Below are 114,778 nucleotides of genomic sequence, written 5' to 3' on the forward strand. Positions count from 1 at the left end.
TGGCTTTTGCCGAAGACGGCCACTGCCAACCCTTCTGGAGTGACGGCATCATTGCGGAGGTCGACCGCCGGCTTCCCGCGGATCTGTCCCGCGCGACACGGGACTACCTGTTCGCCGAGCTCGAGCGCGCGTTCCCCGAGGCACGGGTGACGTGGCCGGCGACCGTGCTGCGGGAGGTGCCGTATGTCGTCGACCCCGCGGAGACACACATGATGTCGGTGGCGTTGCTCTCCCACGCCGACGCCGTGGTCACCCAGACTCCCGCCCTGGCCGATGCCCTCGAGCGGGTCGACGTCGAACCGTGGACCGCGGACGCATTCGTCACCTTCGTTCTGGACGCGGCTCCCGAGGCTGCGCAGCGCACCCTCCTTTCACTGGTGCGGCGCCGTTGGCTGCCATCGCAGCCCGACGCGTCGTCGTCTGCTGAGGCCGCCCCGGCCGATGCTCCCACCGACGCCGAACTGCTCGGTCGGCTCTCGGCATGGGCGGGGCGGGAACTCGGTCCCAGCTGCGCCGGGCTCCTCGCCGCCTATGCGGACGAGGCGCGCTTCCGGTAGCGCCGGGCCCTGGCCGTCCACACATGTCACCCCTACGGCATAGACTTGTCACGGTTTTCGTCTCACACTCAGGAGCGCTTTCCTTGTCCGCTGTGTCCCCGGCCGCCACCCCTCTGTCCGGATTGGCGCGGATCGCGCTGGCCGACGACCAGTTCCGGAAGGTTTCCGAACTCGCCGGATCCGCCGAGCAAGCACTGGTCGCGCCGCCAGCGGTGCGTCCGTTCGTCGCCGCAGCCCTTGCGGAGAAGGCCCCGCTGCTCGTGGTCACCGCCACAGGCCGCGAAGCCGATGATCTCACCGCCGAGCTCACGGAGATGCTCGGTGAGTCCGTCGCGCAGTTCCCGTCGTGGGAGACCTTGCCGCACGAGCGCCTGTCGCCGAGCGCCGACACCGTGGGTAAGCGACTGCAGGTGTTGCGCCGGCTGGCACGCCCCGACGACCGCGACCTCGGCTCCGAACTGCGCGTCATCGTCGCGACCGTGCGTTCTCTCGTGCAGCCCATGGCGCCCGGCCTCGGTGAAATCGAACCCGTGACCCTGCGGGTCGGCTCCGAGCACGACTTCGACACCCTCGTCGAACGGCTTGTCGAACTCGCCTATGCGCGCGTCGACATGGTCGGAAAACGCGGTGAGTTCGCTGTCCGCGGCGGCATCCTCGATGTTTTCCCGCCCACGGCCGACCACCCCGTCCGCGTCGAATTCTGGGGCGACGAGGTCACCGAGCTGCGGCCGTTCTCCGTCGCCGATCAGCGATCGATCACCGACGTCGAGGTGCCCACGGTCATCGCCACCCCCTGCCGCGAACTACTGCTCACCGAGACCGTCAAGGAACGCGCGGCGCAGCTCGCGAAGGACAATCCGGCCGACGCATCGCTGGTCGAGATGCTCGACAAGATGGCAGGCGGTATTCCTGTCGAGGGCATGGAGGCGCTCCTTCCCGTCCTGCAGCCCGGCGAACTGCAGCTGCTCACCGACGTATTGCCCGCCGGTACGCACGTGTTGCTGTGCGATCCGGAGAAGGTCCGGACCCGCGCGACCGATCTGATGCGCACCGGGCAGGAGTTCCTGGAGGCATCGTGGACGGCCGCATCGATCGGCGGTGCTGCACCCCTGGATGCGGGCAACCTCAAGGGCGTCGACGGCAAGCCGATGGATCTCGCGGCGTCGTCGTACCGGTCTCTGCGGCAGGTCCGCGAAGCCGCGCAGGCGAACGGCACCCCGTGGTGGACGCTGTCGCCGCTCGCGTCGGGAGCCGACACCGAAACGGTGCTCGATGTGCAATCGGCACCCGAGGTGCGCGGGTCCGAGGACCTGCTGTCGATGCTGTTCGTGAACCTGCGGGCGCACGTCACCACCGGTGGTCGTGCCGCGATCGTCGTTGCAGGCACCGGCACCGGGCTGCGTATTCTCGAGCGGCTCAAGGAGAACGAGGTCCCCGCGGCCAAGCTCGAACCCGGAGCCGAACCCGTCCGCGGGCAGGTCGGGGTCATCAAGGGTGCGCTGCACGAGGGGATCGTCCTCGCAGGCAACGGCGACAACCAGGTCCCCGGCCTCGTGCTGGTGACCGAAGCGGACCTCACCGGCAACCGTGTCACTGCGGTGGAAGGCCGCAAGTCCCCGGTCAAGCGTCGCAACCAGGTCGATCCGCTCGCGCTCACCGCCGGTGACCACGTGGTCCACGACCAGCACGGTATCGGTCGTTTCGTCGAGATGGTCGAACGCACTGTCGGCGGCGCCCGCCGCGAATACCTTGTGATCGAGTACGCCGCGAGCAAGCGTGGCCAGCCGGGCGACCGATTGTTCGTCCCGATGGAATCACTCGATCAACTCTCCCGCTACGTCGGCGGTGAACTGCCCGCGATCAGCAAGCTGGGCGGTTCCGACTGGGCCAACACGAAACGCAAGGCCCGCAAGGCGGTTCGAGAGATCGCAGGCGAGCTGGTTCGACTGTATGCGGCGCGTCAGGCGTCGCCCGGTCACCAGTTCGGCCCCGACACTCCGTGGCAGAAGGAGATGGAGGACGCCTTCCCCTTCACCGAGACACAAGACCAGCTCACGGTCATCTCCGAGGTCAAGACCGACATGGAGAAGCCGGTGCCGATGGACCGCGTGGTGATCGGTGACGTCGGATACGGCAAGACCGAGATCGCGGTACGCGCGGCATTCAAGGCAGTGCAGGACGGCAAACAGGTTGCGGTGCTGGTGCCCACGACACTGCTCGCGCAGCAGCATCTCCAGACGTTCACCGAACGGATGGCGGCATTCCCGGTGACGGTCAAGGGCTTGAGCAGATTCACCGACCCCGGCGATTCCAAGGAAATTCTCGCGGGCATGGCCGACGGTGAGGTCGACATCGTCGTCGGTACCCACCGTCTCCTCCAGACCGGGGTGCGCTGGAAGGATCTGGGCCTCGTCATCGTCGACGAGGAGCAACGGTTCGGCGTCGAACACAAGGAACACATCAAGGCGCTCCGCACCCACGTCGACGTGCTCACGATGTCTGCGACACCGATTCCCCGCACACTCGAGATGAGCATGGCGGGGATCCGCGAGATGTCGACGATTCTCACCCCGCCCGAGGAACGGCACCCGATCCTCACGTATGTGGGCGGGTACGCCGACAAGCAGGTGGCTGCCGCTATCCGCCGCGAGTTGCTGCGCGACGGTCAGGTCTTCTACGTCCACAACCGGGTCAGTTCGATCGATAAGGCCGCCAAGAAGATTCGCGAACTCGTCCCCGAGGCGCGGGTCGTGGTGGCGCACGGGCAGATGAACGAGGACACCCTCGAGAAGACCGTGCAGGGGTTCTGGGAACGCGAATTCGACGTGCTGGTGTGTACCACGATCGTCGAGACCGGACTCGACATCTCCAATGCCAATACTCTCATCGTCGAGCGTGCCGACGCGCTCGGCCTGTCGCAGTTGCATCAGCTGCGCGGCCGTGTAGGGCGCTCCCGCGAGCGCGGCTATGCCTACTTCCTCTATCCGCCCGAGAAGCCGCTCACCGAGACGGCGTACGACCGGCTCGCGACGATCTCGCAGAATTCCGATCTCGGTGCCGGTATGGCGGTCGCGATGAAGGACCTCGAGATCCGCGGCGCCGGAAATGTGCTCGGTGCCGAGCAGTCCGGCCACGTCGCGGGCGTCGGTTTCGATCTGTATGTGCGGCTCGTCGGCGAAGCAGTCGAGGCGTTCCGCGCCGCTGCCGATGGCACTCCGATCACGACGGACGAGGCACCGAAGGAGGTGCGGGTCGATCTTCCGGTGGACGCCCACATCCCCGCCGACTATGTCACCTCCGACCGGTTGCGGCTGGAGGCATACCGGAAACTTGCCGCTGCCTCCGACGACGCGGCAATCAGTGCGGTGATCGATGAACTCGTCGACCGCTACGGTCCGCTGCCCGAGGAGGTGTGCAGACTCGTTTCCGTCGCGAAGCTGCGGTTGCTCGCGCGTGAGTACGGGCTCGAGGAAGTGGCGGTCACCGGCACGCAATTGAAGATCTCGCCGATGGAGCTTCCGGACTCGAAGCAGATGCGGCTCAAGCGCCTCTACCCGACGGCGCAGTACCGTGCCACGAGCGGCATCGTTCAGTTGCCGCTCCCGCGGACCGGCGGGATCGCATCCGATCGTGTGCGCGACGTCGAACTGCTCCAGTTCATCGCCGATTTCCTGCTTGCGATGGACGGTAAGCCGCAGGGGTCGGTGGATGTGCGAGTCGAGTCCGGGGCGCAGGTGTGAGCCGGCGATGACGGACACCGGGGACGCTCTGGGTAGAGCCGCCGAGGTGATGGACCGGCTCTGGTCCTTCGGCGGGTGGGAGGTCGCTCAGACGCACGAGAGCCTGCGGCGGTATCTGGTCGAGGAGACCTACGAGGTTCTCGACGCCATCGAGTCCGGTGATCCCGACTCTCTGCGTGAAGAACTCGGAGACCTGTTGCTGCAGGTGCTGTTCCATTCGCGGATCGCGGAGGCTGCGGGGGAGTTCACCGTCGACGACGTAGCCGCGACACTCGTCGCGAAGCTGGCTGCACGCAGTCCGCACCTGACCAACGGGCACACCGGTCCACTCGACGTCGCCGAACAGGAGGCGGCGTGGGAGGCGGCGAAGGTGGCCGAGAAGGCGCGACCGTCGTGTCTCGACGGCATCGCCATGGCGCAACCCGCGCTGGCACTGGCCGACAAGGTGCTCGAGCGGGTGCGACGGGCGGGGTTGCCCGACGACCTTGTGCCGGATGGTCTCAGGTGCGTACGTGTCGGCGACTGCGGCGACACGGAGTCGGTGTTTCGCGCGGTCGTCCTGGAATTCGTCGCGGACATTCGTGCGGCCGAGGTCTCCGCAACGGGCGGCGGCGGTCAGGCCGGCCCACCACTCGATGCCGAGGCGTGGCGTCGCCACTGGCGTCGCTGAGTTCGATCCTAACGAGCCCGCGTTCGTCGAGGTAGCGAAGACGTAGAGATTTTTTCTCTCTTAAAAACAAACTCAAATACTGTTTTATGGCCTACTATCGTATCCACGACATGTTAATCACCGGGAAAGGCAAACTCCGGTCACCGAGTGTCGGGTTCGGACCAGCGGAATTTGCCACACGCGCCGGAGAGCGCCGTGCCCAGAGCAGATCGGAGTCCAGCATGACCCAGGTACGCCCGCCCAACGGGCTCGTGACCGGTGCGCCATCGGAGCGGATGGTCGACCCAACCGAACATTTCCGACCGGGAAGCCCCGCTCGATCGTCCAACGGCGTCGCCGGTACTGCGCGTCACGATCTCGTCGATGCTGCTCCGCCCGCGCAGAGACCCACCGTCAGCCTGATCATCCCGGTCAGAAACGAAGGACGGAACATCGCCTGGGTGCTCGAGCAGATCACCGACGACATCGGCGAGATCATCCTGGTCGACGGGAACTCGACCGACTCGACCCTCATCACCGCCAGTAGCTGCCGATCGGACATCAAGGTTGTGCCGCAGGAAGGCACCGGCAAGGGCAGCGCGCTCAGGACGGGATTCCTTGCGGCATCCGGCGACATCATCGTGATGATGGATGCAGACGGAAGCATGGCGCCCCAGGAGATCCGCCACTACCTGTACTTCCTCAACAACGGATTCGACTTCGTCAAGGGCTCGCGGTTCATCGTTGGTGGCGGTTCGCTCGACATCACCCCCTTCCGCCGACTCGGCAACCGGTTCCTGCTCACCGTCTTCAACACTCTCTACGACGCCGAACTCACCGACCTGTGCTACGGCTTCTGCGCATTCCACCGCCGCTACCTCGAGCTCTTGTCGCTTTCCGCGTCGGGATTCGAGATCGAGGCCGAAATGGTGGTGCACGCGATGCAGGGCGGTCTGCGCGTGGTCGAGGTTCCGAGCCTGGAAATGCCGCGCCGATCCGGCAAATCGAATCTCCACGCTGTCCGTGACGGGATCAGGGTGTTGCGCACCGTCCTCCGCGGACACAATTCCGGGATGTCCGGCTACGTCGCCCAAGCCCTGTCCCGCGGCGGCGCCCCCGAGCTCGCGAAGGAATGAGCCGTGCGGACACTGGTCACCGGTGCCGCAGGATTCATCGGGTCGGCTCTGGTCGAACGACTCCTCACCGAAGGACACCACGTGGTCGGCGTCGACGATCTCAGCTCGGGCACCACCGCGGATCTCGAACGTGTCCTGCTCCGAACGAAACCCGGAGCGGATCGATTCGTTCTGCTGCAGCGCGATATCCAATGTCCCGAACTGCTCGGCATCGTGGCCGGAGCGAATCCGGAAGTGATATTCCACCTCGCCGCACAGGTGGATCCCGCAGTGTCGGTGGCCGATCCGCAGTTCGATGCCCGCATCAACGTGCTCGGCACGATCAATGTCTGCGAAGCCGGTCGCCGGGCCGGTGTACGCAGAGTTGTATACGCGACATCGGGTAGTCCTCGGTGCGACGACGCGAGCCCGATTCCCGCGGTACGGAGTTCGTCTCCTGCTGCGGCCACACCCGGCGAGGCCGCCAAGCTGGCCGGTGAGCTCTATCTGAATGCGTATGCCCAGATGTACGGGCTGGCGCCGATCTGCCTGGCGTTCGCCGACGTCTACGATCCGCGCGAGGGGAACGGCGGGCGCGCCTACGCTACTGACGCCCGTGTCTGCGTCGGCGACACTGCAGCCCGCGTCTGCCTCGACGACGCTGTCGAAGCATTCGTCCGCGCGGGCCGGGCCCCCATGTCGGTCACCGGCACCTTCTGCATCCGAACCGGTGAGACCTGGGAGATACCAGCGGATTCAGGTGCCGACCTCGAGCGCACTGCTGCGGTTGGCCTGCACCCGGAGGGTGAGGAGGTCCGTTGTGCGTCGTGACACCACCGGCCGGCTTCTCACAGCCCTCAGGGCACCGCGAGGAGGCACACGACTGGGGCACCGCCTTGTCGCGGCCGCAGTGACGGCGCTCGGAGGAGTGGCGATTGCCGCGAACAGTCCTCATCTTCCGGGGCTCTCGGATCGGCTGGTGGTGGTGATGTTCGTCGTCGCGGCCCCGCTGATCGCACTCGTCCGGCTGCTACCGGGCATCAACGTCCTACTCGCTCTGATCGTCGGGGCCGCAGGTTCTCTCGTCGTCAACGTTCTGATCGCACAGGCGATGTTGACGGCCGATGCCTGGTCGCCCCCAGCGGGCGTGGTCGCAGTGGGCCTCACCGCGTCCGTGCTGTGGCTGGTGCCGAGCGACCACAACTCGCTTCCACATACGAAGGAAGATTTTCCATGACCGCCGCAATACCTCCGAGCAGTATGACCATGGATGTGGTGATCTGCGCCTACACGCTCGAGCGCTGGGACGACACTCTCGCTGCGATCGAATCGGTGCGGAATCAAACGACGCCGCCGCAGAAGATCGTCCTCGTCGTCGACCACAATCCCGATCTCTACGAACGTTTCAGCGCGGCCCTACCCGACGTGACCGTGGTGGAGAACCGGAAGCAACGTGGATTGTCCGGTGGCAAGGACACCGGTGTCGAGGTGACCACCAGTGATGTGGTGGCTTTCCTGGACGACGATGCGGTGGCTCATCCCGACTGGCTCGGGCATTTCCGCGATGCCTACGTGGACGAGACCATCGTCGGCGTAGGAGGCACCACCCTTCCCTCCTGGGAATCCGGGCGGCCCCGATGGTTTCCGGAAGAGTTCGATTGGGTCCTGGGATGTACGTTCACCGGGCGGGAGCCGGGACCGGTGCGGAACCTGTTGGGCGGCAATGCTTCATTCCGCCGCGAGGTCTTCTCGGTCGCGGGGGGTTTCCCGAGTCACATCGGTCGGACTTCGGAGCAGAGCCGACCCCTCGGGTGTGAGGAGACGGAGTTCTGCATCCGGGTGCGCCAGCATCGACCGGACTGGACCTTCGTCTTCGAACCACAGTCGGTGATCTGGCACCGCGTACCTGCTGCGCGAGAGACTTTTTCCTACTTCCGCTCCCGCTGCTTCGCCGAGGGTCTGTCCAAAGCGGCCGTCACGCGCAGTGTGGGTGTCGCAGATGGACTCTCGGCGGAACGTAGCTACACCGCACGCACCCTTACCCGAGGCGTGGCGCGGGGCCTGGGGGAGGCGCTCCGTGGAGAACGAGCAGGTATCGAGCGTTCGTACGCGATCTCGGTCGGTCTCCTCGCTGCGGCAGCCGGCTACGCGCGCGGGGGTGTGCCGCTCCGCAGGCGATCTGCAATGTCGGCGACGTCATGAACGAGTCGATTCCGGTCCTCATGTATCACTCGGTTTCGGAAGCTCCCACCGCCGCGACCCGTCGTCTCTCCGTCGATCCCGATGCCTTCGACCGGCAGATCACCTTTCTCGCAGAGAACGGCTATACCGGGATGACCTTCTCCCACCTCGCCGATGCACTGGCGAAGGATGGGCCCGTGTCGGAGAGAACGGTGGTGCTCACATTCGACGACGGCTACGCGGACTTCGCGCGGGTCGCGTGGCCGATCCTTCGACGGCACGAGTTCCCGGCGACGGTGTTCGTCACGAGCGGCTGGATCGACGACGCAGGCTCCAATGCGGCCGGACATCCGCTGGGGTCGATGCTGAACTGGGCGCAGGTCAGGGAGCTTGCGAGCGAGGGTGTCGAAATCGGGGCGCACAGCCACAGCCACGCTCAACTCGACCAGTGTGGTGATGCGGCACTGTGCGAGGAGCTTCGCATCGGACGGATCCTCCTCGAGGAGTGCGTCGGCGCTCCCGTCCATGCGCTCGCCTACCCCTTCGGTTACTCGACCCCGCGGGTGCGGGTCGCGGCCAGAGCAGCCGGCTATCGGTGCGCGGCGGCCGTGCGAAATATTCGCGCCACTGCATCCGGTGACCCGTTCATGATCCCGAGGTTGACCATCCGCCGAAGTACCGACGACAACGACTTCGCGTCGATCATGCGCGGTGACAAGCAGTTCTACCTGCGGGACCGGGTTCTGACCGCAGGGTATGCGACCGTGCGCGGAGCCCGTCGTGTAGGTAAGCGGGTCGCGCGACATGGCTGAGAGCGTGCTTGCGATCGATCCGGGCGGCGGACCCACCGGCGATCGTGTTGTGGCCGAGCGGGCGGTCGGTGATCGGGGCAGCGGTTCGCTCTTCCTGCGGAACACCTATGCGCTCGTCCTCAACACCGGAATCACCGGCGCACTCGGCCTGGGGTACTGGATCCTCGCCGCGCACTTCTACGACGATTCGGATGTCGGTCGCGGATCAGCTGCGATCTCTGCGCTGATGCTGTTGACCGGGCTGGTGTCGGCCAACTTCGCGGGTACGCTGAACCGCTTCATACCCAAGACCGGCACGCGCACCGTCCGGGTCGTCGTGTTCGTGTACCTGCTCACCTCCGGAGTGGTCGCCGTACTGGCCGTCGCCCTGACCTTCGCGCTCGACATACTGGGCGGCCCGGCGTACGACATCCTGCGCGAGCCGAACATGCGACTGTGGTTCATCGGCGCGGCGGTGGTCGCGAGTGTGATCACGGTGCAGGACAGTGTCCTGACCGGATTGCGTGTCGCCGTCTGGGTGCCCGTGTGGAACGCGGCATTCGCCGTCGCGAAGCTCGGCTTACTCGTACTGCTCGCCGAGACGATGCCCCGTACGGGGGTCTTCTTCTCCTGGATCATCTCCATGTTCATCGTCGTGTTCCCGGTGAACCTGTTGATCTTCGGCAAGCTACTACCGCGGCACGTGCGCACGTCGACTCACGATGTCGCAGTGCGAGCTTCACAGGTCGGCCGGTTCTTCGCCGCCGACTACTTCGGAGCGCTACTGCAGTACGGCACGATCTTTCTCGTCCCCGTCCTGGTGGCGTTGCGGGTTGCTCCGCATACCTACGCGTACTTCTTCCTGGCCTGGTCCGTCGCCAACATGATGAACCTCGTGGCGATCAACACCGGTGTATCGCTTGCTGTGGAAGGAGAGAAGCAAACTCATGTGCGAGTGGTTGCTTCGTGACATCGCTGCCGCAGAAGGGTTGAGCTGGGCCGCACTCCGCTACTTCAATGTGGCCGGCGCCGGAGGGAAAGAACTTGCGGACCGAGGCGTCCACAACCTCGTTCCCCGTGTGTTCCAGGCGATCGACCGCGGCGAGGCGCCCGCAGTGTTCGGCGACACCTACGACACCCCCGACGGCACCTGCATCCGCGACTACATTCACGTCACCGATCTCGCCGACGCACATGCCACCGTCGTCGACGCCATGGACGCCGAGACCATGGGAACCGTCTACAACGTGGGCTGTGGGTGCGGTGCCAGCGTGCTCGACGTGATGCGTGCGGCACGCGAGGCGAGCGGTGTGCCGTTCGACTGGCGGATCACCGATCCTCGTCCCGGCGACCCGGCCCGAGTGGTTGCCGATGCCGGCCGGATCTGCACGGATCTGGGCTGGACGGCGCAGCACGACCTCGACGACATCGTCGGCAGTGCGTGGGAGGCCTGGTCGGCGTCGAGGTCGACCATCGAGACTGCGTCGGAACACGACGCGGCACTCGCGGTGGGAGCTCGATAACCCCTCGGGGCTTCCACCGTCCGAGTCTGCGCGGGTGATCTTCGCGATCATCCGCGTAGGCGCATTCACCTGCGGTTTTTCGGACATGTGGAAGATGGAGATGTGTATCCCGCTCCACGACGTCGTCGCTCGGCCTGGCCGCTGCTCGTATTCAGCGCGCTGATAGTGGTGGTGATCATCGCGGTGGGTTCCAACCTCCGTTCGCCCCAGCTGCCACGAATAGAGGTTCCCGACGGTGTTCCGCCCGGCCCCGGTGTGCCCGTGCCGCCCATCGATTTCGAAGGTCCGGGCCGGACCTCTGCCCTCCTACGTGATTGGGCAGAACCTCAGGCCGACACACTGGGGATCCCGGTCGTCGCGCTGGAGGCATACGGGCACGCCGCGGCAGTTCTCGCCTCGTCGAACAGCGAATGCGGACTGGCGTGGACCACCCTCGCGGGGATCGGCAGCGTCGAGAGCAACCACGGCAGGCACGGGAGAGCGAGCCTCGACGAGAACGGGACCGCGACACCTCAGATCCGCGGGGTTCCGCTCGACGGCGGACCCGGCCTCGCCGAGATCCGCGACACCGACGGAGGCGAGCTCGACGGCGATCCCATCCTCGACCGGGCGATGGGTCCGCTGCAGTTCATCCCCGAAACATGGAAGAGCTGGGGTGTCGACGCGAACGGTGACGGTGTCGCCGAACCGGACAACATCGACGACGCAGCTCTCTCAGCGGGACGCTACCTGTGTGATCGAGGCGGAGATCTCACCACTCCGGAAGGCTGGACGAGGGCCTTGATGGCCTACAACTACTCGGGCGACTATCTCGCCCTGGTCCGCGACCGCGCCGCCGCATACAGCGTGGGTGTGCGGCCGTGACGGCCGAGTCGACGCGCCCGTACTTCTCCGGGCGGCGCGCCCGTGCTTCACTGCCTGGTCGTGGCGGTTAGGCTGTCCCCAGCGTGCAGACCCCGCAGCGTGAAGTCCATCGAAGGAGAATCAGCCAGTGGCCATCATTGAGCAGGTAGGAGCCCGCGAGATCCTCGACTCCCGTGGCAACCCCACAGTCGAGGTCGAGGTGCTGCTCGAGGACGGAAGTTTCGCCCGCGCTGCCGTGCCGTCCGGTGCCTCCACCGGCGAGCACGAGGCCGTCGAGCTGCGTGACGGCGGCGACCGCTACAACGGCAAGGGCGTCGAAAAGGCCGTCGAGGCCGTTCTCGACGAGATCGCCCCGGCCATCATCGGTCTGGATGCCACCGAACAGCGCACCGTCGACCAGGCGCTGCTCGACGCCGACGGCACTCCCGACAAGGGCCGCCTCGGCGCAAACGCGCTGCTCGGCGCGTCGCTGGCCGTCGCCAAGGCCGGCGCAGAGACCTCGGGCCTCGAGCTGTACCGCTACCTGGGTGGCCCGAACGCTCACATCCTTCCGGTGCCGATGATGAACATCCTCAACGGTGGTGCTCACGCCGATACCGGCGTCGACGTCCAGGAGTTCATGGTCGCCCCCATCGGCGCTGCCACCTTCAAGGAGTCCCTGCGCTGGGGCACCGAGGTGTACCACTCGCTCAAGTCGGTACTCAAGGCGAAGGGGCTGGCCACCGGACTCGGCGACGAAGGCGGGTTCGCGCCGGACGTTGCGGGCACCAAGGAAGCACTCGATCTGATCAGCGAGGCCATCGCGAAGACCGGCCTGAAGCTCGGCAGCGATGTCGCGCTCGCGCTGGACGTCGCCGCCACCGAGTTCTACACCGAGGGCACCGGCTACGCATTCGAGGGCAAGAACCGCACCGCCGATGAACTCGCGGACTTCTACGACGAGCTGCTCTCGGCGTACCCGCTGGTCTCGATCGAGGACCCCCTGTCGGAAGACGACTGGGAGGGCTGGGTCGCGTTGACCGACAAGATCGGCAACAAGATCCAGCTCGTCGGCGACGACCTGTTCGTCACCAACCCGGAGCGCCTCGAAGACGGCATCCTCAAGGGTGCGGCCAACGCGCTGCTCGTGAAGGTCAACCAGATCGGCACGCTCACCGAGACCCTCGACGCCGTCGACCTCGCACACCGCAACGGCTACAAGACGATGATGAGCCATCGCTCCGGTGAGACCGAGGACACCACCATCGCCGATCTCGCGGTCGCCGTGGGCAGTGGCCAGATCAAGACCGGTGCCCCCGCCCGCAGCGAGCGTGTCGCCAAGTACAACCAGCTCCTGCGCATCGAGGAATCGCTCGGCGACGCTGCCCGCTACGCCGGCGAGCTCGCGTTCCCGCGCTTCAACCTCGAGGGCTGAAGCCAGGTATGAGCCAGCGCGGTAGATCCCGGCCCGGCGCCCGCCGCAGCCGCACCGACGGTGCGGCCGCGACCCGCCGTCCCAGTCGGACCCGCCCGTCGGGATCTACCGCACCGGCCGACCTCGGTCCCGAAACCGCGGGCGCACGACCCGCAGGTCGAGAGGATCCTGTTCATTCGTCCCGTCGCGGACGGGGCAGTACGGGCCGTGCCCGGCCCACCCGCGTCGGAGCTCCGCGCGACGGTCGTCGTCCCCGCACCGAACGCACCATCCTCGGATTGTCCACCGGGCGGGCGGTGATCCTCGCCCTCGTCGTGTGCGGACTCGCACTGACACTTGCGGTGCCGCTGCGCACCTACGTCAGCCAACGGTCGGAGGCGGAGCAGATCGCGCAGGAACGCGAGCAGCTCGAAGGCGAGATCGCGGCCCTCGAAGCCCAGAAGGCCCACATCGAAGACCCCGCCTGGATCAGGGCGGAAGCACGCAACCGTCTCGGCTTCGTGATGCCGGGCGACATCCCATACCAGGTGCAGCTGCCCGGCGACGTGGCCCTCGTCGACGAGGAGAAGGAACCGGAAACACCGTCCACCGGCGCGTGGTACAGCGACCTGTGGCTTTCGGTGGTCGAACCGCCACCCGAACCCGAGACCGACCCGGTGCCGCAGCACATGCCCGTGGCACCCCCAGAACCAGGAGATATCCCCGGGTGACCGCTCCCGTTCCGCAGGAAGACCTCGACGCCGTCGCCGCCCAGCTCGGGCGCGAACCCCGCGGCGTCCTCGCCATCGCCTACCGCAGTCCCGACGGAACTCCCGGCGTGGTCAAGACCGCACCGAAGCTGCCCGACGGCACACCGTTCCCCACGCTCTACTACCTGACCGACCCCCGGCTCACCGCCGAGGCGAGTCGACAGGAATCGGCAGGCGTGATGCGGGAGATGACGGAGCGGCTCAGCACCGACACCGATCTTGCCGCCGCGTACCGACGCGCACACCAGTCCTACCTCGACGAGCGCAACGCCATCGAATCCCTCGGCACCGACTTCACCGGCGGCGGTATGCCCGACCGCGTCAAATGCCTGCACGTGCTCATTGCCCATTCGCTCGCCAAGGGACCGGGCCTCAACCCGCTCGGTGACGAATCGGTCGCGCTCGCTGCCGACGCAGGCCTGCGTGGCACCGCGATCCCCGCCGACTGGCCCACCTACGCCGAACTGCGCGGAGAACCTCAGTGAGCACAGTTCGAGTCGCAGGCATCGACTGCGGCACCAACTCGATCCGCCTGCTGATCGCCGACATCGCGGAAGACGGAACCCTCACCGACGTCACCCGCCTCATGAAGGTCGTGCGACTCGGGCAGGGCGTCGATGCCACCGGTCGTCTCGCCCCCGAAGCAATCGAACGTACGCGCGTCGCGCTCGTCGAGTACGCGGATCTCGTCCGCGAGACCGGCGCCACGGCCGTGCGGATGGTCGCGACGTCGGCGACCCGCGATGCACAGAACCGCGAGGACTTCTTCTCGATGACCCGCGACGTGCTCGGGGCCGTGATCCCCGGTGCCGAAGCCGAGGTGATCACCGGCGACGAAGAGGCCCGACTGTCGTTCACCGGTGCTGTGGGCGAACTAGACCCTGCGCGTGGGCCGTTCGTCGTCGTCGACCTCGGCGGCGGCTCGACCGAAGTGGTGCTGGGCGACGAAAACGGTGTGCATGCCGCCTATTCCACCGACATCGGGTGTGTGCGTCTGACCGAGCGGTGCCTGCACGACGACCCGCCCACCGCCGACCAGGTCGCGGCTGCGCGCGTGGTCGCGAGGGAGAAGATCGCCGAAGCGCTCGAACGCGTTCCCGTCGAGGAAGCACGCACCTGGGTGGGTGTCGCGGGAACGATGACCACATTGGCCGCGCTGGCCCACGACCTCGACGTGTACGACCCGGCGAAGATTCACCTGTCGTCGGTCCCGTTCGACCGGTTGAAGGAAGTGTGCGACGGACTCGTCGCCGCGACCCGCGCCGAACGTGCGGCACTCGGACCCATGCATGAAGGTCGTGTCGACGTCATCGGTGGTGGTTCGATCGTGACCACTGTGCTCGCCGAGGAACTCGGTCGACGTGCCGGAATCACCGAACTTGTTGTGAGCGAGCACGACATCCTCGACGGAATTGCCCTCTCCCTCGTGCGGTAGACCGAAATCCCATTGCCTTCCCAAAATTCCGTAATCCACCGGTAACGAACGACCGGGTCGTGAGTATAGAGCGGTTGGCCGCTGGTGATGCGGAAAACCGGGAAGGGTACTCATGCGACAAAGGCTCGGCACGGTGGTGGCAACGGTCCTCGGGGCCGTTCTTGTGGGAATGGGTATGCCGCTCGTCGCGGCTGCCGATCCGATGTACCCGGATCCCGATCCGGATCCGTTCTATTCCGCACCCGCCGACCTCGCCGAGAAGCAACCCGGTGATGTCGTCCGCACACGCCGTATCGATACCTGGATGTATCCGAACTCGGACGGCTGGCAGGTCGCGTTCCGGTCGACCAACTCGTTGGACAACCCGATCCTCGCGGTGACCACGGTGCTGTTGCCCCGCGGTGTCGAGAACCCGCCGTTGGTGTCGTACCAGGCGATCATCAACTCGCTGGGAACCAAGTGTGCTCCCTCGCGCTCGCTGTTCAACATGGAGCTGCAGGAATCGCCCGGAATGATGTTGGGTCTCGAACGTGGCTGGGCGGTATCCGTCCCCGATCATCTCGGCCCCACCGGAGCGTACGGCGCGGCGAAACTGGGCGGGATGATCACGCTGGACAGCGTGCGCGCGGTGCAACGTGTCGCCGAGCTGGGTCTCGACGAAAGTCCGGTCGCGCTGGCCGGATATTCGGGAGGTGGAATGGCGAGCGCGTGGGCCGCGGCACTGGCCCCCACCTACGCGCCGGAACTGGACCTGACCGCGGTGGTGGCGGGCGGGATACCCGCCGATCTCGAACAGATGGCCGACGGCCTCGGCCTCAACCCGCACCCGGGATTCGGTCTGGCCTTCGCCGCTGCGATCGGCCTCGAACGCGAATATCCGGAACGCCTGCCCATTTCGGAGCAGCTCAACGACACCGGCATGTGGTTGCGCGACTGGACGGGCAACGAATGCCGACGTTTCCTTCTCTTCCACGGTGCCTTCCGCAGCGCGGGTGAGGTGGCGACGAGCACGAGCCTGCTGGCCAGCCCCGAGGTGCGGGAGATCTTGCGGGAGAACAGCCTGCGTTATTTCGAGGGTGTGCCCACCGCGCCCCTGTACGTGTGGCAGGGAACGATGGATGGCCTCACACCCTTCGACTCGGTCGAGGAGGTGGCCCGGCGCTACTGCGCGGAGGGCGCACCGCTGACCTTCGTGCCGTACGAGATCGCCGAACACATGACGACCGCAGTCGCCGGATTCCCGGACGCCTACGAATACATCGACGCACGGTTCCGCGGGGAGCCGACGCCGACCAGCTGCTGACCGCATTCGCTACCGACACATGTCTGCTCGGCGCGAGGCCGTGAATCCACGGCCTCGCGCCGAGCGGACGTCTGCCACCCGCTAGGGTGATCCAGTCGGCCCCCATAGCCCAATTGGCAGAGGCAGCGGACTTAAAATCCGCACAGTGTCGGTTCGAGTCCGACTGGGGGCACCGTCACACTGCTGACCTCCGGTCGGAGTGCGCCCACTGAGTCCGAGTAACGGTCCGGCGGTCGCACCGAGCACACATGGTGCCACCGCTCGTGATCGATCGGTCCTCGGCTCAGCCGGCCCGGTGTATCTCGTCGTCGCCGTCGTCCTCGATCGCCGGTGGAGTCTCTCGTTGATCGCGGGCACGGATGACTCGCCCCGCGATCAACGCGACCGCCACGGAGACGACGAGCCAGGCGAGTAGCGCCCACAAAATCCAGTTCACAATTTGAACAACGGACCAACTCGGTCGTATGTTACCGAGAAGTAGGTAATTCACCCTCGGGTTCACCCCGCAAAATCCTGCTGTAGACTCGTCGGGTTCATTCTGGGTCAGGCACGGCGGGAGGCAGGGACGCCGTGCGTGTCTTTCTGCACGCAGAAAGTTCCTGAAAAGGTACTGATGGCCCACAACTCCAAACCCTCTCATTTTCGCACCATGCACGATCTCGTCGGATCGGCATACTTTCCGGTATCGGCGTTGGCTCGTCTGCCGCTGTCCATGCTCGTCATGGGTGTGTTGACCTACGTCGTCGCATCGTCATCCGACTTCGCTTCCGCAGGCATCGCGGCCGCGGTCACGGGAGTAGGGGTCGCTGTCGGCGCCCCGCTGTCCGGAATCGCATCCGACCGCTGGGGTCAGCGGTGGGCGCTCCTCGTCTCCACCGCGGTCTACGTGCTTGCGGTGCTGGCCGTCCTTGTTGCGGGCGACGCGGGCGGCGACGCCCCGGCGTTGTCGCCGGGCCTGCTCGCGGCGGCATTCGTCGCAGGAATCGTGGTGCCGCAGTGTGGCCCGATGACCCGAGTGCGGTGGATTCGTGGGCTGTCGAGCCGCGGCTCGGAGCACGCCGTCGGGGAAGCCCAAGGATACGAGGGCACGATGGACGAACTCGGATTCGTTCTCGGCCCGGCGGCCGTGGGCATCGTTGCTGCGCTTTTCGGTGCTGCGGCGCCGCTGTACGTCCTCATCGCGCTCACGGTGATCGTGGTGCCATGGTTCGCGCTGCATCCCAGCGCACAGTTCGCAGCACCTGCCGACGGCGTCGACCCTTTGGGCGAGGGGGAGTTCTTCTTCGCGAAAGTGTCATGGGCTCCGGTAGCGGTCCTCTTCCTCGGGATGCTCGGCATCGGAACCATTTTCGGCTCGCTGGCCACCACCACCGCGGTCTTCGCCGATGAGACCGGCCACCCGGGAAGTGGGGGCCTGATCTATGCCGCACTCGGCTTGACCTCGGGCGCAGCCGCATTGAGTGTGTCACGGTGGAGTGGACGTCTGAGCGCGTCGGTGAGGTGGACTGCATGTGCGGTCGTGCTGATTCCTGCTGTGGCATTGATGTGGTTGCCGAGCGTTCCGTGGCAGATGGCAGTCGTCCTGCTGTTCGTCGGCGCACCGATCGGCCCGATCCTCGTGACGATCTTCAAGGTCGCAGGCGATCACACCCCTGCGCGACGTCTCGGATTCATCATGACCCTGCTCAGTGCCGGAATCACCCTGGGCACCTCGATCGGGAACTGGGTCGCTGGTGAGGTTGCGAACGCGGGCGGTTACTCGGCCTCCGCCTGGGTGGCCTTCGGCGCGGGAATGGCACTGCTCGCGTGCGGCGTGTTGTTCACCGTTGTTCGATTCGCACCCGCGAATGCGGCAACTCCACAGCCGCCTGCACGGGACGTACTCGAACCACTCCGCTGATCACACCGGTATCGATGAGAAACACGATCACGCGAACGGCGTCGACCTGATCATGGTGCACTGGGTGGACAATCCGTCCACGAGAAAGGTGCATGTATGTCTTTACGAGCCCTCCGCCGCGTCGGCGCCGCCACATTTGTCGCCGCAGGCATGCTCACAGGACTCGCAGTAGGAACCGGGACGGCCGCGGCCGACACGGTCGAGGTGCCGATGGATCGGTGCTGGGGCGTGAGCCCGTACATCCTCGACCAGCCCTACGCCCCGGCCCGCCTGTTCGGTTACCAAACCGAATCGGGCAGCATCCAGCTCCAGATGCCCGACGTGTCGAGCCTGTGGTTCTTCGCCGGTGGATATCAGACCGACGTGAAGTTCGACTGGCACAACACCGCCACCGACGAACGCGGCACCCTCACCGACACCGCGACCGTCGCGTACCCGGGCGGTGACGTGGTGACGTTCGATCTGAACTCGGGTCCCGGACCCGTCGAGTTCACGGTGAGCGCTGTCAACAGCATTCCGCTGTGGAGCATCCCGACCACATCGTGCGGTGGCGTCGTCGACGTGTGGTGACAGAGCTAGGCGGCAACCGGCGCGCGGCAACCACACCGGACGGCACGTCCGTGTTCGTCGTCGTCGAGCCAGCCGTACTCGTCGCACTGCCCGCACTTGGGTGCCAACGGCATCCGGGGCGCGGGCAGTGCGCGCCAGAGGCGCAGCCACCCGTGCACGTGCATCGTCGGATTCGCCGGTCGATGCGCAGTTTTCGCGGCCGATGCGAGAGCGTCGACGCCGTGTAGTGCCGCCAGCGCGAGGATTTCGCATCGCTGCGGCGGCTTGATCCTGGCGAACGAGGCCATCAGGCCTGCGGAGGTCGTGGCGGCTTCGAGGGCGTTGAGGACGCGGTCGTCTGTTTCAGTGCGAGTCGACGACGCCACTACCTCGTTGTTCGTTTCAGTCCTTGTTTTTCGAGTACTTGTAAGAGGGACGGGCTTTCCGATGTCGGAGAGTCCGGCGGGCGGTTTCCCAGGCCCCGGCGGAACAGGGGTTTCCTCGCGCGGTTCCTCGTAGATCGTCTGGATCGTGATCCACCGGCCACGCTCGTCCTGGAACTTCTCCACCACCAGATATCCGACCTCGGCGAGTTCGCGCATCGCGGTGCGGATGGCGTCTCGGCCTTCCTTGGGGGAGTGGCGCGCGATCGACTCGGAGCGGATATGCCAATCGGCAGGTTTGCTGAGCAACATGATGAGCAGGCCCCTGGCGCGAAAACTCAGCTGACCGTCGTTGATGACGGTGTTGGAGAGGACGGTGAAATTGTCGGCCAAGCGCGGGCCGCGTCTGATTCCGCCCTGTAATGGGGCATGGGTATGCTGTGCCACGTTCGACTCCTTTGGTAAGTCGGACGACGCCCGTCGCGAGGGTCCAAGCTCGCGGCGGGCACCTTTTCTTTTGTGGCGATGATCTTGGCACAGCGTCGTACGCGATGTCTACGTTACGTTGCAGAGCGCCAGCAAGATCCAGCCTGTGCTCGATGCTGTGAACAACGAGTACGGCGGCTGGGACGAGTTCGCGACGACCGTTCGGGACCACCAAAATCCCTACAACCACAACGCCTGCGGACAGAATCGGCCTGCCTGAACCGTTGTTTCTGTCTGCGGACCATGTTTGTGTAGCCGCCCCCGGCGTTCTCCCTGCCGAAGTCCGATCGTGCCTTATTGTGTGCGCATCACTGGTGATGGGGGCGGCGATGGGCAGCAGCGCAATCCGGATGGTTCTCGCGACAGCAACGGCCTTCGCTGTCGGCGTCGGCGGCGCTCCACACGCCTCCGCTCAGGACGGCAGAACCGAGACGACCTACGCTTCCACCGCACCGCTCGCCGGCGAGGTGATCGGCTCGGTGGTCACGATCCCCGCGCCCCTACCGGAGTACGTCGGCCCGCGACCGGAACGGTGCGACCGCCTGTCCTACCTTCGCTGGAGATCGGTCGACGGCCCGGCAGACTCGGCACACGCCGACCGCATCTTCGTGGCCCAGCCGGGAATCTTCGAGGGCGCAGGGGCATTCGGAAGTGTTGCGCGCAACACCGTCGTTGCGGCCGCTCGACGAGGTGCGCACGTCGAATTCTGGGCGCTGGACAGGCGATCGAACTGCCTCGAAGACCACACCGGAGTTCAGGCCGCGCTCGCGACCGGCAGCTTCGACACCGCCACCGACTACTACTTCCACGGCGCGGAGAGCGACGGGTCGCGCTTTGCGGGCTACGCCTCGGGCGCCGATGTCGCATGGCTCGCCCATGTCGGCCTCGAACAGACTCTCCGCGACCAGTACGACCTCCTTCGACACGAACTTCCCGACCCGCAGGTCCGTAACGACAAGGTGCTGTGCGGCGGGCACTCGTTGGGAGGGTTCATAACGGGCTTCTTCGCCGAATGGGATTTCGACGGGAACCCGCAGACCCTCGACGACGCCGGATTCAGCCAGTGCTCGGGATATTTCGCGCTCGACACTGTGATCGCGGCGAAATCTCCCGCACCGGTGGGCGGATCGTTCCCGCAGATCCCCGACATCGTGAAAGCTCCGCTCGACGCTGCGACGGGAGCGGTCACCGGGGCCATGCCGGTACTGGCGCTTCAGGCGGTGATCAACCCGGAGACGACGAACCTGCTTGCTCTGGCGGGTCTCGCAGTACGTCTCGATCCGGAGGGTGTCAACGATCTCGTCGAGCGGTTGCCGGACAACCCGAACGTAGACTGGACATTGCGGGCTCTGCTCGCGAAGGACGCCGCGATGTTCGCGACCGGGGAACCGGAGGTGCGCTCACTGAATGCCACCAACGAGGCGGTTCTCGGAGCGATCCTCGACGACAATTCGCAGCCGTTCGGGTTCTTGCAGGCCAGTGTCGGTTTCATCACGGGAGCCCCCGTGCAGGACAAGCTGTTTCCGGTGCCGAGCACAACCGAGGTGTTGTCGACGGGAATGTTCGGCGACGCACCGAAAGCGTCGCCCGCAGTGTACGGCGCGGATGTGCTCTACAGGTGGCTCGACTACGACGAGGTCGCGACCGCAGATTCGCTTCCGAACGAGGCGCGCTACACGAACCCGGCGAGCGAGGTCACCTCGATTGCCGAACTGGCGCGTAATCTGTCGGAACCCCCGTTGGACTTCACGGAGTGGTACTTCCCGACTCGGCTGCCGTCGGACCTGGCGCTGTCGTCGGCTCCGTCGTTCGCGACACATCACATCCACAGGGACGGGGTCGCGCGGCACCCGATTCTCACGCTTCAGGGCAGCGGAGGTATCGCGCTTCCGGAATCAGGGCATCCGGACGACGTGCCGGTCGTGTTGCCGGGCTACAACCACATCGACGTGCTCACCGCAGCCGGGGTACGGAACGACGGGCGCCCCGAACCGGTTTCGGAGGCACTTGCCGACTTCGCGACGCGATAGGTGGTTCAGGCTCCGCGCGAGGAGAAGATCGACGTGTAGTCGAACGGCTCGGTCGATGTCTGGTGCTCGGCCTCCACAACCGCCGGTTCGGTGTTGTTCGGGTCCACCGGCTGCAGGAACAGCGGGTTGTTGTCTTCGGTGTGCTGGCTCATGTGAGTCCTTTCGGGTACTGCTTTCGAACACTTCAGGTGTTGCGAGGAACACGCGGGCGCGGGGTACGCGAAACCAGGAACGTGCAGCTCGGGGATGATCATCGAGGTTCGTATCGGGGAAGATGTCCGGAGGTGTCGAACCGGTCGATGGTCCAACACTACACCCGGCGCCGCTGCGAGGCGCGCCGCCACGACGGGCGTGCCTAGACTTCAGCGGTGAATACCGTTCTTTCGACCCTCCGATCGCCTCGGAAGTTGACAACCGAGATCCTCGCGGGTCTGGTCACCTCCCTGGCCCTGATTCCCGAGGTCGTCTCGTTCGCGGTCATCGCGGGAGTCGATCCGAAAGTCGCGTTGTACACGTCCTGTGTCATGGCCATCACCATCGCGTTCGTGGGTGGGCGGCCTGCGATGGTGTCGGCCGCAGCCGGCGCGACAGCTCTGGTCATCGCGCCGCTGGTGGCGTCGCACGGGCTCGACTACTTGATCGCCGCGGTCTGGCTGGCAGGAGCTTTGCAGGTCGTACTGGCGCTGGCCGGCGTCGCACGCCTGATGCGCTTCATTCCCCGTTCTGTGATGATCGGATTCGTCAACGCGTTGGCCATCCTCATCTTCAGCGCCCAATTGGGACACCTGTTCGACGTGCCGTGGCTCGTCTACCCGCTGGTCGCGTTCGGCATTGCGATGGTGGTGTTCATTCCGAAGCTCACCACCGCGGTGCCCGCCGCGTTGATCGCGATCATCGTGCTGACCGGTGTCGTCGTGTTGTTCGGCGTGGATGTCCCGGATGTCGCCGACCAGGGTGAGCTGCCCGGAGGCTTCCCGACCTGGATGATCCCGGACGTACCGCTCACACTCGAAACCCTCCGGATCATCGCCCCGTATGCGGTGGGCCTGGCGCTGGTGGGATTGATGGAGTCGTTGATGACAGCGAAGCTCGTCGACGACATCACCGACAGTCACTCGGACAAGACCCGCGAGGCTTGGGGCCAGGGCGTCGCGAACGGAGTTGCCGCGCTGTTCGGCGGCATGGGTGGGTGCGCGATGATCGGTCAGACCATGATCAACGTCAAGGAAGGTCGCGCCAGGACCCGGATCTCGACGTTCTGCGCGGGGATGTTCCTTCTTCTCCTGTGCGTCACCGTGGGAGATGTGGTCGGAGCGATCCCGATGGCCGCATTGGTCGCGGTGATGATCGTGATCGCGGTGACCACGTTCGACTGGCACAGCATCGCCCCCCGGACCCTGAAACTCATGCCGGTCAGCGAAACACTCGTCATGCTCGTGACGGTGATCGGAACGCTGGCCACCGACAATCTTGCGGTCGGTGTGGTCGCGGGTGTACTCACAGCCATGGTCGCGTTCGCGCGGCGGGTCGCGCACATGACGCGCGTCCGCGCCCTCGACGTGGACGGCGTGCGCACCTACAAGGTGTCGGGCGAGTTGTTCTGGGCATCGAGCAATGATCTGGTGTACCAATTCGATTACGTCGATGACCCCGAGCGTGTCGTCATCGACCTCACCGACGCCGAGGTGTGGGATGCGTCGACCGTAGCGACATTCGACTCGGTGCTTCACAAGTACTCCGAGAAGGGGAAGTCCGCGACAATCGTGGGTCTGGACGGCGCCAGCCTGCGCCGGGTCGAGATGCTGTCCGGAAACCTCGGCGACAGCTGATCGGGGTCGGCGACGTTTGGCTGCCGTTCCTCCCGGGAAGCCCATCCCCATGGCAACGTACAGAGTGATCGACCCCAACGGGGATGTAGTGGACACCAAGGACATCGAGAGCGCCGACGACGCTCACGCGTGGTTCGTCGATACTCGCGCCGACAACACCGAGCTCGGCTGGCGCATGGAAGCGCAACACGAGAACGACGGCACATGGCACTTCTTCGACAGCACCGAAGGGACCTCGGAGTAGCACTCCGTAGAGAGGGCCGGTGTACGGAAACTTCCGTACACCGGCCCTCTTTCGGATCTGTGTGCTGTGCCGGCACCTACTTGTTCTTGAACGCGTCCTTCACGTCCTCTACAGCGTCGGAGACCTTGTCGCCGGCCTGCTTCATGCCGCTCGAGGCGCGGTCGCCCTTGCCTTCGGCTTCGAGATCGCGGTCGTCTGTGGCCTTGCCGGTCTGTTCCTTGACCTTGCCGGTGGCTTCTTCCACCTTGTGCTTGGCCTTGTCGATGAAGTCTGCCATCGATCCTCCTCATGCTTGCCGATGGATCTTCGTGCCATGAAGAGATACCCGCGGGATCGGGAGGCAAACGTCCACACCTCCGGGAACTTCGCGTGCAAGACTTCCTGGATACGCGGTCGTTGATCACACGAGGACCCGGGAGGTGTCATGTCTCGATCGAACGACGAAGACCCCATCGGTGATGCGCCGGACGCCGACCCCGAACTGGTGCGCAGCGGCGCGGGCAAGCGTCGTGCGTCCGTGGCGTCGGTGATCGCAGCAGTCATCGTCGTAGTACTGATCATCGTCTTGATCCTCGTACTCATCTGAGTGCGTCGCTCGGATCCGAAGGTGCAGTGATCAGAGCCAGTCGCGCCGCTTGAACAGCAGATACAGCAGTCCCGCCGACCCTGCGATGACGCAGGCGCTGACGAGCACACCCCACGGCTGATCGAAGCCCGGGTAGGGCACGTTCATGCCGTACCAGCCCGTGACTGCCGTGGGTACCGCGATGATGGCGGCCCACCCGGTGAGCTTCTTCATGACCGTGTTCAAGCGCGCATCCTGCAGCGACAGGTTCGTTTCGAACAACGTGGTCACCATGTCGCGCAGCGATTCGGTCCATTCCGTCGCCCGGATCACGTGGTCGTAGAGGTCGGTGTACCAACCGTCGAGTTCTGCAGGGTTGCCGGTCTCGGCGCGGTGACGCATCACCGCGGTCACGACCTCGCGCATCGGAAGTACGACACGCCTGAGCTGGACCAGTTCCTTGCGCAGGCGGTAGATGCGGTGCTGGGTCTCGCGAGTCATCGGTGTGTCGCCGAAGAGTCCGTCCTCGATGTCCTCGATTGCGTCGTCGAGGGCTTGGATGGTCTCGAATTGACCGTCCACGATGACGTCGAGCAGTCCGTGCAGGAGCGCGCCGGTTCCGAACTGCATGAGGTCGGCGTGATCGTCCCATCGTGTCGTGACCTCGTCGATGTCGAACGGCCCGCCGCGCCGCACCGTGACGATCCCGCGCGGCAGTATGAACGCCGACACCCGGGTGGTGTGCAGGCGGGATTCGACCGTGCCGGGACCGGGTTGTCGATCGAGGTGGGTCGCGTACACCGTGACGAAGGTGTGGGTGGGATAGCGGGTTGCCTTCGTGCGCTCGCTTCGCGCCACCGCGTCCTCGACGGCATGGGGGTCGAACTCCAGCTCGGCGGCGAGTGCACTCATCTGGGCGTGTCCAGGGTCGTGCAGGTCCACCCATACCAACGCGCGCTCGTCCGAGAGATGCTCGGCGATGTCGTCGAGCGGGAATCCGTCCGCGACGAGCACACCGTCGCGCCACAACCGTGTGCGCACGTCTCCGGGGAGATTGGTCATGCTCGAAGTGTGCCGCACTCAGAGCTCGGCGCTGGTCTCTCCGGTTTCGGTGAGTCGCAGCATCTCGTCGAGGAACGCTGCGTCGACGACAGGCCATTCCTTCGGCCAGCGGTCCTCGCGCAATCTGTCGCGGAGCGAGGTGAGTACGGCGACGACGTGAGTGCCACCGTCGACGAGATACCGGAGCATGCCGCGGTCGCCGCAGACCTCGACGGCCGGTGCGAGGATCTCCTCGGCCTCCTCGATCCGTCCGGCTGCATGCAGACACGCCGCGAGCAGGCGGCCCGCCTGCAGGTGTGCACGCCGTCGTCCGTTGATGTCGGTGCGCCGGTACCACAGCTGCGCCCAGTCGACCGCGTGGGCAACCGAGTCCGGATCTGCACTGTTGTACAACAGGCGGATGGCGGTGGCGTCCTCGATCTGCGCGGTCACTTCGGCTACGCCGTCCGTGTCGGGACGGTCCGTCGCCGGCATCTCCTGAGCTTCGCGCGGCGCCGTGGACAGGCCCAGCCTGACGCGTTCGTTGTCGACGCGCGCGCGTAGCCGCCGGAGATGGAGGGTGGCGGCTGCCCGCAGGCCTTCGTCCAGCAGTGCGACGGCGGCGTCGCGATCACCGCGCAGCATCTTCAATCGTGCGGCGGTGGCGAACCGCGCAATCATGAAATCCGCAATGCCGCCTTCGATCCCGAGCTGGGCGCTTTCGTCGAGAAGTGCTTCGGCCTCTGCGAGCCGACCCTGCTCGTAGAGCAGCTCTCCGAGCATCGCAGCCGCGAGCCGGCCGCCATGGGAATGCACGCCGCCGCTGTGGCGTGCGGTGCGCAGCGCCGAACGAAAGCGCTTCTCGGCGACCGCCACATCGAGCAGTTCGCTGGCAGCGATCCCGGACAGGCATTCCCCATAGATTCCGGCGAACGGCCCCTTGGTGCTCTGGTGATACGGTTCGGCCCATTCCTGCCACCGTTGGGCGGCCTCGAAGTCGAAGCGGAAGAGGGCGGTGTAGCTGGCGAATACGGCGGCGGCGGCCACCACCCACGGACGCAGCGTGTCGGCGGATTCCAGGCACGGTGCGATGAGCCGGTCGATGTCGGCAGCTTGATCGGCGTTCATGAGGATTGCTGCTTCGGCCACGTCCATCTCGATACGAAGCGATTCGGTCTCCGCTGCGGGAAGTGCGCTCCGTTCGAGTGCGTCGCGAGCGGCATCGAGTGCGGTCCTGGCCTTGTCGCTTCGTTGCAGAGCGCCGTTCGCCCACGAACACGAGAGTTGAAGGCGTGGATCGTCCGACACCGCGCGGTGCGGGAGCTTTTCGATGAGCGTGAGCAACGTCGTCATGCGACCGTGTTCCATCAGATTCATGCCGTCGGTGGCCACGAGGTCCAGCGCGAACCGGGTGTCGTCGGAGGCCAGTGCATGATCGACCGACTCGCGCAGCATGTGGTGACGCGCGAACCACTGCGCGGCAAGGTGATGCAATTCGGGAATCCGCTCGGGCCTGTCGTGTTCGAGGCGACGGCGGAGAAAGTCGAGGAACATGTGGTGGTAGCGGAACCAGACGCGTTCGTCGTCGACGTGTCGCAGGAACAGGTCTCGCTGCTCGATCTCCTCGAGCATCGCCTGCGCCCGTGGATTCCCGGTGAGGGTCGAAGCAAGGCTACCGCTGATGGATTCGGTGATCGACGTCGACAACAAGAACTCGTAGACCTTTGGCTCGAGTGTGGAAAGAACGTTGTCGGCGAGGAATTCGCCGATTGCATGGTGGCGTCCGGTGATGTTCTCGATCATCCCTGTCGGATCGTCGCTGTCGCGCAACGACAACGACGCGAGCTGTAGCGCCGCGGCCCACCCCTCGGTGGAGCGGTTGAGATCCTGGACATCTTCGCGGTCGAGATGCAGCCCGCTCACTTCGCGCAGGAAGGAATCGGATTCGTCTGTGTCGAATCGCAGGACACTCGAATCGAGTTCGACGAGTTCGTCGCGCATCCGCATGCGGCTCAACGGCAGTCCGGCCTGAGTGCGACTGGTGACCACGATCTGCAGATGGTGGCACCCGCGCTCGAGGAGGAAGTCCAGCGCGGCGATCGTCTCCGGCGAGGTGATCCGATGCCAGTCGTCGATCATCAAGGTGGTCTGCACCTTGTTGCTGTGCAGATCGTCGATCAAAGTGCTCAGCACGTATCGCTCGGCATCGTCGCCGTGGGATTCGAGGATCTGCGCGAGCTGACGGCTCAGATGTGGACGCACTTGTCTGATCGCCTCGATCAGGTGGGTCAGGAACCACAGGACGTTGTTGTCGTCGCTGTCGACGGTGAGCCACGCGACCGGGATTCCCTCTCCGACGAGAACGTCGCGCCATTGGGCGGCGAGGGTCGACTTACCGAAGCCGGTGGGCGCGTGGATCGCGGTGAGCCTGCGCCGCCGGCCCGCTCGCAGCAGATCGATCAACCGGGTGCGGTCGATCAGTGGCCTGTTGGCGGCCGGAGGACGGAAGCGAGTCGCAGGTGAGGTCGACGGTGATGTGAACGACGTCGACGGGAGGCGTCCCGAGTCGCTTGTCGAGGAGGTCGACGGCAGCGCTGCGGGCAGGGAGGGTCCGGGAGCGTCCTCGGGTAATGCCATGTCGTCGACGGGCAGCCCGAAGCTGAGTTCGAGTTGCTGAAGCTCCTCCCCGAAATCCATGGCGGTCTGTGGACGCCCCGCGGGGTCGGTCGACATTCCGCGTTCGAGTACCTCGCAGAGCGCGTCGGGGAGCCCGCCACCCCGGAGATCCGGGATGGGCTCCGACGTGATCCGAAGGAATTGCGCAACGACCTTCTCGCCTTCCCGGCGCTCGTAAGCGGCGTGGCCGGTGATCGCGCAGAACAGGGTCGCCGCAAGCCCGTATACATCCGCCGCGGCTGCGGGATTGTCACCGCGCAGAATCTCGGGAGCTGTGAACGCGGGCGATCCGGTGATTGCTCCGGAGGAGGTGCGAAAACCCCCGCCGACCCGTGCGATGCCGAAATCGGTGAGTTGAGGCTCGCCGTATTCGGTGATCAGGATGTTGCCCGGCTTCACGTCGCGGTGCAGTACGTCGTTCCGGTGCGCGGTTTCGAGCGCTCCCGCGACCTTGATTCCCAAGCGCACCGCTTCTGGCCACTCCAGCGGACCGTGTCTGCGAATCCGTGCCTCGAGGGAGTCGTGCGGATGGTAGTGCATCACGAGATACGGCAGCCCGGTGCCGCCGGTGCCTGCTTGGAGCACGGTGACGATGTGCGGATGGCCCGACAACCGGCCCATTACGCGTTGCTCCCGCAGAAACCGGTCCATGTTGTCGGGATCGAGGGTGGTGCTGAGAATTTTCACCGCCACTGTACGGTCGAGCGATTCCTGTCGGCATCGGTAGACCACACCGAAACCGCCGCGACCGATCTCTTCCGGATCGGTGAATCCGGCAGCCGCCAATGCCCGAACGGTGTCGGCCTCGTTCGCGGTCAGGACCGGCGCGGCTCGGGTGGCAAGCGGGTCGTTCTCGGTCATCAGGGTGCCTCGTTCAGGGGTTTCTCCAGGATAGTCCCGCTGGGTGTACGCCCGGCGCTTATCGCTTCACGGGACTCGATTACCTTTGTGCCGCCGGGACGCGTCGACGAAACCGACGACCCGGACGAAAACGACACTGCGACGAGAAGTGGACACACACATGAAGAAGACTCTCGCGGCGCTGCTCGGTGCGGGCGTGGTCCTGCTGGCGGCGGCGTGCGGATCCTCGGACGAGGCATCCGACTCGACCGAGGACACCACCACGACGACCACCTCTGCATCGGCCGAGTCCGGCACTCCGAGCAGCCCCGCGGTGAACCTCGGCGACAGCTACGAGGACAACTGCGCGGCCATGCTCCCGTACCTCGACGAGCTCGAGGAATGGGGTCAGGATCGCGCTGCGGCAGCGTCCGCGGTCGCTGAAGCTCAGCAGCAGCTCCCGGAATGGGAGAACCTGAGTGAGGAAGAACAGGCCGATACTCTCAAGGCCATCGAGGACGCCGGTAAGGGGCAGTGCTCATAAACAGCGAGTTGTTCGACAGGTTGCGGCGCTTCCCTGATGTGGAAGCGCCCAATCTGCTTGCTGTCGACGCGGCGGACCGTCTGATTCTCGACGAGGCGGACGCCGCGCTCGTGGCCGCGGACGACGGATCCGTCGTCGTGATCGACGACCACTTCGGTGCGCTCACCCTCGGTACCGCTGCCCGACACGATGCGTTCGGATTGCGCGTTCACCAGGATTCGATCGTCGCCGAACGCGCATTGGCCGCGAACGCCGACCGTGAAGGCATGCTGGACCGCTTCACCTCCGGCGAACTGAGCGAGGAGCTCCTGACCGGCGCGCAGGTGGTACTTCTGCAGCTGCCCCGATCGCTCAGTGCTCTCACCGAGATCGCGGAAGCCGTCGCCCGGTATGCAACACCCGAGGTCGCTGTGTTCGCGGGTGGACGGGACAAACACATCACCATTGCCATGAACGACGTCCTCGGCCGGTCGTTCGGCGAGGTCCAGGCATCGCGGGGGCGGCAGAAGTCGAGGGTCCTCAGAGCCCGGACGCCGATTCCCGGGACGCCGACCTATCCGGTCACCGAGACGCTGACCGACCTCGATCTGACCGTCGTCGCGCACGGTGCGGTCTTCGCAGGGCCGCGCCTCGACATCGGGACCCGCTACCTCCTCGACTTCCTTCGTCAGACCCCGCGGAACATCGGTGTGGCGGTTGACCTCGGATGTGGCACCGGAATCCTCGCCGCGGAGCTGGCCAGGATTCGGCCGTCGGCGCGAATCATCGCGACCGATCAGTCTGCCTCGGCGGTGGCCTCCGCCGCTGCGACCGCCGCCGCCAACGGTCTGGCCGACCGCATCGAGACTCTCCGCGACGACGTCGCATCCTCGCTACCCGATGCGTCCGTCGACGTCGTGGTGTGCAACCCGCCATTCCACATCGGTGCTGCGGTGCACACCGGTATCGCGGAGAAGATGTTCGAATCGGCTGCGCGCATCCTGCGTGACGGCGGTGAACTGTGGACCGTGCACAACTCCAACCTCGGCTACCACCGCCACCTGCAAGGACTGGTCGGCCGCACGACCGTTGCGGGTCGTAACCGCAAGTTCACCGTGACCCGATCGGTCCGCACCCGGTAGAGTCCGGTTTGTCCGGGGGTCGCTCTGCGGCATCAGAAGACGGTCCGCTCCGCGGTGGGAACTTTCGTCGCGGCTGCCTCGTTCAATGGACAACCAGGTTCAACGGACAGAAGCGAACCATCAGAAGGGAAGTGCACGGTGCGCACCACCAGCAATCCGGTGTTCCGCAACCTGCCCAAGCAAGAGGGCGGCGGATACGCCTCATTCGGCTCTGCTACAGCGGGCGCCGCTCAGGTAACCCAGCAATTCGGACAGCCGCAATACGCGCCTGCCGATCCGTGGGCGCGTCCCACAGATCAGCGGTCCATGACCATCGACGACGTCGTCACCAAGACCGGCATCACGCTCGGCGTGCTCGCCGTCACGGCGCTGATCTCGTACGTACTGGTCAATTCCAATACCGGCCTGGCTCTGCCCTTTGTGGTCGGCGGCGGCCTGATCGGTCTCGTCCTCGTCCTCGTCGCCACATTCGGCCGGAAGATGGACAACCCGGCCATCGTCCTGGCCTACGCGGTCGCAGAAGGCTTCTTCCTCGGCGCGCTGTCGTTCATGTTCACCGACATCACCTTCGGTGGCGCCGGCGGTTCGACGCTGATCGCTCAGGCGGTCCTCGGCACGTTCGGCGTGTTCTTCGGCATGCTCGTCGTCTACCGCACAGGCGCGATCCGCGTCACGCCGCGGCTGACCCGCATGATCGTCGGCGCACTGGTCGGTGTCCTGGTTCTCGCACTCGGCAACCTGGTCGCGAGCTTCTTCATCGACGGCGGGCTCGGCCTGCGCGACGGTGGCGCTCTCGCCATCATCTTCAGCCTCGTGTGCATCGGCATCGCCGCGTTCAGCTTCCTGCTGGACTTCGACGCCGCTGACCAGCTGATCCGCGCCCAGGCGCCGGAGAAGGCTGCGTGGGGCGTGGCCTTCGGTCTCACCGTCACCCTGGTCTGGCTGTACGTCGAGATCCTTCGACTGCTCAGCTACTTCCAGAGCGACTAGCCTCCAGTCGCACAGCGGCCGGATCACCTACCAGGTGGTCCGGCCGCTGTCGTATGGCCGAGAGGCCCTCGACAACCGATGTCTGAGAACATGGTGGTATGCGCATCGCGGATTCTGTTGTCGACCTCATCGGAAATACCCCCCTGGTCAAACTCAACTCGGTGGTCAAACCTGGATCGGCGCTGGTGGCAGCGAAGATCGAGTACCTCAACCCCGGCGGTAGCTCGAAAGACCGCATCGCCGTCAAGATGATCGACGCGGCCGAGGCCTCGGGCGAACTGAAGCCGGGCGGCACGATCGTCGAACCCACCTCCGGAAACACCGGGATCGGTCTGGCCCTCGTCGCCCAGCAGCGCGGATACAAGTGCGTGTTCGTCTGCCCCGACAAGGTCAGCGAGGACAAGCGCAACGTGCTCAAGGCCTACGGTGCCGAAGTGGTGGTGTGCCCGACCGCGGTGCCGCCGGAGCACCCCGACAGCTACTACACCGTTTCCGACCGGCTCGCCCGCGAACTGCCCGGCGGCTGGAAGCCGAACCAGTACGCCAACCCGGGTGGTCCCGAGAGTCACTACGAGACCACGGGCCCCGAGATCTGGAACGACACCGACGGCAAGATCACCCACTTCGTCGCGGGCGTCGGCACCGGCGGCACCATCAGCGGCACCGGCCGCTACCTCAAGGAGGTGTCGGGCGGCAAGGTCAAGGTCATCGGCGCCGATCCCGAAGGTTCCGTGTACTCCGGTGGCACCGGCCGCCCGTACCTCGTCGAAGGCGTCGGCGAGGACTTCTGGCCCGCCGCGTACGACCCGGCCATCCCTGACGAGATCATTGCCGTTTCCGACGCCGACTCGTTCGAGATGACCCGTCGCCTCGCGCGCGAGGAAGGTCTGCTCGTCGGCGGTTCGTGCGGGATGGCGATGGTCGCGGCGCTCGAGGTTGCCGAGCGTGAAGGCCCCGAGGCCGTCGTCGTGGTGCTGCTGCCCGACGGTGGGCGCGGATACCTGTCGAAGATCTTCAACGACAAGTGGATGGCGTCGTACGGCTTCCTGCGTGCCCCGCTCGACGGCAAGCCCGACGACTCCACAGTCGGCGACGTGCTACGCGGCAAGTCCGGCGACCTGCCCGCGCTCGTGCACACTCACCCCTCCGAAACTGTGCGCGACGCAATCGAGATCCTCCGCGAGTACGGCGTCTCGCAGATGCCCGTCGTCGGTGCCGAACCGCCCGTCACCGCGGGCGAGGTCGCCGGTTCGGTCAGCGAACGAGAACTGCTCAGCGCCGTCTTCGAAGGACGCGCGAACCTCGCCGACTCCGTCGAGAAGCACATGAGCCCGCCGCTGCCCAATATCGGTGTCGGTGAGTCGATCGCTTCCGCGACGAAGGCGTTCGGCGACACCGATGCGCTCATGGTGATCGACGACGGCAAACCTGTCGGCGTCATCACCCGCCACGATCTGCTTGGTTTCATCTCCGAAGGCCGATAGGACACCGATTTCACAATGACGGACAACACACAGCACGGTTTCGCCACACGCGCTATCCATGCAGGCTTCGAGCCCGACCCTCAGACCGGCGCGGTCAATGTGCCGATCTATGCGTCGTCGACGTTCGCTCAAGACGGCGTCGGTGAAATGCGCAACGGCTTCGAATACGCGCGGACCGGCAACCCCACTCGCCGCCCCCTCGAAGCGAATCTCGCAGCGCTCGAAGGCGGCGCCTACGGTCGCGCATTCGGTTCGGGTATGGCGGCCACCGACTGCCTGCTGCGTTCGGCGCTGCGGCCCGGCGACCACCTCGTCATCCCCAATGACGCCTACGGTGGCACGTTCCGGCTCATCGACAAGGTCTTCACGCAGTGGGGCATCGAGTACACGCCCGCCGCGGTCAACGATCTCGACGAGGTGCGCGCGGCCCTGCGACCGAACACCAAACTCGTGTGGGTCGAAACCCCCACCAACCCGCTGCTCAACATCGGCGACATCGCTGCGCTCGCCGACATCGCACATACCGGCGGCGCAAAACTCGTCGTCGACAACACGTTCGCGTCGCCGTACCTGCAGCAGCCGCTGTCGCTCGGCGCCGACGTCGTGCTGCACTCGACCACCAAGTACATCGGTGGTCACTCCGACGTCGTCGGGGGAGCGCTCGTGGCGAACGACGAGGAACTCGACACCGCATTCGCGTTCCTGCAGAACGGCGCGGGTGCGGTGCCCGGGCCGTTCGACGCCTTCCTCACGCTGCGCGGTATCAAGACCCTCGCGGTGCGGATGGAGCGGCACAGCGACAACGCCGAGAAGATCGTCGATGCGCTCTCCGGGCACAAGGCGGTCACGTCGGTGCTGTACCCCGGTCTCGAGTCGCATCCCGGTCATGAGGCCGCTGCCAAGCAGATGCGTCGATTCGGCGGCATGATCTCGGTGCGTCTGGCCGGGGGACGGCAGGCTGCGCTCGACTTCTGCAAGCGCACGGAGATATTCACCCTCGCCGAGTCGCTCGGCGGCGTCGAGTCGCTGATCGAGCACCCGGGTGCCATGACGCACGCGTCGACGGCGGGCTCGGCGCTCGAGGTGCCGGACGACCTCGTGCGGCTCTCCGTCGGCATCGAGGATGTCGCGGATCTGCTGGCCGATATCGAGCAGGCTCTGGGATAAGTCCCGGCGACACGCGAGGAGGCGCCCGCCTGGGGCGCCTCCTCGCGCGTTCGAGTCCCCTACGCTGAGGCGATGGGTGCATTCGATCAGGTGCGCATAGGAGAACCGGAGATCCGTGCAGCCGAGGATGCACTCGCCCCCGTCATACGACGAACCCCGGTGCTGCCTTCACGGGTGCTCTCCGAGCGCACCGGCGTCCCGGTGTGGTTCAAATGCGAAAACCTGCAGCACACCGGCTCGTTCAAACCGCGTGGTGCGTACTACCGCATCGCGCGACTCGCGGCGGACGAGCGGGCGCGCGGTGTCGTTGCGGCGAGTGCGGGCAATCATGCGCAGGGAGTCGCGTGGGCGGCGACCGGGCTCGGCATCGCTTCGACGGTGTTCATGCCGGTCGGTGCGGCCCTGCCGAAGGTCGCCGCGACCCGTGCCTACGGCGCCGACGTCCACTTCGCCGGCCACACGATCGACGACGCGCTGGTGGCGGCGCAGGAGTTCGCGGCGGAGACGGGCGCGGTGTTCATCCACCCGTACGACCACGAGGATGTCGTGGCCGGGCAAGGCACCGTCGGACTCGAGATCGCTGCGCAACTTCCCGATGTGAGCGCAGTGGTGGTCCCGACCGGTGGTGGCGGTCTGCTGGCCGGAGTCGCAGCGGCACTCGCTTCCGTCCGGCCGGAGGTTCGGGTGATCGGTGTTCAGGCCGAGGGCGCGGCGGCGTGGCCGGGTTCGTTGCTGGCGGGACGTCCCGAACGAGCCGAGACGCTCGCGACCGTCGCCGACGGTATCGCTGTGGGAATGCCTGGGTCCGTACCGTTTCCGCTCGTGCAGGACTACGTCGAGCGCGTCGTTGCTGTCAGCGACGACGCCCTCGCCCGGGCGTTGGTGCTGTGCATGGAGCGGTCCAAGCTGATCGTCGAACCTGCGGGAGCTGCTGCGGTCGCTGCGCTGTCCACCGCGGGACTGGAGTTCGACGGCCCGGTGGCCGCGATCCTCACCGGTGGCAACATCGACCCGCTCGTTCTGACTCATGTGATCGGACATGGTCTGCGAGCGGCAGGCCGGTATCTTGCTGTGCGCGTGTCGATCCCGGATCGGCCCGGTGCTCTCGTCGGATTGCTGAGCGTTGTCGGAGATTCCGACGCCAGCGTCGTCGACGTCGTACATTCGCGCACGGCGGGACAACTCGCGCTGGACGAGGTGCAGGTCGCACTGACGATGGAAACCCGTGGTGCGCAACACCGCAGTGAGGTGCTCGATGCGCTGCGCGACGCCGGATACGTGGTGAGGCTCGAGTAGTTGCGGCGATGCAACGTGCTCGAGTGTCGGGCATCGGTGCGCCTGCCTGCCCGTACGATCGCATCCGTGACCGACTTCGACTACGACCTCGCCGCAGATGACGCACTGATCGCCGCTGTGCTCACTCTGCTCCGGGAGCACGGCCCGCTCACGCTCGACGAGATAGGAGAGCGACTCGCGTCGGGCCACGATGCCGAGGACCTGGACCTGCCCGTCGACGAACTGCCCGAGCATCCGATGTTGGCCTACCTGAGCGACGGCCGATACGCCGCATTCGACGCGCTTCTCGGCGGCCGTATCCTGACACATCGGCTCACCGAAGCCGAGGTGGCTTCGGCTGTGCTTCCCATCGACGAGATCTACCCCCTGCTTGTGTTCGTGACCGGCGACGAAGGATACGACCTCGTCGAGATCGAGCACGAACCCGAGCGGCTCGACGATCGCGGCATCACCGATCTCGCACCGTTCGGTCATGAAGCGCTCGTGTTTCCCCGCGGTGCGTTCGCCGAGTTGTCGGCCGGGGACCTCGTGGCCGCAACCGTGTCGGAGACGGGATTGACGATCGCACCGGCCACCACCGAGGTCGATGTCGTGCCCGAATTGACCGCGGTGCTGGGGGAGGCGCTCGCGTCCGGCGACCCGGCGTATCTCGAAGCGTCGGTGTACGCCGTGATGGTGGAGACGCCCACGTCGTTCACCGTTCCGACCCTTCCGTTGTCGGAACAGGTCCAGGCGGGGGGGCTCGAGGTGTCGGGCGGTCTTGTTGCACCGCCCGGGTTCGATTTCGCCGGGTATCTCGCGCAGAGCGCAGTCGATTCCTATGCCGAGCAGGTCGGGATACCGGTCGAGGCGGTGCCGGGGGTCGTGTTGTTCGCGTCGCTGGTCGATGCGATCGATTCCGGGGACGACCACGATCTCGAGCCGCGGTTCTCGGAGGGCAAATCCGGGTTGTTCGCAGTGTTGGCCGACCCCGATGTCGCGTCGACGGTTCTCGATGAACTCCTCGAGCAGGCGATCGATCCGAAGGCGATCGAATGGGCGGCGTTGTGGATGAAGGACCACGGACAGCGGAAGGTCGACGCGTCGGCGTTCTGGATGGCGGGCAAGGCGGCAGAAACCGATGCGCGCGTCGACGAGGCGGCTCGCCACTTCGAGCGTTCGACGGATCTGGATTCGGAGTTCGATCCGGCGCTCGAGGACCTCGCCCGGTACGTTTCCGACAGTGGGGACGCGGTCCGGGCGCTGTCGCTACTGGGCAGGTCTCGTGGCGGTCCGGATCATCCGCTGTATTCGGTGTTGGAGGCCTTCCAGCCCGTCGAGCGCCCCGATCTGGGTCGCAACGATCGGTGCTGGTGTGGTTCGGGTCGCAAGTACAAGGCATGTCATCTCGGCAAGGTCGAGTACCCGCTGGCGGATCGCGCGCCCTGGCTGTATTTCAAAGCCTGCATGCAGATGACGCAGGTCTCGTGGCGAGACCATCGCTTCGCCCTTGCGGAGGCACGCAGCGGCTACAGCGACAACGACGACGACCTGTTCGAGGCTCTGTCCGATCCGCTGCTCGACGACGTCATGCTCGGTGAAGGCGGAGGGCTGGCCGAGTTCGCGCAGGTGCGTGGGCATCTGCTGCCCGACGACGAACGTGAACTTCTTGCGCAATGGCTGCCGGTGGAGCGGTCGGTGCACGAGGTCGAGGCTGTCCGGGCGGGGGAGGGTCTGACGCTGCGCGATCTGCGTTCGGGTGAGCGGCGGAACCTGACCGCACCGGAGGTGGGCGAGGACGTTCCCGTCGGCATGCTGTTGTGCGCGCGAGTCGTACCGGTCGCCGACACGTGGCGAATTCTGGGGTCTGCCACACCGGTGACTCAGGAGCAGTGCGACGCGATCCTCGGGTTGGTCGATGACGACGGGGAGCGCGCCGACGAGTACGCCGGTGTCGTCATCGTGGAGTTACTGACCGATCCCTCCCTCTCCTCGCAGGCAACAGACGGATAACAGCGAGTACCTCCAGTCACACTGATCCCACCCGCCACTCAACTAGAACGTGTTCCTAAATATATGTGATATCAAGAAGCGGACGCCGTGCTCGTGACCGTCATCACAAGTACGGTTGGGGTCGTTCAGGATGGATGGGGGTTGCGGATGTCGGTAGACCCGTCTGCGGTCATCGTGGCAGTGGCCACGGCAGCGAGTGCGCTCGTTCAAGGAGCGGACGTACCAGCAGAAGTAAAAGATCAAGTCACACAAGCGATCGAGTCGTTCGAGGCGGGGGCACCGGACACCGACAAGCAGGTCGAGGACTTCGTCGCGTCGCTACCCGAGCAGGTACAGGGACAGGCCCAGCAGGTGGTCGCCGACACCACCGACTCGGTCGCGGCGGCCATCGAGCCACACCTGCCTGAGGAGGCGATCGAGGCGCTCCGGCCGCAGGAACCCCCACCGGAATCTCCGATCGCACCGGCGGCCCCTGCCCCGCGACCGAGCGCGTTCGGAATCGCGCCGGTGCCACAGGCGCCGGTACTCGGCCCGCAACCCACTGCCACGATCGGTGGCGTCACCCTGCCCTCGATCCCGGCGATCCTGCCCGGCACAGGTCTGGCGCCCATCGGTGCGATCGCGGTGTTCGCCCCGTGGCTGCGCAAGGCCGGGGAAATCTGCGACGGGATCACCGCGCCGGTCCTCGCAGCTTTGTACTCGGCAGAGAACGGCTTCCGGTTCGGAGCTACCGCGCCCGTGTCTCCCGTGGGCGCGAAGGGGCCGGGACAGTTCATGCCCGGCACGTGGCGCGAGTACGGCAAGGACGCCGACGGGGACGGCAAGATCGACATCCTCGGTATCGCCGACCCCGTCATGGCCTCCGGCAACCTGCTGTGCGACAACTACAAGCAGATCGACGATTGGAAGAAGCGCGGACTCGTCGAGGGCAACACGTTGGATCTCACGCTCGCGGCCTACAACGCGGGTGCGGGTGCCGTCCGTCGGTCGGGCGGCATGCCATCCGGGTCGCCCGACTACGAGAACCAGACCAAGCCGTATGTCGCGAAGATCCGTGCCACCGAGGCAGCGTTCTCCCGACTGCTGTCGCCGTTCTTCGGCCTCGGTCTGGGTGGTACGAGCGACGTCGGCAACCGTGTGGTCGATCTCGCCTTCAAGTTTTTGGGTCTGCCGTACGTCTGGGGTGGAGGCAACATCCACGGCCCGTCCGGGGGCGGTTTCGACTGCTCGGGCCTGACGTCGTACGCGGTGCACGCTGCGACCGGCATCACCCTGCCCCGCACCTCGGAAACCCAGTGGCACGTGGGCACCGAGATTCCGCTCGAGCTCGCCCGCCCGGGCGACCTCCTGTTCGGCAACTGGCAGGCCGGCGGCCCGGGCCACGTCGCGATCTACATCGGCGGCGGCCAGATGGTGCACGCCCCGACCACCGGTGACGTGGTGCGTGTCGGCACGGTGTTCCCCGACATGAAGGCGCGTCGGATCATCTGACGCGGCGAGAACGCAGCGATGCCCGGCCGGAAACACCGGCCGGGCATCGCTGCGTGAACGTCGGAATCAGCCGTGGTACGGCTCTGCGGAAACCAGCGTCACCTTCATCGTCTTGCCGTTGGGCAGCGCGTACTCACGTGTCTCGCCGACCTTGGCCTCGATGAGGGCATTGCCGAGCGGGGAGCTGGGCGAGTAGGTCTCGAGCTCGCTGTTGCGCGCGCCCTCTTCGCGGGTCGCGATGAGGAACGTTTCCTTGTCGGATTCGTCGCCGTCGTAGTACACCGTGACGACCGAGCCGGGCAGCGCGACACCGGACTGCGTAGGTGCGACGCCGACCTTCGCGGCGCTCAGCAGCTCCTGCAGCTGACGGATGCGTGCTTCCTGCTGACCCTGTTCTTCGCGGGCGGCGTGGTAACCACCGTTTTCCTTGAGGTCACCTTCTTCACGCCGCTCGTTGATCTCGGCCGCGATGACGGGACGATTGGCGATGAGCTGGTCCAGTTCCGCCTTGAGGCGGTCGTGGGACTCCTGTGTCAGCCATGTCACCTGGGTCTCGGTCATCATCGATCACTTCCTTCGGGTTGGAGCCCCCGGCTCCGTGGACAAGTCGTGCATACGCAACGACCGCAACAGCACGACCCGCGTCGTTCCCCCCTGGAATGTGGCGAACGGGGTCGTACTGTCTCTAATGCAGCAATACACGGCCCCAATGGGTGGAACCGTGTATCGGCCTATTCTAGCATCAGATCTGGATTACGCGCGGAAAGCGCAGCGTAACGGCATCAGATCAGGGTGCGCGGAGGTATTCCGGAACGTTGAAGCTGCAGCCGTAGCCGTCGCCCATGCCGGGGCGCTGTGACGTCTTGACCGTCGACTCCAGAACCACCGTCGATGAGTCCGACGCCGGGATGAGGACTTCACGTCGTCCGGTTTCGCTGCCGTCCCGCGATCGCGCACGGACGATGCACACAGCCTCTTGCGACGGCTCCTGTCGCGTGACCGACAGCTTGATGTCGAGGGTGTCGTCGTCGACGACGTTGAACGCCACCACTTCGTATTCGATCTCGGCAGGTCCGAACTGCTGGTACATCACGAATCCGAGCCCGATTCCAGCGAGGACGCCGAGGGCGGTGAAGCCCCACTTCTTGCCGCGAGTCGTCCGTGTCTTCGACGGGTATCTCGCGCTGCGTCGGGGTTGTTCTGCAGTATCGGTCATCATTTTCTTTCAGGCCCGGGTCGAAGTTCGGGTGCTCCCGTGGGGCCACGGCTGACGGAGGAGCGCTCAGGTGGAACTATAGGGGAGGGATTCGGACGGCCCGCACCGGCGGTCGCCGCCCGGTCCCGAGATGTACACGACGGTGAGGTGGAGGAAACACGTGAGCGGACTACGGCTCATGGCCGTGCATGCCCATCCCGATGACGAGTCGAGCAAGGGTGCCGCCACGACGGCCCGCTACGCGGCAGAGGGGAACGACGTGCTCGTCGTGACCCTCACGGGTGGCGAACGAGGAGACATCCTCAATCCTGCGATGGACGTGCCCGGTATCCGGGATCGTATGCCCGAGGTTCGTCGCGAGGAGATGGCGACGGCAGCGCGTCATCTCGGCGTGCAGCATCGCTGGCTCGGTTTCATCGACTCCGGCCTTCCTGAGGGTGATCCCAAGCCGCCGCTGCCCGACGGGTGCTTCGCGGTGGTGCCACTCGACGAGCCCACCCGCAAGCTCGTCGAGGTCATACGAGAGTTCCGCCCGCACGTCATGACCACGTACGACGAGAACGGCGGCTATCCGCACCCCGATCACATCCGTTGCCACGAGGTGTCGATGGCGGCATACGAGGCGGCGGCAGATCCGAACTACCATCCCGAACTCGGCGAGCCGTGGGAAGTGAAGAAGGTCTACTACTCGCACGGCTTCATCCGCAAGCGCATCGAACTGTTCCGCGACGAGTACGAACGCCGAGGCGAACCGTTCCCGATGGAGGAGTGGCTCAGCCGGTGGCGCACTGAGCAGGGCGACCTCATGGCACGGGTCACCACGCAGATAACCTGTGGTGACTACTTCCCGAACCGCGACGACGCGCTTCGGGCACACGCCACCCAGATCGATCCGAACGGGTCGTTCTTCGCGGTTCCGCTGGACATCCAGCAGAAGGTGTGGCCGACCGAAGAGTTCGAGTTGGCAAAGACCCGCGTCACCACGACGATCCCCGAGTCGGATCTTTTCGCGGGTATCGAGGACGGACAGGTGAGATGACGTTAGGCACGCTGGCAATCGAGGTTCTCGCACAGGAACCCACCGGCCCCGAGTTCGGTAAGGCATCGCCGGTCGGGTTGGCACTTGTGCTGGTACTGCTCGTGGCCATCGCCCTGCTCATCTGGAATATGAACAAGCGGCTGAGCAACCTTCCCGAAAGTTTCGATACGGACAGCCCAGAGGCAGACCAGGCGGCAGACGAAGGCACCGACCGCGGCGCCGCCGCTGCGAAAACGACGAAGACGGACGAGGCTTCTGCAGAGACGGACAAGGCGAACAAGACGGGACACAGCACCCCCGAGACGAGCTGATCGCACGTAGCGTGAGGGGATGGCGAACAGGCTTGCCGAGTCTCTCAGCCCATACCTCCGTCAGCACGCGGACAATCCCGTGCACTGGCAGGAATGGGGCGGCGACGCGCTCGCCGAGGCCCGCGACCGGGATGTGCCGATCCTTCTGTCCGTCGGCTACGCCGCGTGTCACTGGTGTCACGTCATGGCGCACGAGTCGTTCGAGGACGACCACACCGCTGCGCTGATGAACGAGCATTTCGTGTGCATCAAGGTCGATCGGGAGGAACGTCCCGACATCGACGCGGTGTACATGAACGCAACGGTTGCGATGACGGGGCAGGGTGGATGGCCCATGACCTGCTTCCTCACCCCCGGCGGGGAGCCGTTCTACTGCGGCACCTACTACCCGAAAATGCCGCGGGGTGGGATGCCGTCGTTCGTCCAGTTGCTCGGTGCGATCACTGACACGTGGCGAAACCGCCGCGACGACGTTGCGAAGGCTGCTGCGGCGATCGTTGCCGAACTCCAGCGCAGTAGTGGCGGGCTGCCGCCGGGCACCCGGATGGTCGGCCCGGAGCTTCTCGACGCGGCTGCGGCGACGGTCGCGTCGGACGAGGACAAGGTTCACGGCGGTTTCGGTGGTGCACCGAAGTTCCCGCCGTCGAACCTGTTGGAGGGCTTGCTCCGCGGATACGAACGCACGAGGGACGCAGCGACGCTGCGGCTCGTCGAACGCACCGCCGAAGCCATGGCGCGCGGAGGCATCCACGACCAGCTCGGCGGCGGATTCGCCCGCTACAGCGTCGATACCGGTTGGGTCGTGCCGCATTTCGAGAAAATGCTCTACGACAACGCGATGCTTCTGCGCGTGTATGCGCACCTGGCTCGGATCACCGATGCGGCTCTGCCGCGCCGTGTCACGAAGGGCATCGCCGGCTTCCTGCTCCGCGATCTCCGTACCGAAGAGGGGTGTTTCGCGTCCGCCCTCGACGCCGATACCGACGGCGTCGAAGGCCTGACCTATGTGTGGACGCCGCAGCAACTTGTCGACGTTCTCGGCGACGAGGACGGAGCGTGGGCAGCGGAAGTGTTCGCCGTCACCGACACCGGGATGTTCGAAGCCGGGACGTCAGTCCTGCAGCTACCTGCCGATCCGGACGATCAGGTTCGTACGGATTCGGTTCGTGTGCGTCTGTTCAGGGCGCGGTCGGTCAGGCCGCAGCCGGGTCGCGACGACAAGGTGGTCACCGCATGGAACGCCTTGGCGATCACCGGTCTCGTCGAGGCGGGCCTTGCGTTGGGAAGGCCGGACTGGGTGGACGCTGCCGCAGACTGTGCGCGTGGGCTACTGAATCTGCATCTGGTCGACGGCCGCCTCCGGCGCGCATCGCTCGGCGGGTCGGTGGGAGCGCCCGCCGGTGTGCTCGAAGACCACGGCGCCTTGATCACCGCTCTTCTCGCGTTGTATCAGGCCACCGGTGAGGTGCGGTGGCTCGACCCTGCCCGGCAGTCGGCCGACGCCGCGCTGACCTACTTCGCCGATCCGGACAGGCCGGGCAGCTGGTTCGATACCGCTCACGACGCCCAACAGCTCGTGACGCGGCCGCGCGATCCCGTCGACGGCGCGACACCGTCCGGTGCCTCGCTGATCACCGAGGCGATGCTTTCCCTGGCCGCGGTGGTCGACGACGGGGACCGCTACGCGGAGGCCGCACACGCGTCGTTGAGTGATGCGTCGCTGCTGCTCGACCGCGCTCCGCGCTCGGCCGGACATTGGCTCACTGTCGCCGAGGCCGCGGTGCGTGGTCCGATCCAGGTGGCAGTGGCCGGCGAGGGTGAGCTGCTCCGGGCCGCGCGACGGGAGGCCCCGGGTGGATCGATCGTGGTCGGCGGCGAGCCGGACTCGTCTCCACTTCTGCGCGACCGCCCCCTCGTCGACGGAGAGCCCGCCGCCTATGTCTGCCGAGGGTTCGTGTGTGACCGGCCGGTCGGTTCGGTGTCCGCGTTACGCGAAGCGCTGGCCCGCTGACCGGGTTCGCGGCAGCACCAGACGCTAGGGCCACACCAGAGAGCTGCGTGCTCCGAGGAAATCGCCCTCACTGGTCACCGGTGCCTCGAGTAGTCCCGCGCACGCGTCGATGAGGAAATTGGCGAAGCCAGTCCAGTTGGGCGGGGTCTTCTCGGACTCGAGGCGCGCCTCGTAGTCGGCACAGAGATCGGTGACGATGCGACCGAGAATCCAGGATCGGCCGGTGAGGACCGAAGGCGGGATCTCGGTGAGTAGCGCACGCACGCGCTGGATGAGATCGTCCACGACCGGATCGGCCGTGATGGCGCCGGCCACGGTCTCGGTGACCGACGGAACGCTTCGCATCTGGCGGAGGAATCTTGCACGCCAACCTGGGACAGGCATCGATGCGAGCTGGTCGGTGAACGGAACGATCAGGCAGCTCAAGAGATCTCGTAGGCCGGATTCCGGGGCGAGCATCGAGACGAGCTCGCGTCGTCGGGCGTGGGTGTCTTCGGAGAACCGATGCAGCATGGCGCGGATGAGTTCGTCGCGTCCGCCGAAGTGGTAGTTGACTGCGGAGTGGTTGGAGTTGCCTGCGTGTTCCGCGATGCGCCGGTTCGACACTGCGTCGATGCCGTGTTCGGCGAAGAGTTCTTCAGCGGAGTCGAGCAGGGTCTGCCGAACTCGATCGCCGTAGCTGCCCATGTCCGCTTCCGTCACTTCCTGTGTCGATCGATGGTCCCCGCGGTATGTGGGACGAACGTCACCAGTCTTGCAGCTTGGGGGATTTAAGACACCTAGCGTAGCATTTTTAAGTCACTCAACGTAATTATTCGAGGAGTATTGCAGATGTCCACAACCTTCCTCGAGCAATCTGTCAGCGGTCCGCCGGGCGATGACGAGGCTGCAGAAGCCGACCTTGCTCGTGCACGCAAAGAACAGATCGGACGTGTAGTCGCGATCTTCGTCATGCCCTTCCTGATGGTCGGGATGATGATCACCGGGTACCTCTTCGCGATGCACGCCCCGGCTCCGAACAACATGCCCATCGCCGTTGCCGGTACGAGCCAGCAGGTGGAACAGTTCGCTCGGTCGCTCGAGGATGCCGACCCCGATGCCGTCGACGTGCGCATCGTTACGAGCGACGAACAGGCCCGCGATCTTGTTTTCGACCGTGAAGTTGCAGGCGCCGTCTCGTTGTCGGACACCGGCTCCGCCACGCTGTACACCGCCGGAGCGGCAGGAGCATCCCAGTCGTCCACGGTCACCGGCCTGGTGGCTCCCCACGTGATCGGCCAGGGTCTCGACCTCGTCACCGAGGACCTGGCACCGCTGCCCGACCACGACACCGCCGGTCTGGCGGCGATGTTCATGGCGACCGGTCTGATGCTCGCCGGGTACATGCCGTGGAGCATCACGCTGTCGAACTCGCCCGAGCTGCTCCGAAAGCGACGCGCGATCCCTCTGCTGGCCGGCTGGTCCGCGCTGATTGCCGCCCTCGTGTGGTTCGTCGCCGATCCGGTGCTCGGCGCCGTCGAGGGGCACACCGCAGCGGTTCTCGGAATCTCCTGGCTCGCAGTGTTCGCGGTGGGGTCGGTGCAGTTCTTCCTCACCCGGATCTTCGGTCCGATGGCGGTGCTCGTCGGCATGCTCTTCGTCATGGTGCTCGGTGTGCCCGCATCCAACATGGGCATGTCGATCTACACGCTGCCCTCGATGTACGTGAACTTGCACTCGTTCCTGCCCACCGCGGCCACCGGCGAAGCGCTCCGCTCCGTCCTGTATTTCGACGGCGTCGGGCTCGGTTCTCACATTCTCGTGATGGTGATCGGTGCAATTCTTGCGCTCGCTGCGGTATTCGGGATCGACGCGATCAAACGCAAGCGGAATCCGGATGCCGGCGACCCTGAGATCACGGTCGCCTCACTCACTGCAGGACCGCGCCCGCAACGCAATTGGGTCCGGTACGTGACGCTCGCAGCCTTCCCGCTCGCCATGGTCGTCATGATGTTCTCGATCATGCTCGGTGCGATGTACCAGCCGGCACCCCGTGAGATGCCCGTGACAGTAGTGGCCGCTACCGAGGATGTGGCAGAGCAGGCGGTCGCAGGCCTCGAACAGAACATGGACGGCCTCTTCGAGTTCACCGCGTCGGCATCCGTAGACGAAGCGCGTGCCGCCGTGCAGGATCGCAGCGTCGTCGCGGCATACGTGCTGCCGTCGGCCGATTCGCCCACCGCGACGTTGATCGCGAACCAGTCGGCAGGGATGAGCCAGCAGCAGGTCGTGTCGATGACGTTCGAGCAGGTGGCCGCAGGCCAGCAGGTCCCGCTGACGATCGAGGACATCGCCCCGCTGCCGGGGTCCGACACCATGGGCACGGTCGCGATGTACGTCGCGATGGGCTGGATCATGTCGGGCTTCATGCTCGCCGTCGTGGGCAACAGTGCCGCTCCGGCGGCCATGCGGCTCAAGACGCTGCTGCCGATCGCCGCAGGCTTCTCGGTGTTCATGTCGCTGGTCGTGTGGGTGATTGCTGCTCCGCTCACCGGCGCCGTCGACGGGCACTTCCTGCAACTGTTTGGTACCGGAGTGCTGGCGATCTTCACGACGTCGATGTTCGCCACGTTCCTCACGAGGTTGTTCGGCATGCTCGCCGTGGTCCCGGCAGTCGCAGTCCTGATGTTCCTGGGTGTGCCCGCGTCGAACGGCGCAATGTCGATCTTCATGAGCCCGGAGATCTTCCGGGTGCTGCACGACGTCCTGCCGATGCCCGCGGCGGTGGAGTCGGTCCGGTCGATCATGTACTTCGGTGCGGACAACGTCGGCGGCCACCTGGTGACGTTCGTGATCTGGGGTGTCGTCTCGCTCGTATGCGTGATCGCGGTCGACCTGGTTCGCGCTGGTAAGCCCGTGCAGGAGGCCGAGGTCTAGCGTCCCGCACCCGTCGATTCGCTGTGCTGGTCCGGTCAGCGGGTTTCGGCTCTTATCGGGCCACCTCGCGACGGTCGTCGGCGAGCCGCCGTGTGCGGCCTGCACGGTCGAGCTGATCGAGCAACGGCAGCACCACACGTCGGGTCGTCCCCAGCCGCTCCCGCGCGGCACTGGTCGTGAACGGCTGCTCCAGCTCCCGAAGCAGTGTCACGGCTGCGTCGGCGGCGTCGGGAAGCAGGACGATCCCCGGGCCGACCCGCCACAGTTGCCCGCTGCGGTCGGCCGCTCCCAGAGCCCGGTCGTCCAGGCCGAGCTCGCGGAGCCGGTCGGCTGTCGGGGCGACGAACGGCGCCGCGAGGAGATCGCGGCGTACCACGTCGACGGCCGTCCGGACCTTGCTCGGCAGTACCTCTGTTGCAGGTCCGGCGACCCGGCCCCCGACCACGCGGAGGGGTGGGCGTACCAGCGCCCGGACCACATCGGAAGTAGGAAGTCGCAGCTGTGACGCCAGAACGGTCAGCGGGACGGCCGGATCCAGCGGATGCGCGTGAGCATGCTGCTGGACGAGTGCGGGCAGCCGATCGGCGACCGCTCTTGCGAGGGCGGGTGCGACGAGCCACGGTCCTATGGCCAGGTGGTCGCCGGCCTCCTCGGGGATGCCCAATCGACGCAGCTGCTCTCGGTGCAGGAGTCCGCGGCGGGCGAGTTCGTCCGCCAGCCTCGCAGTGCCGTCTGCGCCCGCGAGCTGCCGGGCCCGGCGTGCCGCGGCACCGCGTCGCCGGAGGCGTGGCGGGTCGGGATCGAGCACGTCGGCACGCCAGATCATCCGGCGTCCGGGGTCGCGAAGCAGGGCGCGGTCGCCGATGCGGAGAGGCAGCGCCCGGTCGAGGGTGAGCCTGACGAGATCGTCCCCGAGAGGGCGGCACCGGACTGCGACATCCACCGCCCCGATATGCAGCACCGGAGCGACCGGAGGCCGGTCCGTTCCGGTGATCCGCACGTCCACGACGGAGGTGTGGTGCCATGCGCCGGGTGTCACGAGCACACTGCCCCGGACCACGTCGTCGACCCGGCCGCTCAGATTGAGCGCGACCCTGGCCACGCCGCTCACTGCTGTCTCGTCGCTACCGAGCGCCTGGACACCGCGCACCCGCACAGGCGTGTCGCCGACGGCGAGTGTGTCTCCGACGCGGACCGTCCCGGCGGGCAGCGTCCCGGTGACGACGGTCCCCGCTCCTCGCACGGTGAACCGGCGGTCGACCCAGAGCCGGACGTCGGCGTCCGGGTCCGGATCGGGCAGCTCGGCGACCATCGTCACCAAAGCTGAGCGAAGGTCGTCGAGCCCCATCCCAGTGTGGCCGCTCACGGCGACGACGCGAGCCCCCGCCAAACCCGTGCGGGCAATCTCCGCGGTGGCCTGCGCGGCAGCGGGACCCGGATCAGTGAGATCGGCGCGGGTTACCGCGATGACGGCGTGCCGCACACCGAGAGCGTCCAGCGCGGCGAGGTGTTCGGCCGCTTGCGGCATCCACGGGTCGTCGGCGGCCACCACGAACAACACCGCCGGGACCGGTCCCACTCCGGCGAGCATCGTCGTCAGGAAGCGCTCGTGTCCGGGGACGTCGACGAAGGCGACCTCCCCTACGTCCGGCCAGGACGTCCAGCAGTAGCCGAGCTCGATGGTCAGCCCTCGCCGCCGTTCCTCGACGAGCCGATCGGGGTCGGCGCCGGTGAGCGCTTCGACCAGCGTGGACTTTCCGTGATCGACGTGGCCGGCGGTCGCGATGACGTGCATCAGCGTTCTTCGTGGCCGGCCGCGCACCTGACGGCGTCGATCAGGTCGTCGTCCTCGTCGGGAGCGACCGTCAGCAGGTCGAGCAACAGCCGGGCGCGCTCGACTCGTCCGACGACAGGTTTCGCGCCGAGTCGCAATGGGCCGGCGAGGCGTTCGGGCAGGGCGATCGCGACGCTGGGCAGGATGACGTCCGGGGCACCGCCGCCTCCCACAACACCGTCGGAGTCGAACACCTCCGGATTCAACTCGGCCGGGAGCGCGGCGCAGATCGTCCGCGCCCGGGCACGGAGATCGTCCGGCCGGGCGGCCAGCGCGGCCGGCACCGGAGGGGTCGGCCCCGTCAGTGTCGCCTCCAGCGCAGCCAGGGTGAGCTTGTCGACGCGAAGTGCACGAGCGAACGGGTCGCGTCGAAGCCGTTCCACCAGCCCCGACTCGCCGAGCAGCAGTCCGGCCTGCGGACCTCCGAGCAACTTGTCGCCCGAGGCGGTCACGAGTTCGGCTCCGGCGCGCAGCGCACTGGCGGCGTCCGGCTCGTTCGGCAGACGCGGATGTGGGGCCAGCAGCCCCGACCCGATGTCGACCACCACCGGCAGGCCCAACCCCGCCAGCTCCCGGACCGGCACCGACGACGTGAAGCCGCTGACCGTGAAGTTCGACGGATGCACCTTGAGAACGAAGGCGGTGTCGTCGTCGACCGCCGCGGCATAGTCGCTCAGACGCACCCGGTTGGTGGTACCGACCTCCCGCAACCTGGCGCCCACGGACTCCAGCAGTTCCGGGATCCGGAAGCCGTCGCCGATCTCGACCAGCTCGCCCCGCGCGATCACGATCGAGCGGCCACCGCGCGCAAGCACCCGGGCGACCAGTGCGAGCGCGGCTGCGCCGTTGTTCACCACGTGGACGCCTCCGGCGTCGGGCACCTGCTCTGCGAGGGCCTGGAGGGCGCCACGCCCGCGCCGGCCGCGCCGACCCGTGGCCAGGTCCAGTTCGACATCGGTCGCGCCTGCCGCCGCGGTCACGGCGTCCACCGCCGCGCGGGAGAGCGGGGCGCGGCCGAGATTGGTGTGCACCACCACCCCGGTCGCGTTGACGACGCGGCGCAGGGTGGTCGCCCCGTCGGGCAACGATGCGACCGCTTCGTCGGCGACGGCGGCCGGTTCGATCTCGCCGGCGCGGCACCGCTGCTGGGCCGCGGTCACCGTCTGCTTGACCAGGCGGGTGCCGAGCCGGTCGACGGCTTCACGCAGTCGCGGGTCCGCGAGGATCTGGTCGGTGCGGGGGGTGCCCCGTCTCGGGTCCGGCACGCCCCTCCTCATCCCACGGCTGACCTGAAATCCGGCGGAGGCGGACGGGAATCGAACCCGCCTGACCCAGATACTGGGCCACAACGGTTTTGAAGACCGCGTCCATCACCAGACGAGAACCGCCTCCGCGCTCACCCTAACCGAAGTCGAGTCCCGTGTTACGGCTCGCCCGTATGTTGGGCCCATGACCACACACGTCCACCTTCCCGAGGGCATCAGACTCACCCAGTACGCAGCGGGCGGTGGCTGCGCTTGCAAGGTTCCGCCGGGTGAGCTCGAGCGGGTGCTCGGTGGTCTGCAGGGCGGCCGTGCCGGAGGCGACCTGCTGGTCGGTGTCGAAAACGGAGACGACGGTGCGGCGGTCCGGATCGACGCGGCACCCGACGGCAGCGGCCGAGCGCTGATCGTGACCGCCGACTTCTTCACCCCGGTCGTCGACGACCCCTACGACTGGGGACGAATCGCCGCCACCAACGCCATGTCCGACGTCTATGCGATGGGAGGCACGCCGATCGTCGCGGTGAACCTGCTCGGCTGGCCGCGGGAACTCATTCCCTTCGAGCTGGCCGCCGAGGTGATGCGGGGCGGTGCCGACGCGTGTGCCGAGGCCGGTGCTCATCTCGCCGGCGGGCACAGCATCGACGATCGGGAGCCGAAGTACGGGCTCGCGGTCACCGGGCTGGGCGACCCGGACCGCCTGCTGCGCAATGATGCTGCCGCGCCGGGCCTGCCGCTCACCCTGACCAAACCGCTCGGACTCGGCATCCTCAACAACCGCCACAAGGCCACCGGCGAGCGGTTCGAGGAAGCGGTCGCGGTGATGACGACTCTCAACCGCGACGCGGCGCAACTCGCCCATGCGGCCGGGGTCCGTGCCGCCACCGACGTGACGGGTTTCGGCTTGCTGGGACACCTGATGAAGATGATGCGTGCCAGCGGCACGACTGCGGTGCTCGACGCCTCGAACGTGCCGTATGTCGCGGGGGCAAGGGAATCCCTCGCGGAGGGGTTCGTACCGGGCGGGAGCCGCCGGAATCTCGAGTGGGTCCGTGACGAGGTGGATTCCGAGTTGGGCGAGGACGAGCTGATCCTGCTCGCCGACGCGCAGACGTCCGGCGGTCTTCTGGTCGTCGGGGAGCTGCCGGGCCACCCGGTGATCGGCGAGGTGGTTCCGGCCGGCGCGCACGCGATCCGGGTGCGCTGACGGCTCGCGCGAGGGGACATCCCGGCCGACCTGCATCGAACGCGGTTCCTCGGCGCGGAACCCACTCGGCCGATAGGATTCGTGATCAACAGTGCAGCGGAGGAGGTCCCATGGCAGAGAACGGCGCGTCTCTTCCGTGGCCCGTCCTGCGCCAGCTTCTCGGCCGAGATCTGCTCGGACGTGGCAAGGCAGCTCGATCCCGGCGCACCGACGAGGTCGAACCACGCACCTCTACCGCCGATCGGGTGGCGCACAGCGTGTGCCCCTATTGCGCAGTCGGCTGCGGACAGAACATCTTCGTCAAGGACGAGAAGATCGTCCAGATCGAGGGCAATCCCGACAGCCCGGTGAACCGTGGACGGCTCTGTCCGAAGGGTTCGGCGAGCAAGAATCTCGTCACCAGCGAGCTGCGTGAGACCAAGGTCCGCTACCGCCGGCCCTACGGCACCGAATGGGAAGACCTCGACCTGGACACGGCCATGGAGATGGTCGTCGACCGTGTGTTGCAGACCCGGCGCGACACCTGGCAGGAACTCGACGAGAAGGGTCGCCGCGTCCGACGCACGATGGGCATCGCAAGCCTCGGCGGTGCGACGCTGGACAACGAGGAGAACTACCTCATCAAGAAGCTGTTCACGGCGATGGGGGCGATCCAGGTCGAGAATCAGGCCCGCATATGACACTCCGCCACCGTCCCCGGTCTGGGGACCAGCTTCGGGCGCGGCGGCGCCACCGGCTACACAGCCGACCTGGCCAACGCTGACTGCATCGTCATTCAGGGCTCCAACATGGCCGAGGCCCACCCCGTGGGCTTCCAGTGGGTCGTGGAGGCCCAGATGCGCGGTGCCCGCATCATCCACGTCGATCCGCGCTTCACACGCACCAGCGCAGTGGCGGACAAGCATGTGCCCATCCGGGTCGGCAGCGACATCGCCTTCCTCGGTGGCGTCATCAACTATGTCTTGAGCAACGAGCTGGACTTCCGCGAATACGTCGTCAACTACACCAACGCGGCGATGCTCGTCAGCGACAAGTTCGAGGACACCGACGACCTCGACGGGCTCTTCTCGGGCTTCGACCCCGAGACGCGTACCTACGATCCGACGAGCTGGCAATACGACGTCGAGGACGAGCCGGGAGATCTGCACGACTCCCAGGCCGAGAACTCCGGGGACCACGCCAAGCACCGGGCCACCGCCGCGGGTATGCAACACGAGGCGCACGGCATCCAGATCTCGGGTCACCCGAAGCGCGACGAGACCCTGCAGCATCCGCGTTGCGTGTACCAGGTGCTCAAGCGACACTTCGCGCGCTATACGCCCGAGGTCGTCGAGCAGGTGTGCGGCGTCTCGCAGGAGGACTTCCTCGACGTCTGCCGCGCGTGGACCGAGAACTCCGGCCGGGAGCGGACGACGGCGCTCGTCTACAGCGTGGGCTGGACCCAGCACAGTGTGGGCGTGCAGTACATCCGCACCGGCGCGATCCTGCAGTTGCTGCTCGGCAACATGGGCCGCCCCGGCGGAGGCATCATGGCGCTGCGTGGTCACGCCAGTATCCAGGGCTCGACCGACATTCCGACACTGTTCAACCTGTTGCCCGGCTACCTGCCGATGCCCGACGCGAACAAGCACCATTCGTTCACGGACTGGGTCGACAGCGTGCGCAACCCGGGCAGCAAGGGTTTCTGGTCGAAGGCCGACGCCTACGCGGTGAACCTGCTCAAGGCCTACTGGGGCGACGCGGCGACCGCCGACAACGACTACTGCTTCGACTACATGCCGAAGATCACCGGCGATCACGGCACCTACCGCTCCGTGCTCGACATGATCGACGGAAAGGTCAAGGGCTATTTCCTCCTCGGTCAGAACCCCGCCGTGGGATCCGCTCACGGGCGGGCCCAGCGGCTGGGGATGGCGAATCTCGACTGGCTCGTGGTGCGCGACCTCTTCGAGATCGAGAGCGCCAACTTCTGGAAGGAATCCCCCGAGGTCGAGACCGGGGAGATCGTGACCGAGGAATGCGCTACCGAGGTGTTCCTCTTCCCGGCCGCCTCCTACGCGGAGAAGGAGGGCAGCTTCACGCAGACCCAGCGGATGCTGCAATGGCGGGAGAAGGCCGTCGAGCCGCCGGAGGACTGCCGTTCGGAACTGTGGTTCTTCTACCACCTCGGCCGCATGATGCGGGAGCGTCTGGCCGAGTCGACCGACGAGCGCGACCGGCCGCTGCTCGACCTGGCATGGGATTATCCAGTGCACGGCGAGCACGACGAGCCCAGCGCCGAAGCCGTGCTGATGGAGATCAACGGCTACGACGTGGCGACGCGCCGGCCGCTGTCGTCGTTCACCGAGATGAAGGACGACGGCTCCACCCTGGGTGGCTGCTGGATCTACACCGGTGTCTATGCCGACGGCGTCAACCAGGCCAACCGCCGCAAGTCCCGTCACGAGCAGTCGTTCGTGGCTCCGGAGTGGGGTTGGGCGTGGCCGATGAACCGTCGCATCCTCTACAACCGGGCGTCCGCCGATCCCGAGGGCAGACCGTGGAGCGAACGCAAGGCCTATGTGTGGTGGGACGCCGACGCGCAACAGTGGACCGGCGAGGACGTGCCCGACTTCGAGAAGACCAAGCCGCCGAGCTACCGCGCGCCGGCGGGTGCCGACGGTGTCGAGGCGATCGAGGGAATCGATCCGTTCATCATGCAGGGCGACGGCAAGGGCGCCCTCTACGCACCGCAGGGACTGGTCGACGGCCCGATGCCGACCCACTACGAACCTGTGGAGTCGCCGTTCCGGAACCAGCTCTACGGGCAGCAGGCCAACCCGACGCGCGTCGAGTACCGCCGCGACGACAACCCGATGAACCCCGCCCCGCCCGAGGAGCACGTCGACGTCTTCCCGTTCGTGTTCACGACCAGCCGGCTCACCGAGCACCACACCGCGGGCGGGATGAGCCGGTACCTCGAACATCTCGCCGAGCTTCAACCGGAGATGTTCGTAGAGGTCTCGCCTGCACTGGCAGCCGAGCGTGGCCTCGAGCACATGGGGTGGTGCCACGTCGTCACCGCACGTTCGGTGGTCGAGGGCCGGGTACTGGTGACGGAGCGACTGCGGCCGCTGAAGGTCGAAGGACGTACCGTCCACCAGGTCTGGATGCCCTACCACTGGGGCAGCGGCGGCCTGGTCAAGGGTGATTCCGCCAACGACCTGTTCGGCATCACGCTCGACCCGAACGTGCTCATTCAAGAATCCAAGGTCGGTACGTGCGATGTCCAGCCAGGACGGCGCCCGACCGGAGCGGCGATGCGACAGTACGTCGAGGAGTACACGAGCAGGGCCGGGGTAACCGACGCCGAGTACCCACCCATCGTCACCGTCTCGGACGACATTGTCACCGCCTCGGAAGACACAGGTACCCAAGAGGAGGAGGACGACGAGTGATCGGCCGCAACAGTCTCTTCGGACCGCTCGACCCGGCACCCGATGCCGGGTACGAGGATTCGCCGCCACGGAAGGGCTTCTTCACCGACACGAGCGTGTGCATCGGATGCAAGGCCTGCGAGGTCGCATGCAAGGAATGGAACGACGTCCCCGAGAACCTGTTTCAGATGCTGGGCACCTCCTACGACAACAGCCACTCGCTCAACGCCAATCAGTGGCGGCACGTCGCCTTCATCGAACGCCCGGTGGAGAAGCCGGCCGCGGTGTCGTTGGGCATGCCCTCCGTCGGTGCGGCACCGAGTGATCGGCCGGATGAGGAGAAACCCGACTTCCAGTGGCTGATGTCCTCGGACGTGTGCAAGCACTGCACCCACGCGGCCTGTCTCGACGTCTGCCCCACCGGTTCCCTGTTCCGAAGCGAGTTCGGCACCGTGGTCGTGCAGGACGAGATCTGCAACGGCTGCGGCTACTGCGTGGCCGCCTGTCCGTACGGTGTCATCGACCGTCGCAAGGGACCGGAGGACGACCCGAAGGTCGGAATCGCCCAGAAGTGCACGCTCTGCTACGACCGGCTCACCGACGGCCAGACACCCTCGTGTGCGCAGGCCTGCCCCACCGAGTCGATCCAGTTCGGCGACGTCGAGGAGTTGCGTGCGCGGGCCGACGAGCGACTGGCGTTGTTGCACGAGCGGGGGGTATCGGAGGCACGTCTCTACGGCAACGATCCGGAGGATGGGGTCGGCGGAACCGGCGCCTTCTTCCTGCTGCTCGACGAGCCGGAGGTCTACGGACTGCCTCCGGACCCGGTGGTGACCACCAAGGACCTACCGGAGATGTGGGGTCGGGCCGCCGTCGCGGCGGTCGCGATGCTGGCGGGTGCTGCCGTGTCGTTCCTGAGGAGGCGCGGATGACCCAGGTGCAGCACGGCGGCAGTCCGGGCAATCCCCATCGGTCGGGTGGCGCTCGGGGCGGCGACCGGGTGATGGTGCCGGAAGCCGACTTCGAGTCCTATTACGGGCGCCCCATCGTGAAGCCCGCGCCGTGGGAGCACGACATCGCTGTCTACCTGTTCACCGGTGGCGTGGCGGCCGGATCTTCTCTGCTCGCCGCGGGCGCGGACCTGACCGGTCGCCCTGCACTGCGTCGCGTCGCCCGGTTGGGGTCGCTCGTGTCCCTGCTCGTCAGTGTCGGCGCCCTCGTTCGCGACCTGGGCAGGCCGAGCCGTTTCCTCAACATGCTGCGGGTCGTGAAGCCGACGTCGCCGATGTCGGTCGGTACCTGGATCCTGTCTCTGCACGGTCCGTTCGCGGGTATCGCCGCGGCGGCGGAAGTGGCCGGAATGTTGCCCGACGGCTGGAAGCGGGGTCCGGTCCGGCTACTGCTCGCCCTCGGTCGGCCCGCCGGGATTGCGGGGGCCCTGACCGCAGCACCGGTGGCTTCCTACACGGGAGTGCTGCTCTCCGACACCGCCACCCCGGCCTGGCATTCGGCCTACAAGGAGCTTCCCTTCGTGTTCTGTGGGTCGGCTGCCGCGGCGTCCGGCGGTCTCGGTCTCCTGGGCGCGCCCGTCGACGAGGCCGGTCCTGCGCGCGCGTTCGCAGTCGGCGGCGCGTTCGTCGAGCTCGCAACAGAACATCGGATGGAACAATCGATGGGTCTGCCCGCCGAGACACTTCATCGGGGCAGGACCGGACAGTTCATGAGGGTCAGCAAGGCCCTGACGGCGCTGGGTGCCATCGGAGCATTCGCCGGGCGTCGCAGCCGAGTGTTGTCGATGGTGTCCGGTGCCGCACTCATGGCGGGCTCGCTGTGCACTCGCCTCGGCGTCTACGAGGCGGGTATCGCCTCGGCGAAAGACCCGAAGTACACCGTCGTTCCGCAGCGTGAACGGGTCGATCGCGGGGAGCCGGTGCGCTACCGGGGTTGAGGACGGCCGTCACCGAGGTGCCCGCAGCCCGGCTACGTCGCGACCGGCGCGAGCATCAGCGACGGCGACTCGATTCCGTTCGAATCGAACGACTCGAGTACCGCGCCGGTCAGGGCGCGGCGGACCGCCCACTGCTTGCCGGCTCGCACCCGCACGGTCATGCGGAGGGTGACCGCGCCGGCGGTGACCGAGTTCACGCCGAGCAGTTCGGGTTTTTCCAGAACGTAGGGTGCGATGTCGTCGCGGTCGGCCGTTTCGATCACCGCACGGAATGCGACCTGTTGCGCGCGGTCGACGTTCGCCGTGGGGGCGATCGGCACATCGACGACCGCGACCGCGTGACCCTGGCTCATGTTGCCGACTCGCAGAATCTCCCCGTTGCGGCAGTACCACAGTGTCCCGTCGATGTCGCGGATCGTCGTCACCCGGAGTCCGACGGATTCGACCGTGCCGATGGCATCTCCCACATCGACCACGTCACCCACTCCGTATTGGTCCTCGAGCAGCATGAACATGCCGGAGATGAAATCCCGGACCAGGTTCTGAGCGCCGAAACCGAGCGCGACACCGGCGATACCGGCCGAGGCGATGAACGGTGCGACGTTGAAGCCGAGCCTGTCGAGGGTCTGCAACACGACCCATCCCAGCACGATGATGGACACGCCGGATTTGAAAACGGATCCGATGGTCTGGGCGCGCTGAGCGCGTCGCTCGCGTGCGGCCGGATCGCCGAGGGGCTTGCCCGCGCGATCCTGCAGGGGGCGCAGGATCGACCGCTTGGGTGGCCGGGCGGGATCGCGGGGCAGCGTCATGCGGTCGATCAGTTTGTGCAGCACATATCTGAGCACCACTGCGACAACGATGTAGCTGACGATCGCGAGTGGCTTGTGGATCAGCCACTCGCGATTCGTGTCGGTCAATTCGAAGGCGAGAAGCGAGATAGACATTGCACGCGAGGTTACCGAATCGTGACCATTGGTGCTGCAGGGTGTGATGAGTCCGATCGAACGATTCAGGTGAACACGACGAGCCAGACCGCAACTGCGTGACACGCCGCCGCGATGACGGTAGCGGCGTGGAAGAACTCATGGTGCCCGAACGTCGAGGGCCACGGGTCGGGCCATTTCGTCGCGTACAGAATCGCTCCGGCGCTGTAGAACAGTCCGCCCACGACGAGCAGGACCATCGGGGCGACGCCCACTTCGGATACGAGGTCGCCGGCGACGGGAACGATCGCCCATCCGAGTAGGAGATAGAGGGGCACGCCCACCCATCGCGGTGCGGTCGGCCACAGCATCTTCAGTGCGACGCCACCCGCTGCGCCCGCCCAGACGATCGTCAGAAGTGTCCGCCCGGTCTCGGGTGGCAAAGCGAGGGTCGCGAACGGGGTGTAGCTGCCTGCGATGAAGACGAAGATCATCGAATGGTCGGCTCGCTTCATCCACATTCTGTGCCGGGGGTTGTGCCAGTGGACGCGGTGGTAGAGGGCACTGATTCCGAAGAGGCCGCACACCGTGATGCTGTAGATCAGGGTCGGCCACGTCGCGGTGGGATGCATCATCGTGGCGGCGTACACCAGAACGATGCCCGCGATCACCGCGGCCCCGAATGCCCACAGGTGGATCCACCCGCGCATGCGAGGTTTGACGGGCAGCTCGTCGATTCCGAAGGCCGTCATCTGGGTGGATCCTTCCCGACCGGACAGTAACCTACGGTTGCGTAGGTTCAATGGATGTCACGCTACCGGGGCGGGGGAGGAGCGCGCGAGTGTTGTTGCCCACCGTCGCAACCGCGACAACTCGTGGGCGTAATGTGACTCACGTGGTGATGACGCGGTGAGGCTCAGCGGCGTGCTGTACGGGCTCTACGAACGGCGATTGCTCAGAGAGCTCGAAGGAGCTCGCCAACCGCGACACGTCGCGGTGATGTGCGACGGGAACCGCCGATGGGCACGAGAGAACGGGTTCACGGACGTCGCGCACGGTCACCGCATGGGTGCCCGCAAGATCGCCGAATTGCTGAGCTGGTGCGACGCCGCGGGTATCGAAACCGCGACGATCTATCTGCTGTCCACCGAGAACCTCCGTCGCGACCCCGAGGAGCTCGACGCCCTCCTAGAGATCATCGCCGACGTCGTCGAGGAGATCTCGGCGCCGGACCAGAACTGGAGCGTCAAGATCGTCGGCACTCCCGAACTGCTTCCGGACGATCACGCGACCCGGTTGCGTGAAGCCGCGGCCGGGACCGCGGGCCGTACCGGCACACACGTCAACGTCGCCGTCGGATACGGCGGCCGGCAGGAGATCGTCGACGCTGTGCAGGCGCTGCTGCGCAAGAAGCGGGCAGAAGGGCTCTCGGCCGACGAGTTGATCGACGCGGTCACCGTCGAAGGCGTCGGCAGCCACCTCTACACCTCGGGGCAGCCCGATCCGGATCTCGTGATCCGCACCTCCGGTGAGCAGCGCCTCTCGGGCTTCCTGCTGTGGCAGAGCGCGTACTCGGAGATCTGGTTCACCGAGGCATACTGGCCCGAGTTCCGGCGAGTCGACTTCCTTCGCGCCCTCCGCGACTTCGCGGCCCGGCATCGTCGTTTCGGGGTCTGACCGGGCCGGTCAGATCTTTCGCAGCCGCAGCCTGTTGATGGAGTGGTTGGTGTCCTTGCGGAGTACGAGAGTCGCGCGCGGCCGGGTCGGCAGGATGTTCTCCACCAGATTCGGCAGGTTGATCGAGTGCCAGAGCTCTTTCGCGGCGCTCATCGCATCACGATCGGACAGTCCCGCGTAGTGGTGGAAATGTGCGTCGGGATTCGAGAACGACGTCTTCCGCAGGGCGAGAAACCTGTCTACATACCACTTCTCGATGTCCTCGATGCGGGCATCGACGTAGATGGAGAAATCGAACAGGTCGGACACCATCAGGCGGGGTCCGGTCTGCAGGACGTTGAGGCCCTCGATGATGAGGATGTCCGGCTGCCGGACCACATGGTACTGGCCCGGGACGACGTCGTACGAGATGTGTGAATAGAGCGGGGCTGCAACCTCTTCGGCCCCCGACTTGACCTCGGTGACGAAGCGCAGCAGCTTGCGCCGGTCGTAGCTTTCCGGGAAGCCCTTCCGATGCATGATGTTCCGGCGGATCAGTTCCTTCGACGGATACAGGAAACCGTCGGTGGTCACCAGATCGACGCGGGGATGATGCTCCCATCGCGCCAGCAGGGCTTGAAGTACGCGCGCGGTGGTGGATTTGCCCACGGCAACCGAGCCCGCGACACCGATCACGAACGGCACCTGGCGGTCGGGATGCTTCTCCCCGAGGAAGGTTGCGGTCGCTGCGAACAGGCGTTGTCGCGCTGCGACCTGGAGGTGGATCAGGCGAGCGAGGGGCAGGTACACCTCGGCCACCTCGGCGAGGTCGATCTGCTCACCAAGCCCGCGTAGCCCTACGAGTTCGTCCTCGGTGAGCACGAGCGGTGTGGACTTACGCAGTGTTCGCCACTGCTTGCGGTCGAACTCGACGTACGGGCTGGGTTCGCTCAAACGCGCCATCGGTACGTCCCCCCGATGACGCACATTCGGTCGATGCGGCCCCTGCGTGGGTCGTGGCGCTGCGTGTCCATGGAGGGGATTGTGCTCGCTGACACAGGATGATGCGTCGTCGGGGTCCCCGCGCGTGGCGGAACCGCGCGTTGTGCCGCCGGGGGAGCGACTAGTGTTGCCGGGTATGGGATCGGACGCATTCGTACGGGAATACCTGCTGTTGGGGCTGGCTTTCGACCGTCTCGAAGAGGGATTCGTCGACGCCTACACCGGCGACCCGGAGTTGCGACACCGAACGGAGAACGCGCCGCCGCCAGCGCCTCGTGATCTATCACACACCGCGCAACGGCTCCGCCGCGAGCTTCCGGCTGCGGGACTCTCCGACGAGCGGACCCGGTTTCTCGACGCCCACCTGCGGGCACTGGACTGCTCCGCCCGCAAGTTCGCAGGCGACGACATCGGATTCGTCGACGAGGTCGAGGCCTATTTCGATGTGCACATCGAGCCCGGAAACGAAGACGACTACCGCGACGCACATCGTCGTCTCGACGCGCTCCTGCCGGCGGGCGGAGGTAGTGGAATGTCGCTGGCCGAACGGCTGCAGGCGCATCGCAAGACCGAGGTGATTCCCGCCGACCGGCTGGCCGAATGTGTCGAGGCTTTTTCGAGTGCGCTGCGCGACAGGGTCCGCGCGGTCTACCCGCTGCCCGAGACCGAGCACGTCGAATACGAGGTGGTCGGCGACAAGCCGTGGTCCGGGTTCAACTACTACCTCGGCGACTACCGGTCGCGGGTCGCGATCAACTCCGACCTCGAGCAGCAGATGTCGAATCTGCCGAGGCTGATCGCGCACGAGGCCTACCCCGGGCATCACACCGAACACTGCAGGAAGGAGGCGGGCCTCGTCGCGGGCGGGCAAGGTGAGCAGACGTTGTTCCTCGTCAACACCCCGCAGTGCCTCATGGCCGAGGGGCTCGCCGACCTCGCGCTCGAGGCGATCGTCGGGCCGGGGTGGGGGCTCTGGGCGCAGGAGATCTACGCGGATCTCGGACTCCGATTCGACGGGGAACTCGCAGAGCAGCTGGGACAGGCATCCGCCGGGTTGCTTTCGGTGCGTCAGGATGCCGCACTGCTGCTGCACGACCGCGGGCGCAGTCACGACGATGTCGCCGGGTTCCTTCAACGCTGGTCGCTGTCGAGTCCGGAACGCGCGCGGCAATCGTTGCGGTTCCTGTCGTCGCCGCTGTGGCGCGCCTACATCAGCACCTACGTGGAGGGCTACCGGCTGCTCGGGGGTTGGCTCGCTCAGGTTCCGGTCGGCGACGCGCGTTCCGAACGCTTCCAGCGCCTGCTCGACGAGCCGCTCGTGCCGAGTTCGCTGCGGTGAGCCCGGTCACCTGCGGGGACCGGGTTCCTCGAATGGAGGCGCGGTTCGTAGACTGGACGTCGTATCTTGCCGCCCTCAGCTTGGAGAATCCTCGATGACAACTGTGCCCGGCACTGACGTCAACACCGCTTCACTCGCCGATCTCGATCCGGAGGTCGCACAGGCGATGGCCGGTGAGTTGTCTCGTCAGCGCGACACCCTCGAGATGATCGCGTCGGAGAACTTCGTGCCGCGTGCGGTTCTGCAGGCCCAGGGCAGTGTCCTGACCAACAAGTACGCCGAGGGCTACCCCGGTCGCCGCTACTACGGTGGTTGCGAGCACGTCGACGTCATCGAGGACCTCGCCCGCAACCGCGCGAAGGAACTGTTCGGCGCCGAGTTCGCGAACGTCCAGCCGCACTCGGGTGCGCAGGCCAACGCCGCGGTGCTGATGGCGCTCATGACGCCGGGGGAGAAGCTCCTCGGTCTCGATCTCGCGCACGGTGGTCACCTCACGCACGGCATGAAGCTCAACTTCTCCGGCAAGTTGTACGACGTCGCGTCCTACGGTGTCAGCAAAGATGATCACCGCATCGACATGGACGAGGTCCGCGACATCGCGCTTCGCGAGAAGCCGAAGGTCATCGTCGCCGGCTGGTCGGCGTACCCGCGGCACGAGGATTTCGCGGCGTTCCGCGCGATCGCCGATGAGGTCGGCGCCTACCTGTGGGTCGACATGGCTCACTTCGCAGGCCTGGTTGCTGCGGGTCTGCACCCGTCGCCCGTGCCGTACGCCGACGTCGTGTCCACCACCGTGCACAAGACCCTCGGTGGCCCCCGCTCCGGCCTGATCCTCGCCAAGAAGGACTGGGCCAAGAAGCTCAACTCGGCGGTCTTCCCCGGCCAGCAGGGCGGTCCGCTCATGCACGCGATCGCCGCGAAGGCCGTGGCGCTGAAGATCGCCGCGGGTGAGGAGTTCAAGGACCGTCAGCAGCGCACGTTGTCGGGTGCTCGCATCCTGGCCGAGCGGCTGTCGCAGGCCGATGTGGCCGACAAGGGCATCTCGGTCCTGACCGGCGGCACCGACGTCCACCTGGTTCTCGTCGACCTGCGCAACTCGCAGCTCGACGGACAGCAGGGTGAGGACGCGCTGCACGAGGTCGGTATCACCGTAAACCGCAATGCAGTGCCGTTCGATCCGCGCCCGCCGATGACCACCTCGGGCCTGCGCATCGGTACCCCGGCGCTCGCGACCCGCGGCTTCGGCGACGAGCAGTTCACCGAGGTCGCCGACGTCATCGCGCAGACTCTCATCGGTGGCGCCGATCTCGATGCGCTGCGTGCTCGCGTGAGCAAGCTGGCGCAGGACATCCCGCTGTACGAGGGCCTGGAGGATTGGCCCTTGATCTGAGTTTCGCAGGCCGGGTTCCCGGTCGCGATCCGCTCTTCTCGTGAGCCCGTTCCGCACCGAATTCGGTGCGGAACGGGCTCATCTCGTATCTCGCTGAGGCTGTGAGTGTCGACGACCACTCCACCGTCGGATTAGGGTAGCCTATGCTCCGTTGTGGCCGGTTCGATGGCTGCACACGTTAACGACGACCTCCGTGCCCCGAGACCAGAAGGACGACGCTGCATGGCCATTCCCGCCATCTCCCCGTACTCGATGCCCACCCGCGACGAACTCCCGGACGCCAGGGTGGAGTGGGCTCTCGACGCCTCGCGATCCGTCCTGCTGATCCACGACATGCAGAAGTACTTCATCGACGCCTACCGACCGGACGTCGAGCCGCTGTCCGTTGTGGTGCCCAACATCGCCCGTATCCGCGAGGCATGCAAGGCTGCGGGAGTGCCCGTCGTGTACACGATGCAGCCGGGCGATCAGCACCCGTCGCGCCGAGGCATCCTCGCCGACTTCTGGGGCACAGGGCTGACCAGCGGACGCGACACAGAGGTGATCGACGAACTGACCCCCGACGCCTCCGACATCCAGGTCACCAAGTGGCGGTACTCGGCCTTCCAGCGCACCGATTTTCGGCAGCTGCTCGCGCACTACGGCCGCGACCAGCTGATCGTCACCGGCGTCTACGCACACATGGGTTGCATGCTCAGTGCCGCCGATGCCTTCATGAGCGACGTGGCCCCGTTCATGGTGGTCGACGGCACCGCCGACTTCTCCCGCAACGAGCATGTGATGGCACTCGACTACGTTGCCAAGCGGGTCGGCAGGGTCGAAACGACCGACGCGGTCATCGGCGCTCTCGAAGCGACGGCCCACCGCAACGTGCCTCACGACGAGCAGTTGGCCGCGACGCTGTCGTGATGCGTGCAGGCGGACAGCTGTGGTTCACCTGAACTTCATCGACACGCCTTGCCTGTACCGAGCGAACCCACCGTATCGGGGTTAGCGTCGAGTGTGTAGGCGGCGCAGTGCCGACTACGCGGGAGGTCCCTGATCGTGCGGCAGAACAGTCCGAGCGAGGGGCCGGCACCCGGCCCTCGTGTCCGTGAGGACCACCGGGGAACGACCGGCCACCGAACAATCTGCGCGGTGCCGCGCAGGTCGAGGAGCCTCACGTGAACGCAACACGCTCCGTTCCAGCCGTACGCACCTACGTGCTGGATACTTCCGTCCTGCTCTCCGATCCGTGGGCGGTCACGAGATTCGCCGAACACGAGGTCGTACTGCCCCTGGTGGTGATCGGCGAGCTCGAAGGCAAGCGCCACCACCACGAACTCGGGTGGTTTGCGCGGGAGTCACTGCGGTTGCTCGACGACCTGCGGCAACGCCACGGTCGGCTCGACCGCCCCATCCCGGTAGGCGAGTCCGGTGGAATGCTGCACGTGGAACTCAACCACACCGATCAGATGGTCCTTCCCTCCGGTTTCCGCACTGATTCGAACGACTCGAGAATTCTTGCGTGCGCGATGAATCTGGCGGCGGAGGGTCGCGATGTGGTGCTCGTCAGCAAGGACACACCGCTGCGGGTCAAGGCCGGTGCGGTCGGCCTGACCGCGGACGAATACCACGCACAGGACGTCGTCACCTCCGGCTGGAGCGGCATGACCGAACTCGAGGTAGACAAGTCGCTGATCGACGAATTGTTCGCCGCGGGCGTCGTCGATCTCGAAACGGCCCGGGATCTTCCGTGTCACACCGGTATCCGGCTTCTCGGCGGATCCTCGAGCGCACTCGGCCGCGTCACCGCGGACAAGCAGGTGCAGCTGGTCCGCGGCGATCGCGAGGCATTCGGTCTGCACGGCCGCTCGGCCGAGCAGCGCGTCGCACTCGATCTGTTGCTCGACGAATCCGTCGGCATCGTGTCACTCGGAGGTAAGGCGGGAACAGGCAAGTCGGCACTTGCTCTGACGGCGGGTCTGGAGGCCGTGCTCGAGAAGCGGTCCCACCGCAAGGTCGTCGTGTTCCGGCCGCTCTACGCCGTCGGCGGTCAGGAACTGGGCTATCTCCCCGGGACCGAGGCCGAGAAGATGAACCCCTGGGGACAGGCAGTGTTCGACACCCTCGAAGGGCTTGCGAGCCCGCAGGTGATGGAAGAGGTCATCGCGAGAGGGATGCTGGAAGTATTGCCGCTCACCCATATTCGCGGCCGGTCGCTGCACGACTCGTTCGTGATCGTCGACGAGGCACAGTCCCTCGAACGCAATGTGCTGCTGACGGTGCTGTCGCGGCTCGGTACCGGGTCGCGGGTGGTGCTCACCCACGATGTCGCGCAGCGCGACAACCTCCGTGTCGGGCGGTACGACGGCGTGGCAGCGGTGATCGAGAAGCTCAAGGGGCACCCGCTGTTCGCGCACATCACACTGACGCGCAGCGAGCGTTCGCCGATCGCGGCGCTCGTCACCGAGATGCTCGAAGAGTTCGCGCCGGGCGCCTAACACATTGACCGAACGTCACCTTCGGCGCGCTGAGCTAGCCGAAGGTGACGTTCGGTCAATGGGGCCATGGTCTATTCGGAGTCGGGGAGCGGGCCGAGTTCGGTCTCGAGTACCTCCTGAACGACACGCATCGCGGCGAGTGCCGCGGGGGCGCCGCAGTAGGCGCTGCAATGGATCACGGATTCGACGATCTCGGTGCGGGTCAAGCCGTTGCGCAGAGCGCCTCGTACGTGACCGCGCAACTCGTTCTCGGCGCGCAGCGCGATGAGCATGCCGAGGTTGAGCAGGCTTCGGCTACGACGGTCGAGGCCGGGCCTCGACCACACTGCGCCCCAGGCATGTTCGGTGACGAACTCCTGGATTTCCTCCGAGTCGGTGCCTCGCGCGCGGTCGAAGGCTCGCTCGACGAAGTCGTCTCCCATGACTTCTCGCCGGATCTCGAGTCCCGCTTCGAACCCAGGGCTGTGCTCGGCGTCGGACATGTCAATGCTCCCTGTTCGATGGCCACCGAACCGTTCGGCCGCCGCAGAGAGTTTACGGCCGGCGGATCGCGGCCCGGACGAGACCGAGTGCGGTGGCACCGAGGAAGCCGAGAACATCGAAATGGTCGCGCCAGACAACGATGCGTCCGTCGCGTAGTTCGAATGTGCCGCACACCGGGAAGACGATCTCGATGCGGCCGAAGCGGAGCACGTCGGTGCGTTCGATGAGCACGACCTCGGCGCTTTCGGCGGCGATATGGTGTACCACCACATCGAAACCGAGCGATTGCTTCTCGAGGCCCGCGAGCACGGAGCCGATCCTCCGAGCGCCACGCAGGGTGGGCAGCGAGGTGTTGTGCCACGACATGTCGTCATCCATGTGGCGGGCGGCGTCGCGTGGCCGGCTTTCGGCAAGGGCTTCGAGGAACTCCCTGACTACCGTGATGGCGGTGTCGGGTGTGGTCGGTGTCGTGGCGATGGCATTCATGTGCTCCCCCTTTTGTCGATTGCGGGGATGGTACGGCGTCGTTCCCGGCGTGTCGACGAGAACGACCTTCTCGGAATCGAATCGATCTGCACGTGGCTCCATGAATCGGTTCACTTCGAAGAAAGTGGACTTATCCAGGTGGAACGGCTACGAACACCGGTTCCGCGCGGTTACGTTCGGGGCGTCCGCTTGTCCTATCCCGTGCGCGACCACCGGTGCGGGAAGTCCGACAGGAGAAGATCCATGAACCGAATCAACCGTCGAATGGCAACTACAGTGGCCGCGCTCGCTGCCGTCGGCCTGGTCGCCTCGGCATGCGGCGACGACACCAGTGCAGAAGATGTAGTCGGTAGCGCTACGAGCGCCGTCGAGTCCGCAGCCGAAAGTGTGGCGTCCGAGGTGCAGGGCTCTGATGAAACCACCGGCGCTGAGGAGACCACCGGCGCCGAAGGAACCGAGGGTGCGGAAGAGACCGGCACCGAGCCTGCTGACGAGCAGACCAGCGCGGTACCCGGACCGGACGGCGAATCGGTCGAGCTGAGCGGTCAGATCCTCGCCAAATACAACGAGGTCGGCGGTGAGTCCAGCCCGCTCGGCATGGCAACCGGAAACCAGGAGGACGTCGGCGACGGCAACATCGCCGAGTTCGACGGCGGCATCATCGCGTGGAGCCCGGACACCGACGCCCACATCGTGTGGGGCGAGATCCGCGTGGCGTGGGAGGCCGAAGGCGGGGCAGGCGGCGAACTAGGTTTCCCGGTCAGCGATGAGCATCCCATCGACGGGGGTCTGCAGAGCGACTTCGCGAACGGTCACATCACCTACATCGACGGCCAGACCGAGGTGGTGATGGACTGACGCCATCCCCGGCCCCGAGCGCGGGGCCGGGGATGGCATCACCGTTCCGGTTCGACCTTCGCCATCGCGAGGACATCGAGGCGACGGTCGAGCTCGTCCTCGCTGAGTTTCTCGCCGATGAGTCCGCGGTCGATCACCGTCTGCCGTATGGTCTTGCGCTCCTTCAAGGCTTCCTTGGCGACCGCAGCAGCCTCCTCGTAACCGATCGCAGAGTTCAGGGGCGTCACGATCGACGGGGACGACTCGGCGAGGGTGCGCAGATGCTCGACATTCGCGACCAGGCCCGTGATGCACCGGTCCGCGAACAGCCGTGAGACGTTGGCGAGCAGCCGAATTGACTCGAGCACGTTCCGCGCCATCATCGGGATGTAGACGTTGAGTTCGAACGCGCCCGCCGCCCCTCCCCAGGCGACCGCGGCGTCGTTACCGACGACCTGTGCCGCAACCTGCGTAACTGCTTCGGGCAGAACCGGATTGACCTTCCCCGGCATGATCGAGCTTCCCGGCTGCAGATCGGGTAGCTGGATCTCGGCAAGCCCGGTCAACGGACCGGACCCCATCCAGCGGACATCGTTCGCGATCTTGGTCAGCGACACCGCGATCGTGCGCAACGCTCCGGATACCTCGACGAGACCATCCCGCGCGGCCTGCGCTTCGAACCGGTTCCGGGCGGGTGTCAGCGCATCGACACCGGTGGCCTCGACGAGTTCGGCGACCACACGCGGCCCGAAGTCGTCCGGGGCGTTGAGGCCGGTGCCGACGGCGGTCCCGCCGATGGGCAGTTCGCCGAGGCGCGGCAAGGTGGCCTGCACTCGTTCGATCCCCGCTTCGATCTGGCGTGCGTACCCACCGAACTCCTGACCGAGAGTTACGGGTACGGCGTCCATCAGGTGCGTTCGGCCCGATTTGACGACAGTGCGCCACTCGGTGGCCTTGTCGCTGAGCGCGCTCTGCAATTGCTCCAGCGCCGGAACGAGATCGGAGACGGCCGCTTCGGTGGCGGCGACATGCGTTGCGGTGGGGAATGTGTCGTTCGACGACTGCGACATGTTGACGTGGTCGTTCGGGTGAACGGTGACACCGGCCTGCGCGGCGATCGACGCGATGACCTCGTTGGTGTTCATGTTCGAGCTTGTGCCCGAACCGGTTTGGAACACGTCGATCGGAAACTGGTCGTCGTGCTTGCCGTCGGCGATCTCGCGGGCGGCGGCAATGATCGCCTCCGCCTTCTCGGCGTCGAGGAGGCCGAGATCCTTGTTGACCTGTGCGCATGCGCCTTTGAGAAGTCCGAGAGCGCGGATCTGCGCGCGGTCGAGGCCGCGTCCGGAGATCGGGAAATTCTCCACGGCGCGCTGGGTCTGTGCGCGCCAGAGGGCGTCGACCGGGACCCGGACCTCGCCCATGGTGTCGTGCTCGATGCGGTACTGAGGGGAAGACTGCTCGGAAGTGTCGGTCATGCCGTCCACGGTAGGCCCGCCGAGCACATTTGTGGGGTGCAAGAAAACGTTCCTGCACCCCACAAATGCGTGTCAGGTCACGGCAGCGGCGGCGCGGCGCCGTCGACCCCCTGGAAATCGATCGACGAGAACTCGCCGAGCTTCTTGAGGCGGTGATAGGCCTCGACCATGCGGACGGTGCCGGACTTGCTGCGCATCACGATCGACTGCGTTTCGGCTCCGCCCGGGGTGTACCGGACACCACGCAGCAATTCACCGTCGGTGACACCGGTCGCGCAGAAGAAGATGTTCTCGCCGGTCACGAGGTCGGTCGTGGTGAGCACGCGGTCGAGGTCGTGTCCGGCGTCGATGGCCTTCTGGCGCTCGGCGTCGTCCTTCGGGGCGAGCCGGCCCTGCAGCGCGCCACCCATGCACCGCATGGCGGCTGCAGCGATGATGCCCTCGGGGGTGCCACCGATACCGAGCAGCATGTCGACACCCGAGCCGGGCCGTGCCGCGGCGATGGCGCCGGCAACGTCGCCGTCGGAGATCAATCGGATGCGGGCCCCGGCCTCGCGCACCTCACTGATGATGCCTGCGTGACGCTCGCGATCGAGGATCGTGACCGTCAGGTCCGGGATCGCGATGCTCTTGGCCTTCGCCACGCGGCGGATGTTCTCCGCAACGGGGACGGTGATATCGATGACATCCGCTGCCTCGGGGCCGACCGCGATCTTCTCCATGTAGAACACGGCCGACGGATCGAACATGGCGCCGCGTTCGGCGACCGCGAGGACAGCGATCGCGCCGGGCGCGCCCTTCGACATGAGCGTGGTGCCGTCGATCGGATCCACAGCGACATCGCACAGCGGTCCGTCGCCGTTGCCGACTTCCTCGCCGTTGTAGAGCATGGGCGCTTCGTCCTTCTCGCCCTCACCGATCACGACGACGCCCTGCATCGACACCGAACTCACCATGTGGCGCATGGCATCGACGGCGGCCCCGTCGCCGCCCTCCTTGTCGCCGCGTCCGACCCAGCGGCCTGCTGCCATCGCTGCGGCCTCGGTGACGCGCACCAGTTCGAGCGCGAGGTTGCGGTCGGGAGCTTCGCGGCGCTGTGGGGTGCTGGCCGTCATGGGCTACTGCCTCCTGATGAAAGTCGGTCGGCGCTCGAGTCGCGCCGGCGCAGATGTGGCCACCGGGATCGGGGCCGCACGAGCGGATGGGTGTATCGCGTGGTCATTGTCTCATCACCCGGGCCTCGATGACGTGTGGGACCCAGGGCGGGCGCACCGCACCTCGGCGTGGGCTGTCAGACTGGTTATGTGGCTCCCAAGAAACCTCGCATCCTGAACGACACCCGCGATATGGCCTGGTCGCTGATTCCGCTGGTTGTCGCAATGCTGGTCATTGCCGGAGTCGCGAGCCAGTGCTCATTCAGCCCCGGGGGGCCGACTGCCGGTCCGGTGCCGACCTTCGATCTCGATGCAGGCCTGAAGTACGACGCGAAGGAACTCGGTTTCCCGATCCGGCACCCCGAAGTTCCGGAGGGCTGGCAGTCCAACTCGGGGAGCCGCAGCATCATCTCCGGAAACGCAGGCGGCGATTCGAGCACCGTGGGGTTCGTCACCGCCGGCGGACGCTATGTGCGCTTCACGCAGTCCGACGCGGGCGAGGACGAACTCGTCCGGTTCGTGGCAGGCGAATCGCGTCGCGTCACCGGCGCGCAGCAGATCGGTACCCGGGACTGGACCGTCTACGGGGGCGAGGGCGTCGAAGCGCTGTGGGTATCGGACTTCGGCGACGTCCGCATCCTGGTCGGTGGTTCGGGCACCGACGAAGAGTTCACCGAACTCGCCACCGCGGTCGGAGTTGCCGAGCCGCTGGAGCCCTGACCGGCTAGTCTTCCTCGCTGTCGTCGTCTTCGTCGTCGGCGTGCGCCAGGGCGTTCTCGACCCGCTGACGTGCGCCTGCAAGGTGCTGCTCACACCGCTTGGCCAGTGCTTCACCCCGCTCCCACAACGCGAGTGAATCGTCCAGATCCAGCCCGCCCTGCTCGAGCATCTTGACGACGTTCACCAGCTCGTCGCGCGCGCGTTCGTAGCCGAGTTCGGCAACGTCGGAATTCGTGTCGCTCACAGTGTGATCCTCTACTTCTCTCGACCCATGACGACGGCTCGCACCGCGCCGTCACCCACTCGCACCCGCAGCTGAGTGCCCGGCGGGGCATCGTCCACCGACCGCACCACCTCGGGATCGCCGTCGGCCACGACCCGCTGCACCACGGCGTAGCCGCGAGCGAGGGTGGCCGCTGGCCCGAGTGTGGACAGGCGTGCACGCAGATGCTCGACGGTTGTTGTCTCTGCCGCAACCGTCCGTGAAATGTCGCGGCGCGCGGCCACCCGGAGTCGTTCGATCTCGTCGGCACGCCGGTCGAGTGCGGCGAACGGATCCGCCAACACGGGCCGGTCGCGCAACTGTGCGATCACATGTTCTTCCCGTCGCACCCAGTTCCGCAGCGCACCGGCAGCTCGCGACCGGAGTTCGTCGACCAGATCCTGTTCGGCGACGGCGTCCGGCACCACACACTTCGCAGCGTCGGTGGGTGTCGCGGCCCGCAGGTCCGCGACGTAATCGGACAGCGGGCTGTCGGGTTCGTGCCCGATCGCGCTGACGACGGGGGTCGTGCACGCGACGATCGCGCGGCACAGCGCCTCGTCGGAGAACGGCAGCAGATCCTCGGGACTGCCACCGCCGCGCGCGAGGATGATCACATCCACGTCGGGATCCTTGTCCAGCGCGGCGAGCGCCTCGAGGATCTGTGGCACCGCGGTCGGCCCCTGAACCGGGGTGTTGCGCACGTCGAACTGCACGGCCGGCCACCGTCGCTCCGCGACCGACAACACGTCGCGTTCGGCGGCACTGGCCCGGCCGGTGATCAGCCCGATGCGTCGGGGCAGGAACGGCAAGGGGCGTTTGAGCCGCTGATCGAAAAGACCTTCCGCCGCGAGAAGCTTGCGTAGACGTTCGAGGCGTGCGAGAAGCTCGCCGATTCCGACGGGACGGATCTCGGTGATCCGCAACGCCAGGCTGCCGCGACCCGGCCAGAAGGTGATCTTGCCGAACACCACGACGCTGGTGCCCTCGGTGAGCGGCACCTCGGATGCGCGAAGCAGCTGCGGGTCGCAGGTGAGCTGCAACGACATGTCCACCGACGGGTCGCGCAGGGTCAGGAACGCAGTCCGGGTCCCCGGCCGGGCATTGATCTGGGTGAGCTGTCCTTCCACCCATACGGTGCCGAGTTTGTCGATCCAGCCGGAGATTTTCTGTGACACGGTGCGCACCGGCCACGGGTTCTCCGCCGAGTTGGTGCGACCACCGGTCCGATCTGTGCTCACTTGCGTTCGGCGCTGGAGATCCGGTTGGACAGCATCGTGACGAACGGTGCGCGCCCGGCGTTCGCGTTCTCGTAGGCGAGGAGCGCGGTGAGGTCTTCTACCGACAACGTGCGGAGACGAGCACGCAGCTGCGCGAGGGTCAACGTGCCGTAGTCGAGGTACTCGGCGATCTCGGCCGGCTGCGTGGGCTTGGGCGCAGAGGCGGGTGTGGACTTCGACGCAGACTTCGCGGCCGCCGACTTCTTCGCCGGTGAGGTTTTCGTCACAGTCGCCTTCGCGGCGGAGGGGCGCGGGGCCGAGGCCTTCTTCGCAGGGGCCTTCTTGGCGGCCGTCTTCTTCGCAGGCGCTTTCTTCGCCCCGGCAGCAGCGGGAGCCTTCGACTCGGCGGTGGACGAAGCGGACGGTGCGGGGGTCGCGACGGGCGCCTCCGTCGAGGCGGGGGTCACGGCAGGGCTGCCCGCAGCCTCACCCGGCGGCACCGAATACAGCGCGAACCGGCCGGACGCCGAAGCCGCAGGTGTGGCGGGGGCCGGGGTATCGGCGCGCTTCGCAGGTTCCTCTGCGCTGGTGGGAGGCTCTTTGTCCTCGTCGAACACTGCCCACTCGGGTTCCTCGGAGGGCGTCGACGCGAACACCTCGAAAAGCTGATCGCCCTTGATCGCCAGGCCGGTCATCACTTGCTGCATCCGCATCGCAGTCTGCAGGATCTGGCTCACCGTGGTCATCGGGAGCGCAACCGCAGTACTCGGAAGTCGGAGAGTTTCTTCGTACGCGGTGACGGCCACGCCGGCGGCCACCCGTGCCATGAACGGTGGACGGATCATTCCCTCACCCTGCCTCACGATCGGTGTCTTTGGTAGCCGAGCAGGTCGGTGTGACCGCTCGGCCCGTACTCTGGAGACATGTCTGCGCCTGTCCCGCTCGAACTAGGAATCACACGGTCACCCGGCACATCGACGCCGGGGAAGCGCGTCCTTCTCGCCGAGCCGAGAGGATACTGCGCCGGTGTGGACCGTGCAGTGGAGACCGTCGAGAAGTCTCTCGAGAAGCACGGTGCTCCGATCTACGTCCGCAAAGAGATTGTGCACAATCGGCACGTCGTGGAGACCCTTGCCGAGCAAGGTGTCGTGTTCGTCGACGAGACCGACGAGGTCCCGGAGGGATCGGTCCTCGTGTTCTCGGCGCACGGCGTCTCGCCCGCGGTGCACGAGGCCGCGGCCGTCCGCAACCTCCACACGATCGACGCGACCTGCCCGTTGGTGACGAAGGTGCACCAGGAAGCGAAGCGTTTCGCCCGCGACGATTTCGACATCCTGCTCATCGGCCACGAAGGCCACGAGGAGGTCGAAGGTACTGCGGGAGAGGCCCCCGACCACGTTCAGCTCGTCGACGGCCCCGAGGCGGTCGATGCCGTGACGGTACGAGACCCGTCGAAGGTGATCTGGCTGTCGCAGACCACCCTGAGTGTCGACGAGACGATGACCACCGTGCAGCGGTTGCGCGAGAAGTTCCCGCAGTTGCAGGATCCGCCGAGCGACGACATCTGCTATGCGACCCAGAATCGTCAGGTCGCGGTCAAGGCGATGGCACCCGAATGCGACCTGGTGATCGTGGTCGGCTCTCGGAACTCCTCGAACTCGGTCCGCCTGGTGGAGGTCGCGCTCGGCGCAGGCGCGAAGGCCGCGCACTTGGTGGACTACGCCCGCGAAGTCGACCCCGCATGGCTCGACGGCGTCGAGACGATCGGTATCACCTCGGGTGCATCCGTGCCGGAGATCCTCGTGCGTGGCGTGATCGATCTACTGGACGAGCACGGATTCCACACTGTGCAGTCGGTGACCACCGCCAACGAGACCCTCGTGTTCGCGCTGCCACGCGAGCTGAGGGACGCCCGCCGCTGAGCGGACTTCGCGCACCTCAGTCGTCGACGCGATCCCGGTAGCGCACCGCCGGTGGCCGGTACCCGGGGACCTGCCTCGGAGCGCCGGCCATGGGTGTGGGCTGTGGTGTACGGAAGGAGGCGTCCTCGGGTCGGGGTCGTCGCCGCTGGGGGGCGTCGCGCCTCGGATCGATATCGCCACGGCGCGGCGCAGGTGTTGCGCGCGCCACCGGGTCGCTCACCGGTGGCGGGGTGCTCCGCCGCCGCGGTGCTGCGGCACGGCCGCGTGAATCGGCGACGTCGCGGACCGAGGCCTTCGCCCTCGGCGGTTCTCCCTGCTCCGCGCGTGCCGAGGGGCTGCGCACCGCGGAGGTGCGCGGCGAGGAAGCCTTGCGGGGAGCCTCGGCCCGATTCGGTTCCTCCGGTGCGGGACGCTGCGCGGTACTGCGTCGGCGTGCGGTTGCGGCGGCGCCGCGCGCAGGCGCCGCTCGACGGGACCGCGGGGCGCGCGCACGAACACCGACGTTCTGCTTGGCGAGGAAGATCCGTGCAGCGCCGATCACCAACACCGCCACGGTGGCGAGCAACATGGCCGGGAACCGATTGACCAGTGGATATGCGACATTCAACGCCAATTCCTTGAGGCCGCTGGTGCTGCCCGAGGCCAGGATCTCCTGACCGATCGGTACAGCCAGCAGCAGCAACAACGGCGGCTGGGCCATCGCGGTGAACAATCCGCGATAGCGGACCGCGGCTACGGCCGCGATGCATCCGAGGACATAGAAGACAGTGAATGTGGACGTCAGCTGGTCGCCGCCGGTTGCATCGATCAGCAGCCCGACAAGGGTGACACCGACAGCGATGAGCGGTGCACCCCACCAGGGGACACCGGGAAGCGACGGGACCAACGACCGCATATCGAGCGGCACTGCCGAGCGAGCGCGTTGGGATGCAGACACAAGGTAAACAGTAACCCGACGGAATCAGCTTGCTTCGTCGACAGGACCGTCGGATTCCGCAGTTTCTGCGAGTGTGCTGCGTCGCGGCCACGAGTCGACACGCCGGACCTCGGGCACGTCGCCATCGAAAAGTTCCAGCTCATCGAGCTTTCGGGCGGTGACTCCCACCCGTGTCTCCATCGACGACACCGTGAGGTTGAACGAATCGACTGCTTTGCCCAATTGTCCGCCGAGCCGATCGAGGTGATCGCCCACGGTGCCGAGGCGCTGATACAGCTCTCTACCCAGCCTGTGGATGGTCGCGGCGTCTCGCGACAGGGCCTCTTGGCGCCATGTGAAGGCGATCGTGCGCAGCAGAGCGACGAGCGTGGTCGGGGTGGCGAGGATCACGTTTCGTGCGAACGCGTACTCGAGCAGATCCGAGTCGGCGCCGAGGGCTGCATCGAGGAACGGGTCGCCCGGTACGAACAGCACCACGAACTCCGGTGTCGGATCGAACGACTCCCAGTACGACTTCGCGGAAAGCTGGTCGATGTGGGTGCGCAACTGACGTGCGTGGCGGGTCAGATGTCGCTCGCGCTGAGCCGGGTCCTCCTCCTGCGCCGCGTCGAGATAGGCGGCGAACGGCACCTTGGCGTCCACCACGATCTGTTTGCCGCCTGCGAGGTAGACCAACAGGTCGGGGCGTACGCCCTCCTTCGATACCTGCGTGTCGAAGTCGCAGTGCCGAACCATCCCGGCCAGCTCGACGACCCGCTCCAGCTGGATCTCGCCCCACCTGCCGCGCACCTGCGGCGCTCGCAACGCCGTGACGAGTTGCTGGGTCTGCGTCGACAGTGACTGGGAGGCGCGGTGCATCCCTTCCACTTGCTCGGTCAGACCGGCATACGCGTGGATCCGGCTCCGCTCGACGTTCTCGACCTGCCTCGACAGCGCCCCGACTGCCTCGTGCAGGGGCCCGACCAACCGCGATACCTGCTCGCCGACGGCGCCGGAATGCCGACGCGCGGCATCCTCGTTCACTGCGCTCAACGATTGCCGCAACTGCGACTCGTTGGCCTCGAGGGCAGCGAGCTGCGCTTCGGCACGCGCTGCGCGGTCGCCGCTGCGCGATGCGTGCAGCAGCCAGCCGAGCACCACCCCGAGGGCGAGTGCGACGACGAGACCCAGAGCCGTGAGAGCTGACATGAGCCGCATGATGCCGCACCGCGGTGACAGTTACCCGGAACCCGAGCGTGTCGGTCCCTTCCTCTACCGTCTGACGACATGCGGATCCTGCACACCTCCGACTGGCACATCGGTCGCACCTTCCACGGTGTGGACCTGCTCGCCGACCAGGCCGCCGCGCTCACCGCCGTCGCAGAACTCGTCGCGGAGCGTGGGGTGGACGTGGTGGTGGTACCGGGCGACATCTACGACCGCTCCATCCCCAGTGCCGACGCCGTCGCAGTGTGCAATGCCGGGCTCGAGGCCATTCGTGCCGCCGGTGCAGTGATCGTCGCTACCTCCGGCAACCACGACTCGCCCGTGCGGCTCGGCGCGGGTGCAGCCTTTGCTGCGCACGGGGGACTGCACCTGATCACACGGGTCTCGCAGGTTGATCGGCCCGTGGTGCTGAACGACGAGCACGGGCCGGTCGCGTTCTACGGCATCCCGTATCTCGAACCGGAGATCACCCGCACCGAACTCGACGTCCCCGGTGCACGGTCGCATCAGGATATCCTCGACGCCGCGATGGCCCGGGTGCAGACCGACGCCGCCCAGCGCGGCGTCCGCACCGTGGTGCTGGCGCACGCGTTCGTCGTGGGCGGGGAGCCGACCGAGTCGGAACGGTCGATTTCGGTCGGTGGGGTCGAGACCGTGTCCACGGCCACTTTCGACGGCGCCGACTATGTGGCGCTCGGGCACCTGCATTCGCCGCAGACGGTGTCCGAACACGTCCGGTACTCGGGGTCGTTGCTGCCCTATTCGTTCGGTGAGCGCTCTCATCGCAAGGCGGTGTGGCTCGTCGAGCTCGACGAGACCGGCCTCGCCTCCGTCGACCGCGTCGACCTGCCCGTGGTGCGCGAGCTGACCCAGCTCACCGGCGATCTCGACGATCTACTCGCGGATTCGGCTCACGAGGCCGCCGAGGACCACTACGTCGCTGCTGTCCTGACCGACCGGGCTCGCCCGGTCGACGCGATGCGACGGCTGCAGGAGCGGTTCCCGCATGCTGTGCACGTGCAATGGGAACGTCCCGATTCGGGATCCGACGGCAGCTACCGGGAGAAGGTACGAGGCCGCACCGACCTCGAGATCGCATCGTCGTTTCTCACCGACGTCCGCTCCGAGCCGTCCACCCGCGAAAGGGAATGGTTCGAACAGGCCTTCCGCGACGAGGATCGCCGCCGCGGCGTCGGCGATGAGTCGCGGGGCAACGACTCCGGTCACGACCAGCGGGTGGACGTACCGGCATGAGATTGCATTCGATCGAGGTCACCGCCTTCGGGCCGTTCGCCGACACCGTCGCCGTCGATTTCGACGATCTCGGGGCCGACGGGTTGTTCCTTCTGCACGGACAGACCGGTGCGGGGAAGACGTCGATCCTCGATGCCGTCGCGTTCGCGCTCTACGGCACGGTGCCCGGCGCCCGCGCCGATGGGCGCAGGTTGCTGTCCGACCACGCGCCCACGGGCGCTACACCGAAGGTCTGCCTCGAGGCGACGATCGGTGGTCGGCGACTACGCATCGAGCGCAGTCCCGAATTCGAACGCCCGAAGAAGCGCGGGGTCGGCACCGTCAAGCAGCAGGCGAAAGCCACCCTGTTGTGGCTCGACGGCACCGGGGAGAACCTGTCGCGCATCCCCGAGATCGGCGATGTGGTCAAGGGGCTGCTCGGGATGAGCGCCGAACAGTTCTTCCAGGTCGTGTTGCTGCCGCAGGGTGAATTCGCGAAATTTCTGCGGGCGGCCAGCGACGAGCGCGGCAAACTTCTCGAGCGACTGTTCGACACCACCAGGTTCGGCGACGTCGAGCAATGGTTCCGCGAGCGTCGAGGGTCCGGCGCGAAAGCGCTTGCCGAACAGCAGAAGGCTGTCGACGTGCTCGCGGCGAAGGTGGCCGCCGCCGCCGGGATCGAGGCGGGAGCCGATGCCGAACCGGTCGAATGGGCCCGCAGGTTACTGGCCGATGCCGCCGACGTCCGGGATTCGGCCGAGGCGGCGCATGCCGACGCCCGCGAGACCGATCGTGTCAACCGCGCCGCACTCGACCGGGCGGTCGTGCTGGCAGAACGAATCCGGCGACGCGGCGAAGCACTCGCGGACCGAGCCCGGCTCGACGTCACCGAGCCGGAGCGCAGCGCGATTCTCGCCGAACGCGACGCAGCGCATCGTGCGCAGCTGGTGGCGGTTCTCGATCGCGAAGCGGCAGGCGCTGCTGCTGAATCGGAGGCTGCACAGGACGAACTCGACTCCACTTCATCGGTTCTCGCGAAGTCGGTCGAGGGGCGCAGCCTGCTCGACGAGGTGCCCGGGCCGCCCGACGAATCCGACCGCGTGCGGATCCGTCCCCGCTGCGAGCAGTGGTCGAGTGAGGTGACCGGACTCGACGCCTTGATCGACCAGCAGCGGCGTCTTTCCGAGATCGTCTCGCGGCGTGAGGCCTTGGAGGGAAAACGGCAGACCGTCGATGAAGAACTCGAAGGTATTGTTGCGGAACGTGCTGCCCTGCCCACCCTGGTGACGGAGGCGGCGGCCGCGGTCGCCGAATCGGAGAAGGCTGCAGCGTCGCTCCCGGGGTTGCGCGATGCCCGCGACCGCGCCGCCGACGCGCTTGCCGCTGCTCGTGAATTGCGCTCGCGCAGTGCAGAACTTCACCAACTCGAGAAGGCGGCGGCGCAGCGCCATTCGGATCACAATCTGGCGCACGAGGCCCTGCTCGATATTCGTGCTCGCCGAATCGCCGGCATGGCGGCGGAACTCGCTGCCAGGCTGGTCGAGGGGCATCCCTGCGAGGTGTGCGGAGCAGTCGCACATCCGTCGCCGGCACAGCCCGAACCGGACGCCGCGACCGAGGACGACGAAGAGAACGCCCATGCCGCCGAGCAGCGAGCAGCGAAGGCGCTCACCGAGGTGCGTGCAGCGGTCGGAGATGCCACCAGCGCGGTGGCGATCCTGCGGCAACGCAGCGGCGACTCTTGTGAAGACGAGTCGGCCGCGGCGCACGCGGACGCCGTCCGGGCGCACGACACGGCCGAGTCTGCGGCAACGCAGCTGGAGGGGCGCCGCCGCGCGGTCGCTGATCTTCACGAACGCGACCTTGCCCTGCAGGCCCGAGAGCGGGAGGCGGAGACCGTCCTGGCAACCATTGCCCGCGACGATGCGGTACTCGCATCGGAGGCCGACGAGACCGGCCGCCGAATCGCGGCGGCAGTCGACGGCAGTGAATCGTTGTCAGCGAAACGGGAGCACCTCGCCACTGTGGTGCGCGCTGCCACCGCATGGCTCGATGCCCGGCTCAGGGTGGTTCAGGTGCGTTCGGTTGCGCAGCAGCGCGCTCGTGAAGCGGAGGCCGCCGCAACCGACGGCGGATTCACCGATCTCGTACACGCGCGTGCCGCGATGCGCCCCGCATCGAGAATCGCGGAGATCGATCACGAGATCCGCGACGCAGAGAACCGCAAGGCGATCGTCGCCGCGGTGCTCGCCGAACCGGGGATCGCTGCTCTCACCGGCAACGAGGTCGCCGATGTCGAGGCCGCGCGCGCGGTGGTCGACTCCGGTGCTGCGGCACTCGAATCCGCGCTCGCTGCCGCGACCGAGGCACACCGCCGTCACACCGACATCGCATCCTACGCGAGCCGTCTCGAGCGGGCCTACGAGGCACTGGTGCCGCTACGCGACGAGCAGGCCGAGCTCACGGCACTCGCCGACGTCGTCGCCGGTGGAGGGGCGAACAACCGCAAGATGTCGTTGCGTTCCTATGTGCTTGCTGCGCGCCTCGAAGAGGTGGCGGAGGCGGCGTCCGAGCGGCTGCGCAGGATGTCCGGTGGCCGCTACGAATTCGTGCACAGTGACGCTGCCGGTAGCCACGGCAAGCGAGGCGGGCTCGGACTCGACATCCACGACGAGTACACGGGTTCGGTGCGGTCCACCAAGACACTGTCCGGTGGCGAATCGTTCCAGGCATCCCTGGCGCTGGCACTCGGGCTCGCGGATGTCGTCGCAGCAGAGGCCGGTGGAGTGGTGATCGACACCATGTTCATCGACGAAGGTTTCGGCACTCTCGACGCCGACGCGCTCGATGCCGTGATGGGGGTCCTCGATGAGCTGCGTGCCGGTGGGCGGGTAGTGGGTGTGGTCAGCCACGTCGACGAACTGCGGCAACGAATCCCGAGCCGCCTGCACGTGTTGCGTGGTCGAACCGGCTCCACCGTGCAGGTGGCGGGTTGAGCGGTTCTTACGGGTTGGACGGCGACGAGTTCGGGTCGGGCGCTGAAGTGTCGCCCGGCGCAGGCAAGACCTTCGTGTCGTCCTCGTCCTCGTTCTCGCCGTCGTCGCGCTCCACCGATCGTGCGTCGATCTGTTCGCCGATGTAGCGGATAACCACCGCGCCGACTGCCGCGACCGGGACAGCCAGGAAGGCGCCGATGATCCCGAACAGTGACGAGCCGGCCGTCACGGCGAGCAGCACCACCACGGCGTGCAATTTCATGCTCTTGGACTGCAGCACCGGTTGCAGTACGTTGCCCTCGATCTGCTGCACCGCGATGATCAGGACCAACACGATCACTGCCGTGGTGAACCCGTTCGCGACCAAGGCGACCAATACCGCGAGTGCGCCTGCGACGAACGCACCGACGATCGGAATGAACCCACCGATGAACGTCAGGATCGCGAGTACCGGGGCGAGCGGGACCCCCAGGATGACGAGGCCGATGCCGATGAACAATGCATCGATGAAGCTCACCAACGCCTGGGTGCGGATGAATCCGCCGAGCGTGGCCCACATCCGCTCGAGGACTTCTTCGAGGTGACGACCTGCCCTGCGGCCACTGACCGAGTGCAGCCACGGCAGGAACCTCGGCCCGTCCTTGATGAAGAAGAACGTCAATACAAGCACCAGAGCCAGAGTCACCAGCAGTGATCCTGCCGTGCTCACCCCGGAGAACACGCCGCCGGCAATCGAGGCGGCACTGCCCTGTAGACGTTCGATGACGACGTGCACCGCGTTGTCGAGCTGTTCGTCCTGCAGGTTGATCGGCGGGCCCTGCACCCAGTCCTGCACGGTGTTGATGCCCTCGGTGGCCTTGTTCGCAAGGTCGGGAACCTGCGCCACGACGGACGGGACGATGCCGGCGATGATCCCGGCGACGATTGCGAAGAACAGCACGAGGGTCAGCCCGGCTGCTGCCGCGGGCGGAACCCCACGCCTGGTCATCCCGCGGGTCGGCGGCCACAGGATCGTCGAAACGACGATTGCGAGGGCCACCGGCAGGATGATCACCCACATCTTCTCGATGACCCAGCCGAGCACCACAGCCGCGGCCGCGATGAGAACGAGGCAGCCCGACCACTTCGCCAACCAGATTCCACCGACGCCGAGTAGGGTGCCGCGATCCGGCTTCGCGGCCTTGTCGCCTGCCTTGTGGTCGGAGGTGTTCTTCGCCTCGCTCAACGGTGGTCCTTCCGCGCGAATGTATTGATCGCCTCGATCGATATTCGCCAATCTACGGCCAGAGTGCCGGATCTGCCGGGGGATGCGGTTTTGCCGGATACGCCCGTGTCCAGCGCGAACACGTGACATCCTCGATGGATGTTTCTGCACATCGAGAATCTCGTTTCTCGCAGGGTTTTGTGTGTGATCACCGCCGTCGCATGTGCTGGAGTCCTCAGTGCGTGCGGCGAGGACGACTCGGCCACGTCGGAGGGCGTACGTTCGTCGGCTGGTGTCGCGGTCACTTCCGTCCAGGAAGGCGCGGAGGGCGCAGCCTCATCCGTGCAGAGCGCAGCGTCCAGTGTTGCCGAACGGGCAGGGGACTGGTTCGACGACGCCAAACTTGGCGCATTCGTCACTGCATTCCGTGCCGCATACCCGAACCTGTCATCCGATCGTGAAACCCAGTCGATCGAAACTATCGTCACCGAAACCTGCCCGCTGATCGAAGACGGCGCCGACGATGCCGAGGTGAACGCGAAAGTTGGAGAGCTCGCGACCAACGGCTCGGCGGTTCCCACCGAAGATCAGGCGGCCCGCATCGCGCAACTGGTGCGTGTGGCGTGCGGATGAATGGGCGTCGCGACGACCACGTAGACTCTTGGTCCTGTGAGCCTTACCCTCGGAATCGTCGGACTTCCCAACGTCGGCAAGTCGACGCTCTTCAATGCGCTGACCAAGAACGATGTGCTCGCCGCGAACTACCCGTTCGCGACGATCGAGCCGAACGTCGGCGTCGTCGAACTGCCTGATCCGCGGCTGAATCGGCTCGCCGAAATCTTCACTTCGCAGCGCATCCTTCCCGCCACCGTGTCGTTCGTCGATATCGCGGGCATCGTCAAGGGTGCGTCCGAAGGTGCAGGGCTCGGCAACAAGTTCCTCGCCAACATCCGCGAAGCCGACGCAATCTGTCAGGTCGTGCGCGTGTTCGCCGACGACGACGTCGTCCACGTCGACGGTCGCGTCGACCCGCTCGGTGATATCGAGATCATCGAGACCGAGCTCATCCTCGCCGATATTCAGACCCTCGAGAAGGCTGTGCCACGCCTCGAGAAGGAAGCGAAGAAGAACAAGGAACTCAAGCCGCAGCATGAGGAAGCGCTCAAAGCACAGGCCGTGCTCGACGAGGGTGCCACGCTGTTCTCGAAGAAGGACACCCTCGATTTCGGTTTGCTGCGTGAGCTCAACCTCATGACGACCAAGCCGTTCCTCTACGTGTTCAACGCCGACGAGTCCGTGCTTACCGACGACGCGAAGAAGCAGGAACTGCGTGCGGCTGTGGCGCCCGCCGACTGCGTGTTCCTCGACGCGAAGGTCGAGTCCGAGCTCATCGAACTCGAACCCGACGAAGCGCAGGAACTGCTCGACTCGATCGGCCAGGACGAAGCCGGACTCGACTCGCTCGCGCGCGTCGGCTTCCACACTCTCGGTCTGCAGACCTACCTCACCGCAGGCCCCAAGGAAGCGCGCGCCTGGACCATCCCGCAGGGCGCGACCGCGCCGCAGGCGGCCGGTGTCATCCACTCCGACTTCGAGCGGGGCTTCATCAAGGCCGAAATCGTATCGTTCGCGGATCTCGACGCGGCCGGATCGATGGCCGAGGCGAAGGCCAAGGGCAAGGTCCGCATGGAGGGCAAAGATTACGTCATGGCCGACGGCGACGTGGTCGAGTTCAGGACTGGGCTGACGTCTGGAAGCAAAAAGTGACCGGCCCCAGGGCGGGCCAAGACCCGCTGGACTCAAGAGAGTTCGGATCGCGATTCACCGCTGGTGAAGCGTCCGACTACATCAGGAACGTGTCGCCGGCGGTCATCAGCACGATCAACGATTTCATACGAGCGACGTTCGTTACCCGCGGTGGTCGAATGGGCAGCGGGATGGGGCTATTGCTGGAGGGGCTCTGGGGCTACCACATGAGTCAGGCCCTGGAGACCCATGGAATCGAGATCGCATGGATCGCGGATAACCAGTACAACGACTATGCGTGCGTCGACGCGCTCAGTGACTGGGATCCCGACACGCGCGAAGGCGAGCTGTTTCGGATCGAAGCGAAGACCATGAACCTCGGAGCTGATGAGTCGAAGGGGCACTTTGCGGAACTTGCCAAGAACATTGATCCGAACGACCTGTTGCTCGTCATGACGTGGAGGTGGACCGACACGGAAGACGGTCGGCGCTGCTATCCACAGATCGTTGAGGTGTTTCTGGAACGTGCGCTGCCGCTGGCGAACCTCCGTGATGCTCTCCATCAGGCGCGTGGTGGTTCGTTCGTTTCGGCCGAGAATTGCCCCGACGGATGTCAACCATCTGTCTGTTCGCACGACGGAGAACCACTCAACGAGCGAGGAAAGCGTGAACGGCTCTCGGGGCCGGAGTCCCGGCGCCCATCTGCGAAGGTTTCGTTCGCAGCAAACTTTGGAGGACTGTTCCGCATGGTGGGAACTAGGGGTGCCCAGGCACGTGCAGAACTCGACAGGCAGCGCAAAGCAAGCCCAATCGCTGACAAATACGTAGCGTTCGTCAACCACAGCCGTGGACGGCTGGACCGCGAGTAGAGCGTCGGATGTCGGTACCCCCGGCTAGCCTCGGTTAACGAGTCGCTTCCCCGCCCTGGAAGGGCGAGCGGAACGTCTGGGTGAAAGGAGTGCTCGTTGCTTGCACATGACATCAGGACTGATGTGGACCGAGCCTGGGACACAATTTGGTCTACCGGCGTAACCAACCCGATCGTCGTATCTGACCTGATTGGCACTCTGCTGATGGTCGGCGCGTCGCCTGGTCGGTGGGAACAGTTGCGCCGCAACGCCGCTGACAACTCGGCAGAGCTCATCGCGCGGGAGCTGGCAGAAGTCCGCCGCAGCTTCGGCGTAGATCCTGGATCTGAAATCGAGGCCGCAGAGTTTTGGTTAGCCAACCACGCACTAGCAGAGGCGATGGACCTGATCGGTCCTGTCATCGAAGCGTACGGCGACATCTTGGGCGACATTTACGAACACATCTTGTCCAAGTTAAGTCTTGCGGGCCATTTCGGCCAGTTTCGTACACCGCGGCACATCGTCGAGTTCATGGTCGAGGCGTTAGACCCGATCGACGGTGAGATAGTAGCTGACCCGGCCTGTGGTTCCGGCGGCTTCCTTGTGGCGGCTTCCGACTATCGAAAAAGTCAAGGGCGCACTGGGCCTGAGTTCGGAATCGAGATCGATCGGACAATCTCCCGGATTGCGCTCGCCAACGTCGTCTTCCATGGGATGACGAGTGGCACCATCCTTCACGGTGACGGCCTCACGACAAAGATGCCGTCCGCGCCGGATGTCGTACTTGCGAATCCTCCGTTCGCAGGCGCGGTCGGCGCTGATGTCTCCCGTCGATTTGCCTCCGGTTCAAATAAGACCGAGCTTCTCTTCGTGGAGGCAATCTCGGAGGCTCTCGCCAACAATGGTCGGGCAGCGGTCGTTGTGCCCAGCGGTGTGATTACTGGCGGGAGCGGTTCTGCTCGCTACGTGCGGAAGCGCCTACTCGAGGAGAACACACTCGAAGCGGTGGTAGAGCTCCCAAGTGGCGTTTTCAGGCCATACACCGACGTGAAAACTGCTGTCTTGATTTGGCGAAATGTCAAGCCTCGCGCGGGCGCGACCGTCAAAATGATCCGGCTGACGGCTGACGGATTCAGTCTTGACGCCAGGCGAACTCAGGTCGCACAGAGTGATCTACCGGAGGCTCTTCGTGCGCTTCGAGGTGCCCCCTCCGAACTCGCGGTAGAGGTTGATCCCGCCGAGATAGCTGAGAATGGGTACAACTTGAATCCGTCGAGGTATCTCCTCGTCAGGGACGATGTCCCGGACAACGATTTACCGACTGTGAGCGAGGCGCTCGGATTCCTGAAGGAATCCGTTGGCGAGATCTCATCGAAACTGGCACGCATTGAGGAGTTGATCTCGTGATTGCAGTTGAGCGTGTGCAACTTGGCGAGGTGGTGCAGCTCGCCCGGTCGAGCGTGAAACCGGAGAAGATCGATCCAGGCCGACAGTATGTGCTCCTGGAGCACATTGCGTCCGGCACGGGAGAGGTCGCCCCGGTCTTGGCGGGTGAAAGTGAAATTCGTTCCAACAAGGCGGCCTTTCAAGCCGGTGACGTCCTCTATGGGAAGCTGCGGCCGAAGCTTCGTAAAGTTTGTGTGGCGAAGGAGGACGGCTATTGCAGCACGGACATCCTCCCATTGCGTCCAACGGAGCCCCATACCGCGTTCTACCTGGCTTCAGTTCTACGCAGTGAACGATTTTACGCAGAGGTCGAGCGACTTGTCGGAGGGGCGAACCTCCCACGTGTAAATGCCAAGGAACTCCTCAGGCTGGAGGTTCCGTGGCTAGAGGGAGAGGAGCGGCGGAAGTTTGACGAGTTGGCTCGTCTGGCGGCTGAACTCCGTTCCGAAGTCACCGTTCTGGGGGAGCGGATCGAGTTATTTGAAGCCGTGCTCTGGGCGTAGTCGACAGATCGCGGACCGATAGCGAAGCGATTCGACTTCTCGTGGACGGGTTTGTGGGTATCTGATGCCCGCAAACCCGTCTGCTGTCTCTGCTAGATACAGGAGCGGGACGTCACTTGTTCTGTACGGGGCTTACGTATGGCGCTAGGATGAAGGTGTGAAGACTGAATCCCCATCCCGTCGAGCGGCTATTTACCTCCGCATTTCCCTGGACCGGGAGATGGATGGGCTCGCCATTGAGCGTCAGCGCGAGGACTGTGAACGCTTAGCTGAGCGCGAAGGCTGGACCATCGTCGAGACCTACATCGATCAGTCCAAGAGCGCCACGGACGCCACGAAGTCACGCCCTGACTACGACCGGATGGTCGCTGACTACGAGGCCGGAGCTTTCGACGCGATCGTCTGCTGGGACCTTGACCGGCTTACCCGTCAGCCCCGTCAGATGGAGGACTGGGTCGACGCGGCACGATTCCGCGGCCTGCTGCTGAAGTCGGTGTCGGGTGACGTCGATCTGACCAACGAGAACGGCCTCCTTATCGCGGGGATCAAGATCCAGGTCGCCCGCGCCGAGGTGGTGCGCAAGAGTAAGCGCCAGTCGCGTGCGCAGAAGCAGCGAGCGGCGATGGGGCGTGCGCCGAAGGGTATGCGGCCCCTCGGGTACGCGACCAACGGTGATGTGATCGAGAACGAGGCGGCCGCTGTCCGCGCCATCTACGCACTGTTCTCCAAGACCGAGAACCCCGAGTCGCTCAGGTCACTCGCCCGTGCTTTGAGCGGCGCGGACGTCATCGAGGGGATCGACGCTCTGCCGAAGCACACGCACACGGTTTCAGTGGAGCGTGAGGCAGCGCGGAAACTCCGGGCTGAAGAAGAGAACCGGCCTTACGAGGCCCGGGAACCCAAGGCTGACGGCCCGTGGTCGCCGTCCACCGTGCTGGGCATTCTCCGAAACCCGCGCTACGCGGGCATGTCAACCTACACGCCCAAAGAGTTCCAGAAGGACGGCAATCGACGTCGCACCTGGCGCGCGCAGATCCTCCGCGACGATGTCGGAGAGCCGATCAGGGGACAGTGGGAGTCGATCGTTGACGACGAGACCTGGTGGAAGGTGCAGGAGATCCTCGATGACAAGAAGCGTGTAACGAACACCAGCGGATCAACCAAGCGCAAGCGCCTCGGGAGCGGTTTGTATCGGTGCGGTCTCACTGATCCGGAGACTGGCCAATCATGCGGGAAAAAGGTCACCGGCGCGCCACGCGGTTACACATGCCCAGGCCACATGGTCAGGTCTGGTCCCGCGATCGACGACTTCGTAACGGGTGTAATCAGCGGCCGCCTGGCCGAACCCGACGCGGTGCGACAGGTTCCGGCTACCACCAACAACGCCGAGACCCAAGCAATCGACGCGGCGATCAGTGCGCAACGGGCCAAGATCAGCAGAGCCCAGCACGACTACGACGCGGAGATCATCGAGGGCCACGACCTCAAGCGGGTCAGAGATGCCGCAGAGTCGAGTATCCAAGAGCTCGAAGCCCAGCGGCTCCTACAGGGACGTGCTGGTGCACTCGCGCCGGTGCTGGGTACCGACGACCCGGTTAAGGCCTTCCGGGAGGCGTCTTTGCACCTGCGGCGGCAGGTCGTCGACGCGCTGGCCACGGTCTCGCTGCAACCACAGCCACGTGGGCGGAAGGGATTCGACCCGGCTTCCGTCGAGATCGTCTGGAAGTAGGCGGTAGTGGGTTGACCAGCAACCCATCGGCCGGCCGCAAGCGGCAGGCCGATGGACTGGTCGTCAGATACGGTCCCGATGCCTCCAGTCGCTCACGGCGCCGTACGCCCACACCAGCGAGCGCCACAGTCCCCAAAGCGCAGCTCCCACTGCGAGGACGAAAAGGAGCCCTTTCGAAATCAGCTCCGGTGCGGACCCGTCGGTGGTGACCAGCTCCCAGGCGTAGAACACACCACCTACGAGAACCGTCCAGGACATCAGGATTGCGGACGCCGGGACCAGTGCCAATACGAGCGCACCCAACGCGTCCCAGTACCGTCGCGCGGCTACCTTGTCGGCAGCGGCCACCAGCCTCTCGACGCGCGCGGCCTTCGCCTTCTCACCATCGTCCATCGCCTTGTCGACCTTGTTGACGACGGCGTTGGCCACCACGCGGATCTCCTTCGCGGCAGCGGCCCGCACACCATCGACGGCACCGGCGGCCTTCTCGGCGGCGTCGGCGGCTTTCCGGGCGTCGGCGGCCGCCTGCTTACTGGCCGAAGTAGCGCCCTTCGTCTCGGCGCTGAGGGCCTTCGTGGCCGAGCGCAGATCGTTGCCGCTGACGCTGTCGGCGAGTACGCTCAGCGTCCTCTCGATCTCGTCGAGCCTTTGCCGCACGGGCTCGATCCCGGATGCCGCGCTGGACGGCGGCGGAGTGCTGGGCCGCTGCTGCTCCATCATCGTCAGCCGCCCGGACAGGCTCAGTGTGTCGTTGCCCTGTTTCTCGATGAGGTTGTTGATCGCGGTCGTCAGCCCGGCGACGTGCTCCTCGACGCGGCTCTGGCGAGTCGTCAACTCGCGCAACAGCTCCAAGTTCTCGGCGCTCGTCTGCGCGGCCTGGTCCTCGTTCTTCATGTCGTTGAGCAACGGCATTCGTCTGCCCCTTCATCTTGTTCTCACTGTGGTAGTTGAAGATCTCGTCAGCACTCTCCGCGCTGAAGTCGAGGGAGAGCACCTTGCCGGACTTCGACAGGAGCTTCCCGTTCGGGTGACGCATTTTGTAACGGTGCTCACCGCTCTTGGCCACGCTGAACTTCACGTCGTGTTCAGCCAGCACGGCCTTGTACGCCTCGCGGTCAGTCGAGCGCGGGTCACGAAGCGACGCTGCGATCTTGTCGCCTAAGGTCTGCTCGAAGCCGCCAGCTTCGTACTGCTCCCGCTGCAACGACCAGTCGACCTTCGCCTGCATAGGGGAGTCGAGAACCTGACAGCCCTCACGTTCCATCAAGGCATCGTTGGCCTGGTGGACGCCCTTCGCCCACGAGGTGTTCCGCTGCAACGATTTACCCGTCAGGAGGTCGTTGTTGCAGACGTAGATGTGGTTGTGGAGATGACTACCCCGGCTGTCGGCGTGCGTCACCACGAGGTAGTCCGCGATGTGCATATCTTCGGCGAGCTTGCGGCCAAGATCATTGACCCGCTTGACGTCGTTGGGGTTGTTCACATCGAACTCGTCAGGTGAGAAGTTCTGCGTGTAGCTATACAGCTCGACCTTGCGCCCGTGGTCTTCACACCGCGCGATGAACTCGGCAGGGTTGTCGACGGAGGAGGAGAGCGCGGCGGCGCGGCTGGTACCGCGCCGCCGGTGCTCTTCCTTCAGCTGGCCGCTGTCGCCGTAGAGGGCATAGTCGACGCTGGACCGTGCCGATTGCGACGAACGGACGTTGACGGTACTCACAGCCGGGTCCGATCCCCGGCGTCAGCCCGCAGTGCTTCGACGGCAGCGATCACCGGAGCGAGAGCCTTCTCCCGACCGGGGTCGGTGAGCGCCGCCAGGGCCTCATCGAGCGCAATGGTCCGCTTCTCGTCGAGCTGGCCACCAACGCGGAGCAGATCCCGAATCTCGGTTAGGAGTTTGACTGCCAGCTCATCACGCCGACGCTCCCGCCAGAGCACGGAGCCAGCGCGCCGGAGTTGCTCCACCAGCGCGGCCCGCGCAGGGTCCGGACGACGCGCGGCGGCGCGATGAAGCCGCTCGACTTCATCGCGCCGAGCGTTGAGACCGTCGCGCGCCAAAGCGCGCAGCCACGCGCCGGGCTTGACGCCCAGCGCCGCGCCACGCGCGTTGATCGCCGCCCGCTCCGGAGCGCTGAAGCGCACCGTCACGCGAGCGGACAGCCGGTCCGATTCGCACGCGGCTTCTGCGACTCTTCCCCCACGGCCAGCAGGGTAATTGTCGGACAACGCTTCGCGTCGCCCTCCAATTACCACGCCCCCGTCCTCACTCGCTTCGCTCGCTCCGGGCGGGGCCTCTGCTTCTTTGCCCGCCACGCGGGCAGCGGTACTACTGGCCATAACCATCACCACCCCAGGCGGTTTCGCCGAAGCCGGCCGACACCGGGGCAGGCGGCTCCTCCGTCACCGCGAGCCCGTCGGCAGGAGCGTCATCAGCGAGGAACAGCTCATCGCGGATGACCTTGAACTCGGCGGTGAAGGCAGCGCGACCGTCACCGATCTTGGAGTACAGGCGCTTACCGAGCTTGGCCGCTTCACGGGCGTCCTTCGCTTTCTGCTTCTGCTTCAGTTCGGCGACGCGGGCCTCGGCCTCGGCCAGCAGCTCGTCGAGGTTCTTACGGGTGTTCTTGTTGTCGGTCATCAGATCTCCTCTCATTGGTTGCCGGGTGCTTCCCAGCCGGAATTGGTGGTACGGCGCAAGTACTTCAGGCGGCGCGTTGGGCACGGTCATAACCTCCGATCACCAGTCGGGGAGGCCGTCGACGACCTCAGCGAGCGCGTTCAGATCGGCGTCGGCCAGCACCCGAGCCCGACGGTCGCGCTTACTCATGTGCTCCCACTGAGCGCGTGTGAAATCACCGAGCCCGAGCGACGACAGGTAGGCGATCTTCTGAGCCACCGGGACGCGCGATGCCAGCACCGGGGCGGCGATCAGACCCTCCTTGTGCGCGGCCACCAGCTCAGTCAGAAGCGCGGACTCGACCGTTCGGATACGCCGGCCGACGGCGCTGTCGTAGCGGCGCTTCCACGTCTTCATGTCGGAGACCGTGCGCAGGGTTCCGGTCGGCCGGTCCTCGCCCGTAGTGCCGGGGCGCATAGCCGCGATATGGCGGGCGATGTCTCGTCCACGCGAGTAATCGGCGACCGTCCCCCACGCGGCGGTGTCGTAGCCGGCCACCTCATGCCCACGGACCTCGTCGGCCCGCAGTTCGTCCAGCATCGGCTGACGCTTCATGTCGAAGTCGAGAGACACAGCGGGTTGCCGGTGGACCGGTCCGAAGTCGAGACGGTCGGCGGTGCGCGACAGTTCCCGGAACGACGGGAAGGAGGTATAGGCGTTCAGGATCTTCCCGTCACGGGAGACCGCCGTGTCGACGAACCACTCGCGCTCGGCGATGGACCCGCCGCGCTCGATGCCGTCCGGTGTTTTCAGCCCGGCCTTGGCGAGCACCCCGCCCGGCGACATGCTCACGTTCCCGCGAGTCGTGAGATTGGTCAGATCGTCCTGCTGGTGCTTCACCTCCCAGACCGACGGGTCACCGACCAACGCTTCGCGGGACGCACGGAATACTTCAGCCAATCCGAAGGCGTCACAGCGCTCGACGTCGGCTTCGGGAGTGATGAACCCGTCGGTCGTCACGCTCAGCAGATCGACCTGGTTGGCCATGCCGAGCAGGAATGCCCGGACCAGGCTGGTGATCATCGCGGCGTGGAACGGCGATGTCACGGCTGATCCACCGATCGACACCATTTCCTCGGCCCAAGAGTTCCAGCCACGACGCTCAGCGACGTCCTGCGCGAGCTTGCCGTAGCAGGAGTTGGTGGCGACCTTGATCATCAGTTCGACGAGCGAGCCCTTGCCCCAGATCCGTTTGGCCGCAGCGCGATCGGCGACCATCTGCTGCACCGCCGCGCGCATGGACCGAGAGGGCTCACCATCACGGTCGAGCACACGCAGCCGATAGCCGATCTGGACATCGACGTGACCACCGAGCTTGAGAGCCAGCAGCAGTTCGGGACCGCAGCACCACGCCCCCTCGAACGAGTCGAACTCGACGGCCGCCATTCCCTCGCCCTGCGCGGCACCGATCCCCTCGGAGGTTCGGGGATAGATGATCGACTGACCCACCTGGACAGGCAGGCACGGCTCGACGCCCTCAGGGAACTCCCAGCTGACGTATGCGGCCAGCGGCGTGGTGAACCCCAGCGGGAAGTCGTCGACGGACAACGCCCGGTCCTTGATGACCTCCTCGATACACCCGTTCTCGAAGTCGACGTCAACGACGGCTGCCATCGCCGACGGGTACGCCGACTGAATGTCGTGGTCGTAGGTCATCGTCGGGAAATGCCCGACCTTCAGACAACTGTTCCAGCCGCCGTGAAAGGACTTCTTGAAAGCGGAATGGACCTGGTTGGCGTCACCGTCGACCGGTGTCTGCGAGCGCACGGCGTAGTAGCTCAGACCGTCGTCGCTCACCTCCTGCCCCTCGTCCACGGACACCAGGCCCTGGAAGCGAGCCGAGAACTCCGCATTGCTGGAGACGCCCAGGTAGCCCTTGATGCCCGCCCGCAGAGCATGAGCACCCCCGCCTGAGAGTGTCACCGGAGGCACGGCGTTGACTCCCCAGAGCGCCGTCGAGTACTCCAGAACGATCGCGGCATCGTTCACGCCGTACTCCAGAAAGTCGGCGAGATGGTCGCGGCGGTAGCCGGTCATGTCCTCGATGGCGTTACCGACATCGAGCTTCGGCACCCCGCACACTTCACCGAGCGACTTGAGGCTGTTGGAGCCGGCGGCGGCCTGACCCATCGTGTCCCGGACGGTGATGGACAGCGGCAGGTACCGCTGGCTCGAACCGCGAGGACCGGAGGTCGCCGCCATACGGATCGGCTTCAGAGACACCAGCCCACCGGAAGCCGACGTCACCCGGCGCATGATGTCGTCGTAACGACCGTCGCCCCGGCGCCGACGCGGCCGGGCGAACGCCGTCAGGTCGGCCGGCAGGTAGTGACCGGCGAGCACAACACCGATGCCGTGACGGCCGTAGAGAGCGCTCATGCTGGCGGCGTAGTCACCGCCGACCCAGAAGTTCCGCCGGGCCACTCCGCGAGGATCGGGAAGACCGGCCGAACGCCACAGGCCGCTCTCGCGGATCACGACCGCTAGGCAGTCGGCGATGGCCAGCGGACCGCCGTAGCTCCCGCCGCCGTCGGTATGATGGACCGCTCCGTCGACCAGCGGCAGCAGCACGATGTCGAAGCGATAGCCACGGTCTTCAGGATCGAAGACCGAGAACTGGTAGCTGTCGATCGACCGCCGGCCGTCGGCGTCGTAGGTGAACTCAGTGTCGAAGCCGATGACCGGGGCGGTCTGATCGGAACCCATCGCGCGCACCGTCGCGAGGTCACCGAACGAGTGCTTATCAGGCTCCGGCGACGGCACGCTGTCCTGGCCGTTCCGGCCAGGCCAGTCTGCCGTTCCCATAGGGGATTTTGGCCTGAAAGCATCGTCGCAGTTCGGACCCTGTTTCTCGGCCTTCTCGCTGACAACGTTCCCGGGAACGTTGTCAGAAACGACGCTCACAGAGGGCTGTTCCGGCGTCCCCAGAGGCCGCTCAACGCGACGGACGAGGACGGCGGTCTCGACGCCACTGACGACCTCGCGATCGACCGTCCAGGATGTACCGGCGACACCCTCCCTGACTCGCTGGTACTCGACATTGCTGTCGTTCCAGTCAGCGCAGCGCGCGCCCATCAGGCGTTCCCCAGCAGCGAGGACAGACGCCGCACCTGGGCGTCGGTCAGCGGGGGAGCGGTGGCCACCACGCGCTGGATCGCGGACTCGACGTCCTCGAACGTGGTGGCTCGCTTCGGGACAGCGAGGGCGTCGAGGTCAGCGCGGAGGACCTTGACGCGCCCGCCGATCTTGACCGCTGGCAGCTTCCCATCGGCGATGTACTTGCGAAGGGTCTGGTACGCACCGTAGCCCAGCGCGACGGCCTCGGTGAGGTTGAGGTAGTGAGATTGATCGGATGCAGGAGGCGGGGTGTACCCCATTAGAAACTCCAGACAGCTGTAACTGTCCGGAGGGGGTTGCGTTTAGCGGCTTACTACTTGGGCGGCCTGCAGGTGCCGTGCTCCGTCGACGTCTACGACGTCAGTTGCTTTACGGGAGCGCTAACTCCCTACCCAATCCCTATTCGGTACCTCGCCTGCCATGCGAGGCCGTTACCCGTTTCACGTCCTGTCGGAGGATTTGCCCGCTGCTCGCGGTTCGGTGCGCTACACCGTGGGGCGATGCCTTGGTTCGCCTCCACCCTCGGGGTGATCCCTCCCTGGTGATCTTGCGGTCGCGATCATCAAGGACTTGTAGCGATCCTACCAACCTTGTCAAGCGCAGGCGAGTCGGAGTGCTCATAACGCAAGGTCTGTACTGAAAGCGGTGGAGTTCCGGTCGGACAACACAGCATCAGGATCAATGACCAGTGGCGGATCTGTTTCGTGTGGACAGACGCTGGACCGGAGGAGGTGGAGATCGTTGACTACCACCGACAGGATCGAGCCGATCCACCCGGGCGAAGTCCTCATGGAGGATTTCATCGAGGGATTCGGGATCACTCAGAACAAGCTCGCCGTGTCCATCGGCGTCCCGCCGCGGCGGATCAACGAGATCGTGCACGGCAAGCGGGGAATCACAGCCGATACAGCCGTGCGCCTCAGCAAATACTTCGGCCCGTCCGCCGAGTTCTGGATGAACCTGCAGTCGCACTACGAGTTGCGGATCGCGCGCCGAGTTTTGCGCGAACAACTCGACGCGATCTCACCTCTGGAGTCCGCATGACGGCCGAGGTCCTCCTTTCGGGATACCTGATCTGTGTGAACGCCGACGAGGCCGATTGTGTCGAACGGCTCCTACCGCGTCACCTCGACCTGACGCGGGCCGAGCTGGGTTGTTTGTCCTTCGTGGTCGACCGGACCGACGATCCGCTGGTCTGGCGGGTTGACGAGAGATTTGTCGACGAGGCGGCGTTCGCCTTCCACCAGCAGCGAGTGGCGAACAGTGAGTGGGGAAGGGCCACCGCCGACATTCAACGCAGCTATGCGGTCACGATCGGGGAACGCTGACGGCGTACGTTTATCGGTCGCGTAATCCGGTCGAGTTCCGGCTTGCGTTTTAACCCCTGCCGCGATGGCGGGACTCGAGAAGCTCGAGCCACTGGTGGTCGGGGCTCTCCTCGCGGAGAGCTTCTCCGAGCCATGCGAGGCTCGCTTCATCAAGAAGTGGCAGGCAGCGATTGAGGTCGAAAGTATCCTTGGCTCGAGCATGCTTGGCTTTCAGGAGAAGTTGGACTTCGGGGCGCAGGTAAGTAATTCCGGCGCGATTCCAGAGGCATTCATCAAGTGGCCTCGTGACGTGCGGAGCTCGCTTGTAGTGCCAGGTGGTGCCTCGGACATTCTCGAGCAGTACGTCGTACTCCCATGGCTCGGCCCCGCTCACACGGAGCCAAAGGTTTCCGCACTCGTCCAAGATCGGTGTACTTCGGTTCGGAAGGATCGGAGTCAGACTGCCGGACGCGGCCCACACATCGAGACGCGATGAGACGAAGTCAACAAACTGTTCGACCTCTTCGCGCGGGACACCGAGATCGAGGTCGCCATGCTCGCGGCCCGAACCAACAAAGGCATCGATTGCCCAGCCTCCGGCGATCCACCATCGGCCGGGATAGTCGCGGAGCAGGTCGGCGGCGTCCTGCGGGGTGCGGTGCTTCCATGGTCCATACAGTCGCAGGACCTCGTCATGATCGAGCATCTCGGCAAATTACCAAAGCCCGGACACGTCCTCCTGCGTCGGCAGGCCGCGCCGATTATCGACCCGAGCCTCCAGCCGGCGAGTCATAGGTTGCTATGTGTGGCGACGTGGTCGAGTTCTGTTTTCAAACGACATCAGGTGGCAAAGCCGCCGGTAAGTGACCTGTTGGTCGGCTCGTGGCATGACGGCGCGGACCAGGTCACGCGAAGGAATCGGCGATTGCCAGCTCCGCACCACACGCGGGGCAAGTCGATACGCCAAAGTAGTAGTGAAGGTTCTCGGCCACAGTCGCCCGCCCGTGGATGTCGGCAAGGCTCGAGAGCCGAGCTTCGTGAGTTCCCTCGGTGGGCTCTGCTCCCACCACATCTCGCTTGCCCTCCGCTGTGTTCCCGCTCGTAACACTTGGCGGACTGTCATCGAACCGAAGGAGCAGCTGTGTCCCACAGCCTCCACACTCGAGTGGCGCCTCACCATCGGCGAGGTAGGCGAGAGTTCGTTGCCAGACGCCCAGGTCTTCGAAGGCTGCGAGCGTTTCGAGGCCGTAGATGAACTCGGTGTCACTCTCAGCCAGTTGCAACGCCGAGACAGCAACGTCGCGGAGGCGGGAAATTGCGGGAGCGTAGGTTGCTCGCATCACATTCGGGTTCGCCGGCCCGTCCGTGGAAGCAAGGATCGAGCCGGCCAGTTGGAGTCCAGGGATGAAGCCGCGCACCGGTTGTCGCGAACACATGTCGGCCAGGAGCGGGATGGCCGCATAGCTCGCGCTGTACACCGTTCCTTGGTGGCAGAGGTGACTCCACACGTCGTCCCACGCCGGTCCGAAGGTGACGCCGGATTGCTCGGCAGCCGCAAGCAGAGCAGGAACATGCACGGCTGAGCCGTATGCATCGTCCAATTGTGCCCAATCGGTCATTCGTCAATGGAACCACGAACGGCAGTCTCGTTTCGGCATGAGGGCCCGGATCGTGCGAAAGACCTGATTCGAGAATAGGTTTGGACCGGAACACAGATTGGATCCGGCTGCCGTGGCAGTTCCGCTTCGACGTCAGCGTTGACGCGCCTCCCGTTGTGTATTGCGACGAGGGGGTGGTTGTGTGCGAGTCCGACGGGAATCTCGCACACAACCACCCCCTCGCGCGGATCAGTTGCGGTGCGCGTGTACTTTCTCCGCGCGCACGTCGTCGGTCTCCTGCCGACCGGCAGTCCACGCGGACCACAATCGGTGATAGATGCCGCCACGAGCGAGCAGCTGGTCATGGGTGCCCTGCTCCACAACCTGACCCGAGTCCATGACGAGGATGTTGTCGGCACGTGCGGCCTGGTCCAAGCGGTGCGCAACCACCAGTGCGGAACGACCACGGGTCACTTCGTCGGCAGCATCTTCCAACGCCCCCGCCCCGGCAGAGCCGGCCTCGGCGGTTGCCTCGTCCATGATGACGACGGCCGGGTCGAGAAGCAGGACGCGAGCCAGTGCGAGCTGTTGCGCGGCCACCGGATCGAGCTGGATTCCCCGCGCACCGACCACCGTGTCGAGACCTTCGGGTAGCCGGTCGAACCACGGGCGCGCATGAACCAGATCGAGTGCCGCAAGGAGTTCTGCGTCGGTGGCATCGGGCTTGGCGAGAGTCATGTCCTGGCGCAGGGTTCCGGAGAAGACATGCACTTCCTGGCTGACCATGGCGAGACGTGCGATGCGCTCACGGTCGGACAGCGAGGACACGGGGCGGTCGTCGACGAGCACCACACCGGCATCGGGTACTCGCAGTCCCGCCACAAGCGCTGCCACCGTGGTCTTTCCGGCTCCGGATGCACCGACAATGGCGACCGTCTCGCCCGGGCCGATGGTGACGTCGATATCGCGTACCGCCCAGGAATCGCCGTAACCGAAGCTGACGGCGCGCAGCTCGACGCGACCTTGCGGAGCATCGACGCCGCTGTCGGGTACCGGCACCGGTGGATCCGTCACCACTCCCACGACACGCGCCAGCGAGGCATACCCGGACTGTACGACGTCGAGCACGCGCATGAACGTGTTCAAGGGACCGCGCAGCCGGATGATCATGAGGACCGCGCCGGTTACGGCACCTACGGTAAGGGCGCCTGTGGACACCAGGTGATATCCCATCGACAGCGCGATCGTCAACATGAGGAACTCGGCGCCGAGCATCCAGGCGTTGAGGCCGAGCATGGTGGTGCGTGCCCTGATCCCTTTGCGGACCACGCTCCACGAGGCGTTCCCGATCTCGGTGTGCATGCGGCCTTCCATCGAGAACGCACGCACTGTCGCTCGACCCCGGATGGCCTCCAGAACGCGGCGGGCGCGCTCGGCCATTGCCGCGCGTTCGTCGGCGTAGCGTCTGGGCGCCTTGCTGAGGTAGAGACGCGCGGCAAGGTAGTACACCGGCGCGACGATGACCGGGATGATCAGGAACTGCCAATCCAGCGTGAACAGGGCGATGACGGTGGCAATGACCGTGAACAACGAGGTGGAGAGCGTCGGTACGGTCTCGGTGACGGCAGCCGACAGTTCGGCGACGTCATCGGTGGACCGGCTGACGAGGTCACCTGTGCCTGCATCCTCGACTCGGTGAGTGGGCAGCCCGAGGGCGGTGCCGACCATGTCCTGGCGGAGGTTCGCGATCACCCGCTCGGACAGCCGGGCCACCAGATAGAAACCGCAGGCGCTCATGACCGCGCCGGCGATCGCCGCCGACATCAGGCCTGCGCCGATCGGCCACAGTGATTGCTGGATATCGCCCATCACCACGTCTACGATCCGGCCCATCAGCTGCGGCACCAGCACTCCGGCGTAGGCGCCGAGGCCGAGCAGCACGAGTGCGAGCAGGAACAACGGCTTCGCGTGGCGGACCCGCCCCAACTGGTGCGCTACCTCGCGCCGCACCTGACTCAGGGTGGCCAGGGGAAATCGAAGGGTGGTGTCGGCCTTGACGGGTGGGGTCGGGCTCGTCGGCGAACTCATACGGTGGCCCCTGCCAGTAGCTCCTCGGTTGTGGCCTTCAGATCCTCCGCACTCAGGTGGTTGGCAGCGACAGCGTTCCATGCAGGGGCCTCGCTGAATATCAGCGTGATCTTGCCCGCCCGGTGGCGGGACACCTGTTCGGCGATGTTCTGTTCTGTCACCGAATCCACCGCGGTGGTCGGATCCTGTAATACGAGGAGTTCGGGGTCGAAGGCGATTGCGCGCGCCAGGGCCACGCGCTGGCGCTGACCGCCGGACAGCATCCGCCCGTTCTCGCCGACGCGCTTGCCGGGACCTTCCGGGATGTCGTTGCAGCAGGCGACGCGGAGTGCTTCCTCGGCCGTGGCCCGGTCGGGGTGGACGTTGTCGGCGACACTGCCGTCGAACAGGTCGGCCGCGTGCGGGACGACGATCACCCTGGTCCGGGGCAGCGACTCGAGTCGGGCGACCAGCTCGTGATCGGTGCCGCGGACGACGGTGAGGCCGGTCGGTAGGGTCGCCATGAACCGGGTGGCCTCGGCCGCGTCGACCTCGCTGGTGCGCTCGAAGTCTGCTCCGAGAACCTCGCGGATGCGCCGCCCGGATGCCTCGGCGGAAGCCCAGCGCGAGGCGAGGTTCCTTCCGAACATCGTCATCGGAGTGATGAGGAACTGGGTCAGGCCCACGACCGTGATGAGTTCACCGATGGTGACCTTTCCATTGAGTGCGAGCGCGCCGGTGGCGATGCCGAGGGCGGAGACGAAGATCGCTCCGGCCGCCTCGGTGGCACCGTTGAGGCTCGCCTCAGCCCCGTTGGCGCGAACGGTCTTGCGATAGGCGATGTCCGAGACCTCGTCATAGCGATTCCGGACAGTGACGATTGCGCCCAGCCCCTTGAGGATGCGCAGCCCTTGGACCACATCTGTGGCGGTCGCCGCGGCCTGCGCGATTGCGTGTTGACGTGCCACCGAACGACTCTGCAGCGGCCGGGCCACCGCGAGCGCAACGACCACGAGGAGGGGCCCGCCGATGAGGGTTGCCAGGCTCAGCCAGGGATTGATGGTGAACATCATGATGGCGCCGTAGGTGATGGCTGCAGCCTCGGCCACCGGCATGACCGTCATCATGACGATGTCACCGACCCGGTTGGTGTCGGACGACGCGATCGACAGTAAGCCGCCGGCGGTGCGCTCGCGACCGGCGAACCCACGCGGATCCTGGATGCGGTCGGTCACCATGGTGCGCAGGTCATGACTAACCAGTTGCTGACTTCGGATCAGCATGAAACGCGCAATCCAGTTCACGCCGATGGCCACCACGAAGAGGCAGCCCAGCATCAGGATCCAGAAACCCAGCCGGTGGAGTGACGAGGTGGCGATGGCTTCGTCCACGGCCTTGCCCACCACCACGGGCGTCAGACCGTTACAGACGAACGAGGCTGCCATGCCTGCCGACGCAACGAAGCTCCACGGGCGCTGGGAGAGCGCCACCTTCAGCGTCCACGCCCGCGCATCGAGCGCGGGCATCTTGGATCTGCCTCCGCCCGGCCCGGGAAGCGCCGAATAGTCGATGGCACTCTCCTGTCCAGGAGAGTGGGGGATATCAGGCATAAGGGACGATATTACTTTGTAGGCAAAGTAAAGGCTCTGGTCGCGTGCCTCAGCCGGGCGAGGGCGGCGACCGCGACGGAGCGATTCCGTCCGACCGTGGTGGTTGCGCCGGACCCGTCGAGCGGCGCCGCCCTCGAATGTGCAGTGGTTTCCGGTGCACCGTTACCGGTGAGCCGGGGTTGCCGGTCGAACGCGCCTGAACGAAGGGAGTTCAGGGACGCTCACCCGATCAGGGGAGTGCCGCGAATGCCTTCTTGGTGTCGTTGTACCAGCCCATCGCCTTGATCGGGTGCTTCCACCGCTTCTTCATCTCCTCGTGTGCCGGAACGTGATCGGTGTCGCCACTGTGAACGGACTCCCGTAGGTGACGGTCCTGCGCCTTGATGATCTCGTCGGCTGTTTCGCCGTGGAGGTCTGTGTCGCAGGGCCCTCCGAGCTCTCGGCAGGTCATGGATTTCATCGGATCTCCTTCGAATGAGGTGGGGTGTGGGGGAGGTTCAGCTGACGGCACGTCGCACGAGTGTGATGATCTGCATCTCGACGTCGTCGGTCATCTCGGTGATGGCGTAGTTTGTAGGCCACATGGCGCCGTTGTCGAGTTGCGCTTCGTCGCTGAACCCGAGAGTTGCGTAGCGAGCCTTGAATTTCGCGGCGTTCTGGAAGAAGCAGACGATCTTCCCGTCGAGTGCGTAGGCAGGCATGCCGTACCAGGTTCTCGGTGCGAGCTGCGGTGCGCTCTTTGTGACGAGTGAGTGGATTTTCTCGGCGATCTCACGATCGCGCCCCTGCATCTCGTCGATCTTGGCGAGTACGGCCTGTTCGTCCTCTGCGGCCTTCCGGTCGGCGGAGACGTGTTTCGTCGACGCGCGTGCCTCGCGCGCACGCTCTTTCATGGCCGCTCGCTCTTCGGCGGTGAATGTCTGCTGTTCGTCGGTAGTCGTGTGTCTTGTGTCGGTGCTCATCGTCGTTCCTCCCGTGTTGTTCCGCTTCCGACTCGTAACGGCACGGTTCGTGCCGTTACGGATAAGTGTGCGCTCGAGGGTTGGGTGCTGTCAACGGCACGATGCGTGCCGATATCATGAGGGTATGGATGATCGAGAGCACTCGTCGCCGGAAGCGAGGGCGCCGCGGCGCCGAGGGGAAGCGCTGACCCGTCAGTTGTTGGATGTCACGCTCGGGCTTGCGACCGAGGCGGGCTACCGCGGTCTGACAATCGAAGCGGTCGCGCAGCGCGCAGGAGTCGGGAAGCACACCATCTACCGCCGCTGGTCGTCGATGCCCGAGCTGCTCCTGGACGCACTGAACCACGTGTGGATCACCGAACTCGACTACCACACGACGCGCGGCATCCGCGCGGATCTACGCGAACAGTTCCGCCGGTCTGTTCACGCTCTCTCCACACCGCCGATCGGCCCCGTCTACCGAGCGGTCATCGCCGAGGCCCAGGCCGATCCGGAACTGCGGAAGACGTTGCACGAGCGGTTCCTTGCGACAGTCGAGCAGAGGACGCTCGATCGCATCCGGCTCGCACAGCAACATGGCGAGCTCGAGTCCGGCGTAGACCTGACGATCCCCGCCGAGGTGCTCGCCGGGGCGCTCTACTATCGGCTGCTCCTGACCCCGCGACCGGTCGACGAACAGGTCATCGACGGACTCATCGACATGTTCCTCGCCGCCTACAGCGTCACCGGACAATAGCTGCGAAGGTGCGGCAGCGTCTCAATGCTCCGGAAGCGGGATCTCGCTCAGCGTCAGCCCGGTGACGAATCGTCGGAGCTCTCCTGACAGCGGATCGGTGAATTCCAGTTCCCGCGCGAGTAATTGGAGCGGCAGGGAATGGTCGTCCGGAGACTCGGGAAGTAGATCGGGATACCAACGGTCGCCCAGGATTCCGATACCGAGCGCGGCCAGATGCACCCGCAGCTGGTGCATCCGGCCAGTGTGCGGACGCAGGATCGTGTGGAGTACAGCTCGTCCGGATGCGCTCACACCGGAACCGAACACCTCGACCACGGTTTGGGAGTTGGGTTCCCGGCCGTCGTCGACGACCACTCGCAGTTCGCCCTTGCGGGCCTCGATGTGGTTCCGGAAGGTGACGGGACACGCGTGTCCTGCGAGCGTCGGCGAGCCAGCGTCCCAGCCGGGCGGTAGTGCCGAAACCGCCTCGTAAACTTTCGTGACCTGCCGCTTCTCGAACAGTGATTGGTAGGCGCCGCGTGTTGCGGGACGGGTCGAGAACATCACCAGACCGGCCGTCGCGCGGTCCAGTCGATGAATCGGCGTCAGGTCGGGGTTGTCCAGGCGGATCCGCAAGCGGACGAGTGCCGACTCACGCAGGTAGCGCCCGCCCGGAGTGGTCGGGAGGAAGTGTGGTTTGTCTATCACGACGAGGTCGTCGTCGATATGAATGATCTCTTCGTGGAACGGCACCGGATCTTCCACGGGCAGTTCGCGGTAGTACCAGATGAATCTGTGTGTGCCCAATGCGGTGCCGCGATCGATCGGAGTACCGTCGGCTCCCACGATCTCGCCGGCATCGAACCGCTGATACAGGGTGTCCGCGTCCATGTGATCGAATCTCGCAACCACGTACTCGGCGATCGTCGACCACGGACCGGTCGTCGGCACACTCAGACGTGTCGGTCCGACTCCGTTCTTGACGGGCAGCGGTGAGGGCATCGGCACGGCGCCGATTCTCCCACCGCCGTCCACGCGGATGGCCGACGGGACCGATAGCGCCGGGATTACCAGGAAGTTACGAGTTTCGTCGACGTGGCGCGCGGAACACGCCGGTCGGTTACGGTTTCGGCAGCAGATCGATTCGAAAGGTCGATAGCCATGCCGCTGTACGACTTCCGGTGCGCCGAGTGCGGTCCGTTCGACGCATCGATCCCGATGAACGACGTCGGCCCGTCCACTGCATGCCCTTCGTGCGGGCAACACGCGCCCCGCGCGATCACGGCGCCGCGTCTCGGTCGCGGCTCTTCGACCGCGATGCGCCTGCACGATGCGACGGCGCGCACGGCGTCCGAACCCGGGGTCGTATCGGGTGAACTCCCCGGTGGCCCGCGGCGTGCGCCCCGTCCGGTCTCGACCGACCCGAGGCATCGGCTGCTTCCGCGCCCTTGAACCCGCTTTGACCGAGATCGACCGACCCAGGAGGTCCAGTGCCCGACGTCGTCTTTCCGCTCGATTCGACACGCCGCTTCACCGACCAGGACAAGATCGGTCACAACCGCTGGCATCCCGACATCCCGTCGGTGGCCACGGTGAAGCCGGGGGAGTCGTTCCGGGTGCACTGCCGGGAATGGTTCGACGGGGAAATTCACAACGACGACTCCGCTGACGACATCCGCAACGCGCCGCTGGACACGGTGCACGCGTTGTCGGGGCCGTTCGCGATAGAGGGCGCGAAACCCGGTGATCTCCTGGTCGTCGACATTCTCGACCTCGGCCCGATCCCACAGGAGGACTCCGGTCCGCTCGCGGGACAGGGCTGGGGCTACACCGGCATCTTCGCCAAGCCCAACGGTGGCGGCTTCCTCACCGAGCAGTTCCCCGACGCCTACAAGGCGGTCTGGGATTTCTCGGGCCAGAAGACGACGAGCCGCCACATTCCGCACGTCTCGTTCACCGGCATCGTTCACCCAGGACTGATGGGAACGGCGCCGTCGCATGATCTGCTGTCCACCTGGAACACCCGTGAAGCCGCGCTGATCGCGACCGACCCCGAACGGGTGCCCCCTCTCGCGCTACCACCGGAACCGAACGGTGCGATCCTGGGCAGCCTCACCGGGGCGGACTTCGACCGTGTCGCGGGGGAAGGCGCACGCACGGCCCCTCCCCGCGAGAACGGCGGCAACCAGGACATCAAGAATCTGACCAAAGGCAGCCGGATCTTCTATCCGGTATTCGTCGATGGCGCGAACCTGTCGGTCGGCGACCTGCACTTCTCGCAGGGCGACGGCGAGATCACCTTCTGCGGTGCCATCGAGATGGGTGGCTTCATCGATCTGCGTGTCGATCTCATCCCGGGCGGAATGGATACCTACGGGGTGAGTGAGAACGCGATCTTCATGCCGGGGACCACCGACCCCCAGTTCTCCGAATGGCTCGCTTTCTCGGGTACCTCGGTGACGCTCGACGGTGAACAGCGTTATCTCGATTCGCAATTGGCGTACCAACGGGCGTGCCTGCACGCGATCGAGTACTTGACGAAGTTCGGGTACAGCCCGGAGCAGGCGTACCTTCTCCTCGGCGCCGCACCGATCGAGGGACGGCTGTCCGGAGTCGTGGACATCCCCAATTCCTGTGCCACCGTCTATCTCCCGACCGCGATCTTCGATTTCCCGTTGTCGCCCACGGTGGACGGCCCGGTGCGGATCGATCCGGGAATCGGGGCGCCGCGTTCTCCTGCGTGAGCCTCGCGATTCCGATCGCGGCAGGATCCGTAGACGTATGGAGCGGCACTTCCACGGGGAAGACGCCGACGCCATCCCCGCCGGCCGAGTTATGTTCGTCGTATGGGTGAAATGGTCGGGAGGTTTGAGAACACGCGGTCCGAGGAGCATTTTCTGAGTGCCTTTGACAAGGCGATGACGAAGTGGCCCGATCGTGAAGATCGTTCGGTGGAGACGAGTTTCGGGTCGACCATGGTCTCGACGGTGCGCAGCTCGGGGGCCGGGGACCCCCTCGTACTCCTGCAAGGTGGGGGCAGCACCGTCGCGGTCTGGGATCGGTTCGCCGAGGCGTGGCAGTTCGACCGGCCGATCATCGCGGTGGACACCGTCTGGGATGCCGGTCGCAGCGTGCAGCGCCGGCCCGTCGCCGATGGGAGGGACGTAGCAACTTGGTTGGGAGAGACACTGTCCGGCCTGGATATCGATCGCGCGCACCTCATGGGTTACTCGTACGGTGGGTGGGTCGCGCTCAACCACGCCGTCGAAGCGTCCGAACGTCTCCTCAGCGTCACGGCGATCGAGCCGCCCGGAGCGATCGTGAGAATGCCCGTGCGTGCGTGGTCGAAGATGCTGCGAATGCTGCTCGGCGATGATGAGCAGTATCGGGCATACCTCACATGGGTGCGTGGAGGACGGCTACCGGAATCCACGATGCTCGACCTACTGATGGCTGCTCGTACCGACTTCGTGCAGCGGGGGACGCCGCGCCCGACACGGCTGACGAAGGACCAGTGGAAAGGCATCCGAACGCCCTTGATGATCATGCTCGGGGGTCGGAGTCGGCTGGTTCCGTCGATACGTGCGTCGAAGGTGGTTCGCGACGTCTCACCCCAGGCCGAGCTGCACATACTCCCTGATGCAAGCCACGCGGTGCTGGTGGATGAGCCGCAGGCGGTCATCGACCGGGTTCGCGAATTCGTCGCTCGTCACGATCGGTAGGCCTATTGCAGACGAGGTCGAGATCTGGGTAGCTGAATGTCGTGCCATTCATCGACATCGCATCGACCGTCCGCCGGACCACCCGCCGGACCACCCGCAACAACAACTGTGCCGTCGGTGCGTAGACCGAGCGTGTGAGTGGAGCCCGCCGCGACCGTGACGATGCCGTGCCACTCGTGGACGTCGCACTGCCCGTGACTGTTGTCGCCGACGGCGCGAACCCTGCCGCTCGCGAGCACGCCGACGGTGTGATGACTCCCTGCGGCCACCGATGTCACTCCGGCCCATTCGTCTACGTCGCACGCACCCGACTTACGTTGCCCGGCAGCGAGAACGGTTCCGTCGGTTCTCAGACCGACGGTATGGAGGTATCCCGCGGTGATCGCGGTGAGGTTTCGCCAGTCGTCCATCTCGCACTGTCCGAATCGATTGTTGCCCGTGGCGACGGCAGTACCGTCGTTCCGGACGCCGACGGAATGCCAGTCACCGGCGGCGACGTCGACGACCTCGCGCCAGGAGTCGACATCGCACTGCAGTTCGTTGTTGCGGCCGGCGGCCACGACTGTGCCGTCTGCCCGCACTCCGAGCGTGCGGCGCCAGCCTGCAGCGACCGCGACGATTTCGTGCCATGTGCCCACGTTGCACTGTCCGTCGCCGTTCCACCCCGTCGCCATGACCGTCCCGTCGGACCGCAGGCCGATGGTGTGAGACCTTCCTGTGTTCCGGGCGGTGTGCACATTCCCGGCAGCCACTGCGACGATGTTCCGCCATCCGGGAACGTCGCACTCGCCGGCAGAGCCGTTTCCTACAGCGACGACGGTTCCATCGGTGTGGAGTCCAACGGAATGACGTCTCCCTGCGGCGATCGGTGAATGCAGGCCGGTGATCATGCCGTGACGCTATCCGGACGATGCGTGAACTGTCCGTTCAACGGCGCAGAACACCTCGATGATCCGAAATGGGGCAGGGTACGACACAATGGTCGCGAACCGATCGAAGAGGAGCGATTCATGTTGAGCACCATGCAAGACGCACCCTTGTCCATCGCGCAGATTCTGCGCCACGGCAGCTCCGTTCACAGCGAAGCGGAGGTGGTGACCTGGACCGATTCCGGTGCGCGCCGGCGTAGCTACGCCGAGGTCGGCGACCGTTGCGCGCAGCTTGCGCACGCTCTACGCGGGCTCGGCGTGAACGGGGACGAGCGTGTCGCGACGTTCATGTGGAACAATGCCGAGCACCTCGAGGCGTACCTCGCGATACCGGCGATGGGCGCGGTCCTGCACACTCTCAACATCCGCCTGTTCCCGGAACAGCTGATTCACGTCGCCAACCACGCCGAAGACCACGTGATCATCGTCGATCCGACTCTCGTGCCTCTGCTCGCGCCGCAGCTCCCGCAGCTGACGACCGTCAAACACGTGGTCGTCACCGGCGACTCGACCGCCGGTCTCGAGGTTCCCGACGGTGTGCAGCTGCATACCTACGAAGGGCTCATCGCCGACCAGCCGACCACCTTCGACTGGCCCGAAGTGGACGAACGGTCTGCGGCCGCGATGTGCTACACATCCGGGACCACCGGGGACCCGAAGGGTGTCGCATACTCGCACCGCTCGATCTACCTGCATTCGATGCAGGTGTGCACGACCGAGGGGCCTGCCCTTCGGCAGGGCGACCGGGCGCTGGCGGTGGTTCCGCAGTTCCACGCCATGTCGTGGGGTCTGCCGTATGCGGCGTTCATGATCGGTGCGTCGCTCATCATGCCGGATCGTTTCCTGCAGCCTGAGCCGCTCGCCGCGCTCATCGCCGCCGAGCGCCCGACCTTCGCTGCCGCTGTCCCGACGATCTGGCTCGGACTGCACCAGTATCTCGAGGAGCATCCGCAGGACATCTCCTTCATGAAGGAGGTGCTGATCGGTGGATCGGCGGTTCCGCCGTCGCTCATGCACGCGTTCGAGACGGACCACGACGTGCAGGTCCTGCACGCTTGGGGAATGACCGAGACGTCGCCGCTGGGTTCGGTGGCGCGACCGCCGGTGAGTGCCGAGGGCGACGAGCGGTGGCGCTACCGGTACACGCAGGGACGATTCCCGGCGTCGGTGCAGGCCCGTCTCGTCGGTGATGACGACGTGGTGGTTCCGAACGACGGCGTGAGCATCGGTGAACTCGAGGTTCGCGGGCCGTGGATCACAGCCTCCTATTACGGTGTCGAGGCACCCGACAAGTTCCACGACGGGTGGTTGCGCACGGGCGATGTCGGAACCATCACTCCGGACGGCTATCTCACGTTGACGGATCGCACGAAGGACATCATCAAGTCCGGAGGCGAGTGGATTTCCTCGGTCGATCTGGAGAACGCGGTCATGGGGCACCCGGATGTCCTCGAAGCAGCGGTGATCGGTGTGCCCGACGACAAGTGGGACGAACGTCCGTTGGTCGCGGTGGTGCTTCGTGCCGGGGCCACTGCCACAGTCGATTCGCTGCGCGAGTTCCTGTCGGACAAGGTCGCCAAGTGGCAGATTCCAGAGAACTGGACCGTCGTCAGCGAGGTTCCCAAAACCAGTGTCGGCAAGTTCGACAAGAAGCGCTTGCGGTCGCAGTACCACGACGGTGGGCTGGACATCACCCGGATCTGACGCGGACCCGCAGGGCCTGCCGCACCGTCAGCGGTGCGGCAGGCCCTGCGCCGTCAGTTCACGGACGAACCCGAGTGCCCCTTCCACCAGAACCACGCCGCAGTGACGATGACCGCGCCGGCGATGGAGCCGATGATGCCGCTGGGACGGAAATCGATGCCGTCCCCTGCGAGCAGACTGATGAGCAGACCGCCGACGAACGAACCGCCGACTCCTGCAGCAAACGCCAATGTCCAATCGATTCCCGACGCGGACTTGCCCAGAATGAGCTGTGCACCTGCGCCGACGAGAATTCCGAACAGGATGATCCCGATGATCAGCATTGCCGGAGTATATGCAGGGGATTCATTCCGACGTGGCGATTCTCGACGGGACCTCGACTACGGCACCTGGAATGTGGCGATGCCGGGGGTGGTCGGTCCGGCCACCGTCGAGGCCAGGAGGACGGCGACCTGCCCCGCGCCGGTGTCGATGGTGGCGAATGCCGGAATACCGTTCAACCCGTCCGACAGGCGGGCAGAGCCGGATTCTCCGGTCGACAGGTTCACCCATTGCACATCCGCGGAGAGGAGACAGCCCCAACCGTCCTCCTTCCCGCCGGTGATCGTCACGACGCCCGGCTCGTCGCCGACCACCGCGACGCAGCGGACCGACGGAGCATCGAAGCTTCCGTTCGGATTCCCGTAGGGCGCCGGATCGATCTGGAACGGAATGGTCGCGGAGGCCGAAGCCACCCCTGCCGTGAACAGTGCAGATGCAGCGATAGTGGTGGCGAAGACTCCGGCGGCGCGCATCAGGCGCATATGCGACCTCACTTGTCGGTTTTCCGGTTCACCATTTCGGTGATCCAGATGGGTGCGAACGGTGACGTACAACCCCGGGAAGTCGGATAGTCCTCGAGGACTTTCAAACGGTTGCCGATATCGAGGGCCCGGGCGCGATACTCGGGGTGCTCGATCCCGATCTGGGCCAGGCAGGTGTTCATGGCCCACTGCAAGCGTTCCGGGGCATCCTTCATCTGCGCTTCGATGGTGTCGAGCAGGCCGGCGAGATCGAGACTCTCGGGTTTCTTCACGACTCGTTCGGAGGTCAGGGCCCAACCCGCGCTTGCCACGACCGGATCCGGATCGTCGAACCACAGGACGCGCAACTCGTCGGCGTGCGGGCTCTTCTTCACGATGTAGTTGACCAGCCAATCCTGGACTTTGGGGAGGCGTGCTTCCCGCAACATTGTGTCCAGGGCGTCGCGCGTGAACGCTTTCGGCCGGCTGATGAGGATTGCGAGCAGTCTCGCAGCGCTGTCGCCTGTCTCCCAGAGTTGCTCGGCGAGGTCCTGCTGGACCTTCAGTCTCTTGGCGATCGCGCGCAGCTGTCCGAGGTTGACCCCGTGGTTGTCGCCGTGCTTGACGTTGACCTCACGGATCTTCGGGTCTTCGAGCTCTGCCAGTTCGGCCATCAGCTCCGTCACTGTCGGCGGTTTCACCGTGGTTCCGGCCACCGTTCGCTCCGTTCTTCCCTGGTTCGGAAATCACACTACGTGCGTTGATCACCCGTTGATCCCGTTACGCTGCCACCGGCCGCTCAGTGGTCTATGAGGCCCAGTGGTCTCTAGGGCCGAGTGTTCGCTGACGCACTGTTGCCGTGCAGATGCGCGCGCTCTCCGTTGTGATCGAGAATGGTGAGAATTTCGACGACACCATCATGGGCACTGATCGCGTGCGGCGTCATCGTCGAGAACTCCGCGGCATTGCCCTCCTGGATGAGGATGGTGCGCTCGCCGAGTTGGAGGCGAGCTGTGCCGCTGAGGACCGTGAACCATTCGTGCCCGGGGTGGACCGGCAACGTGTCGGTGGGGCGGGGGTCTTCGTTGGTGATGCGCATCTTCGCGATGGTCACTCCGTTCAGGGAACGTTCGCGGGAGAGCAGCCAGGTGGTGAAGCCGGGGGTGTCGTGCGGTTGCGGCCTGATCACCACATCCTGGTCGTCATCGGATTGGACCAGGTGATCGATCGTGGTGTCGAGTGCGCGCGCGATCGGGACGAGCTGATCCAATGCGATTCTGCGACGGCCGGTTTCGATGCGACTCAGGTTCGAAGGACTGATGTGGCAGCGGGCTGCCAGCGCATCGAGTGTCCATCCACGTGCGAGTCGCAGACTTCGGATGCGCTGCCGGACGACCTGGTCCAGATCGACGTCTTCTTGCTCCATGGGCAAAATGATATGCCGAATATGCATTGATCGCTATAGCGTGGAGGAATGCATCAGCACAGTCATCATCACGCGCACAGGCACAGCGACTCCCCGGCAGACCTGCTGGATCTCGATGCCGAGGTCCATCGCGAGTACCTGGAAGGCGTGGTCGACTGGATCGCCGATCGGGTCGATCCCCGCATCATCGTCGACGTGGGGGCCGGGACGGGGACAGGTACGCGCGTTCTCGCCGCACGATTCCCCGAAGCAGAGGTGATCGCCGTCGATCGGTCGCCGGACATGCTGGCCCGGGTCCGCGACACAGCCGGTCGGCACGGATTTCAGGACCGAGTGAAGACTGTCGAGGCAGATCTGGACGCCGGTTGGCCGGCAGTCGACTCGGCCGATCTCGTGTGGGCGGCATTGTCGCTGCACCACGTTCAGGAACCCGATGCTTTCCTGCAGCAACTCCACGACTCGCTGAATCCCGGAGCGCTCCTGGTGGTCCTCGAAATTGAATCTCAACCGCGATTCCTTCCCGACGAGATCGGGATCGGCACACCAGGGCTCGAGACGCGCGCTCACGCGCTCGCGGGTGAACGCGGGTGGAACAATTATCCGGACTGGAGCGAGGACCTCGAACGTGCGGGCTTCGAGCTCGAAGCTGTGCGCCGCACCGAGATCGACCTCGACGGTACCACGCCGACCGCACGAACCTACGCCCGCACGGTGTTGAGCAAGCTTCGAGTCGGACTCGAAAGCAGCCTGTCTGCAGACGATCTCGACACTCTGGCGGAGTTGACCGCAGAGCGCGGCCCCCACACGGTGCTGAGCAGAAACGACCTGAGAGTCCGCGGGTACCGAACCGTATGGGCAGCAAGAAAACTCGACCGAGGAGCAAACTGATGAGTTCGACCACCGGCCTGCCGGCCATTGCACACTACGACGTTGCGGTGATCGGGGGTGGCGCAGCAGGGTTGAGTGCTGCGACCGCGCTCGCCCGCTCGCGACGCTCGGTGCTCGTCGTCGACGCAGGAGAACCGCGCAACGGCCCGGCCGAAGGCGCGCACAATGTCCTCGGTCAGGACGGTGTTCCACCACTCGACCTGCTGGCGGCCGGCCGCAAGGAAGCGATCGGTTATGGCGCAGAGTTACGTGTCGACACCGCGATAGCGGCGCGACGCGAGGGTGATGCGTTCGAGGTGGACCTCGAGGGCAGCGGAACCGTCCGGGCGCGCCGGCTCGTCCTGGCATCGGGACTCGTCGACGAACTTCCCGACCTGCCCGGCGTGAAGGAGATGTGGGGCAAGAAGGTGCTTCACTGCCCTTACTGCCACGGATGGGAAGTGCGCGATCAGCGGATCGGCGTGATCGGGTCGAGCCCGATGAGTGTCCACCAGGCACTGCTGTTCCGGCAGCTCACCGCCGACGTCACTCTGTTCACCCACGCGATGCCGGAGCTCGACACCGACGCGACCGAACAGCTTGCGGCACGACAGATCCGCGTCGTCGCCACGCCCGTTTCGGGACTCCGGGACGAGGGCGATACCGGTGTCGCCGTCGTACTCGACGGCGCTCCGGAGGCCGAGCTCGACGCGGTGGTGGTTGCCCCACGATTCCACGCCCGGGCAGACCTGTACGAACAGCTCGGCGGAACCATGACCGAACACCCGCTCGGAGCATTCATCGATTCTGATCCGATGGGCAAGACCGAAGTCCCCGGAGTCTGGGCTGCAGGCAATGCGAGTGACCTGTCGGCGATGGTGATGGTGGCATCGGGAGCAGGTGTGATGGCCGGTGCCGCGGTGAATGCAGATCTCGTCATGGAAGATGTTGCTGCCGCAGTAGATGCGCGCGCCGGACGGTGACGAGCCGGCTCATGATTCGCTCGATGTCGTGGGGGAGGAGGGCGCCGTCGCTGAACGCGTCCAAGGGGACCGTCGAGATGAACGTGGTGGTGATGTCGCGGTCGTAGAGCACGTCGACGACGTTCGCGAAACGTTGGGACGGTTCCCGGCCTGCGCTACGTAGGTCGGGGATCTCGCTGATGACCCAATGCCCGAACCGCTCGGCCAGGGCGAGATAGTCCGCCGGCGCGGTGGTGTCGACACACAGGTCGGAGAAGTCGATCCAGAGTGCCGCGCCGGCACCACGCCGGAGACGGATGGGGTGGCCGGTCGGTGCAACTGTCACCGCTTCGTCCGGTTGGGGGCGCGGAGGTGCGGAGTCCGGCGCGATCCACGAGCCGGCAGCAAACCCGGTGCCGTGACTCGACACGGTGCGGTAGTCGACGGGACCGTCGACCGCCACGACGGTCAGATGCTGTTCGATCAACTCGATGGTCGGCACGAAGTCGTCATGGAACAACGGATTCGGCATGAGGGATCGCGGTGGATAGTTCGACGTCAGGACGACGGTGACGCCATGGCTCAGGAGTGCGGGCAGCAGACGTGAGAGAAACTTGCCGTCGGCAGGATCGTGGACGTGGAATTCGTCGAAGCACACCACATCCACTCCGTCGAGCAGTTCGTCCAGCGCGGCGGCGAGGTTGTTTCGGTGGCTCCGGATGGCGGAGTGCAGGTTCCGGAAGAACTCGTGGAAGTGGACCCGACGCTTGCGGTGGGTGGGCAGTGCATCGAAGTACATCGACACCAGCCGGCTCTTGCCGCGTCCGACCGGCCCCCACAGGTACACGCCGCCTTCGACGGACGAGAGTTCGAGTGCGGCCTGTCGCTGCGCTGCATCCAGGGTGATTCCGAGTTTCTGTGCGGCGGAATCGAATGCCTCAGGCCCTACCCGGTGAAGTCGGGCTGTTCGAGCTGTCCGGCGGAACCATCCCATGACCGATACTCTACTATCGTAGAGCCTGGGAGGATGGAGACATGCCTCACCGCTCTTCGCGCCGCGACCTCATCTGTGACGCTGCCCTGGATCTCGTCGCAGAGGGCGGAAATCACGCGCTCACACACCGGGGTGTCGACACCCGGCTCGAACTCGCGCCCGGGTCCACTTCGTACTACTACCGAACCCGCCAGTCCTTGGTCGCCGCCGCGATCGCCCACCTGGCACGGCGTTCGAGCGAATCCTTCCGTGCCGCGTTGCCCGAAGCGCCGCCCCGGTCGGTCGACGAGGCCAGTGCGCTGATCACCGACCAACTCGACACACTCATCGTGGACCGGCGCCGAGATGTTCTCGCCAGGTACTCGTTGGCGGTCGACGCATCCGGAAACGACGAATTGCGTGCAGCGCTGGCGGCGTGCCTCTTCTCACGTCCCGCCGCAACTGCTCTGATGGATTCACTGGGAGCCGGGGATCCGGACGGCGCGGCGCGTGACCTGATCACTCTGCTCGAAGGAATGGTATTCGATCTCACGTACGGGTCGCGGGCGCTTGCTGCCGACGCCCGGTTCGCCGAACATCGGAATTCGGTGCAGCGGGCCATCGCGCTCTGGATCGGAGCGCTCTGTCACCGATCGTCCTAGCATCGGACCATGACCACAGCGCGACAGGTGCGAAAGGCGGCGCTCTACCTCCCTGAGGTGGAGGAAGGGGCACGGTCTGCAACGATCACCTTTTCGGTGCGGGGCAAGGTTTTCGTTTCGATCGCCGACGGCGGTGTCGTCCAGTTCCTGCTCCCCGAGAAGATGATTGTCGATGCGCTGGAACGTCATCCGTCGGGTGAGCGGCTCGTGCAGCGGGGCGCCGTGATCGGATTCCGGATGCGGCTCGCCGAGATCAACGGGCAGGACCTCAACGGGTTGGTGCGTCAGGCGTGGATTTTTCGGGCCCCGAAATGGCTGGCCGCCGCATCGGTCGAAGCCGACACGGGAACATTGCCATGCCACAGCGATCTGCCCACATCCATCGGGAAGCCCGCGACACGCGCCCTGCTCGGCGCTGGGGTGGTGACGCTCGACGATGTCGCAGCCAGTTCGAAGGCCGAGCTCGCAGCGCTCCACGGTGTGGGTCCGAAAGCGCTGCGGATCCTCGCGGAAGTGCTTCAGGAGCGAGGTCGGGGTTTCGTGTCCTGAATGTCATCTACCGGCATTCGGACGTATCGCCTGCCATGATCGAGTGGCGTGGGTTACGAACCCCCACAAGGTCGGACTCACGACAGGGAGACTGCGATGACAGCCGAGCGAACGGCGGTTCGACGTCCGCGACGGCACATGCTGAGGTGGATCGTGCTCGTGCTCGCGTTGGTACTGGTGATCGCGGTGGCCGCGTTCGTGCTGAGTCCGACTCCCGGTGCTCTCGTCGTCCGGGCTGTGTTCCATCGAGATGCCGACAGGCTGACGACGAACCTCGCGGAGGGTGCGCCGAAAACCGATCTCGTCGCCGACGTCGCGTACCGGAGCGACGACCCCGACGCGTACCTCGACGTCTATACGCCGACGGGGACGACGGAGGCGCTTCCCGCGATCGTCTGGACCCACGGAGGCGCGTGGATCTCGGGAAACCGCAAGAACTACGCCGGGTACTACCAGCGGCTGGCCGACGCCGGGTTCACGGTGGTGTCCGTCGGATACTCGCTCGCGCCGGAACAGCGCTACCCGACCGCGGTGCACCAGCTCAACGACGCCCATGCATACCTGCTTGCCCACGCCGAGGACCTTCATATCGACCCGGACCGGATCGTGCTCGCCGGTGACTCCGCGGGCGCTCAGCTCTCGGCACAACTCGCCGCAGCGATCACGACGCCCACCTATGCCGAGGAGCTCGCGCTGGAACCGGCGCTGCCTGCGAGTGCACTACGTGGTGTGGTGCTCAATTGCGGCATCTACGACGTCCCTGCGATGGACGGTGCGGGTGGGCTGGTCGGGTGGGGAGTCCAGCAGGCGTTGTGGGCGTATACCGGCGACCGTGAC

The 114,778-nt window shown here is 65.8% G+C and carries 108 protein-coding genes, 2 tRNA genes and 1 pseudogene (2 of these 111 running past the window's edge); 68 read left to right on the forward strand and 43 right to left on the reverse strand.

Features of this window, described 5'->3' with window-relative positions:
- The 17 genes from MWU77_RS02730 to MWU77_RS02810 all read left to right on the forward strand — a co-directional run.
- A protein-coding gene (locus MWU77_RS02730; RefSeq protein WP_247272872.1) for a PIN domain-containing protein crosses the window boundary here: on the forward strand, window positions 1-557 show its 3' portion. The gene continues 70 nt to the left of window position 1, outside the view; only the last 557 of its 627 coding nucleotides appear in the window; the start codon falls outside the window, past its left edge; the stop codon is at window positions 555-557.
- Between the two features lie 83 nt (window positions 558-640).
- Complete coding sequence (mfd, locus tag MWU77_RS02735) at window positions 641-4,297, forward strand: transcription-repair coupling factor (protein WP_247272873.1); 3,657 nt, start codon at window positions 641-643, stop codon at window positions 4,295-4,297.
- Between the two features lie 7 nt (window positions 4,298-4,304).
- Window positions 4,305-4,967: a MazG family protein gene (locus tag MWU77_RS02740; RefSeq protein ID WP_247272874.1), complete on the forward strand. Its 663-nt coding sequence runs from the start codon at window positions 4,305-4,307 to the stop codon at window positions 4,965-4,967.
- Between the two features lie 221 nt (window positions 4,968-5,188).
- Window positions 5,189-6,082 (forward strand): glycosyltransferase family 2 protein, encoded by an 894-nt coding sequence (locus tag MWU77_RS02745; RefSeq protein WP_240959045.1) that lies wholly within the window; start codon window positions 5,189-5,191, stop codon window positions 6,080-6,082.
- Window positions 6,083-6,085: 3 nt separating this feature from the next.
- Window positions 6,086-6,892 carry an NAD-dependent epimerase/dehydratase family protein gene (locus MWU77_RS02750; RefSeq protein ID WP_169687769.1) on the forward strand — a complete coding sequence of 269 codons (807 nt, stop codon included), beginning with the start codon at window positions 6,086-6,088 and terminating at the stop codon, window positions 6,890-6,892.
- Complete coding sequence (locus MWU77_RS02755) at window positions 6,882-7,298, forward strand: hypothetical protein (RefSeq protein ID WP_247272875.1); 417 nt, start codon at window positions 6,882-6,884, stop codon at window positions 7,296-7,298. Before MWU77_RS02750 ends, MWU77_RS02755 begins: the two co-directional genes overlap by 11 nt.
- Entirely contained in the window at window positions 7,295-8,263 is a 969-nt protein-coding gene (locus MWU77_RS02760) for a glycosyltransferase family 2 protein (RefSeq protein ID WP_247272876.1), read from the forward strand. The genes MWU77_RS02755 and MWU77_RS02760 overlap by 4 nt, the downstream gene beginning before the upstream one ends.
- Window positions 8,260-9,054, forward strand: coding sequence for a polysaccharide deacetylase family protein (locus MWU77_RS02765; RefSeq protein ID WP_247272877.1), 795 nt, complete (start codon window positions 8,260-8,262; stop codon window positions 9,052-9,054). Before MWU77_RS02760 ends, MWU77_RS02765 begins: the two co-directional genes overlap by 4 nt.
- A complete protein-coding gene (locus MWU77_RS02770; protein ID WP_247272878.1) occupies window positions 9,047-10,003 on the forward strand; it encodes a hypothetical protein in 957 nt (318 codons plus the stop codon). Before MWU77_RS02765 ends, MWU77_RS02770 begins: the two co-directional genes overlap by 8 nt.
- Complete coding sequence (locus tag MWU77_RS02775; protein WP_247272879.1) at window positions 9,981-10,556, forward strand: NAD-dependent epimerase/dehydratase family protein; 576 nt, start codon at window positions 9,981-9,983, stop codon at window positions 10,554-10,556. Before MWU77_RS02770 ends, MWU77_RS02775 begins: the two co-directional genes overlap by 23 nt.
- Before the next feature lie 102 nt (window positions 10,557-10,658).
- Complete coding sequence (locus MWU77_RS02780; protein ID WP_247272880.1) at window positions 10,659-11,420, forward strand: lytic murein transglycosylase; 762 nt, start codon at window positions 10,659-10,661, stop codon at window positions 11,418-11,420.
- Between the two features lie 127 nt (window positions 11,421-11,547).
- Entirely contained in the window at window positions 11,548-12,834 is a 1,287-nt protein-coding gene (gene eno / locus MWU77_RS02785; protein ID WP_169687755.1) for a phosphopyruvate hydratase, read from the forward strand.
- Between the two features lie 8 nt (window positions 12,835-12,842).
- On the forward strand, window positions 12,843-13,544 hold the full coding sequence (locus MWU77_RS02790; protein WP_247272881.1) for a septum formation initiator family protein: 702 nt from the start codon (window positions 12,843-12,845) through the stop codon (window positions 13,542-13,544).
- Window positions 13,541-14,068 (forward strand): DUF501 domain-containing protein, encoded by a 528-nt coding sequence (locus MWU77_RS02795; protein ID WP_247272882.1) that lies wholly within the window; start codon window positions 13,541-13,543, stop codon window positions 14,066-14,068. The genes MWU77_RS02790 and MWU77_RS02795 overlap by 4 nt, the downstream gene beginning before the upstream one ends.
- Window positions 14,065-15,018: a Ppx/GppA phosphatase family protein gene (locus tag MWU77_RS02800; RefSeq protein ID WP_247272883.1), complete on the forward strand. Its 954-nt coding sequence runs from the start codon at window positions 14,065-14,067 to the stop codon at window positions 15,016-15,018. Before MWU77_RS02795 ends, MWU77_RS02800 begins: the two co-directional genes overlap by 4 nt.
- A gap of 112 nt (window positions 15,019-15,130) precedes the next feature.
- Window positions 15,131-16,321: a lipase family protein gene (locus tag MWU77_RS02805; protein ID WP_169687751.1), complete on the forward strand. Its 1,191-nt coding sequence runs from the start codon at window positions 15,131-15,133 to the stop codon at window positions 16,319-16,321.
- A 98-nt stretch (window positions 16,322-16,419) separates the two neighbouring features.
- Window positions 16,420-16,493: transfer RNA gene (locus MWU77_RS02810), tRNA-Leu, on the forward strand.
- Between the two features lie 111 nt (window positions 16,494-16,604).
- Here the strand turns inward: MWU77_RS02810 and MWU77_RS02815 are convergent.
- Window positions 16,605-16,757, reverse strand: a complete 153-nt coding sequence (locus tag MWU77_RS02815) for a hypothetical protein (RefSeq protein ID WP_169687750.1) — start codon at window positions 16,755-16,757, stop codon at window positions 16,605-16,607.
- A gap of 213 nt (window positions 16,758-16,970) precedes the next feature.
- Between MWU77_RS02815 and MWU77_RS02820 the strand changes: the two genes are divergently transcribed.
- Entirely contained in the window at window positions 16,971-18,221 is a 1,251-nt protein-coding gene (locus MWU77_RS02820; protein ID WP_169687749.1) for an MFS transporter, read from the forward strand.
- A 96-nt stretch (window positions 18,222-18,317) separates the two neighbouring features.
- Window positions 18,318-18,791 (forward strand): hypothetical protein, encoded by a 474-nt coding sequence (locus tag MWU77_RS02825; protein WP_247272884.1) that lies wholly within the window; start codon window positions 18,318-18,320, stop codon window positions 18,789-18,791.
- A gap of 5 nt (window positions 18,792-18,796) precedes the next feature.
- On the opposite strand, the gene MWU77_RS02830 is transcribed toward MWU77_RS02825, so the two are convergent.
- The gene (locus tag MWU77_RS02830) at window positions 18,797-19,600 is read right to left on the reverse strand and encodes a replication protein (RefSeq protein WP_247272885.1); all 804 of its coding nucleotides are present in this window, start codon (window positions 19,598-19,600) and stop codon (window positions 18,797-18,799) included.
- A gap of 368 nt (window positions 19,601-19,968) precedes the next feature.
- Here MWU77_RS02830 and MWU77_RS02835 point away from each other — a divergent pair, with 368 nt between their 5' ends.
- Complete coding sequence (locus MWU77_RS02835) at window positions 19,969-21,669, forward strand: hypothetical protein (RefSeq protein WP_247272886.1); 1,701 nt, start codon at window positions 19,969-19,971, stop codon at window positions 21,667-21,669.
- A 5-nt stretch (window positions 21,670-21,674) separates the two neighbouring features.
- Here MWU77_RS02835 and MWU77_RS02840 read toward each other — a convergent pair whose 3' ends face one another.
- Window positions 21,675-21,821 (reverse strand): hypothetical protein, encoded by a 147-nt coding sequence (locus tag MWU77_RS02840; RefSeq protein ID WP_169687747.1) that lies wholly within the window; start codon window positions 21,819-21,821, stop codon window positions 21,675-21,677.
- 216 nt (window positions 21,822-22,037) lie between these two features.
- On the opposite strand from MWU77_RS02840, the gene MWU77_RS02845 reads away from it, so the two are divergent.
- Both MWU77_RS02845 and MWU77_RS02850 read left to right on the forward strand, forming a co-directional pair.
- Window positions 22,038-23,498: a SulP family inorganic anion transporter gene (locus tag MWU77_RS02845; RefSeq protein WP_247272887.1), complete on the forward strand. Its 1,461-nt coding sequence runs from the start codon at window positions 22,038-22,040 to the stop codon at window positions 23,496-23,498.
- Window positions 23,499-23,547: 49 nt separating this feature from the next.
- Entirely contained in the window at window positions 23,548-23,742 is a 195-nt protein-coding gene (locus MWU77_RS02850) for a hypothetical protein (RefSeq protein WP_169687745.1), read from the forward strand.
- 76 nt (window positions 23,743-23,818) lie between these two features.
- Here MWU77_RS02850 and MWU77_RS02855 read toward each other — a convergent pair whose 3' ends face one another.
- On the reverse strand, window positions 23,819-24,019 hold the full coding sequence (locus tag MWU77_RS02855) for a CsbD family protein (protein ID WP_169687744.1): 201 nt from the start codon (window positions 24,017-24,019) through the stop codon (window positions 23,819-23,821).
- 147 nt (window positions 24,020-24,166) lie between these two features.
- Between MWU77_RS02855 and MWU77_RS02860 the strand changes: the two genes are divergently transcribed.
- The gene (locus MWU77_RS02860) at window positions 24,167-24,328 is read left to right on the forward strand and encodes a hypothetical protein (RefSeq protein WP_169687743.1); all 162 of its coding nucleotides are present in this window, start codon (window positions 24,167-24,169) and stop codon (window positions 24,326-24,328) included.
- A 30-nt stretch (window positions 24,329-24,358) separates the two neighbouring features.
- On the opposite strand, the gene MWU77_RS02865 is transcribed toward MWU77_RS02860, so the two are convergent.
- Both MWU77_RS02865 and MWU77_RS02870 read right to left on the reverse strand, forming a co-directional pair.
- Window positions 24,359-25,369, reverse strand: a complete 1,011-nt coding sequence (locus MWU77_RS02865; RefSeq protein WP_169687742.1) for a magnesium transporter CorA family protein — start codon at window positions 25,367-25,369, stop codon at window positions 24,359-24,361.
- An 18-nt stretch (window positions 25,370-25,387) separates the two neighbouring features.
- Window positions 25,388-28,885, reverse strand: a complete 3,498-nt coding sequence (locus MWU77_RS02870; RefSeq protein WP_247272888.1) for a serine/threonine-protein kinase — start codon at window positions 28,883-28,885, stop codon at window positions 25,388-25,390.
- A gap of 160 nt (window positions 28,886-29,045) precedes the next feature.
- Here MWU77_RS02870 and MWU77_RS02875 point away from each other — a divergent pair, with 160 nt between their 5' ends.
- The 8 genes from MWU77_RS02875 (at window position 29,046) to MWU77_RS02910 (ending at window position 38,949) form a co-directional block, all read left to right on the forward strand.
- Window positions 29,046-29,408, forward strand: a complete 363-nt coding sequence (locus MWU77_RS02875; protein WP_247272889.1) for a hypothetical protein — start codon at window positions 29,046-29,048, stop codon at window positions 29,406-29,408.
- Window positions 29,399-30,529 carry a methyltransferase gene (locus MWU77_RS02880; protein WP_169687739.1) on the forward strand — a complete coding sequence of 377 codons (1,131 nt, stop codon included), beginning with the start codon at window positions 29,399-29,401 and terminating at the stop codon, window positions 30,527-30,529. Before MWU77_RS02875 ends, MWU77_RS02880 begins: the two co-directional genes overlap by 10 nt.
- A 138-nt stretch (window positions 30,530-30,667) precedes the next feature.
- A complete protein-coding gene (locus MWU77_RS02885; RefSeq protein ID WP_169687738.1) occupies window positions 30,668-31,519 on the forward strand; it encodes a Bax inhibitor-1/YccA family protein in 852 nt (283 codons plus the stop codon).
- Between the two features lie 98 nt (window positions 31,520-31,617).
- Window positions 31,618-33,003 (forward strand): cystathionine beta-synthase, encoded by a 1,386-nt coding sequence (locus MWU77_RS02890; protein ID WP_169687737.1) that lies wholly within the window; start codon window positions 31,618-31,620, stop codon window positions 33,001-33,003.
- Window positions 33,004-33,018: 15 nt separating this feature from the next.
- A complete protein-coding gene (locus tag MWU77_RS02895; RefSeq protein ID WP_169687736.1) occupies window positions 33,019-34,170 on the forward strand; it encodes a cystathionine gamma-synthase in 1,152 nt (383 codons plus the stop codon).
- Between the two features lie 72 nt (window positions 34,171-34,242).
- Window positions 34,243-35,466, forward strand: a complete 1,224-nt coding sequence (gene ilvA / locus MWU77_RS02900) for a threonine ammonia-lyase (protein ID WP_247272890.1) — start codon at window positions 34,243-34,245, stop codon at window positions 35,464-35,466.
- Between the two features lie 66 nt (window positions 35,467-35,532).
- Window positions 35,533-37,458 carry a YecA family protein gene (locus MWU77_RS24910; RefSeq protein ID WP_247272891.1) on the forward strand — a complete coding sequence of 642 codons (1,926 nt, stop codon included), beginning with the start codon at window positions 35,533-35,535 and terminating at the stop codon, window positions 37,456-37,458.
- Between the two features lie 147 nt (window positions 37,459-37,605).
- On the forward strand, window positions 37,606-38,949 hold the full coding sequence (locus MWU77_RS02910; protein ID WP_169687733.1) for an NlpC/P60 family protein: 1,344 nt from the start codon (window positions 37,606-37,608) through the stop codon (window positions 38,947-38,949).
- A gap of 66 nt (window positions 38,950-39,015) precedes the next feature.
- Here MWU77_RS02910 and greA read toward each other — a convergent pair whose 3' ends face one another.
- Window positions 39,016-39,510: a transcription elongation factor GreA gene (gene greA / locus MWU77_RS02915; RefSeq protein WP_169687985.1), complete on the reverse strand. Its 495-nt coding sequence runs from the start codon at window positions 39,508-39,510 to the stop codon at window positions 39,016-39,018.
- Between the two features lie 226 nt (window positions 39,511-39,736).
- The gene (locus MWU77_RS02920; protein ID WP_247272892.1) at window positions 39,737-40,165 is read right to left on the reverse strand and encodes a DUF4307 domain-containing protein; all 429 of its coding nucleotides are present in this window, start codon (window positions 40,163-40,165) and stop codon (window positions 39,737-39,739) included.
- A gap of 160 nt (window positions 40,166-40,325) precedes the next feature.
- Between MWU77_RS02920 and mca the strand changes: the two genes are divergently transcribed.
- The 3 genes from mca to MWU77_RS02935 are packed head-to-tail and all read left to right on the forward strand — an operon-like array spanning window position 40,326 to window position 43,526.
- Entirely contained in the window at window positions 40,326-41,204 is an 879-nt protein-coding gene (gene mca / locus MWU77_RS02925) for a mycothiol conjugate amidase Mca (protein ID WP_169687731.1), read from the forward strand.
- Entirely contained in the window at window positions 41,201-41,515 is a 315-nt protein-coding gene (locus MWU77_RS02930; protein ID WP_240959042.1) for a hypothetical protein, read from the forward strand. Before mca ends, MWU77_RS02930 begins: the two co-directional genes overlap by 4 nt.
- A gap of 19 nt (window positions 41,516-41,534) precedes the next feature.
- Window positions 41,535-43,526 (forward strand): thioredoxin domain-containing protein, encoded by a 1,992-nt coding sequence (locus MWU77_RS02935; protein WP_169687730.1) that lies wholly within the window; start codon window positions 41,535-41,537, stop codon window positions 43,524-43,526.
- Between the two features lie 24 nt (window positions 43,527-43,550).
- Here the strand turns inward: MWU77_RS02935 and MWU77_RS02940 are convergent, their stop codons facing one another.
- Complete coding sequence (locus tag MWU77_RS02940; protein ID WP_169687729.1) at window positions 43,551-44,213, reverse strand: TetR/AcrR family transcriptional regulator; 663 nt, start codon at window positions 44,211-44,213, stop codon at window positions 43,551-43,553.
- 144 nt (window positions 44,214-44,357) lie between these two features.
- Between MWU77_RS02940 and MWU77_RS02945 the strand changes: the two genes are divergently transcribed.
- Window positions 44,358-46,442, forward strand: a complete 2,085-nt coding sequence (locus MWU77_RS02945) for an ABC transporter permease (RefSeq protein WP_247272893.1) — start codon at window positions 44,358-44,360, stop codon at window positions 46,440-46,442.
- A 52-nt stretch (window positions 46,443-46,494) separates the two neighbouring features.
- Here the strand turns inward: MWU77_RS02945 and selB are convergent, their stop codons facing one another.
- The 3 genes from selB to MWU77_RS02960 all read right to left on the reverse strand — a co-directional run bounded on the left by selB (window position 46,495) and on the right by MWU77_RS02960 (window position 49,668).
- Window positions 46,495-48,237, reverse strand: coding sequence for a selenocysteine-specific translation elongation factor (selB, locus tag MWU77_RS02950; RefSeq protein WP_247272894.1), 1,743 nt, complete (start codon window positions 48,235-48,237; stop codon window positions 46,495-46,497).
- The gene (selA, locus tag MWU77_RS02955; RefSeq protein WP_247272895.1) at window positions 48,237-49,541 is read right to left on the reverse strand and encodes an L-seryl-tRNA(Sec) selenium transferase; all 1,305 of its coding nucleotides are present in this window, start codon (window positions 49,539-49,541) and stop codon (window positions 48,237-48,239) included. Before selA ends, selB begins: the two co-directional genes overlap by 1 nt.
- Window positions 49,542-49,576: 35 nt before the next feature.
- Window positions 49,577-49,668 (reverse strand) — tRNA-Sec (locus MWU77_RS02960).
- A 57-nt stretch (window positions 49,669-49,725) separates the two neighbouring features.
- Between MWU77_RS02960 and selD the strand changes: the two genes are divergently transcribed.
- The 4 genes from selD to nrfD all read left to right on the forward strand — a co-directional run bounded on the left by selD (window position 49,726) and on the right by nrfD (window position 56,109).
- Window positions 49,726-50,745: a selenide, water dikinase SelD gene (gene selD / locus MWU77_RS02965; RefSeq protein WP_169687725.1), complete on the forward strand. Its 1,020-nt coding sequence runs from the start codon at window positions 49,726-49,728 to the stop codon at window positions 50,743-50,745.
- Between the two features lie 110 nt (window positions 50,746-50,855).
- On the forward strand, window positions 50,856-54,182 hold the full coding sequence (gene fdh / locus MWU77_RS02970) for a formate dehydrogenase (RefSeq protein WP_247272896.1): 3,327 nt from the start codon (window positions 50,856-50,858) through the stop codon (window positions 54,180-54,182).
- Window positions 54,179-55,093: a 4Fe-4S dicluster domain-containing protein gene (locus MWU77_RS02975; RefSeq protein WP_169687722.1), complete on the forward strand. Its 915-nt coding sequence runs from the start codon at window positions 54,179-54,181 to the stop codon at window positions 55,091-55,093. Before fdh ends, MWU77_RS02975 begins: the two co-directional genes overlap by 4 nt.
- Window positions 55,090-56,109 (forward strand): NrfD/PsrC family molybdoenzyme membrane anchor subunit, encoded by a 1,020-nt coding sequence (nrfD, locus tag MWU77_RS02980; protein ID WP_169687721.1) that lies wholly within the window; start codon window positions 55,090-55,092, stop codon window positions 56,107-56,109. Before MWU77_RS02975 ends, nrfD begins: the two co-directional genes overlap by 4 nt.
- A gap of 32 nt (window positions 56,110-56,141) precedes the next feature.
- On the opposite strand, the gene MWU77_RS02985 is transcribed toward nrfD, so the two are convergent.
- Complete coding sequence (locus MWU77_RS02985; RefSeq protein WP_169687720.1) at window positions 56,142-57,056, reverse strand: mechanosensitive ion channel family protein; 915 nt, start codon at window positions 57,054-57,056, stop codon at window positions 56,142-56,144.
- Between the two features lie 65 nt (window positions 57,057-57,121).
- The gene (locus MWU77_RS02990) at window positions 57,122-57,787 is read right to left on the reverse strand and encodes a hemolysin III family protein (RefSeq protein WP_169687719.1); all 666 of its coding nucleotides are present in this window, start codon (window positions 57,785-57,787) and stop codon (window positions 57,122-57,124) included.
- A 157-nt stretch (window positions 57,788-57,944) separates the two neighbouring features.
- Between MWU77_RS02990 and MWU77_RS02995 the strand changes: the two genes are divergently transcribed.
- Window positions 57,945-58,712 carry an isoprenyl transferase gene (locus MWU77_RS02995; RefSeq protein ID WP_169687718.1) on the forward strand — a complete coding sequence of 256 codons (768 nt, stop codon included), beginning with the start codon at window positions 57,945-57,947 and terminating at the stop codon, window positions 58,710-58,712.
- Between the two features lie 9 nt (window positions 58,713-58,721).
- Here MWU77_RS02995 and coaA read toward each other — a convergent pair whose 3' ends face one another.
- Window positions 58,722-59,654 (reverse strand): type I pantothenate kinase, encoded by a 933-nt coding sequence (gene coaA, locus MWU77_RS03000; protein ID WP_169687717.1) that lies wholly within the window; start codon window positions 59,652-59,654, stop codon window positions 58,722-58,724.
- Between the two features lie 175 nt (window positions 59,655-59,829).
- On the opposite strand from coaA, the gene MWU77_RS03005 reads away from it, so the two are divergent.
- The 4 genes from MWU77_RS03005 to MWU77_RS03020 all read left to right on the forward strand — a co-directional run bounded on the left by MWU77_RS03005 (window position 59,830) and on the right by MWU77_RS03020 (window position 64,905).
- Entirely contained in the window at window positions 59,830-61,032 is a 1,203-nt protein-coding gene (locus MWU77_RS03005) for a DUF885 domain-containing protein (RefSeq protein WP_247272897.1), read from the forward strand.
- 94 nt (window positions 61,033-61,126) lie between these two features.
- Complete coding sequence (glyA, locus tag MWU77_RS03010; RefSeq protein ID WP_169687715.1) at window positions 61,127-62,422, forward strand: serine hydroxymethyltransferase; 1,296 nt, start codon at window positions 61,127-61,129, stop codon at window positions 62,420-62,422.
- A gap of 222 nt (window positions 62,423-62,644) precedes the next feature.
- Window positions 62,645-63,331, forward strand: a complete 687-nt coding sequence (locus MWU77_RS03015) for an isochorismatase family protein (RefSeq protein ID WP_247272898.1) — start codon at window positions 62,645-62,647, stop codon at window positions 63,329-63,331.
- A 254-nt stretch (window positions 63,332-63,585) separates the two neighbouring features.
- Window positions 63,586-64,905, forward strand: coding sequence for a PhoH family protein (locus MWU77_RS03020; protein WP_247272899.1), 1,320 nt, complete (start codon window positions 63,586-63,588; stop codon window positions 64,903-64,905).
- 71 nt (window positions 64,906-64,976) lie between these two features.
- On the opposite strand, the gene MWU77_RS03025 is transcribed toward MWU77_RS03020, so the two are convergent.
- Together MWU77_RS03025 and MWU77_RS03030 are read right to left on the reverse strand one after the other, a co-directional pair.
- Window positions 64,977-65,387, reverse strand: coding sequence for a carboxymuconolactone decarboxylase family protein (locus MWU77_RS03025; RefSeq protein ID WP_169687712.1), 411 nt, complete (start codon window positions 65,385-65,387; stop codon window positions 64,977-64,979).
- 52 nt (window positions 65,388-65,439) lie between these two features.
- On the reverse strand, window positions 65,440-65,874 hold the full coding sequence (locus tag MWU77_RS03030; RefSeq protein WP_169687711.1) for a limonene-1,2-epoxide hydrolase family protein: 435 nt from the start codon (window positions 65,872-65,874) through the stop codon (window positions 65,440-65,442).
- 264 nt (window positions 65,875-66,138) lie between these two features.
- On the opposite strand from MWU77_RS03030, the gene MWU77_RS03035 reads away from it, so the two are divergent.
- On the forward strand, window positions 66,139-66,732 hold the full coding sequence (locus MWU77_RS03035; protein ID WP_247272900.1) for an LGFP repeat-containing protein: 594 nt from the start codon (window positions 66,139-66,141) through the stop codon (window positions 66,730-66,732).
- Window positions 66,733-66,770: 38 nt separating this feature from the next.
- Here the strand turns inward: MWU77_RS03035 and MWU77_RS03040 are convergent, their stop codons facing one another.
- Together MWU77_RS03040 and glpX are read right to left on the reverse strand one after the other, a co-directional pair.
- Window positions 66,771-68,189, reverse strand: a complete 1,419-nt coding sequence (locus MWU77_RS03040; RefSeq protein WP_247272901.1) for a class II fumarate hydratase — start codon at window positions 68,187-68,189, stop codon at window positions 66,771-66,773.
- Between the two features lie 77 nt (window positions 68,190-68,266).
- Window positions 68,267-69,304: a class II fructose-bisphosphatase gene (glpX, locus tag MWU77_RS03045; RefSeq protein WP_169687709.1), complete on the reverse strand. Its 1,038-nt coding sequence runs from the start codon at window positions 69,302-69,304 to the stop codon at window positions 68,267-68,269.
- A gap of 189 nt (window positions 69,305-69,493) precedes the next feature.
- Between glpX and MWU77_RS03050 the strand changes: the two genes are divergently transcribed.
- Complete coding sequence (locus MWU77_RS03050) at window positions 69,494-70,063, forward strand: DUF4245 domain-containing protein (protein ID WP_247272902.1); 570 nt, start codon at window positions 69,494-69,496, stop codon at window positions 70,061-70,063.
- Window positions 70,064-70,067: 4 nt separating this feature from the next.
- Here the strand turns inward: MWU77_RS03050 and MWU77_RS03055 are convergent, their stop codons facing one another.
- From MWU77_RS03055 to MWU77_RS03065, 3 genes are read right to left on the reverse strand one after another with little or no spacing between them, the layout of a single operon-like run.
- Window positions 70,068-70,307 carry an exodeoxyribonuclease VII small subunit gene (locus tag MWU77_RS03055; RefSeq protein WP_247272903.1) on the reverse strand — a complete coding sequence of 80 codons (240 nt, stop codon included), beginning with the start codon at window positions 70,305-70,307 and terminating at the stop codon, window positions 70,068-70,070.
- An 11-nt stretch (window positions 70,308-70,318) separates the two neighbouring features.
- Entirely contained in the window at window positions 70,319-71,566 is a 1,248-nt protein-coding gene (gene xseA / locus MWU77_RS03060) for an exodeoxyribonuclease VII large subunit (protein WP_247272904.1), read from the reverse strand.
- A complete protein-coding gene (locus tag MWU77_RS03065) occupies window positions 71,563-72,390 on the reverse strand; it encodes a lipid droplet-associated protein (protein WP_169687705.1) in 828 nt (275 codons plus the stop codon). Before MWU77_RS03065 ends, xseA begins: the two co-directional genes overlap by 4 nt.
- Before the next feature lie 78 nt (window positions 72,391-72,468).
- Here MWU77_RS03065 and MWU77_RS03070 point away from each other — a divergent pair, with 78 nt between their 5' ends.
- On the forward strand, window positions 72,469-73,467 hold the full coding sequence (locus MWU77_RS03070) for a 4-hydroxy-3-methylbut-2-enyl diphosphate reductase (RefSeq protein WP_169687704.1): 999 nt from the start codon (window positions 72,469-72,471) through the stop codon (window positions 73,465-73,467).
- Window positions 73,468-73,483: 16 nt separating this feature from the next.
- Here MWU77_RS03070 and MWU77_RS03075 read toward each other — a convergent pair whose 3' ends face one another.
- Entirely contained in the window at window positions 73,484-74,404 is a 921-nt protein-coding gene (locus MWU77_RS03075) for a DUF6542 domain-containing protein (RefSeq protein ID WP_308198752.1), read from the reverse strand.
- A gap of 24 nt (window positions 74,405-74,428) precedes the next feature.
- A complete protein-coding gene (locus MWU77_RS03080) occupies window positions 74,429-75,592 on the reverse strand; it encodes a DNA recombination protein RmuC (RefSeq protein ID WP_169687703.1) in 1,164 nt (387 codons plus the stop codon).
- 78 nt (window positions 75,593-75,670) lie between these two features.
- On the opposite strand from MWU77_RS03080, the gene MWU77_RS03085 reads away from it, so the two are divergent.
- The gene (locus tag MWU77_RS03085; RefSeq protein ID WP_247272905.1) at window positions 75,671-76,864 is read left to right on the forward strand and encodes an exonuclease SbcCD subunit D; all 1,194 of its coding nucleotides are present in this window, start codon (window positions 75,671-75,673) and stop codon (window positions 76,862-76,864) included.
- Window positions 76,861-79,839: an AAA family ATPase gene (locus MWU77_RS03090; protein ID WP_247272906.1), complete on the forward strand. Its 2,979-nt coding sequence runs from the start codon at window positions 76,861-76,863 to the stop codon at window positions 79,837-79,839. Before MWU77_RS03085 ends, MWU77_RS03090 begins: the two co-directional genes overlap by 4 nt.
- A 7-nt stretch (window positions 79,840-79,846) precedes the next feature.
- Here the strand turns inward: MWU77_RS03090 and MWU77_RS03095 are convergent, their stop codons facing one another.
- On the reverse strand, window positions 79,847-81,064 hold the full coding sequence (locus tag MWU77_RS03095; protein WP_247272907.1) for an AI-2E family transporter: 1,218 nt from the start codon (window positions 81,062-81,064) through the stop codon (window positions 79,847-79,849).
- Between the two features lie 183 nt (window positions 81,065-81,247).
- Between MWU77_RS03095 and MWU77_RS03100 the strand changes: the two genes are divergently transcribed.
- The 6 genes from MWU77_RS03100 to MWU77_RS03125 all read left to right on the forward strand — a co-directional run bounded on the left by MWU77_RS03100 (window position 81,248) and on the right by MWU77_RS03125 (window position 87,315).
- Window positions 81,248-81,676: a hypothetical protein gene (locus MWU77_RS03100; protein ID WP_247272908.1), complete on the forward strand. Its 429-nt coding sequence runs from the start codon at window positions 81,248-81,250 to the stop codon at window positions 81,674-81,676.
- A 36-nt stretch (window positions 81,677-81,712) separates the two neighbouring features.
- Window positions 81,713-82,810 carry a redox-regulated ATPase YchF gene (gene ychF, locus MWU77_RS03105; RefSeq protein WP_247272909.1) on the forward strand — a complete coding sequence of 366 codons (1,098 nt, stop codon included), beginning with the start codon at window positions 81,713-81,715 and terminating at the stop codon, window positions 82,808-82,810.
- Window positions 82,807-83,658 carry a hypothetical protein gene (locus tag MWU77_RS03110; protein WP_247272910.1) on the forward strand — a complete coding sequence of 284 codons (852 nt, stop codon included), beginning with the start codon at window positions 82,807-82,809 and terminating at the stop codon, window positions 83,656-83,658. The genes ychF and MWU77_RS03110 overlap by 4 nt, the downstream gene beginning before the upstream one ends.
- Before the next feature lie 96 nt (window positions 83,659-83,754).
- Window positions 83,755-85,044, forward strand: a complete 1,290-nt coding sequence (locus MWU77_RS03115) for a class I SAM-dependent DNA methyltransferase (protein WP_247272911.1) — start codon at window positions 83,755-83,757, stop codon at window positions 85,042-85,044.
- Entirely contained in the window at window positions 85,041-85,586 is a 546-nt protein-coding gene (locus MWU77_RS03120) for a hypothetical protein (protein ID WP_247272912.1), read from the forward strand. The genes MWU77_RS03115 and MWU77_RS03120 overlap by 4 nt, the downstream gene beginning before the upstream one ends.
- 157 nt (window positions 85,587-85,743) lie before the next feature.
- Window positions 85,744-87,315 carry a recombinase family protein gene (locus tag MWU77_RS03125; protein WP_247272913.1) on the forward strand — a complete coding sequence of 524 codons (1,572 nt, stop codon included), beginning with the start codon at window positions 85,744-85,746 and terminating at the stop codon, window positions 87,313-87,315.
- 529 nt (window positions 87,316-87,844) lie between these two features.
- On the opposite strand, the gene MWU77_RS03130 is transcribed toward MWU77_RS03125, so the two are convergent.
- From MWU77_RS03130 to MWU77_RS03150, 5 genes are all read right to left on the reverse strand, one after another.
- A complete protein-coding gene (locus MWU77_RS03130; protein ID WP_247272914.1) occupies window positions 87,845-89,032 on the reverse strand; it encodes a relaxase/mobilization nuclease domain-containing protein in 1,188 nt (395 codons plus the stop codon).
- Window positions 89,029-89,649, reverse strand: a complete 621-nt coding sequence (locus tag MWU77_RS03135; RefSeq protein ID WP_247272915.1) for a hypothetical protein — start codon at window positions 89,647-89,649, stop codon at window positions 89,029-89,031. The genes MWU77_RS03130 and MWU77_RS03135 overlap by 4 nt, the downstream gene beginning before the upstream one ends.
- The gene (locus tag MWU77_RS03140; RefSeq protein ID WP_247272916.1) at window positions 89,639-89,950 is read right to left on the reverse strand and encodes a hypothetical protein; all 312 of its coding nucleotides are present in this window, start codon (window positions 89,948-89,950) and stop codon (window positions 89,639-89,641) included. Before MWU77_RS03140 ends, MWU77_RS03135 begins: the two co-directional genes overlap by 11 nt.
- A gap of 99 nt (window positions 89,951-90,049) precedes the next feature.
- Window positions 90,050-92,752, reverse strand: coding sequence for a hypothetical protein (locus tag MWU77_RS03145; RefSeq protein WP_247272917.1), 2,703 nt, complete (start codon window positions 92,750-92,752; stop codon window positions 90,050-90,052).
- 311 nt (window positions 92,753-93,063) lie between these two features.
- Entirely contained in the window at window positions 93,064-93,366 is a 303-nt protein-coding gene (locus tag MWU77_RS03150) for a helix-turn-helix domain-containing protein (protein WP_247272918.1), read from the reverse strand.
- Between the two features lie 387 nt (window positions 93,367-93,753).
- Between MWU77_RS03150 and MWU77_RS03155 the strand changes: the two are divergent.
- From MWU77_RS03155 to MWU77_RS03165, 3 genes and pseudogenes are all read left to right on the forward strand, one after another.
- Window positions 93,754-93,858 (forward strand): annotated as a pseudogene (locus tag MWU77_RS03155) (type II toxin-antitoxin system RelE/ParE family toxin); the annotation flags it as partial.
- The gene (locus tag MWU77_RS03160) at window positions 93,848-94,150 is read left to right on the forward strand and encodes a HigA family addiction module antitoxin (protein WP_169687689.1); all 303 of its coding nucleotides are present in this window, start codon (window positions 93,848-93,850) and stop codon (window positions 94,148-94,150) included. The pseudogene MWU77_RS03155 and the gene MWU77_RS03160, both read left to right, overlap by 11 nt.
- Window positions 94,147-94,434: a putative quinol monooxygenase gene (locus tag MWU77_RS03165; protein WP_169687981.1), complete on the forward strand. Its 288-nt coding sequence runs from the start codon at window positions 94,147-94,149 to the stop codon at window positions 94,432-94,434. Before MWU77_RS03160 ends, MWU77_RS03165 begins: the two co-directional genes overlap by 4 nt.
- 49 nt (window positions 94,435-94,483) lie before the next feature.
- On the opposite strand, the gene MWU77_RS03170 is transcribed toward MWU77_RS03165, so the two are convergent.
- The 6 genes from MWU77_RS03170 to MWU77_RS03195 form a co-directional block, all read right to left on the reverse strand.
- Entirely contained in the window at window positions 94,484-95,119 is a 636-nt protein-coding gene (locus MWU77_RS03170) for a nucleotidyltransferase domain-containing protein (RefSeq protein ID WP_169687688.1), read from the reverse strand.
- Window positions 95,120-95,318: 199 nt separating this feature from the next.
- Window positions 95,319-95,891: a hypothetical protein gene (locus MWU77_RS03175; protein ID WP_169687687.1), complete on the reverse strand. Its 573-nt coding sequence runs from the start codon at window positions 95,889-95,891 to the stop codon at window positions 95,319-95,321.
- 369 nt (window positions 95,892-96,260) lie between these two features.
- On the reverse strand, window positions 96,261-98,099 hold the full coding sequence (locus tag MWU77_RS03180) for an ABC transporter ATP-binding protein (RefSeq protein WP_169687686.1): 1,839 nt from the start codon (window positions 98,097-98,099) through the stop codon (window positions 96,261-96,263).
- Window positions 98,096-99,688 carry an ABC transporter ATP-binding protein gene (locus MWU77_RS03185; RefSeq protein WP_206039789.1) on the reverse strand — a complete coding sequence of 531 codons (1,593 nt, stop codon included), beginning with the start codon at window positions 99,686-99,688 and terminating at the stop codon, window positions 98,096-98,098. Before MWU77_RS03185 ends, MWU77_RS03180 begins: the two co-directional genes overlap by 4 nt.
- Window positions 99,689-99,917: 229 nt before the next feature.
- Entirely contained in the window at window positions 99,918-100,148 is a 231-nt protein-coding gene (locus MWU77_RS03190) for a DUF1059 domain-containing protein (protein WP_169687685.1), read from the reverse strand.
- 37 nt (window positions 100,149-100,185) lie between these two features.
- Entirely contained in the window at window positions 100,186-100,650 is a 465-nt protein-coding gene (locus MWU77_RS03195; protein ID WP_169687684.1) for an iron chaperone, read from the reverse strand.
- Window positions 100,651-100,774: 124 nt separating this feature from the next.
- Between MWU77_RS03195 and MWU77_RS03200 the strand changes: the two genes are divergently transcribed.
- Window positions 100,775-101,386: a TetR/AcrR family transcriptional regulator gene (locus MWU77_RS03200; RefSeq protein ID WP_169687683.1), complete on the forward strand. Its 612-nt coding sequence runs from the start codon at window positions 100,775-100,777 to the stop codon at window positions 101,384-101,386.
- 21 nt (window positions 101,387-101,407) lie between these two features.
- On the opposite strand, the gene MWU77_RS03205 is transcribed toward MWU77_RS03200, so the two are convergent.
- Entirely contained in the window at window positions 101,408-102,367 is a 960-nt protein-coding gene (locus tag MWU77_RS03205; RefSeq protein ID WP_169687979.1) for a pseudouridine synthase, read from the reverse strand.
- 159 nt (window positions 102,368-102,526) lie between these two features.
- On the opposite strand from MWU77_RS03205, the gene MWU77_RS03210 reads away from it, so the two are divergent.
- From MWU77_RS03210 to MWU77_RS03220, 3 genes are all read left to right on the forward strand, one after another.
- A complete protein-coding gene (locus MWU77_RS03210) occupies window positions 102,527-102,817 on the forward strand; it encodes an FmdB family zinc ribbon protein (protein ID WP_169687682.1) in 291 nt (96 codons plus the stop codon).
- A 38-nt stretch (window positions 102,818-102,855) separates the two neighbouring features.
- Window positions 102,856-104,109 carry a formamidase gene (fmdA, locus tag MWU77_RS03215; protein ID WP_247272919.1) on the forward strand — a complete coding sequence of 418 codons (1,254 nt, stop codon included), beginning with the start codon at window positions 102,856-102,858 and terminating at the stop codon, window positions 104,107-104,109.
- Between the two features lie 174 nt (window positions 104,110-104,283).
- The gene (locus tag MWU77_RS03220; protein WP_247272920.1) at window positions 104,284-105,087 is read left to right on the forward strand and encodes an alpha/beta fold hydrolase; all 804 of its coding nucleotides are present in this window, start codon (window positions 104,284-104,286) and stop codon (window positions 105,085-105,087) included.
- Between the two features lie 2 nt (window positions 105,088-105,089).
- Here the strand turns inward: MWU77_RS03220 and MWU77_RS03225 are convergent, their stop codons facing one another.
- The gene (locus MWU77_RS03225; RefSeq protein WP_169687679.1) at window positions 105,090-105,977 is read right to left on the reverse strand and encodes a chromosome condensation regulator; all 888 of its coding nucleotides are present in this window, start codon (window positions 105,975-105,977) and stop codon (window positions 105,090-105,092) included.
- Window positions 105,978-106,097: 120 nt separating this feature from the next.
- Here MWU77_RS03225 and MWU77_RS03230 point away from each other — a divergent pair, with 120 nt between their 5' ends.
- A complete protein-coding gene (locus MWU77_RS03230) occupies window positions 106,098-107,720 on the forward strand; it encodes a long-chain fatty acid--CoA ligase (protein ID WP_169687678.1) in 1,623 nt (540 codons plus the stop codon).
- Between the two features lie 53 nt (window positions 107,721-107,773).
- Here MWU77_RS03230 and MWU77_RS03235 read toward each other — a convergent pair whose 3' ends face one another.
- The 4 genes from MWU77_RS03235 to MWU77_RS03250 all read right to left on the reverse strand — a co-directional run bounded on the left by MWU77_RS03235 (window position 107,774) and on the right by MWU77_RS03250 (window position 109,928).
- On the reverse strand, window positions 107,774-108,043 hold the full coding sequence (locus MWU77_RS03235; RefSeq protein WP_247272921.1) for a GlsB/YeaQ/YmgE family stress response membrane protein: 270 nt from the start codon (window positions 108,041-108,043) through the stop codon (window positions 107,774-107,776).
- A 57-nt stretch (window positions 108,044-108,100) separates the two neighbouring features.
- Entirely contained in the window at window positions 108,101-108,523 is a 423-nt protein-coding gene (locus tag MWU77_RS03240) for a hypothetical protein (protein WP_374229798.1), read from the reverse strand.
- Between the two features lie 8 nt (window positions 108,524-108,531).
- Window positions 108,532-109,176, reverse strand: coding sequence for a DNA alkylation repair protein (locus MWU77_RS03245; protein ID WP_169687977.1), 645 nt, complete (start codon window positions 109,174-109,176; stop codon window positions 108,532-108,534).
- Window positions 109,177-109,328: 152 nt separating this feature from the next.
- Window positions 109,329-109,928, reverse strand: a complete 600-nt coding sequence (locus tag MWU77_RS03250) for a helix-turn-helix domain-containing protein (RefSeq protein ID WP_169687676.1) — start codon at window positions 109,926-109,928, stop codon at window positions 109,329-109,331.
- A gap of 48 nt (window positions 109,929-109,976) precedes the next feature.
- On the opposite strand from MWU77_RS03250, the gene MWU77_RS03255 reads away from it, so the two are divergent.
- Window positions 109,977-110,816 carry a trans-aconitate 2-methyltransferase gene (locus tag MWU77_RS03255; protein ID WP_169687675.1) on the forward strand — a complete coding sequence of 280 codons (840 nt, stop codon included), beginning with the start codon at window positions 109,977-109,979 and terminating at the stop codon, window positions 110,814-110,816.
- Window positions 110,816-111,778 (forward strand): NAD(P)/FAD-dependent oxidoreductase, encoded by a 963-nt coding sequence (locus tag MWU77_RS03260; protein WP_169687674.1) that lies wholly within the window; start codon window positions 110,816-110,818, stop codon window positions 111,776-111,778. Before MWU77_RS03255 ends, MWU77_RS03260 begins: the two co-directional genes overlap by 1 nt.
- Here the strand turns inward: MWU77_RS03260 and zapE are convergent.
- Window positions 111,732-112,751, reverse strand: a complete 1,020-nt coding sequence (zapE, locus tag MWU77_RS03265; protein WP_247272922.1) for a cell division protein ZapE — start codon at window positions 112,749-112,751, stop codon at window positions 111,732-111,734. The two genes, MWU77_RS03260 and zapE, sit on opposite strands and share 47 nt — an antisense overlap.
- A gap of 41 nt (window positions 112,752-112,792) precedes the next feature.
- Here zapE and MWU77_RS03270 point away from each other — a divergent pair, with 41 nt between their 5' ends.
- From MWU77_RS03270 to MWU77_RS03280, 3 genes are all read left to right on the forward strand, one after another.
- Complete coding sequence (locus MWU77_RS03270) at window positions 112,793-113,392, forward strand: TetR/AcrR family transcriptional regulator (protein WP_169687672.1); 600 nt, start codon at window positions 112,793-112,795, stop codon at window positions 113,390-113,392.
- Between the two features lie 9 nt (window positions 113,393-113,401).
- The gene (locus MWU77_RS03275) at window positions 113,402-113,941 is read left to right on the forward strand and encodes a helix-hairpin-helix domain-containing protein (protein WP_247272923.1); all 540 of its coding nucleotides are present in this window, start codon (window positions 113,402-113,404) and stop codon (window positions 113,939-113,941) included.
- 96 nt (window positions 113,942-114,037) lie between these two features.
- Window positions 114,038-114,778: the 5' portion of an alpha/beta hydrolase gene (locus tag MWU77_RS03280; RefSeq protein WP_247272924.1), read on the forward strand. The gene runs 285 nt beyond the window's last position; the window shows 741 of its 1,026 coding nt (coding positions 1-741); the start codon lies at window positions 114,038-114,040; its stop codon lies off the right edge, out of view.

This window comes from Rhodococcus sp. F64268, assembly GCF_023015605.1.
Classification (GTDB): domain Bacteria; phylum Actinomycetota; class Actinomycetes; order Mycobacteriales; family Mycobacteriaceae; genus Rhodococcus.

What these genes read in the sequence shown, in the direction of transcription:
- MWU77_RS02770 (WP_247272878.1), top strand. Translation starts at nt 9,047, where the DNA reads ATGGCTGAGAGCGTGCTTGCGATCGATCCGGGCGGCGGACCCACCGGC.
- MWU77_RS02840 (WP_169687747.1), bottom strand. Translation starts at nt 21,821, where the DNA reads ATGAGCCAGCACACCGAAGACAACAACCCGCTGTTCCTGCAGCCGGTG.
- MWU77_RS03015 (WP_247272898.1), top strand. Translation starts at nt 62,645, where the DNA reads ATGGCCATTCCCGCCATCTCCCCGTACTCGATGCCCACCCGCGACGAA.
- MWU77_RS02945 (WP_247272893.1), top strand. Translation starts at nt 44,358, where the DNA reads ATGTCCACAACCTTCCTCGAGCAATCTGTCAGCGGTCCGCCGGGCGAT.
- ilvA (WP_247272890.1), top strand. Translation starts at nt 34,243, where the DNA reads ATGGGTGCATTCGATCAGGTGCGCATAGGAGAACCGGAGATCCGTGCA.
- MWU77_RS02920 (WP_247272892.1), bottom strand. Translation starts at nt 40,165, where the DNA reads ATGACCGATACTGCAGAACAACCCCGACGCAGCGCGAGATACCCGTCG.
- MWU77_RS03030 (WP_169687711.1), bottom strand. Translation starts at nt 65,874, where the DNA reads ATGAATGCCATCGCCACGACACCGACCACACCCGACACCGCCATCACG.
- MWU77_RS03070 (WP_169687704.1), top strand. Translation starts at nt 72,469, where the DNA reads ATGTCTGCGCCTGTCCCGCTCGAACTAGGAATCACACGGTCACCCGGC.
- MWU77_RS02775 (WP_247272879.1), top strand. Translation starts at nt 9,981, where the DNA reads ATGTGCGAGTGGTTGCTTCGTGACATCGCTGCCGCAGAAGGGTTGAGC.
- glyA (WP_169687715.1), top strand. Translation starts at nt 61,127, where the DNA reads ATGACAACTGTGCCCGGCACTGACGTCAACACCGCTTCACTCGCCGAT.
- MWU77_RS03135 (WP_247272915.1), bottom strand. Translation starts at nt 89,649, where the DNA reads ATGGCCAGTAGTACCGCTGCCCGCGTGGCGGGCAAAGAAGCAGAGGCC.
- MWU77_RS02865 (WP_169687742.1), bottom strand. Translation starts at nt 25,369, where the DNA reads ATGACCAATCTCCCCGGAGACGTGCGCACACGGTTGTGGCGCGACGGT.
- MWU77_RS02745 (WP_240959045.1), top strand. Translation starts at nt 5,189, where the DNA reads ATGACCCAGGTACGCCCGCCCAACGGGCTCGTGACCGGTGCGCCATCG.
- MWU77_RS03025 (WP_169687712.1), bottom strand. Translation starts at nt 65,387, where the DNA reads ATGTCCGACGCCGAGCACAGCCCTGGGTTCGAAGCGGGACTCGAGATC.
- MWU77_RS03185 (WP_206039789.1), bottom strand. Translation starts at nt 99,688, where the DNA reads ATGCCTGATATCCCCCACTCTCCTGGACAGGAGAGTGCCATCGACTAT.
- MWU77_RS02860 (WP_169687743.1), top strand. Translation starts at nt 24,167, where the DNA reads ATGTCTCGATCGAACGACGAAGACCCCATCGGTGATGCGCCGGACGCC.
- MWU77_RS03195 (WP_169687684.1), bottom strand. Translation starts at nt 100,650, where the DNA reads ATGAGCACCGACACAAGACACACGACTACCGACGAACAGCAGACATTC.
- MWU77_RS03150 (WP_247272918.1), bottom strand. Translation starts at nt 93,366, where the DNA reads ATGGGGTACACCCCGCCTCCTGCATCCGATCAATCTCACTACCTCAAC.
- greA (WP_169687985.1), bottom strand. Translation starts at nt 39,510, where the DNA reads ATGACCGAGACCCAGGTGACATGGCTGACACAGGAGTCCCACGACCGC.
- nrfD (WP_169687721.1), top strand. Translation starts at nt 55,090, where the DNA reads ATGACCCAGGTGCAGCACGGCGGCAGTCCGGGCAATCCCCATCGGTCG.
- MWU77_RS03275 (WP_247272923.1), top strand. Translation starts at nt 113,402, where the DNA reads ATGACCACAGCGCGACAGGTGCGAAAGGCGGCGCTCTACCTCCCTGAG.
- MWU77_RS03240 (WP_374229798.1), bottom strand. Translation starts at nt 108,523, where the DNA reads ATGCGCCTGATGCGCGCCGCCGGAGTCTTCGCCACCACTATCGCTGCA.
- MWU77_RS03170 (WP_169687688.1), bottom strand. Translation starts at nt 95,119, where the DNA reads ATGCTCGATCATGACGAGGTCCTGCGACTGTATGGACCATGGAAGCAC.
- MWU77_RS02825 (WP_247272884.1), top strand. Translation starts at nt 18,318, where the DNA reads ATGTCTTTACGAGCCCTCCGCCGCGTCGGCGCCGCCACATTTGTCGCC.
- MWU77_RS03035 (WP_247272900.1), top strand. Translation starts at nt 66,139, where the DNA reads ATGGCAACTACAGTGGCCGCGCTCGCTGCCGTCGGCCTGGTCGCCTCG.
- MWU77_RS02855 (WP_169687744.1), bottom strand. Translation starts at nt 24,019, where the DNA reads ATGGCAGACTTCATCGACAAGGCCAAGCACAAGGTGGAAGAAGCCACC.
- MWU77_RS03140 (WP_247272916.1), bottom strand. Translation starts at nt 89,950, where the DNA reads ATGACCGACAACAAGAACACCCGTAAGAACCTCGACGAGCTGCTGGCC.
- MWU77_RS02910 (WP_169687733.1), top strand. Translation starts at nt 37,606, where the DNA reads ATGTCGGTAGACCCGTCTGCGGTCATCGTGGCAGTGGCCACGGCAGCG.
- MWU77_RS02940 (WP_169687729.1), bottom strand. Translation starts at nt 44,213, where the DNA reads ATGGGCAGCTACGGCGATCGAGTTCGGCAGACCCTGCTCGACTCCGCT.
- selD (WP_169687725.1), top strand. Translation starts at nt 49,726, where the DNA reads ATGACCACACACGTCCACCTTCCCGAGGGCATCAGACTCACCCAGTAC.
- MWU77_RS03205 (WP_169687979.1), bottom strand. Translation starts at nt 102,367, where the DNA reads ATGCCCTCACCGCTGCCCGTCAAGAACGGAGTCGGACCGACACGTCTG.
- MWU77_RS03210 (WP_169687682.1), top strand. Translation starts at nt 102,527, where the DNA reads ATGCCGCTGTACGACTTCCGGTGCGCCGAGTGCGGTCCGTTCGACGCA.
- MWU77_RS03235 (WP_247272921.1), bottom strand. Translation starts at nt 108,043, where the DNA reads ATGCTGATCATCGGGATCATCCTGTTCGGAATTCTCGTCGGCGCAGGT.
- MWU77_RS02890 (WP_169687737.1), top strand. Translation starts at nt 31,618, where the DNA reads ATGCGCATCGCGGATTCTGTTGTCGACCTCATCGGAAATACCCCCCTG.
- MWU77_RS03230 (WP_169687678.1), top strand. Translation starts at nt 106,098, where the DNA reads ATGTTGAGCACCATGCAAGACGCACCCTTGTCCATCGCGCAGATTCTG.
- MWU77_RS03245 (WP_169687977.1), bottom strand. Translation starts at nt 109,176, where the DNA reads ATGGCCGAACTGGCAGAGCTCGAAGACCCGAAGATCCGTGAGGTCAAC.
- MWU77_RS02820 (WP_169687749.1), top strand. Translation starts at nt 16,971, where the DNA reads ATGCACGATCTCGTCGGATCGGCATACTTTCCGGTATCGGCGTTGGCT.
- MWU77_RS03080 (WP_169687703.1), bottom strand. Translation starts at nt 75,592, where the DNA reads ATGTCAGCTCTCACGGCTCTGGGTCTCGTCGTCGCACTCGCCCTCGGG.
- MWU77_RS02870 (WP_247272888.1), bottom strand. Translation starts at nt 28,885, where the DNA reads ATGACCGAGAACGACCCGCTTGCCACCCGAGCCGCGCCGGTCCTGACC.
- MWU77_RS02985 (WP_169687720.1), bottom strand. Translation starts at nt 57,056, where the DNA reads ATGTCTATCTCGCTTCTCGCCTTCGAATTGACCGACACGAATCGCGAG.
- MWU77_RS03250 (WP_169687676.1), bottom strand. Translation starts at nt 109,928, where the DNA reads ATGGAGCAAGAAGACGTCGATCTGGACCAGGTCGTCCGGCAGCGCATC.
- MWU77_RS02765 (WP_247272877.1), top strand. Translation starts at nt 8,260, where the DNA reads ATGAACGAGTCGATTCCGGTCCTCATGTATCACTCGGTTTCGGAAGCT.
- MWU77_RS03220 (WP_247272920.1), top strand. Translation starts at nt 104,284, where the DNA reads ATGACGAAGTGGCCCGATCGTGAAGATCGTTCGGTGGAGACGAGTTTC.
- MWU77_RS03270 (WP_169687672.1), top strand. Translation starts at nt 112,793, where the DNA reads ATGCCTCACCGCTCTTCGCGCCGCGACCTCATCTGTGACGCTGCCCTG.
- MWU77_RS02935 (WP_169687730.1), top strand. Translation starts at nt 41,535, where the DNA reads ATGGCGAACAGGCTTGCCGAGTCTCTCAGCCCATACCTCCGTCAGCAC.
- MWU77_RS03225 (WP_169687679.1), bottom strand. Translation starts at nt 105,977, where the DNA reads ATGATCACCGGCCTGCATTCACCGATCGCCGCAGGGAGACGTCATTCC.
- MWU77_RS02790 (WP_247272881.1), top strand. Translation starts at nt 12,843, where the DNA reads ATGAGCCAGCGCGGTAGATCCCGGCCCGGCGCCCGCCGCAGCCGCACC.
- MWU77_RS03005 (WP_247272897.1), top strand. Translation starts at nt 59,830, where the DNA reads ATGGGATCGGACGCATTCGTACGGGAATACCTGCTGTTGGGGCTGGCT.
- MWU77_RS03260 (WP_169687674.1), top strand. Translation starts at nt 110,816, where the DNA reads ATGAGTTCGACCACCGGCCTGCCGGCCATTGCACACTACGACGTTGCG.
- MWU77_RS02875 (WP_247272889.1), top strand. Translation starts at nt 29,046, where the DNA reads ATGAAGAAGACTCTCGCGGCGCTGCTCGGTGCGGGCGTGGTCCTGCTG.
- MWU77_RS02835 (WP_247272886.1), top strand. Translation starts at nt 19,969, where the DNA reads ATGGGCAGCAGCGCAATCCGGATGGTTCTCGCGACAGCAACGGCCTTC.
- zapE (WP_247272922.1), bottom strand. Translation starts at nt 112,751, where the DNA reads ATGGGATGGTTCCGCCGGACAGCTCGAACAGCCCGACTTCACCGGGTA.
- MWU77_RS03180 (WP_169687686.1), bottom strand. Translation starts at nt 98,099, where the DNA reads ATGAGTTCGCCGACGAGCCCGACCCCACCCGTCAAGGCCGACACCACC.
- MWU77_RS03040 (WP_247272901.1), bottom strand. Translation starts at nt 68,189, where the DNA reads ATGACCGACACTTCCGAGCAGTCTTCCCCTCAGTACCGCATCGAGCAC.
- selB (WP_247272894.1), bottom strand. Translation starts at nt 48,237, where the DNA reads ATGCACGTCATCGCGACCGCCGGCCACGTCGATCACGGAAAGTCCACG.
- glpX (WP_169687709.1), bottom strand. Translation starts at nt 69,304, where the DNA reads ATGACGGCCAGCACCCCACAGCGCCGCGAAGCTCCCGACCGCAACCTC.
- MWU77_RS02895 (WP_169687736.1), top strand. Translation starts at nt 33,019, where the DNA reads ATGACGGACAACACACAGCACGGTTTCGCCACACGCGCTATCCATGCA.
- MWU77_RS03065 (WP_169687705.1), bottom strand. Translation starts at nt 72,390, where the DNA reads ATGATCCGTCCACCGTTCATGGCACGGGTGGCCGCCGGCGTGGCCGTC.
- MWU77_RS03190 (WP_169687685.1), bottom strand. Translation starts at nt 100,148, where the DNA reads ATGAAATCCATGACCTGCCGAGAGCTCGGAGGGCCCTGCGACACAGAC.
- MWU77_RS03085 (WP_247272905.1), top strand. Translation starts at nt 75,671, where the DNA reads ATGCGGATCCTGCACACCTCCGACTGGCACATCGGTCGCACCTTCCAC.
- MWU77_RS02760 (WP_247272876.1), top strand. Translation starts at nt 7,295, where the DNA reads ATGACCGCCGCAATACCTCCGAGCAGTATGACCATGGATGTGGTGATC.
- MWU77_RS03200 (WP_169687683.1), top strand. Translation starts at nt 100,775, where the DNA reads ATGGATGATCGAGAGCACTCGTCGCCGGAAGCGAGGGCGCCGCGGCGC.
- MWU77_RS02740 (WP_247272874.1), top strand. Translation starts at nt 4,305, where the DNA reads ATGACGGACACCGGGGACGCTCTGGGTAGAGCCGCCGAGGTGATGGAC.
- MWU77_RS03090 (WP_247272906.1), top strand. Translation starts at nt 76,861, where the DNA reads ATGAGATTGCATTCGATCGAGGTCACCGCCTTCGGGCCGTTCGCCGAC.
- MWU77_RS02805 (WP_169687751.1), top strand. Translation starts at nt 15,131, where the DNA reads ATGCGACAAAGGCTCGGCACGGTGGTGGCAACGGTCCTCGGGGCCGTT.
- MWU77_RS02930 (WP_240959042.1), top strand. Translation starts at nt 41,201, where the DNA reads ATGACGTTAGGCACGCTGGCAATCGAGGTTCTCGCACAGGAACCCACC.
- MWU77_RS02850 (WP_169687745.1), top strand. Translation starts at nt 23,548, where the DNA reads ATGGCAACGTACAGAGTGATCGACCCCAACGGGGATGTAGTGGACACC.
- MWU77_RS03165 (WP_169687981.1), top strand. Translation starts at nt 94,147, where the DNA reads ATGACGGCCGAGGTCCTCCTTTCGGGATACCTGATCTGTGTGAACGCC.
- MWU77_RS02990 (WP_169687719.1), bottom strand. Translation starts at nt 57,787, where the DNA reads ATGACGGCCTTCGGAATCGACGAGCTGCCCGTCAAACCTCGCATGCGC.
- MWU77_RS03255 (WP_169687675.1), top strand. Translation starts at nt 109,977, where the DNA reads ATGCATCAGCACAGTCATCATCACGCGCACAGGCACAGCGACTCCCCG.
- coaA (WP_169687717.1), bottom strand. Translation starts at nt 59,654, where the DNA reads ATGGCGCGTTTGAGCGAACCCAGCCCGTACGTCGAGTTCGACCGCAAG.